Origin of the sequence: Lacrimispora amygdalina (assembly GCF_900205965.1) — a bacterium.
GTDB classification, from domain to species: Bacteria; Bacillota; Clostridia; order Lachnospirales; family Lachnospiraceae; genus Lacrimispora; species Lacrimispora amygdalina_A.
Genome location: NZ_OAOF01000017.1, coordinates 1 through 115343, shown reverse-complemented (window position 1 = coordinate 115343; position 115343 = coordinate 1). Strand labels below are relative to the sequence as shown.

The 115343-nt window shown below is 41.8% G+C and carries 99 protein-coding genes (1 of these 99 running past the window's edge); 14 read left to right on the top strand and 85 right to left on the bottom strand.

The features are described 5' to 3' along the window. The 14 genes from CRO04_RS19890 to CRO04_RS19825 form a co-directional block, all read right to left on the bottom strand. Positions 1–298: the beginning of an ABC transporter ATP-binding protein gene (locus CRO04_RS19890; protein WP_097005987.1), read on the bottom strand. Its footprint begins 713 nt before the window's first position; 298 of the gene's 1011 nt are visible here — the first part of the coding sequence; the start codon lies at positions 296–298; its stop codon lies beyond the left edge, outside the window. A 16-nt stretch (positions 299–314) separates the two neighbouring features. Continuing rightward, complete coding sequence (locus tag CRO04_RS19885; protein ID WP_097005986.1) at positions 315–1355, bottom strand: ABC transporter permease; 1041 nt, start codon at positions 1353–1355, stop codon at positions 315–317. Between the two features lie 17 nt (positions 1356–1372). Then, positions 1373–2290, bottom strand: coding sequence for an ABC transporter permease subunit (locus CRO04_RS19880; protein ID WP_097005985.1), 918 nt, complete (start codon positions 2288–2290; stop codon positions 1373–1375). 127 nt (positions 2291–2417) lie between these two features. Continuing rightward, the gene (gene tsf, locus CRO04_RS19875) at positions 2418–3341 is read right to left on the bottom strand and encodes a translation elongation factor Ts (protein WP_097005984.1); all 924 of its coding nucleotides are present in this window, start codon (positions 3339–3341) and stop codon (positions 2418–2420) included. 110 nt (positions 3342–3451) lie between these two features. After that, positions 3452–4192 carry a 30S ribosomal protein S2 gene (gene rpsB, locus CRO04_RS19870; RefSeq protein WP_097006003.1) on the bottom strand — a complete coding sequence of 247 codons (741 nt, stop codon included), beginning with the start codon at positions 4190–4192 and terminating at the stop codon, positions 3452–3454. Positions 4193–4439: 247 nt separating this feature from the next. Next, positions 4440–5246 (bottom strand): GTP-sensing pleiotropic transcriptional regulator CodY, encoded by an 807-nt coding sequence (gene codY, locus CRO04_RS19865; protein WP_097005983.1) that lies wholly within the window; start codon positions 5244–5246, stop codon positions 4440–4442. Positions 5247–5378: 132 nt separating this feature from the next. Then, entirely contained in the window at positions 5379–7448 is a 2070-nt protein-coding gene (topA, locus tag CRO04_RS19860; protein WP_097005982.1) for a type I DNA topoisomerase, read from the bottom strand. Positions 7449–7462: 14 nt separating this feature from the next. Then, the gene (gene dprA / locus CRO04_RS19855; protein WP_097005981.1) at positions 7463–8563 is read right to left on the bottom strand and encodes a DNA-processing protein DprA; all 1101 of its coding nucleotides are present in this window, start codon (positions 8561–8563) and stop codon (positions 7463–7465) included. Beyond that, positions 8556–10097 (bottom strand): YifB family Mg chelatase-like AAA ATPase, encoded by a 1542-nt coding sequence (locus CRO04_RS19850; protein ID WP_097005980.1) that lies wholly within the window; start codon positions 10095–10097, stop codon positions 8556–8558. The genes dprA and CRO04_RS19850 overlap by 8 nt, the downstream gene beginning before the upstream one ends. A gap of 172 nt (positions 10098–10269) precedes the next feature. Further along, complete coding sequence (locus tag CRO04_RS19845) at positions 10270–11049, bottom strand: TIGR03915 family putative DNA repair protein (RefSeq protein WP_097005979.1); 780 nt, start codon at positions 11047–11049, stop codon at positions 10270–10272. Next, positions 11046–12374 (bottom strand): putative DNA modification/repair radical SAM protein, encoded by a 1329-nt coding sequence (locus tag CRO04_RS19840; protein ID WP_097005978.1) that lies wholly within the window; start codon positions 12372–12374, stop codon positions 11046–11048. The genes CRO04_RS19845 and CRO04_RS19840 overlap by 4 nt, the downstream gene beginning before the upstream one ends. A 183-nt stretch (positions 12375–12557) precedes the next feature. After that, positions 12558–13577, bottom strand: a complete 1020-nt coding sequence (galE, locus tag CRO04_RS19835; RefSeq protein ID WP_097005977.1) for a UDP-glucose 4-epimerase GalE — start codon at positions 13575–13577, stop codon at positions 12558–12560. 102 nt (positions 13578–13679) lie between these two features. Further along, a complete protein-coding gene (locus tag CRO04_RS19830) occupies positions 13680–15941 on the bottom strand; it encodes a hypothetical protein (protein WP_097005976.1) in 2262 nt (753 codons plus the stop codon). Then, complete coding sequence (locus CRO04_RS19825) at positions 15934–18117, bottom strand: efflux RND transporter permease subunit (protein WP_097005975.1); 2184 nt, start codon at positions 18115–18117, stop codon at positions 15934–15936. The genes CRO04_RS19830 and CRO04_RS19825 overlap by 8 nt, the downstream gene beginning before the upstream one ends. A gap of 218 nt (positions 18118–18335) precedes the next feature. Here CRO04_RS19825 and CRO04_RS19820 point away from each other — a divergent pair, with 218 nt between their 5' ends. Both CRO04_RS19820 and CRO04_RS19815 read left to right on the top strand, forming a co-directional pair. Further along, positions 18336–18917, top strand: a complete 582-nt coding sequence (locus CRO04_RS19820) for a TetR/AcrR family transcriptional regulator (RefSeq protein ID WP_097005974.1) — start codon at positions 18336–18338, stop codon at positions 18915–18917. Between the two features lie 106 nt (positions 18918–19023). After that, positions 19024–20037, top strand: a complete 1014-nt coding sequence (locus CRO04_RS19815; RefSeq protein ID WP_097005973.1) for a hypothetical protein — start codon at positions 19024–19026, stop codon at positions 20035–20037. A 53-nt stretch (positions 20038–20090) separates the two neighbouring features. Here CRO04_RS19815 and CRO04_RS19810 read toward each other — a convergent pair whose 3' ends face one another. The 5 genes from CRO04_RS19810 to CRO04_RS19790 are packed head-to-tail and all read right to left on the bottom strand — an operon-like array spanning position 20091 to position 25734. After that, a complete protein-coding gene (locus tag CRO04_RS19810; RefSeq protein ID WP_097005972.1) occupies positions 20091–21434 on the bottom strand; it encodes a GH1 family beta-glucosidase in 1344 nt (447 codons plus the stop codon). A 6-nt stretch (positions 21435–21440) separates the two neighbouring features. After that, the gene (locus CRO04_RS19805) at positions 21441–22280 is read right to left on the bottom strand and encodes a carbohydrate ABC transporter permease (RefSeq protein WP_097005971.1); all 840 of its coding nucleotides are present in this window, start codon (positions 22278–22280) and stop codon (positions 21441–21443) included. Further along, a complete protein-coding gene (locus tag CRO04_RS19800; protein WP_097005970.1) occupies positions 22280–23215 on the bottom strand; it encodes a carbohydrate ABC transporter permease in 936 nt (311 codons plus the stop codon). Before CRO04_RS19800 ends, CRO04_RS19805 begins: the two co-directional genes overlap by 1 nt. Before the next feature lie 49 nt (positions 23216–23264). Further along, complete coding sequence (locus CRO04_RS19795; protein WP_097005969.1) at positions 23265–24686, bottom strand: ABC transporter substrate-binding protein; 1422 nt, start codon at positions 24684–24686, stop codon at positions 23265–23267. A 28-nt stretch (positions 24687–24714) separates the two neighbouring features. After that, complete coding sequence (locus CRO04_RS19790; protein ID WP_097005968.1) at positions 24715–25734, bottom strand: LacI family DNA-binding transcriptional regulator; 1020 nt, start codon at positions 25732–25734, stop codon at positions 24715–24717. 302 nt (positions 25735–26036) lie between these two features. Between CRO04_RS19790 and CRO04_RS19785 the strand changes: the two genes are divergently transcribed. Further along, on the top strand, positions 26037–28472 hold the full coding sequence (locus CRO04_RS19785) for a GH36-type glycosyl hydrolase domain-containing protein (protein WP_097005967.1): 2436 nt from the start codon (positions 26037–26039) through the stop codon (positions 28470–28472). Between the two features lie 48 nt (positions 28473–28520). Here the strand turns inward: CRO04_RS19785 and CRO04_RS19780 are convergent, their stop codons facing one another. From CRO04_RS19780 to CRO04_RS19760, 5 genes are all read right to left on the bottom strand, one after another. After that, a complete protein-coding gene (locus CRO04_RS19780; protein ID WP_097005966.1) occupies positions 28521–28829 on the bottom strand; it encodes a carboxymuconolactone decarboxylase family protein in 309 nt (102 codons plus the stop codon). Further along, positions 28816–29103 carry a zinc ribbon domain-containing protein gene (locus CRO04_RS19775; protein WP_097005965.1) on the bottom strand — a complete coding sequence of 96 codons (288 nt, stop codon included), beginning with the start codon at positions 29101–29103 and terminating at the stop codon, positions 28816–28818. The genes CRO04_RS19780 and CRO04_RS19775 overlap by 14 nt, the downstream gene beginning before the upstream one ends. 15 nt (positions 29104–29118) lie before the next feature. Next, a complete protein-coding gene (locus CRO04_RS19770; protein WP_097005964.1) occupies positions 29119–29700 on the bottom strand; it encodes a TetR/AcrR family transcriptional regulator in 582 nt (193 codons plus the stop codon). A 72-nt stretch (positions 29701–29772) separates the two neighbouring features. Beyond that, positions 29773–30450, bottom strand: a complete 678-nt coding sequence (locus tag CRO04_RS19765) for a class I SAM-dependent methyltransferase (protein ID WP_097005963.1) — start codon at positions 30448–30450, stop codon at positions 29773–29775. Further along, the gene (locus CRO04_RS19760) at positions 30428–30991 is read right to left on the bottom strand and encodes a PadR family transcriptional regulator (RefSeq protein WP_097005962.1); all 564 of its coding nucleotides are present in this window, start codon (positions 30989–30991) and stop codon (positions 30428–30430) included. The genes CRO04_RS19765 and CRO04_RS19760 overlap by 23 nt, the downstream gene beginning before the upstream one ends. 207 nt (positions 30992–31198) lie before the next feature. Here CRO04_RS19760 and CRO04_RS19755 point away from each other — a divergent pair, with 207 nt between their 5' ends. Then, the gene (locus tag CRO04_RS19755; protein ID WP_097005961.1) at positions 31199–32875 is read left to right on the top strand and encodes a S8 family peptidase; all 1677 of its coding nucleotides are present in this window, start codon (positions 31199–31201) and stop codon (positions 32873–32875) included. Positions 32876–32929: 54 nt separating this feature from the next. Here the strand turns inward: CRO04_RS19755 and CRO04_RS19750 are convergent, their stop codons facing one another. Then, the gene (locus CRO04_RS19750; RefSeq protein WP_097005960.1) at positions 32930–33388 is read right to left on the bottom strand and encodes a chemotaxis protein CheX; all 459 of its coding nucleotides are present in this window, start codon (positions 33386–33388) and stop codon (positions 32930–32932) included. Then, complete coding sequence (locus CRO04_RS19745; RefSeq protein ID WP_097005959.1) at positions 33379–34242, bottom strand: response regulator; 864 nt, start codon at positions 34240–34242, stop codon at positions 33379–33381. The genes CRO04_RS19750 and CRO04_RS19745 overlap by 10 nt, the downstream gene beginning before the upstream one ends. A 199-nt stretch (positions 34243–34441) precedes the next feature. Here CRO04_RS19745 and CRO04_RS19740 point away from each other — a divergent pair, with 199 nt between their 5' ends. Further along, complete coding sequence (locus tag CRO04_RS19740; protein ID WP_097005958.1) at positions 34442–34912, top strand: cupin domain-containing protein; 471 nt, start codon at positions 34442–34444, stop codon at positions 34910–34912. A gap of 61 nt (positions 34913–34973) precedes the next feature. Here the strand turns inward: CRO04_RS19740 and CRO04_RS19735 are convergent, their stop codons facing one another. From CRO04_RS19735 to CRO04_RS19605, 26 genes are all read right to left on the bottom strand, one after another. Beyond that, the gene (locus CRO04_RS19735; RefSeq protein WP_097005957.1) at positions 34974–36428 is read right to left on the bottom strand and encodes an NADP-dependent glyceraldehyde-3-phosphate dehydrogenase; all 1455 of its coding nucleotides are present in this window, start codon (positions 36426–36428) and stop codon (positions 34974–34976) included. A gap of 184 nt (positions 36429–36612) precedes the next feature. After that, positions 36613–37887, bottom strand: a complete 1275-nt coding sequence (gene larA / locus CRO04_RS19730) for a nickel-dependent lactate racemase (protein WP_097005956.1) — start codon at positions 37885–37887, stop codon at positions 36613–36615. 10 nt (positions 37888–37897) lie between these two features. Continuing rightward, positions 37898–39298: an FAD-binding oxidoreductase gene (locus tag CRO04_RS19725; RefSeq protein WP_330400895.1), complete on the bottom strand. Its 1401-nt coding sequence runs from the start codon at positions 39296–39298 to the stop codon at positions 37898–37900. A 27-nt stretch (positions 39299–39325) separates the two neighbouring features. Then, a complete protein-coding gene (locus CRO04_RS19720) occupies positions 39326–40522 on the bottom strand; it encodes an electron transfer flavoprotein subunit alpha (RefSeq protein ID WP_097005954.1) in 1197 nt (398 codons plus the stop codon). Between the two features lie 17 nt (positions 40523–40539). Beyond that, on the bottom strand, positions 40540–41328 hold the full coding sequence (locus tag CRO04_RS19715) for an electron transfer flavoprotein subunit beta/FixA family protein (protein ID WP_097005953.1): 789 nt from the start codon (positions 41326–41328) through the stop codon (positions 40540–40542). 285 nt (positions 41329–41613) lie between these two features. Further along, positions 41614–42660: an XdhC family protein gene (locus CRO04_RS19710; protein WP_097005952.1), complete on the bottom strand. Its 1047-nt coding sequence runs from the start codon at positions 42658–42660 to the stop codon at positions 41614–41616. Between the two features lie 18 nt (positions 42661–42678). Next, positions 42679–43374 carry a FadR/GntR family transcriptional regulator gene (locus tag CRO04_RS19705; RefSeq protein ID WP_097005951.1) on the bottom strand — a complete coding sequence of 232 codons (696 nt, stop codon included), beginning with the start codon at positions 43372–43374 and terminating at the stop codon, positions 42679–42681. Positions 43375–43466: 92 nt separating this feature from the next. Further along, positions 43467–44210: a class I SAM-dependent methyltransferase gene (locus CRO04_RS19700; protein ID WP_097005950.1), complete on the bottom strand. Its 744-nt coding sequence runs from the start codon at positions 44208–44210 to the stop codon at positions 43467–43469. A gap of 24 nt (positions 44211–44234) precedes the next feature. Further along, complete coding sequence (locus tag CRO04_RS19695) at positions 44235–45821, bottom strand: ABC transporter substrate-binding protein (protein WP_097005949.1); 1587 nt, start codon at positions 45819–45821, stop codon at positions 44235–44237. Further along, positions 45818–46804 carry an ABC transporter ATP-binding protein gene (locus CRO04_RS19690; protein ID WP_097005948.1) on the bottom strand — a complete coding sequence of 329 codons (987 nt, stop codon included), beginning with the start codon at positions 46802–46804 and terminating at the stop codon, positions 45818–45820. Before CRO04_RS19690 ends, CRO04_RS19695 begins: the two co-directional genes overlap by 4 nt. Then, on the bottom strand, positions 46797–47585 hold the full coding sequence (locus tag CRO04_RS19685; protein WP_097005947.1) for an ABC transporter ATP-binding protein: 789 nt from the start codon (positions 47583–47585) through the stop codon (positions 46797–46799). Before CRO04_RS19685 ends, CRO04_RS19690 begins: the two co-directional genes overlap by 8 nt. Positions 47586–47611: 26 nt before the next feature. Continuing rightward, complete coding sequence (gene nikC, locus CRO04_RS19680) at positions 47612–48445, bottom strand: nickel transporter permease (RefSeq protein ID WP_097005946.1); 834 nt, start codon at positions 48443–48445, stop codon at positions 47612–47614. Next, positions 48445–49380 carry a nickel ABC transporter permease gene (nikB, locus tag CRO04_RS19675; protein ID WP_242974564.1) on the bottom strand — a complete coding sequence of 312 codons (936 nt, stop codon included), beginning with the start codon at positions 49378–49380 and terminating at the stop codon, positions 48445–48447. Before nikB ends, nikC begins: the two co-directional genes overlap by 1 nt. A gap of 41 nt (positions 49381–49421) precedes the next feature. Then, complete coding sequence (locus CRO04_RS19670) at positions 49422–50156, bottom strand: class I SAM-dependent methyltransferase (RefSeq protein ID WP_097005945.1); 735 nt, start codon at positions 50154–50156, stop codon at positions 49422–49424. Between the two features lie 159 nt (positions 50157–50315). After that, positions 50316–50519 (bottom strand): hypothetical protein, encoded by a 204-nt coding sequence (locus CRO04_RS19665; protein WP_097005944.1) that lies wholly within the window; start codon positions 50517–50519, stop codon positions 50316–50318. Positions 50520–50599: 80 nt separating this feature from the next. Beyond that, the gene (locus CRO04_RS19660; protein ID WP_097005943.1) at positions 50600–51343 is read right to left on the bottom strand and encodes a Rossmann-like domain-containing protein; all 744 of its coding nucleotides are present in this window, start codon (positions 51341–51343) and stop codon (positions 50600–50602) included. Beyond that, entirely contained in the window at positions 51340–52071 is a 732-nt protein-coding gene (locus CRO04_RS19655; RefSeq protein WP_097005942.1) for an ABC transporter ATP-binding protein, read from the bottom strand. The genes CRO04_RS19660 and CRO04_RS19655 overlap by 4 nt, the downstream gene beginning before the upstream one ends. Then, entirely contained in the window at positions 52068–52886 is an 819-nt protein-coding gene (locus tag CRO04_RS19650; protein WP_097005941.1) for an ABC transporter permease, read from the bottom strand. Before CRO04_RS19650 ends, CRO04_RS19655 begins: the two co-directional genes overlap by 4 nt. Positions 52887–52900: 14 nt before the next feature. Beyond that, a complete protein-coding gene (gene modA / locus CRO04_RS19645; RefSeq protein ID WP_207654485.1) occupies positions 52901–53734 on the bottom strand; it encodes a molybdate ABC transporter substrate-binding protein in 834 nt (277 codons plus the stop codon). Between the two features lie 238 nt (positions 53735–53972). Next, a complete protein-coding gene (locus CRO04_RS19640) occupies positions 53973–54500 on the bottom strand; it encodes a PadR family transcriptional regulator (protein WP_097005940.1) in 528 nt (175 codons plus the stop codon). A gap of 28 nt (positions 54501–54528) precedes the next feature. Continuing rightward, complete coding sequence (locus tag CRO04_RS19635) at positions 54529–55359, bottom strand: sialate O-acetylesterase (RefSeq protein ID WP_330400894.1); 831 nt, start codon at positions 55357–55359, stop codon at positions 54529–54531. A 218-nt stretch (positions 55360–55577) separates the two neighbouring features. After that, complete coding sequence (locus tag CRO04_RS19630) at positions 55578–57407, bottom strand: BCCT family transporter (RefSeq protein ID WP_242974563.1); 1830 nt, start codon at positions 57405–57407, stop codon at positions 55578–55580. A gap of 323 nt (positions 57408–57730) precedes the next feature. Beyond that, a complete protein-coding gene (locus tag CRO04_RS19625) occupies positions 57731–58144 on the bottom strand; it encodes a GFA family protein (RefSeq protein ID WP_097005938.1) in 414 nt (137 codons plus the stop codon). Positions 58145–58341: 197 nt separating this feature from the next. Then, entirely contained in the window at positions 58342–59091 is a 750-nt protein-coding gene (locus CRO04_RS19615; protein WP_097005937.1) for a GNAT family N-acetyltransferase, read from the bottom strand. A 244-nt stretch (positions 59092–59335) separates the two neighbouring features. Then, positions 59336–60172, bottom strand: a complete 837-nt coding sequence (locus CRO04_RS19610) for an ABC transporter permease (RefSeq protein WP_097005936.1) — start codon at positions 60170–60172, stop codon at positions 59336–59338. 1 nt (position 60173) lies between these two features. Further along, on the bottom strand, positions 60174–61094 hold the full coding sequence (locus CRO04_RS19605; protein WP_097005935.1) for an ABC transporter ATP-binding protein: 921 nt from the start codon (positions 61092–61094) through the stop codon (positions 60174–60176). Between the two features lie 218 nt (positions 61095–61312). Between CRO04_RS19605 and CRO04_RS19600 the strand changes: the two genes are divergently transcribed. The 3 genes from CRO04_RS19600 to CRO04_RS19590 all read left to right on the top strand — a co-directional run bounded on the left by CRO04_RS19600 (position 61313) and on the right by CRO04_RS19590 (position 62887). Continuing rightward, positions 61313–61639, top strand: coding sequence for an ArsR/SmtB family transcription factor (locus CRO04_RS19600; RefSeq protein ID WP_097005934.1), 327 nt, complete (start codon positions 61313–61315; stop codon positions 61637–61639). A gap of 98 nt (positions 61640–61737) precedes the next feature. After that, a complete protein-coding gene (locus CRO04_RS19595) occupies positions 61738–62292 on the top strand; it encodes a flavodoxin family protein (RefSeq protein WP_097005933.1) in 555 nt (184 codons plus the stop codon). 25 nt (positions 62293–62317) lie between these two features. Then, positions 62318–62887, top strand: coding sequence for an NAD(P)H-dependent oxidoreductase (locus CRO04_RS19590; RefSeq protein WP_097005932.1), 570 nt, complete (start codon positions 62318–62320; stop codon positions 62885–62887). A gap of 98 nt (positions 62888–62985) precedes the next feature. Here CRO04_RS19590 and CRO04_RS19585 read toward each other — a convergent pair whose 3' ends face one another. The 31 genes from CRO04_RS19585 to CRO04_RS19435 all read right to left on the bottom strand — a co-directional run bounded on the left by CRO04_RS19585 (position 62986) and on the right by CRO04_RS19435 (position 101369). Further along, positions 62986–63918, bottom strand: a complete 933-nt coding sequence (locus CRO04_RS19585) for a hypothetical protein (protein WP_097005931.1) — start codon at positions 63916–63918, stop codon at positions 62986–62988. A gap of 51 nt (positions 63919–63969) precedes the next feature. Next, positions 63970–64887, bottom strand: a complete 918-nt coding sequence (locus CRO04_RS19580) for an aldo/keto reductase (protein ID WP_097005930.1) — start codon at positions 64885–64887, stop codon at positions 63970–63972. A 292-nt stretch (positions 64888–65179) separates the two neighbouring features. Further along, entirely contained in the window at positions 65180–66346 is a 1167-nt protein-coding gene (locus CRO04_RS19570; RefSeq protein ID WP_097005929.1) for a MerR family transcriptional regulator, read from the bottom strand. A gap of 189 nt (positions 66347–66535) precedes the next feature. Further along, complete coding sequence (locus tag CRO04_RS19565) at positions 66536–67306, bottom strand: ABC transporter ATP-binding protein (protein ID WP_097005928.1); 771 nt, start codon at positions 67304–67306, stop codon at positions 66536–66538. After that, the gene (locus CRO04_RS19560; protein ID WP_097005999.1) at positions 67306–68343 is read right to left on the bottom strand and encodes a FecCD family ABC transporter permease; all 1038 of its coding nucleotides are present in this window, start codon (positions 68341–68343) and stop codon (positions 67306–67308) included. The genes CRO04_RS19565 and CRO04_RS19560 overlap by 1 nt, the downstream gene beginning before the upstream one ends. A 5-nt stretch (positions 68344–68348) precedes the next feature. Further along, a complete protein-coding gene (locus CRO04_RS19555; protein ID WP_097005927.1) occupies positions 68349–69482 on the bottom strand; it encodes an ABC transporter substrate-binding protein in 1134 nt (377 codons plus the stop codon). A gap of 17 nt (positions 69483–69499) precedes the next feature. Then, entirely contained in the window at positions 69500–69952 is a 453-nt protein-coding gene (locus tag CRO04_RS19550; protein WP_097005926.1) for a MarR family winged helix-turn-helix transcriptional regulator, read from the bottom strand. Further along, the gene (locus CRO04_RS19545; protein WP_097005925.1) at positions 69924–70976 is read right to left on the bottom strand and encodes a methyltransferase; all 1053 of its coding nucleotides are present in this window, start codon (positions 70974–70976) and stop codon (positions 69924–69926) included. The genes CRO04_RS19550 and CRO04_RS19545 overlap by 29 nt, the downstream gene beginning before the upstream one ends. Positions 70977–71233: 257 nt before the next feature. Continuing rightward, positions 71234–71404 (bottom strand): hypothetical protein, encoded by a 171-nt coding sequence (locus CRO04_RS26380; RefSeq protein ID WP_166432621.1) that lies wholly within the window; start codon positions 71402–71404, stop codon positions 71234–71236. 311 nt (positions 71405–71715) lie between these two features. Then, on the bottom strand, positions 71716–72615 hold the full coding sequence (locus CRO04_RS19540) for a MerR family transcriptional regulator (protein ID WP_097005924.1): 900 nt from the start codon (positions 72613–72615) through the stop codon (positions 71716–71718). A 298-nt stretch (positions 72616–72913) separates the two neighbouring features. Continuing rightward, a complete protein-coding gene (gene rlmD / locus CRO04_RS19535; protein WP_097005923.1) occupies positions 72914–74275 on the bottom strand; it encodes a 23S rRNA (uracil(1939)-C(5))-methyltransferase RlmD in 1362 nt (453 codons plus the stop codon). A 95-nt stretch (positions 74276–74370) separates the two neighbouring features. Next, positions 74371–74664, bottom strand: a complete 294-nt coding sequence (locus CRO04_RS19530; RefSeq protein WP_097005922.1) for a DUF4366 domain-containing protein — start codon at positions 74662–74664, stop codon at positions 74371–74373. 146 nt (positions 74665–74810) lie between these two features. After that, positions 74811–77099 (bottom strand): DNA helicase PcrA, encoded by a 2289-nt coding sequence (gene pcrA, locus CRO04_RS19525; RefSeq protein ID WP_097005921.1) that lies wholly within the window; start codon positions 77097–77099, stop codon positions 74811–74813. A 22-nt stretch (positions 77100–77121) separates the two neighbouring features. Next, positions 77122–77973 carry a patatin-like phospholipase family protein gene (locus CRO04_RS19520; protein ID WP_097005920.1) on the bottom strand — a complete coding sequence of 284 codons (852 nt, stop codon included), beginning with the start codon at positions 77971–77973 and terminating at the stop codon, positions 77122–77124. Between the two features lie 62 nt (positions 77974–78035). After that, positions 78036–79811 carry an ABC transporter ATP-binding protein gene (locus CRO04_RS19515; RefSeq protein ID WP_097005919.1) on the bottom strand — a complete coding sequence of 592 codons (1776 nt, stop codon included), beginning with the start codon at positions 79809–79811 and terminating at the stop codon, positions 78036–78038. Then, positions 79802–81529, bottom strand: coding sequence for an ABC transporter ATP-binding protein (locus tag CRO04_RS19510; protein ID WP_097005918.1), 1728 nt, complete (start codon positions 81527–81529; stop codon positions 79802–79804). The genes CRO04_RS19515 and CRO04_RS19510 overlap by 10 nt, the downstream gene beginning before the upstream one ends. Positions 81530–81928: 399 nt before the next feature. After that, the gene (locus tag CRO04_RS19505; RefSeq protein ID WP_242974561.1) at positions 81929–82627 is read right to left on the bottom strand and encodes a DinB family protein; all 699 of its coding nucleotides are present in this window, start codon (positions 82625–82627) and stop codon (positions 81929–81931) included. Continuing rightward, positions 82628–82993, bottom strand: a complete 366-nt coding sequence (locus CRO04_RS19500) for an MmcQ/YjbR family DNA-binding protein (protein ID WP_097005917.1) — start codon at positions 82991–82993, stop codon at positions 82628–82630. Between the two features lie 18 nt (positions 82994–83011). Next, positions 83012–83338 (bottom strand): DUF3788 domain-containing protein, encoded by a 327-nt coding sequence (locus CRO04_RS19495; protein WP_242974566.1) that lies wholly within the window; start codon positions 83336–83338, stop codon positions 83012–83014. Positions 83339–83505: 167 nt separating this feature from the next. Continuing rightward, on the bottom strand, positions 83506–86565 hold the full coding sequence (locus tag CRO04_RS19490) for a glycoside hydrolase family 2 TIM barrel-domain containing protein (protein WP_097005916.1): 3060 nt from the start codon (positions 86563–86565) through the stop codon (positions 83506–83508). Between the two features lie 93 nt (positions 86566–86658). After that, on the bottom strand, positions 86659–87492 hold the full coding sequence (locus CRO04_RS19485) for a carbohydrate ABC transporter permease (protein ID WP_097005915.1): 834 nt from the start codon (positions 87490–87492) through the stop codon (positions 86659–86661). Continuing rightward, positions 87492–88385 (bottom strand): carbohydrate ABC transporter permease, encoded by an 894-nt coding sequence (locus CRO04_RS19480; protein WP_097005914.1) that lies wholly within the window; start codon positions 88383–88385, stop codon positions 87492–87494. The genes CRO04_RS19485 and CRO04_RS19480 overlap by 1 nt, the downstream gene beginning before the upstream one ends. 63 nt (positions 88386–88448) lie before the next feature. After that, positions 88449–89795 (bottom strand): ABC transporter substrate-binding protein, encoded by a 1347-nt coding sequence (locus tag CRO04_RS19475; protein ID WP_097005913.1) that lies wholly within the window; start codon positions 89793–89795, stop codon positions 88449–88451. A gap of 97 nt (positions 89796–89892) precedes the next feature. Beyond that, a complete protein-coding gene (locus CRO04_RS19470) occupies positions 89893–91434 on the bottom strand; it encodes a response regulator transcription factor (protein WP_242974565.1) in 1542 nt (513 codons plus the stop codon). Positions 91435–91439: 5 nt separating this feature from the next. Then, a complete protein-coding gene (locus tag CRO04_RS19465; protein WP_097005911.1) occupies positions 91440–93206 on the bottom strand; it encodes a sensor histidine kinase in 1767 nt (588 codons plus the stop codon). 46 nt (positions 93207–93252) lie between these two features. Then, the gene (locus CRO04_RS19460; protein WP_330400893.1) at positions 93253–95064 is read right to left on the bottom strand and encodes a DUF2264 domain-containing protein; all 1812 of its coding nucleotides are present in this window, start codon (positions 95062–95064) and stop codon (positions 93253–93255) included. After that, complete coding sequence (locus CRO04_RS19455) at positions 94985–96166, bottom strand: glycoside hydrolase family 88 protein (protein WP_097005909.1); 1182 nt, start codon at positions 96164–96166, stop codon at positions 94985–94987. The genes CRO04_RS19460 and CRO04_RS19455 overlap by 80 nt, the downstream gene beginning before the upstream one ends. Continuing rightward, positions 96138–97967, bottom strand: a complete 1830-nt coding sequence (locus CRO04_RS19450) for a glycoside hydrolase family 2 protein (protein ID WP_097005908.1) — start codon at positions 97965–97967, stop codon at positions 96138–96140. Before CRO04_RS19450 ends, CRO04_RS19455 begins: the two co-directional genes overlap by 29 nt. A gap of 3 nt (positions 97968–97970) precedes the next feature. Further along, positions 97971–98807 (bottom strand): carbohydrate ABC transporter permease, encoded by an 837-nt coding sequence (locus tag CRO04_RS19445; RefSeq protein ID WP_097005907.1) that lies wholly within the window; start codon positions 98805–98807, stop codon positions 97971–97973. A gap of 17 nt (positions 98808–98824) precedes the next feature. Beyond that, entirely contained in the window at positions 98825–99892 is a 1068-nt protein-coding gene (locus CRO04_RS19440) for a carbohydrate ABC transporter permease (RefSeq protein ID WP_207654484.1), read from the bottom strand. Between the two features lie 130 nt (positions 99893–100022). After that, the gene (locus tag CRO04_RS19435) at positions 100023–101369 is read right to left on the bottom strand and encodes an ABC transporter substrate-binding protein (RefSeq protein ID WP_097005906.1); all 1347 of its coding nucleotides are present in this window, start codon (positions 101367–101369) and stop codon (positions 100023–100025) included. Positions 101370–101733: 364 nt separating this feature from the next. On the opposite strand from CRO04_RS19435, the gene CRO04_RS19430 reads away from it, so the two are divergent. The 5 genes from CRO04_RS19430 (at position 101734) to CRO04_RS26900 (ending at position 110306) form a co-directional block, all read left to right on the top strand. Further along, positions 101734–103566: a sensor histidine kinase gene (locus CRO04_RS19430; RefSeq protein WP_242974559.1), complete on the top strand. Its 1833-nt coding sequence runs from the start codon at positions 101734–101736 to the stop codon at positions 103564–103566. Between the two features lie 5 nt (positions 103567–103571). Next, positions 103572–105185, top strand: coding sequence for a response regulator (locus CRO04_RS19425; protein WP_097005904.1), 1614 nt, complete (start codon positions 103572–103574; stop codon positions 105183–105185). A 12-nt stretch (positions 105186–105197) separates the two neighbouring features. Then, positions 105198–107006 carry a heparinase II/III domain-containing protein gene (locus tag CRO04_RS19420; protein WP_097005903.1) on the top strand — a complete coding sequence of 603 codons (1809 nt, stop codon included), beginning with the start codon at positions 105198–105200 and terminating at the stop codon, positions 107004–107006. 224 nt (positions 107007–107230) lie between these two features. Then, a complete protein-coding gene (locus CRO04_RS19415; protein WP_242974557.1) occupies positions 107231–109072 on the top strand; it encodes a hypothetical protein in 1842 nt (613 codons plus the stop codon). 208 nt (positions 109073–109280) lie between these two features. After that, the gene (locus CRO04_RS26900) at positions 109281–110306 is read left to right on the top strand and encodes a complement C1q tumor necrosis factor-related protein (RefSeq protein ID WP_242974556.1); all 1026 of its coding nucleotides are present in this window, start codon (positions 109281–109283) and stop codon (positions 110304–110306) included. 47 nt (positions 110307–110353) lie between these two features. Here the strand turns inward: CRO04_RS26900 and cls are convergent, their stop codons facing one another. Continuing rightward, the gene (gene cls / locus CRO04_RS19405; RefSeq protein ID WP_097005902.1) at positions 110354–111904 is read right to left on the bottom strand and encodes a cardiolipin synthase; all 1551 of its coding nucleotides are present in this window, start codon (positions 111902–111904) and stop codon (positions 110354–110356) included. A 174-nt stretch (positions 111905–112078) separates the two neighbouring features. Between cls and CRO04_RS19400 the strand changes: the two genes are divergently transcribed. Next, positions 112079–113185, top strand: a complete 1107-nt coding sequence (locus CRO04_RS19400; protein ID WP_097005901.1) for a DUF362 domain-containing protein — start codon at positions 112079–112081, stop codon at positions 113183–113185. Between the two features lie 33 nt (positions 113186–113218). Here CRO04_RS19400 and CRO04_RS19395 read toward each other — a convergent pair whose 3' ends face one another. Beyond that, positions 113219–115135, bottom strand: coding sequence for an LTA synthase family protein (locus CRO04_RS19395; protein WP_097005900.1), 1917 nt, complete (start codon positions 115133–115135; stop codon positions 113219–113221). Positions 115136–115343 lie beyond the last annotated feature (208 nt).

The window sequence follows — 115343 nt, the reverse complement described above, 5'->3', positions numbered from 1 at the left end:
GATCCTGGAAAATAATTGAAATTTCGTTTCCACGTATTTTCCGCATTTCTTTTTCCGTCATTTTATCAATCTGATGACCGTTAAACTGCAAAGAACCTCCCAGGAAACGCCCTGGATATGCAGTAAGTCCCATCAGGCTGTAGGCTGTTACAGATTTTCCTGATCCGGATTCACCAACAATACCCAGAACTTCTCCTTCACGCAGATGAAACGAAACATCATTTAAAGCCTTAACTTCCCCTGCCGGAGTAAAGAAAGAAAGACGTTCATTCTCAATATTAACTAAATATTCACTCATTCCTATCTTCCCTCCTTTAATCTTTCAGTTTCGGGTCAAACGCATCCCGAAGGCCGTCGCCTAACAGATTGAAACTTAAAATAATAACCGAAATCATCAGTGCCGGTGCAAACAAACGGTGAGGATAACTCTGCAGACCATTTAATGCTGCACTCGCAAGACTTCCCAGGGAAGGCATAGGTGCAGCCACTCCCAGACCAAGGAAGCTTAAAAAGCTCTCGGTAAAGATAGAAGAAGGAATCTGAAGGGTTGTAGTAACAATTAATGTACCGATACAGTTGGTAAGCAGATGTTTTTTAATAATATGTCCGCTGGAAGCTCCCAGTGCTCTTGCCGCAGTTACATATTCCTGTTCTTTTAAAATCAGGATCTGGCTTCTGACAATACGGGCCATACCAACCCAGTAAAGCAGGGCAAAAACAACAAAAATACTGATTAAGTTAACACCGATCACCTGAATCCACTGAAAACCAGGCCTTTGGGCAAGAGCCTTTAACGGCTGATCAAAAGCTACTGATAAAAGTACAATGATTAATATATCAGGAACTGTATAAATCATATCCACAATACGCATCATGATCATATCCACCCAGCCTCCGAAGAATCCGGCAATGGAACCATAAAGAGAACCAATCAATAAGATAATGGCTGATGCAACCAGTCCAACCGTAAGGGAGACACGGCTGCCCATCATAACGCGGACTGCATAGTCACGTCCCAGATTATCGGTTCCTAAAATATGAGGGAATACACTCTCCCCTGCATCCATGGAAGCCAGCTCTTTTTCAGAGTACTGCATAGGAGACAGATTCTCACTACCACGAATCTGCTGTTCATAGCTGTATGGATATAACTGTGGTACAACAAATGACAGCATAAATACAACGATGATTACAAACAGGCTGACCATCGCAATTTTATTCTTTTTTAAACGTCTGATTCCATCTTTCCAGAACCCGACACTTTTCCGCATGACAGTAAGGCTTTCTTTTTCCGCATCACTGGCAAGGAGAAAGTCTTCCACATTAAGCTGTAATGATATTTTATTCTTTGGCATCCTCTTTCTCCTTTCTCTTATTTCAGATTGATACGTGGGTCAATAAATTTATAAGCGACATCAACCAGCACATTCATCACAACCATCAAAGAAGCAAGGAAAATCGTGGTACCCATAATAAGCGGATAGTCACGTCCTGTAATGGAGCCGATAAATTCAGATCCCAGTCCTGGAATTGTAAAAATCTTTTCTACGATAAAGCTTCCAGTTACAGTGTAAGCCAGCAGCGGTCCCAAATATGTAACCACTGGAAGAATAGCATTACGAAGTGCATGTTTGAAAATGCTCACCAGCTGAGAAAGTCCCTTGGCGCGGGCTGTTCTCATATAGTCCTGACCCATAACATCCAGCATGGAGGAACGCATCAGTCTCGCAATGTAGGATGAAGGATAAAGAGCAAGTGCCATAACCGGCATTATATAATTTTTCCAGGATGCAAGTCCGTACGTAGGCAGAAGCCCCAGTTTTAAGCTGAGAATATACATCAGTATGGTACATACCACAAAGCTGGGAACCGCTATACCACAGGTGCTGAAAACAATAATAATATTATCCACCATGGTTCCTCGTTTAAACGCAGCAATGCTTCCGAGAGGAACACCAATGAGAACTGCAGTTAAAATAGCAATTCCGCCGATTCTCGCAGAAACAGGAAATTTTGATCCTATAATCATGTTAACGGTACGTCCACGCTGTTTTACGCTTAATCCCAGATCTCCATGTAAAATATCTTTCATATAAGTTGCATACTGTACGCTTAACGGCTTATCCAGTCCATATTTTTCATTTAATGCCGCCTGGGCCTGTGGGCTGATTGCCTTTTCTGACATGAATGGCCCTCCAGGTACCATGTTCATGACAAAAAATGTAACCGTAGCAACAGCAAAAATTGTTACAATCGCCATAGCAATACGTTTAATAATATAATTAGCCACTCTCATCAACTCCTTTTGTAGGTGTATCCCTCCGACTGGAAACATTTGTCAATCGGAAACGGACACTGTTTGAATAGAAAAATCCCATGGATACCCATGGGATTCCCCCCAGAATCCTGTTACAAGATTACTGCATCTGTTTTGCAACTTCTTCTGCAAAGTTCTCTTCTTTCTTCTCAAGGCCTTCGCCTGTCTCGAAACGAACAAACTTTCTGACTTCAACTTTTCCGCCGACTTCTTTAGAAACCTGCTCTAAATACTTTCCAACAGTTAAGTCACCATCTTTTACATAAGCCTGATCTACCAGACAAAACTCTTTTAATTCTTTATTCAAACGGCCAACAATCATCTTTTCAATGATTGCATCTGGCTTGTCCGGATTTTCATTCTTAGCCTGTACTTTTAAGATCTCTGTTTCATGATCAATGAATTCCTGAGAAATTTCATCTCTCTTTACATACTTTGGATTTAAAGCAGCAATCTGCATTGCTATATTCTTTAACGCTTCTTTTACAGCATCGTTTACTACTTCTGCGCCAGCTTCAATCAGAACACCGATTCTTCCGCCGCCGTGAATATAATCAACAACTACACCATCTGTTGTAATTTTCTCAAATCTTCTGATGTTCATGTTCTCGCCAATTACTGAAATCTGGCTGGATAATGCCTGTGCTACAGTTAAGGAACTGTCACCAATCCAGGACTCAGCCATGAACGTATCCATATCTTTTGCTTCTGTATTAAGAACCTGAGAAACCACGTCTGCTACATAGCTCTGGAACTGAGCGTTCTTAGCAACGAAGTCTGTCTCACTGTTAACCTCTACGATAGCTCCGGATTTTCCATCCTCACTTACTACAGTTGTAACAACACCTTCTGCAGCAATTCTTCCTGCCTTTTTAGATGCAGCTGCAAGTCCTTTCTCTCTTAAGAACTCTACTGCCTTGTCCATATCACCGTCAGTCTGTGCAAGAGCTTTCTTGCAATCCATCATACCTGCACCGGTCATCTCTCTTAATTCTTTTACCATTCCAGCTGTAACTGCTGCCATTCGTTTTCCCTCCATCATCGATTAACGTCATTGATATTTTAAAAGGTCTGTTCAAAAAAATATGCTCCGACCCGCCATTCAGCAGACCGAAGCATACATTCGTCTGAATTTTAAGCCTCTACAGTCTCTTCTAACTCCTGAGCTGCTTCTGCTTCCTCAGCTACTGCCTCGCCCTGGTTTGCTTCGATTACTGCGTCTGCCATCTTGGATACAATTAACTTAACAGCTCTAATCGCATCATCATTACCTGGGATTACGAAATCAAGTTCTTCAGGATCACAGTTTGTATCAGCAATGCCGATTAACGGAATACCCAGTGTGTGAGCTTCCTGAACGCAGATTCTTTCTTTCTTCGGATCTACAACAAAAATTGCATCCGGAACCTTTTTCATATCTTTGATTCCGCCTAAGTTCTTCTCTAACTTTTCCCATTCTTTCTTAAGTGCAATTACTTCTTTCTTTGGAAGCACTTCAAAAGTACCATCCTGGGACATAGTCTCGATCTGTTTTAATCTTGCAACTCTGGACTGAATTGTCTTGAAGTTTGTAAGCATACCGCCCAGCCATCTTTCATTTACGAAATACATACCGCAGCGCTCTGCCTCAGACTTAATAGCGTCCTGAGCCTGTTTCTTTGTACCAACAAAAAGAATCTTACCGCCTTCTGCAGCAATATCAGATACTGCCTTATAAGCTTCATCTACTTTCACAACAGACTTCTGTAAGTCGATGATGTAGATACCATTTCTCTCTGTGTAAATATACGGAGCCATCTTAGGGTTCCATCTTCTGGTCTGATGACCGAAGTGCACGCCAGCTTCCAAAAGCTGCTTCATTGAAATAACGCTCATGTTATTACCTCCATTGGTTTTACTTCCGTCCGTTTCTCTTACTTCCGAGGAGACCATATCATGGCACCTTCCTCCAGAATCCGCAGACGTGTTTTTTGTAAGCCTTGCTAGTATAGCATAATATCAGATGCGATGCAAGTAATTTTTTTATAACTCATGTCCAAAACGGGAGATCTCTGTCTGGAATGCGCAAAAAAGGTAATCATCGCTGATTACCTTTTTTTAGCTTTTTTATGCATAATAAAGCTTATATATCGCGGCGTTCCGGAATCATCTTGGTATTGCCTGCTTTTATGGATTTCAGTTCGTCAAACACCACATCATTTAAAACCTTGATATAGGTACCTTTCATACCGGACGATCTGGATTCAATCACGCCGGCACTTTCAAACTTCCTCAGTGCATTGACAATTACTGAGCGGGTAATTCCAACGCGGTCTGCTATTTTGCTTGCCACAAGAATACCTTCATTTCCATCCAGTTCCTCGAAGATATGTGTGATGGCTTCCAGTTCGGAAAACGATAAGGTGCTGATGGCTGACTTCACAATCTGAACCTTTCTTGTTTCTTCTGCATTCTCCTCGTTTACGGATCTCATCATTTCAAGTCCTACAACAGTTGTGCCATATTCGCTTAAAATGATATCGTCAATATCATACTGGTCATCCGATTTATAGATAAACAGTGTTCCAAGTCTCTCCCCTGCTATGTCAATCGGTGTGATGATGGCCTGATATTTTCTGATGTTATCACTTGTAAAACCAAGCGTTTCCAAGTTTACATTCTCTTTTGTAGAGAGAATACTGAGCAGTCGTTCATTCAGCATGGTATCCACATAACCGCCTACCTGATCTGCAATCAGTTCCTGAATCTCTACAATGTCAGGCGTAAGACCTACGCCAAGCACCTTACCCTTCTTGCTGATAACAAGAATATTGGAATTCAGGATCTCGGTAAGCACTTCACAAATATCGTTAAATACGACCTTATGCGAATTATTGTTATGCAATAATTTGTTAATTTTTCTAGTTTTGTCCAACAACTGTACGCTCATTGCCGAAAACCTCCTTTATAATTAATGTGAAAATTCGAAAAACGCTTTTAATAATTAAATATTATCACTATTATTTTCAAATAACAATAGTTTTTTGAAGATTTTCGAATTTCTTAATAATATTTCTATTTGCTATTTATCGGTACTGTATCCGCACTGTTCGTTGGAACACAGCAACTTATTGCCCTTTTCAACCATATAAGAACCACATTTCGTACATTTCTGGGTGGAAGGCTTTTGCCATGACATAAAATCACATTCAGGATTAGCTTCGCAGCCATAATAAATTCTGCCCTTTTTTGTCTTTTTAATCACGACATCCTTACCGCACTTCGGACAGGGCACTCCTGTCTTTTCCAGATAAGGTTTCGTATTCTTGCATTCCGGAAAGCCAGGACATGCAAGGAATTTACCGTGGGGTCCATATTTGATAACCATATTGCGACCGCACAGCTCACAGATTTCTTCTGTCACTTCATCAGCTATGGTAACAGATTCAAGCTCAACAAGTGCTTTATCAACCGCTTCCTTCAAATCAGGATAGAAATTTTTCACAACCGTCTTCCATTGCACGGTGCCGTCTCCCACTTTATCCAGAAGATATTCCAGATTGGCAGTAAATGTCACGTCTACAATGCTGGAGAAGCTTTGTTTCATCATACTGTTGACTACCTCTCCAAGTTCTGTCACATACAGGTTTTTATTTTCTTTTGCCACATAACGTCTGGCAATAATTGTTGTTATTGTAGGAGCATAAGTACTTGGCCGTCCAATTCCCTGTTCTTCCATTGCTTTTACCAGAGATGCTTCCGTAAAATGAGCCGGAGGCTGGGTAAAATGCTGACTGTTTTCCAGCTTCTCTAATTTAAGTATACTGCCTTTTTCCAGATTACCGAGAAGTATATTATTATCTTCCTTCTCTTCCTCCTGCACATAGACAGACATAAAACCATCAAACTGCAGCTTTGATGCGGAAAGAGTAAACAGATAGTCTCCCGCTTTTACCTTTACAGAAGTAGTCTCATATACGGCCGGCTGCATTCTGCTGGCTGCAAATCTCTTCCAGATCAGCTGATAGAGACGGAATAAATCTCTCTGCAGAGACTCTTTTACGATCACCGGCGTCAGTGCAATATCAGTAGGACGGATTGCCTCGTGGGCATCCTGTATTTTAACATTGCTTTTTTTACTCTGCTCTCCGTTTGCCAGATAGCGGCTGCCGTACTGTTTTTCTATAAACTCTCTTGCTGCAACATCCGCCTCTTCTGCAATTCTGGTAGAATCGGTTCTTAAATAAGTGATGAGACCTACCGTGCCATGACCGGCTACCTCCACACCTTCATATAACTGCTGCGCCAAACGCATCGTCTTCTGTGTTGAAAAATTAAGTACCTTAGACGCTTCCTGCTGAAGTGTACTGGTGGTAAATGGAATCGGAGCTTTCTTGACCCGTTCTCCTGTCTTCACATCTTCCACCCGGTATTCTTTATCTTGAAGTCCGGTAAGAATACTATCCAGTTCTTTCTTATTATGAATTGCAATTCTGCCGTTACTGTCACCATAGAACTTGGCAGTCAGTGTCTTTTTGCTTCCTTCCTGCTTGAGGGCAGCGTCCAGATTCCAGTATTCTTCCGGTATAAATGCATTAATATCCTCTTCCCGGTCGCAGATCAGACGCAGAGCCACAGACTGAACACGCCCTGCACTTAAACCTCTTTTCACCTTTGCCCAAAGAAGGGGGCTGATCATGTATCCAACCATACGGTCCAGAACTCTTCTGGCCTGCTGGGCATCCACCAGATTCATGTCAATGTCTCTGGGGGTTTTCAAAGAAGTCTTCACAGCATTCTTGGTGATTTCATTGAAACTGATCCGATATACCTGTTTTTCTGACACCTCATCTAATTTCAAAGCCTTCATTAAATGCCAGGAAATCGCTTCTCCTTCACGGTCAGGGTCAGTTGCGAGATAGATCTTATCCGCTTTTTTCACTTCTTTTCTCAGCTTTGCAAGAATATCTCCTTTTCCTCTGATCGTTATATATTTTGGATCAAAATCATGTTCCACATCGATTCCCATCTGACTCTTGGGCAGATCCCTTACATGTCCGTTGGAGGCATCCACTTCATAGTTCGCCCCCAGGAACTTTTTTATAGTTTTTACTTTTGCGGGTGACTCCACAATTACTAAACAGTTAGCCATACCAAACTCCTCGCCTATTGTTTCTTACCATAATATTGATGAGATGTCTGCACAATGCCGCCCTTTAATTCTAATTCCAAAAGAACACTCATACACTCGCTTACAGACAATCCACTGCAACTTACAATCTCTTCCAGATTTTTTGGTTGTAAATCTAGGCAACTATACACCATTTTTTCTTTTTTGGCAAGCCCGTTCTTATTTTTTTCATCAACTCTTAATATTTTCCCACTCTGCAAATTGAAATATTGCAGCACGGTTTCAGGAGTCAGTAAAACGCCTGCACCTTCTGAAATCAGGCAATTACAGCCTGCGCTGAGGGGGTCTGATACCCTCCCGGGAAGAGCAAAAATTTCTTTTCCCTGTTCCAGTCCAAGATTTGCAGTAATTAAAGATCCGCTTTTCTCCCGTGCCTCAATCACCAGAATAACATCAGACATACCGCTTATAATCCGGTTTCTCATGGGGAAATTTTGGGGTTTGGGAGGTTCGTCAGGCATAAACTCTGTTATAATACCTCCACATTGAACCATACGTCTGTATAATCCATAATTTTCTTTCGGGTAACAAATGTTTATTCCGCACCCCAACACTCCATACGTCTCATGTCCCGCTTCCAGAGCCCCCTCATGTCCCGCTCCGTCAATTCCGTTAGCCAGTCCGCTGATGATTGCCACACCTGCAGCCGCCAGCTCCCTGGCCAGATATACGGCCATCTGACGCCCGTAATTGGTGCAGTTTCTGGCTCCGATTATGGCAGCTGCCGGTTTATCCTCACCAGGCAGCTTCCCCTTAACAAACAATGCCGTAGGATATCCATAAACGGACAGAAGACGTTTGGGATAATCAGGATCAAAATGAGCAATAAACCGGATTCCATTTTTTTTCAGCTGCTCCAGCTGTCTGCGGCTGGAATCCATATGTTTCCTTTGTTGCTCCAAAAATAAAATCTCATTTTCTTTCAGCAGTCCGCAGTTTTCCAGTTGCTTTCTTTCTATATTATATATCTTCCTGTAACTTCCCATGTAATCATATAACTTTTTTATCTTAACTGCTCCAAGAAAAGGAATGTGGGAAAGCCAGTACAGGTATTCCCGTTCTTCCAGATTATCCATAGATACCTCCCCAAAAACTGCCTTCCCGGCTGCGCAGGCCTGCAGCTTCAGCCAGATGAACTTTAGTGATTTTTTCAGAACTTTCCAGATCTGCAATGGTTCTTGCAAGTTTAAGAATCTTTTCATACCCACGGACACTGAGTCCCATGGATTCATAGATCTGTTTTAGAAATGAAGTCTCTTTTTTATCGAGAATGCAGAATCTTTCCAGATCCGGCTTTTTCATAAAACTGTTAAATCGTATACCGGTCCCCCGAAAACGCTTCAGCTGCATGGACCTGGCCTGTTCAATACGGTTTCGAATGGATGCAGACGATTCCCCCTTTTCCCCTTGTTGCAGTTCCTCGTAGCTCACCGGACTTGATTGGGCGCAGATATCGATTCTGTCCAGAATTGGCTTTGAAATCCGTCCCAGGTATTTATTTACCTGGCTTACCGAACATCTGCATCTTGTCCTGTCAGGGTAAAAACCGCAGGGACAGGGATTCATAGCTGCAGCTAACAGAAACTTTGCAGGAAATATATAGGACCCATGAGTCCTTGATATGGTAATTTCCCCTTCTTCCAAGGGCTGTCTTAAAATCTCAATGGTTGATTTTTGAAACTCAGAAAATTCATCCAGAAACAGAACCCCTCCAGACGCCAGGGTGATCTCCCCAGGTTTTGGGATTCGTCCGCCCCCTGCAAGTGCCTGAGAAGTGATGGTATGATGAGGGCTGCGGAATGGACGGATATCCATAACCGGATTTTCTCCGGAGAGCAAGCCGCAGACGCTGTATATTTTTGAAATTTCCATAATCTCTTCCCAGGAAAGAGATGGCATAATGGTAGGAATTCTGCTGGCAAACATAGTCTTACCTGTGCCTGCCGGCCCAATATACATAATATTATGCATGCCGGCGACAGCTACTTCTGTTGCGCGTCTTAGAAACGGCTGGCCTCCAATATCTGAAAAATCCACATCGTAACTTTTACCTGCAGATCCCGGTACTGTGTGGTCAGTCGGTAAATCTGGTAATTTTTTACCCCCATTTAGATAGTCCGTTAATTCTTTTAAGTTATTCAGCCCCACAATCCTTATGCCATTTGTAACAGATCCTTCTCCCCTGTTTTCCCTGGGAAGATAACAAGTTGTTTTACCGTCCTTTTTTGCAGCAAGAGCAATGGAGAGAGCCCCGCGTACCGGTTTAACCGTACCATCTAATCCCAGTTCTCCTGAGAACACGCAGTCGGACAAACCAGAAGACGCAATCATCCCAGAGGCTGATAAGATAGCTATCGCAATAGGTAGATCGAACGCAGTCCCTTCTTTCCTGATATCCGCAGGGGAAAGATTGATGGTTATCTTTTTGGCAGGAATACGAAATCCGGAATTTTTAATGGCAGTCCTGACTCTGTCCTGCGCTTCTTTTACCTGGGAAGAAAGATAACCGACCATGGAAAAACCTGGCAGACCATCGCTTACATCAGCCTCCACGAGAATGGGGACACCTTCAATACCAATGATGCCAATACTATGTACTTTACTATACAATGAAACGCTCCTTTCCTAATATAAAGGATATAAAATGGAATATTATGCAGAAATGCATTTGGAATATCCGGAATCGGATTAAATTAATAATAACTGAAAAAGCAGAAAAAGGCAACTATTTTCTCACTTTTTCTGCTTTTAGCGAAACTATGCCGGGCATTGTAAAACCTCGTCAGACATCTCTTAATCCCTGGGAAAATTCAGGCATATATGGTCTGTAACGAAGGGGCATATGGTTCATCTGACAGACCGGATTTGTACGCTCCCTGATGGAAATGCTCTTCCTGAAACGCTTAAAAAGGTCTTCATATTCATCTTCATCCGACGTTTTTCGCATCTTATCTTCCCACTGGGGAGACAGAAGTTCTGTCAGATACCAGGGCCGAAACGCAGGGTGAAGAACCGCTTTATTTCTATTTGTATCATATAATACCCAGTTCTCACCTGAAAGCCGATCTGCAAAATGTGGTGCCAGAAGCACAATCACATCATTCTTAGGGCCTATTCTGCTTACCAGCAGATCGCCTTCCATCTCTGAAAACCGTACAAATCCAGTGAGAAGATGAGTCTCGTTATCGACAAAACGGCACATTTGAAATACATCATATACAGCCTGGATCTGCAGCATGCTGACAATACGGGCACCGGTGCGAAAGCCATGGATCAGGAAACGATAGATCTTATCTGCCCGCCCGCTGTCATTACTTAAGGCAGCTTTATAAACAGCTTCATAAGCTTCCTCCGAAATCTTATTTCTAATTGCCGTTATCACCTTATCAGCCTTTTGGGCATCAGCGGGAACTTCTTCGTACTGGCAAAACAATTCCATCGTCGCACCATCATCCCTGAGCCGGAGCATGACATTATCGTGCCCCCTTTTACTGGACCATGCGTGATAAACACCGCTTAAAATTCCTTCTATACTGCTGTCACAAAGATATACCGTTTTCATACTAAAATCCCCCCGGAGCCAGTCTGTGCCAGCATGCTGGTATCATCAAACAGAGAAAGCTGGCGATAAGCCGCTGTGGAACTGATATCCCAGACACTTCTCCGCTCTTCTCCCACCAGGTGGCTGGTTATATAATCCTCTTCTATCTTAACCGGATACATCATCTTACCAGAACAGGTAATAAAGTAATGAGCTCTTTTCAGCACCACACCCATCTTCTTTAAAGCATCAAAATCCAGAATTCCATTCCGTCTGGCTGCCAGTATTCTCTTCACTGATTTAACCCCCATACCGGGCACCCTTAAAAGTGTAAAATAATCCGCACGGTTGACCTCAACCGGAAAAAGTTCCAGATGCCTGAGGGCCCAGTCACACTTCGGATCCAGAAAAACATTAAAATTAGGGCGTTCCTCTGAAAGCAGCTCTCCTGCCTGGAATCCATAAAAACGCATCAGCCAGTCTGCCTGATAAAGCCGGTGTTCCCTCAGAAGAGGCGGACCGCCGGGCAGAGCCGGCAGACTGCTGTCCTGATTCACGGGTACAAAGGCGGAATAAAATACTCTCTTCAAATCATAATTTTTATACAATGCCTCTGCAACCATCATCATCTGATAATCATTCTCCGGTGTTGCACCAACAATCATCTGGGTGCTTTGTCCGGCAGGAACAAAAGCAGGAGTTTTCTTGTATTCCATAAGCTCATAACGATTGGTGGCAATCCCATTGCGAATCTGCTTCATAGGCTTTAATATCTTGTCCCGGTTCTTGCCCGGAGCCAGCTTCTTTAACCCCTCTGCAGTGGGCAGTTCTAAGTTAATACTCATACGGTCAGCTAGAAAACCGGTTCTTTCAATCAATAAAGGATCTGCACCAGGAATGGCTTTCACATGGATATATCCATGAAAATGATATTCCTCTCTCAGCTTTTTTAAAGTCTGGTAAATGAGGTCCATGGTATAATCAGCGCTGTTTAAAACACCGGAGCTTAAAAACAGGCCCTCGATATAGTTACGCCGGTAAAACTGTATGGTAAGCTCACAGACTTCCTCCGGAGTAAACGCAGTACGGACAACGTCGTTGGAAGATCTGTTGATGCAATATTTGCAGTCATAAATACACTGATTGGTAAATAAAATCTTCAGCAGAGAGATGCATCTGCCATCTGCAGAAAAACTATGGCAGATACCTGCTTTGCTGGCATTGCCAATGGTTCCTGCCTTCCCCTTTCGGTCCACTCCGCTCGAAGTACATGCCACATCGTACTTGGCAGCATCCGACAATATCTCTAATTTTTCCTGAACACTTAACGCTTCCTGTATTAACATTTCATCACCTCGAACATTTGTTCTTATATCGAATCATAGCATACTTTTTAATTATTTTCAAGCATTTTCGAATATATGTTCTCCCAGACTGCCATTTTTATTATCTTAATACAGGAAAACGGATAACAGAAAAAGACGGCGTAAATCCCCGTCTCTGTCTGTCGCTCATCTATTACTGTTTCATTATTTTTTAAACCCTTCCGGATTATTACTCTGCCATTTCCAGGAATCCCGGCACATTTCTTTCAGACCACGCTCTGCCTTCCATCCAAGCTCTTTCTCAGCTTTTGACGAATCTGCATAGCATGTGGGGATATCTCCAGGCCTGCGTTCCTTAATGGTATAAGGTATTTTCAGATCATTGGCTTCTTCAAATGCATGTATTACATCAAGAACACTGTATCCAATACCTGTTCCCAGATTATAGATCCACACACCACCAGATTTCTTTGACATGGCATTTAACGCTTTCACATGCCCCACTGCCAGATCAACAACATGTATATAATCCCGGACGCAGGTTCCATCCGGGGTATTATAGTCACTGCCGAAAACACCTAAGCGTTCCAGTTTTCCTACCGCCACCTGTGTAATATAAGGAAGAAGATTGTTTGGGATTCCTTTTGGATCTTCTCCAATCCTGCCGGATTCATGGGCTCCAATCGGATTAAAATAACGTAATAGCATGACATTCCACTGGGAATCTGCTGTATTTAAGTCCGTAAGAATTTGCTCCAGCATTCCCTTTGTTCTTCCATAAGGATTGGTGATTTCACCCTTGGGACACTCTTCCGTAATGGGTACAAACTGCGGATCTCCATATACCGTCGCAGAAGAACTGAATACAATATTCTTCACTCCGTGTTTTCTCATCACATCACAAAGCACCAGAGTTCCGGTAATATTGTTATGATAATATTCAAGCGGCATGCCCACGGACTCACCCACTGCCTTCAGGCCGGCAAAATGAATCACACCGTCGATGGTTTCCTTTTCAAAAATCTGATTTAAAGCTTCCCGGTCCAGTAAATCCGCCTCATAAAAATTCAGCTTTTTTCCTGTGATTTCCATCACTCGTTTCATGGATTCCCTGCTTGAATTGCAAAGATTATCTACTACCACTACCTCTAACCCTGCATTCAGCAGTTCCACACAGGTATGACTTCCTATGTATCCTGCACCACCGGTAACTAATATCGCCATGATAACTTCCTCCTTTAAACGTCCTGAAACTATTATAAGCAGGAAATTGAAAAATAACAATGTAGAATTTCTTAAAAACCTATGATTTTTATCTGATTTTTTCTACTTAAATATAGAAGCAAAAAAATGGAATATGCTTTTAAATATGTTCCCTATGCGGTGAAATGCATTGCCGTCAGGGTGAAAATCTTCATCCACCGCCAAATCAGAGTCTTCTTCATCCTGTTTTATTTCTCCTGTTCTCACTATGATCTGAATGCTCTTTGGAGATGGGTTTTTAACAGATGTCATGGAGACCGGTTTCGCTTCTAAGTCAATGTTTAACAGGGTTGTATCCTCAGTCGTATATTCATCCCACTTATCATCAATTGTCTTCTTTATGGTATCCTTGGCGTTACGCAGGACTTCCGTCTGGTCAAGTCCGTTTCCAGCAACATCAAGGGTATCTGCAAGCCCGTTGAGTGTCTTTTGCGTACTGCCGTTTAAGGAGTTCCCCACTGTCTTCATCTGATCCTCCAAAGATCGGAAAAACACATTCATGGAATCTATACCCCGGGAGGCACTGTCTGTCATTTTCCCCATATCCGTCAGTGTATGAATCATTTCATCATGATGCCGGTGTAAAATTCCATTAAGCTCTTCTGCATTTCCAATCAGATCATCTGCCGTATCACAAAGGTGTCCGATGGAATCGGCCCCTTTTATCACGCCATCAGCCGCACCATTTATATGATTCTTTTCCGCATAAAGATCACCAAGAAGTACTTTGGTCAAACCCAGAAAATTTGTCATATCACTGGTTAGTCCCGCACCGCTGTCTGCCAGCTGGGGAAGAAGCTTTGCAAGGGGCGCAGCTGCCTTTATTGCAGCCTGGGTAGCAGCATCAGAAGCAGCACCGGAAGCAGAACTGGGGGATGCAAGATTTTCCGTTTCCAGAGCGGAGGTTAAATAACTGGTTAATGTGCTGATCTCTGTCACAGAATAGTCTCTTTCGTTAAACAGGTAAGAGGAGATCTCATCCGCATCGGTAAGTCCTTCCTCACTGACATCCTCAAGCAGTTCTTCCAGATCTTCTGCTGACAGCCCCTGAGCAGACGTACTGAGCGAACCTGTCAGGGCTGTCAGCTGCGGAAGCATTTGCGCCAGTGATGCAAGTTCCTCTGCCAGGGTCTTCTGCTGTTGTGTCAGTGTATTTAAGTGCTCCTGCGTCTTATCCAGCTGCTTAAAAAACATCTGGGCTTTCATTGCTGTCTCCGGTGAATTCGCCAGCCGCTGCAGCTCCTCCAGTTCATCTCTGAGCTGTCTGACGCCTTCCTGAAGATCTTTTAAGTCAGGGGAAAGATCGCATAAAATTTCAGTTAAATGATTAGTCTGGCTGCGCAGCTCATTTAGAGCATTTTTTGCATTCTCTGTGTGATTGTAAAACGGCCTTAATGTCTGGGACAGTCCATCCAGTGCAGCCAGCGCATCATCCGCATTCTGATAGACCTTTCCTTTGGAATCTGCCACAATTTGTCTGGTTTTATCAAGCCCTCTGATTCCATCGGATGTGGTATCTAAGCTTTTCTTCATCTGCTCCATGGTATTTAGTACCACATCCAGGCTGGCACTGATTGCATCAGCAGAATCTTCCATCGTCTCTTTTGCTTCCCGCAGATCCTTTACTTTATCAAGCTGGCTTACTGTCAGCGGGACCATGGCAAATACAACACCTGTAAATTTAAAATCATCTGTTCCAATGCGGATGGAATAATGTCCCTCTTCTCCAGGCAGAGCAAAAAATGCCACCGTACTTAAATTTCCCACGGTCTGAACCTGTGCACCCTCTGCCTCCAGACTTAAATTTTTATCCATATCCACAACTGTACTGCCCATAAGAGTCATGTTATTTTTAAAAAAATCCGATACTCCTTGATTGGGAACCAGATCCACATTCACTTCAATCAGGCCCTTTTCTCCAGCAAGCTCATCTGCTTTTTTCTCCACTCCGTTCAATCTGTAACTGACTGTAATATTCCATGGCAGTTCTTTTTTTTCTGTTTTTGTCTGACCCTCAAAATAGAATCGGTTTTCCCCCGCTTCCGGATGAAACGTTACCGAACCGTCTTCTCCAATTACCGGCTGGGAATGATCCGTTAAATTAATTACCTTTTCATAAGTCCCATAATCAGTAAGAGGCTCACTTCCATTCATTTTGTAGACCTTTACAATACTGCTTTCTTTTATTTCTCCATAAGGATCCATTGTCACATAAAGAGTTTCATCGTATGGAGGCTGTACTTTCGATGCCAATGGTACCAGTACGGACTGCATGGAAAAAACAACAGCCAAACCTATGGGAAATATTCTATTATGCTTATTCATTCGCATCCCCTCCTTTTAACTTTCCTCTTACCTTCATGTATTTTAAAAGCCGTCTTTCTTTCCGCCTGGCTGAGCGTTCCTGCTGTTTTTGTATCTGCCTGTCAAACAGACTGAGTAGCGCCGGCAAGAGAGACAGCACCAATACCATACTGAGAACAGCCCCTCTGCCTACCAGGCGTCCCACCTGGGAGATCGCCTGAATGGAGGACGTAAAAAACAAAAGATATCCAACCACTGTTAAAATGCCTCCGGAAGTAAGAATAGACAGCGTACTTTTTGAAATGGCAGCCATGGCTGAATCTGTATTATTCATGGTTTTCCTTAAGCCAAGATAATTATTGGTCATTAAGATGGAATAATCGATGGTGGCTCCCAGCTGAAGGCAGCTTACTATGATATAACCGATGTATACCATACTGTCTCCCATAACATAAGGCAGAGTCATATTTAAGTAGATGGCAACTTCAATGGGAATAATCACAAGTATGGGAACCAATACCGCCTGAAAGGTTATTAATACCACCAGCGCAACTCCTGCCAGTGAAAGGAGAGATACTTTATTATAATCATCTGTGAGAATATCCCTGATATCTATGGTAGTAGGAGTCATACCAATGACATATGCATCATCGGGATAATATTGACGTATAATCCCCTCCAGCTTCTGGCTGCTGTCAAAGGCATACTGGCTTTCCTGTACAGTATTCATTGATATAAGGAATCTGGCATACCGGCTGCTTCTTAACTGCTTTATGACCTTATCCGGCAGAAAACTTTCCGGAATGCCCCTTGGAATTGTTCCTGACATGGAAATGGCATAATTAACAAAATCCAGATCCTCCAGTGCATCAGTCAGCTGTCTCTCCGTCACCACCGAACCATTGGGAACGATTCCAATCACCATATTGGATTTTCCAAACACCTCATTGATCTTTCTGGTATCTTCATAGACTCTGGTTCCCGGACCTGCACCAATGGCATCATCACCATAATAAAAAGCATTCATACTCTGGCCGAAATAACAGGGAACTGCCAGTAGAACTGCTATTACAAACACAGGTTTCCTGATTCTGTTCATCAGTCTCGCAAAACGGTCAAACGAGGGTATCAATGGTTTGTGAGCTGTTTTCTCTATCTTCTTATTAAAATGGAGTATCAGGGTTGGCATCAGAAGCAGCACCGTAGCCAGACTGCAGATAATTCCCTTTGTCAGAACAAACCCCACGTCCTTTCCAATGGTGAAGCGCATGAATGCAATAACTATAAATCCGACAATTGTAGTTGCACCGCTTGCCAAAATGGAACTGCAGGATTCTTTTACTGCCATTTCCATTGCTTTATTTATTTCTACTCCTGTATTCTTTATTGCGGTAAACGTATGTAAGAGAAAAATAGAATAATCCATGGAGACTGCCAGCTGCAAAATCGCAGCCGTAGAAAATGTAAAAAATGATATTGTCCCAAATATCAGGTTCGATCCCATATTCAGTATAATTGCAATGATCATAATCAATATAAACAGAAAAGGTTCCACCCAGGATGTTGTGGTAAGCGTCAGAATCAGCCAGATAATCACAAGCGCCATACCAATTGCAATGGTAATCTCATGGGTAATGGATTCTTCACGCTCTTTACTGGATACCGCACTTCCCGCAAAGCAGCCACGGTCCTTTCCTACTATTGTATATATCTTTTCTATGTCGGTTCGGGTAAGGGGATTATCATCTCCTTTTTCAAATATCACATCCATCAATGCATTGCCATCCCGGTAATAATCCTTCATAGAAAATACATCAACCGAAGCCAGATCTGTCAGACCTTCATTTGCAAAGGAAGCTCCCATGTATACATCCGTTGCCAGATCAGGTCCGACCACTACATCCACTCCCTCCAGATCCGAAATCTGCGTTCTGATCCGCTCCGCTTCCTGCAGGCTTACATTCTTAACCATGATCCGCGCCATACCAGGATAACCGAACTCATCTTCCATCACATCAAGAGCCTGTTTTGTCTGGGCAAACTGCGGAAGATACTTGCTTAGATCATAGTTTACTTTTACAAAAGGAAAGCATGCCGCACAGATAACAGTCGCGGCAAAAAAGAGACTTTCAATTATTTTCCCTTTAAATACGATAAAATGAACTAATTTGTCGAAAATACTACTGCTTTTATTCATATCCCCCTCCATTTATAATCGTCTCTCTACTAATGGATGCTTCATTGACTTTTCAACACGTGTATATTATAATACTGGTGTATATAACATTCAATAATCAATCTATTTCGAAACATCTATTAATAATCACAGAATATTTTCCGGCATAATACTCAACACATTGGAAGAAATTGTCAATCAAAAAAGAGCATGCGCCAGTGCGCAAAGGGAGGAGCTGTATGGATATGCAGAAGCAGGATCGACGCATCCGGAAAACCCAGAAACTGTTAAAGGAAAGTCTTCTTGAACTAATGGAAAAAAAAGATTTTAAAAATATTTCAGTGAAGGACATCACTGAGCTGGCTGATTTAAACCGCGGAACCTTTTATCTTCATTATGCAGACACCTACAGCCTTTTACAGGAGATGGAATCCGAAGTATTAAAGGATTTTCAAAATATGGTTAATGATTATCGGGAAGCATTTATTAAGGCTTCTCTCATGCCCGTTATCATTCCCATCATTCAATATATTGAAGAGAACAAAAAGATATGTAAGATCCTGTTTGAAAACAGCTCTTCCAATGACTTTGTTAACCGCTTCCATACTCTGATCTTAAAAAACGGTACTGCCATTATCAAGGAGCAATACCCCAATGCCAGGGATGTGACGCTGAACTATTTTCTGGAGTTTATTACATACGGACTTACGGGAGTATTGAAACAATGGCTGAATACGGATATGCCGGAACCCAAAGAAGAAGTTGCGGAATTTGTTGATAAGGTGATCATGGGAACCGCAAAAAAACTGCTGATTAACTAACCGCGTGATAAATATAAGACAATCCTTATGTTTCAATCCTCTTTATCCGATATATGAATAGTAATGTTTTGTAACTGCAATACCAAATTACATAAGGATGACCATTATGCCTACAAAGAAAACAAACATAAAAAAAACAAAGACCAAACAAAAACCCCAGAAGGCTGTAAAGGGGAAAGCGAAAAAGCCGAAAGAAACCAGGAAAAAGAGTTTACTGCCGAAGAACAAAAGAGTACTTGTATTACTGGTTGCAGCTCTTTTTATTATTATTATCGGAGCAGCACAGGCGGTTATTTTAATATCCATGAGGCACAAGGCTCCCGCAAAGGAGAAGGTGCCCGAAGCACCAGAATACTATTTTTCAAAGAACGAAGATATTTCCTCTTTCACTGCCATCGTGGGCAAACGTACCTTTGAAAAACAGGAGCCTGTTGCGGAAAGTGCAGCGAAATCTGCTGCAGATGTAAAAAGCAGTACAACTGCGCAAGGCGACGCAACTGCAGAGGTTGAACCAAAAGATACATACAAATACGTGAATTTAGACAACGCTTCTGAAGATTTAAAAAGCTATAAGGATTACCTGGAGACAAAGAAGAGCTTTATTGATGTTACAGCCGAAAGCATAGCAGCTGCAAGTACGGAGAGCGAAACCAAAAGCGAAAATGCTGAATTTTACCAGCTTTCCGGTCCATCAAACGATTCAAAGTCCTATCTTTCCATCACGCTGGAATCCTCAGGCAACAGTGTGACTGTTACGGCAGGCAAAGGCAATGAATCATGGAATGATTATTTTAAAAATCAGTGGAATCAACAGAAACAGGTGATTTCAGACATACAAAAACAGCCGAAAACGGAAACCACCATTGAGCAGGCTGAGAATACTGTCCGTTCCCAGGGCCAGGAAAAGCTAAAACTTTCCGAAAGCGCGGATTCCTACCAGTTCATAGCCTCTCCCGGAATATCCAAGATCGACGGAAAAGACTACTACACGGTACGGACTTACAAACGGCTTCCAGACAGTACACTGACCTATATTGCCACTTATTTATACGATTGCAGTGACAACAGCGTTGGATTCCAGTATGATGAAGTAACCAGAAAAACAACTCCTCTGGGGTAAGAAAAAGCAGTTCAGATCCTAACCAACCGGATCCGAACTGCTTTTTTTCTATATTATTCTGATTTAATTACATGCTGATACCAGTAAAAACTGTCTTTCGGTATTCTTCTCTGGGTTTCATAATCTACATATACAATACCAAACCGGTCGTCGTAGCCCTTAGCCCATTCAAAGTTATCCAGAAAGCTCCATATAAAGTACCCTTCCACCTCTGCCCCGTCTGATACTGCGCGCTTCAGTTCAGACAGATGCCGTGCCAGGTAATCAATTCTGCATGGATCATGTACTTTCCCGTCTAATGATATGACATCCAGGGCAGACATGCCGTTTTCCGTAATATACAAAGGCAGATGGTAAGTATCATAAAAATTTTTCACCGCCCAGTACATGGCCTTTGGAGTAATGGGCCAGCCCATTCCAGTCTTTCCATGCCCCGCCGGAAGCTTTCCAAGAACCAGCTCCCCGGTATCTGAAAGGCTTACGGATGTGCCCTGATAGATATTCATCCCGCAAAAATCAAGGGGCTGGCCTATCAGCAGCCGCTCCTTATCCGTCAGTTCCGGTAAATCCGTGCCAAAGAGATCCCGGCACTTCTCATGAAACCTGCCCTTTAGAAACAGCTCATTCCAGAATGCAGAAGAACGAATCCAGTCATCGGATCCAAATGTATTCTGCAGTTCCTTCGCCTTCGCTGCCAGTATATCTGTTTCTTCCACCGGCCAGTACGCATTGCCGCAGGTAGGTGCATATCCTACCCGGCAGTCCGGTACCAGTTCCCGCAATTTTATCACCGACATTCCATGAGCCAGTGCAATATTGCGGCTCATGGCAAGAATTCTGCCCACCGGATATTTGATTCCTGGAGCATGGGTGCAATCATCATATCCCAGCCAGGTAAATATCTGGGGCTCATTAAAAGTGAAATAATTCTTTACTCTGTCCCCAAATGCATTCGCCACAACCTCTGTATACGATGCAAACCACTCAGGACTGCTGGGATTTAACCAACCGCCCTGCATCTCCAGCTCATTGGGATAATCCCAATGATATAAGGTTACATATGGGGTAATCTGATGCCGCAGCAGTTCATCCACAAGATCGGAATAGAACTTAAGACCCTTTTCATTCACCTCACCTGTTCCATGCGGAATAATTCTTGGCCAAGAGATAGAAAACCGGTAAGCGCCTACGCCAAGCTCTGCAAGCAGAGCAACATCCTCTTTCATGCGATGATAATGATTGCAAGCCACTTCTCCTGTATGGTCCTCATATATCCTGCCTTTCTCTCTCGTAAAGACATCCCATACAGACAGTCCCTTTCCATCCTCATAGGCCGCCCCTTCTATCTGATAGGAAGAGGTAGCCGTTCCCCATATAAAATCTTTTTTCCAGTCCATTCTGATTTATCCTTTCACACTTCCTGCCGTCACTCCGCCAATAATAAATCTTGACAGACATAAATAAATAATTGCTACCGGAACTATGGCAATTGTGATCAGCATATAAACCTGGCCCATATCAAATTTCAAAAAATCCGCGCTACGCAGCTGGGCAATTAATATTGGAAGTGTTTTCTTTGCATTGGATTTTAAAACAAGGGAGGGAACAAAATAATTGTTCCAGGAAGCTACAAATGCAAAGATACCCTGCACAGCCAAAGCCGGCTTTACGATAGGAATTACAATGAAATTAAAGGTATAAAATTCATTAGATCCATCAATTCTGGCTGACTCCACTATCTCCAGGGGCAGATTGCTCTCAAAATAGGAAACCATAAAATAGAAAACAACAGGAGCTGCCATGGAAGGAAGAATCAGAGGGATAAAGCTGTCCATCAGTCCCATCTTACCAATCAGGCTTAAAAAGCCAAGGGTTGTAACCTGTGTCGGGATCATCATAATCAGTATGATAAAAAGGTAAACTGCATTTCTGAACTTAAAGTCATAGGCGTGAATTGCGTATGCTGTAAGTGCAGATACATATACTGACAAAGCAGCAGAACCAATGGCGATAAACAGGCTGTTTAATATGCCATGGACAACAGGCAGATTCTCGTTGTGAAGTACATTATATAAGTTAGGACCAAATGATTTGCCTGGCAGAAACGAGAATCCCTTTGAAATCTCCGGATGGGATCTGGTCGCATTGATGATCAGGCAATAAAAGAAGAATAGGCATAGAAATGATAACAGTGACAGTGCGATATATGCAACTGCCTTTTTTAGATTCATTGCTTTTCCCATTATCTTGCTCCTCCTTTCTTTTTACCAGCACCTGTAAGAATGAAAAATACCACGAGGCTAAGTGCTGCCGTAATAATAAACAGAATTACAGATAATGCTCCTGCCATACCATAGTTTTTGCTGTATAAATGATTATTCAAAAACATAATCAGCGTCATGCTTGCCCTGTCCGGTGTTCCTTTTCCATTGGTAAGCACCTGAGGAACATCAAACATCTGTAATCCGCCGATGAGTGAAGTAATGAGTACATAAATAAATATGGGTTTAATGGTTGGCATTGTAATCTTCGTGAAAATCTGAAGAGACCTGGCACCATCAATGGCTGCCGCTTCAAATAAAGCAGAATCGACACCTAAAATAGCGGCCATGAGTAAAATGGTGGTATTGCCAAACCACATCATAAAATTCATAAAACCGACCAGTCCCCTGGTTCCCCATACTGTTGTGAGAAAACGGATTGGACTGTCAGCCAGCCCCATTCTTATAATAAGATTGTTCATTGGACCGTCATCTGAAAACAGGGCAAAAAACAGCATGGCAAAAGATGCTGCCATAATCACATTAGGAAGGTAAATAATCGTTTTGAAGAAAGTACTTCCCCTCAGCCTCATTCGAAAATCAGCAAACCAGACCGCCAGAATCAGGGAAATAATAATCTGGGGAATAAAGCCGATAATCCAGAGAATCATGGTATTGCCTAAGTATTTCAGAAGATCACTCTGAAAAATGGCGATGTAATTATCAAATCCAACGAAATTAGGGCCTATTTGGGTTAACCCTGAACGGTAATTTTCAAACATACTGTTATAAAAGGTAGATACAAGAGGGATAAATGAAAATACCAAATATGTAACAAAAAAAGGTATCAAAAAAATATATCCCCATTTTGAATAGCTGATTTTTTTTCTGGCTTTTGCCTTTTTTTCTCTTACCATGATGAAGCCTCCTGTTTTCATACAGGGCGGGAAAATCCCGCCCTGTATTTTACTGCTGGTTTACTTCTAATTCCGGATATTTCTCTTGCAGAGAAGTGTAGAAATTCTTAAGTGCTGTGTCTTTATCAACTGTACCGTTAAAATAATCATGCATTGCATTCTGGAAGCTTTCATTCAGACCCTGATCGTAAGGTGAAATCTTGCTCATATCGATCTTTTCTGCAGCATCGCAGTACATCTGAAGAGGATTCTGTCCGCCAAGGAATGCTGATTTATAATCACTCTTTGCAAGTGCTTCCATAACTGTCTTGTTATTTACGAAGTCATTCTTCTCTTCTACTATTTTCTTCATGGTTGCATCGTCACAGCAGATTGTTTTCATGATGTCTGCCACGATATCAGGATTGTCGGTTCCATTTGCTGCACACAGCCAGGTACCGCCCCAGTTGTAGGATTCTGGTCCGATGGTTGCTGCCCAGTCACCGTAAACGCCATTTCCTGGTTCCTGTTTTCCGCCGTCAGCTTCTGCTTTTGCAAGAGAGTTTTTAGCAAGAACGAAGTCTACACCCCATGCAGGCATGAAATAACCGAATACTTTTCCTTCAGGACCCTGTCCGGATGCCCATTCAGCTGCCCAGAGAGTGGTCTTCTGATTGTAGCCATTGTCTGTATATTTCTTGGTCTGCTCTACCCACTTATCCAGATTAGGATCGATCACTACTTTCTTTCCATCTACCCATGGAGCAGATACATTATTTGAGAATGTACGATAAGAATCGTCATAACCGGAAAGCATATAGTAACCTTTTTCTTTCATCTTTGCTGCAGTTTTATCAAAGGTATCCCAATCATTGATTGCCTTTTGAACTTCTGCCGGATCATCTGTTCCCAATACATCCTTTGCAATGGAACGGCGATAGATATAAAGTCCGGGACAGCCCTGCCAGGAAATACCCTTTTGTGCCTTATTTGTATCCTGTGCGATTACTTTAGTGTAATCATACTGCTTTGACATATCCTGATCTGTAATACCAATATCCTTTAAATCTAGTGTGTAATCGGAATTTACATATTTCAGAATATAATCTGCTTCAACCAGGAACATATCGACTTTATCATCAGCCTTGGCATCGTTCTGGTTTAACAGTGCTTCATCAAGAGCATTCTGGTAAGCGTTATTTTCGCTTGGTGTTGTCACAAAATTAACCTTATAACCCGCCGGAAGTTTGGAAGCATAATAATCTTCATATCTCGCCTTAAACTCATCATTCCAGCAATAGATATTGATGACCTTTCCTTCTTCACTGCCTGCATCCTTGGATGCTTGCGTTGTTGCTTCTGCTTCTTTTGCAGTTGTCGTTTCCTCTGCTTTGCTTCCGCTTTCGCTTGGCGCGCTCTTTGAGGAGCAGCCGGCAACCAATGAAGCCGCCATCACCGCGCATAATAAACCGCTTACAAATTTCTTCTTCATATTTCCCTCTCCTTTTCTGATATTACTATCATGAAATATTAGCATTACCAACCGATTCGCCTGTAATCAGTTCGCCTTCCACAATGATCTGTTCTGTGAAAGTCGTCTTGGGTTTTTCGATTGTGCTTATCAATTTTTTGGCGGCCTGCATACCAATTGCTGCTGTATTCTGGCGAATGGTAGTAAGCCTTGGGTTCAATATCTGTGATAACTTGCTGCCGTCGTAACCGGCAATAGAAATATCATCAGGAACCCTTAAATTCCTCATCCGGATTTCATTGAGACCACCAATTAATGCTGTATCATCCGGATATATAATACAGGTTGGCGGGTCCTTTTGGTCTAACAGTTCACTGGTACATGTCATAGCCTGACTGACATCCAGATAATCAGCTTCCAGCACATATTCATCAGGTACCGAAAGCTCTTTACTTTCCAGAAAGCGATAAAAACTGGTAAGTCTCGCCTTTGTTACGGTGCTGCTCGCCTGCCCGTGTATGTAGGCAATTTTTCTATGCCCTTTTTCATAAATATATTCCATCAGGCTCTGGATACCCTTTACGTTATCGGATAATACAGAAGAGCAATTTTCATTGATATGGTCGATGGTTACAACAGGTATGTCCCCGTTTAAAAGATCGATCACTTCAGGGTTATCAAATTGGACACAGGCAATCACCACTCCATCGACATTCCGATATTTGCAGTGATCATAATAGGAAACTTTCTTCTTCCCGATCTGCCCGTTAATAAATGTTATATCGTATCCCTGCTTTTCCGCTTCAACCTTAAACCCTTCCAGAACTGCGGCAAAGTATTCATGGGTCAGGCCGCTGTTTGCCTCATCCACAAATAGAACCCCTATGTTGTAGCTTCTATTCGTTTTTAAGGATCTTGCTGCAGCATTGGGATAATATCCCAGCTTCTCGGCTGCCTGCTTAACCCTCAGTTTAGTGCTCTCCCCGATGTCATTCTGATCATTAAGCGCCTTACTCACTGTGGCAATAGATACCCCGCAGTGCTGTGCCAGTTCTTTCATAGAAATCATATGTCTCATCCTTTTAACTTAATCGTTTTCGTACCTTCACTATACCCCTTTCTTAATTAAAAATCAACATTAATTTTCTTTTTTGTCTAGTTTATATAGATTTTGTTTTATGTTTTTGTGCATATTTACATATATTAATTGGAGATCTGTTTTTATTTTTTATTATTTCAAAATTTACTCTTGTATTTTTTCTCAACCCGCGCTATTATGACCGTATAACTCCCTATTATCTTTCTTAATCGTTTTCGAAAAATGTCGTTTTTAGGGATTTGGGTCATCCAACAGGAAGGAGTTATTCAACTATGAAATATGGATATTTTAATGACCAGGACAAAGAATATGTAATTACTGCCCCAGATACTCCTCTGCCATGGATTAATTATCTGGGCAGCGAAAATTTCTTTTCGCTGGTTTCCAACACCGGAGGGGGTTACAGCTTTTACAAAGATGCCAAGATGCTCCGGCTGACAAGGTACCGTTATAATAATGTTCCTCTGGACAGCAACGGACACTACTACTATATTAATGAAAACGGGACCGTCTGGAATCCAGGCTGGCAGCCCTCTAAGACTCCGTTAGATTTTTACGAATGCCGCCACGGACTTGGAGTGACCCGTTTCACCGGCAGGAAAAATGACTTATGTGCAAAGGTAACAGCCTTTGTACCGTTAGGAGATTCCTGTGAAATTAATATGGTAACGTTAAAGAATGAAAGCAGCACTTCCAAAGATTTCACGTTGTATTCCTACGTGGAATTCTGCCTCTGGAATGCTATGGATGATATGACTAACTATCAGCGGAATTTCAACACCGGTGAAGTTGAGGTCGAAGGTTCCGTAATCTATCATAAAACGGAATACAGGGAAAGAAGAAATCACTATGCCTACTATTCCGTCAATGCAGATATTCAGGGTTTTGATACAGACAGGAATACGTTTGTAGGCGTATACGGCTCCAATCAGAAGCCGGCTATGGTAGAAAAGAATTCTTCCGGTAATTCCATGGCAAGCGGCTGGTCGCCCATCGGCTCTCACCGGATCACGCTGCATTTAGAACCCGGCGAGGAGAAAACCTTTATCTTTATTCTTGGATATGCAGAGAACGCTCTGGAGTCAAAATGGAGTGCTCCTAATGTCATCAACAAGGCTCCCTCCCATGCTGTGCTGGAAAAATACCGTACCGCTTCGGATATTGAGGCTGCTCTTGAAAAGCTGAAACTATACTGGACCGATCTCCTTTCCACCTACAGCGTTTCCCTGGAAGAAGAGAAAACAGCACGTATGGTGAATATCTGGAACCAGTATCAGTGTATGGTAACCTTTAATATGTCCCGTTCCGCATCCTACTACGAGTCTGGAACAGGACGGGGTATGGGATTTAGAGATTCCTGCCAGGATTTACTTGGTTTTGTCCACATGATACCGGAACGGGCAAGAGAGCGTATCATCGATATTGCTTCTACCCAGTTTGAAGACGGAAGTGCCTATCACCAATATCAGCCTCTTACCAAAAGAGGCAATATGGACATCGGAAGCGGTTTCAATGATGACCCTCTCTGGCTGATTGCAGGAGTGAGTGCATACATACGGGAAACCGGTGACTGGGACATCTTAAAAGAAAATGTCCCGTTTGATAACGATTCCGGCAAAAGCCAGACCTTAATGGAACATCTAAGGCGCTCATTCGGATTTACAAAATCCCACCTGGGCCCTCACGGTCTGCCTCTTATCGGACGTGCCGACTGGAATGACTGCCTGAATTTAAACTGCTTTTCCATGGAGCCAGGGGAATCCTTTCAGACGACCGGTCCATCCGAGGGACCTGTTGCAGAATCTCTGATGATCGCAGGAATGTATGTAAAATATGGAAAAGAATACGCACAAATCTGTCGTTTGACCGGACTGGAAAAAGAAGCCGCTGAAGCGGAAGCCTCAGTAGAAGAGGTTTATCAGGCTGTCCTTAAATCTGGCTGGGATGGAGATTGGTTCCTTCGGGCCTATGACGCTTTCGGCAATAAAGTAGGCTCAAAAGAATGCAGGGAAGGTCAGATCTTTATTGAACCCCAGGGTTTTTGTGTTATGGGCGGTATTGGAATCGAAGAAGGTCTTGCAAAAAAAGCTCTGGACAGTGTAAAGGAAAAACTTGATACCACTTATGGAATCGTTCTGCTCCAGCCTGCATACCAGACTTACCACAAGGAGTTAGGTGAAATCTCCTCCTATCCGCCGGGCTATAAAGAAAATGCAGGTATTTTCTGTCACAATAATCCATGGATCTCCATAGCAGAAACTATGATCGGCAGAGGCAACCGTGCATTTGAAGTATACAAAAAAACTGCTCCGTCTTATACGGAGGAAATCAGCGAGATCCACAAAACGGAACCTTACTGCTACTCCCAGATGATTGCCGGAAAGGATGCTGTGAACTTTGGAGAAGCAAAGAACAGCTGGCTGACTGGTACGGCAGCCTGGACCTTTGTCTGTATCTCCCAGTACATTCTTGGAATACGTCCCGGCTTTCATGGGTTAATTGTAAATCCATGTCTTCCGGACTCAATCGGAAAATTTTCTGCAATCCGTAAGTTCCGGGGGGCCACCTATCACATTCACGTTGTGAGAAACGGTAAATCCGGAAATAAAATATCCTCATTCCTGGTAGATGGAACTGCCATTGAGGGAAATGAAATCCCATTCCAGGAAGGCAAAAAAGAATATCAGGTGAACGTAACACTGGAATAATAAACAGGGGCAAAGCTTAAATAACGGCTTTGCCCCTGTTTATTCGTTCTATTCGTTGTCATACGCTTCCAATGCTATGGGCAATGATTGTATCACCACATTTCCCGCAGCCGGCAGTCCAACCAGAATACTGCTGATAATCTCCTCGCGTGTAGCTCCATGGGATTTTGCCAGCTGGACATGAAAAGGCAAACCACTCTCCAGCCGCATAACAGCCATAACTGCAATATACGCAAGTTCTTTTATCTTTTTGTCAAGCCCGCTTGCCGTATCCAGCTTTTGAACCATCTCCATCCATGGTCCCTGAACCTCCGGGACCTCCTTTGCAAATACAGAAAATGCTTTACTTACCTGCATACGGTTCCACTCCTCTCTCCTGCTCTCCTGTGATCTGGCGATCTTTCCAGGCGGGAAGCTTACTCATGCTGCTCACTGCAATTTTTTCTGCCGCTTTCTCGTCAAATCCCTGACTTTCCATAATGAATTTCGTCATGCCGGCTTTTGCCTCTTCAAATGATCTCATGGATCCGTCCGGTCTGGCACAATAAATACAATAATCTTTCTGTTCATCTCCACCTGGAAAATCAGATTTCTTTTCCATTGGCATACCGCAGGCGATACATACCTTCATGGTAACTTCCTCCTGTTACTTTGTAATAAGACTTAAAAATGTATGTTTCAATTCTCCGGCATAACGGGCTAAAACCGGTTCCTCCGGGGAAAAGAAATCCTTGTTCCATAAGTAATAATGGATCAATCCAAGCCATGTATTAAAAAACATATGAACCGGAATCTCTTTCACGGTACCATTCTTCCTCTCACGCAACATCATCCGGTTAAAATGATGGGCAGCAGCCGACTGATTATCCGCATATACATACTGTACTTCTTCCGGTAACAGGCTTCTCTCCGTAATAAGGCGCAGATAAAAATCCTCATGATCAATGAGAATTTTTAAATGAACATCCAGGAAATCACTGATACTCCTGCTGGATTCTTCCATTTCGTGAAATTCTGCGGCAAGACTGTTCTGGAATTCTCCGATCATACATTCCAACAGCTCATTTAAGGACTGGAAATGAGCGAAAACAGTTCCATGGGAGACGCCTGCTTCTCTGGCAATTTTTGCTGTTGAGGCAGAAAAGCCTTCCCTTGTATAGATCTTATATGCTGCATCCATTATTTTCTGTCTGGTACTTTCTTTTTGTATCTGTCTTTTTGATTTCATTTGATTGACCACCAGCTCATTGAGTGTATACTCAATATAAATCATTCCTTCTTTTTTGTCAAGATTTTTTTATCATTTTATAATATCAGCATCCTGTTTGTTCTTCTCCCCCGTTATACTTAATCCCATAAAGTCCTTCTTTACTATACCATCACGGAGTCTGCTGTTCCTTAAAAGCTCCTGCATCTCTTCCTTTGTATAAGCCGCATGCAAGGAGGAAAGGAACCCAGGTCTGATTTCTTTTGGCTTTGTACTGAGATAAATCATCGATTGTTTAAAAAAGCCAATATCTCTCCTCATATCCGTAATGCAATACCTTCCTCCCGGACGAAGAACCCGGTATATCTCATTAAAAACCTCAACCGGTCTTTCCCACTCATGGAGAGATCCATTTGATATCACGCAATCAAATGAATTGTCTGAGAAAGGCATATTCATACCATTTCCCTGTACATAACAGGCTTCAATCCCATATTCCCGGGCATTTTTCTCTGCAATTTGAATCATGGCCGGGCTGATCTCGCAGCCGGTAAAGGATTTAAGATTTACTCTTTTAGCCAGCTCCAATCCCACGTAACCAGGTCCGGGTCCAATCTCCAGAATATCCCCTCCGTTAATTCCAGAGGCGATCATCTCAGCCACCCCGTTCCAGCCTTTATCCCTCATTCCCCTGGCAAATTCATCAAATATCTCTGCTGTCAATTCACTTTGAATTCCCTCATTTGTTTCAATAACTCTCGCTGCTGTCATAACCCGCTCCTTTCTTTCTGATCACTCTTAACGATTCTTCCGCCCAGTTTAATTCGGTTCTGTAATGCATCACATGATGATTAAATATGATATCAGCATAAGCTCTCATATTCTCAGGCAGAATCTGATGAACCTCCGCCTGGTGTTCTTCAATTTTTTTAAGAACTGTTTCCAGTCTGGCGATATGATGAGTCAGACTCTGTATAAAATCTGCCGGACTTAAATATTCAGAAAAATAGAACGCAGCATCCGCATCAAAAACAGGACGATAATGCATATCCAAAGTCTGCTTTAACAACTCTTTAAATTTTTCTGCACCGGTATTCCCCAGATAATACACCGTTTTTTCAGGTCTGGTGCTCTGCTGGTCTCTGATTGCTGTCAAAATGCCGGACGCTTCCATCTTCTCCAGGTGATAATATATAGTTGGAAGTTTTATTTTTGTAAAATCCTCCAGCTGTTCTTCCATGATTTTTTTAATCTGGTAACCGTGCTGGGGACCAAACCGCAGTAAAATTCCTAGTATATACAATGGTATCATATTCATCCGCTCCTTTTTAGTCAGTACTGAGTATTATTATAGATTCATTATACTCAGTACTGACTATTTGTCAAGGTTATATTTCATACTTAATCGCCTCTGCAATCAAATATTTTTGTTTTTTCCCTGCTAAAGCCATATGTTAGGTATCTGGCCGCTTTACCAGCATAAAATGGTTATATACTGTGTATAAAAGGCAGGCCTGTCATGAAGAAAATACTGGATAATGATTATTATGATTTTATTATCAGCAATTCACTGATCCCTCCTTGCAACATCTTAAAAAATATCACAAAATTAAATGATGAATATTCGCTGCTCCATTTGGGGAAAAAAAATAAGCAGGCCTGTGATTTAGGTCTGCATCCATACGAAAATTTTCCCTCTGTTTTTACTTTGGCTTCTACTATATGCACGGATAATCCAGGTCCTCTCTCCCTTGACGAACTGCCTCTTTTCAATTATATGGGGCTGGGAGTTGTGATTGGTTTAATCGATACGGGTATTGACTACAGCCACCCTGTTTTTCAGAATCATGATGGTTCTACTCGTTTACTCTCAATCTGGGACCAGACTGACCAGACCGGAAAACCTCCAAAAGGTTTTGATTTCGGCTCCGAATATACAAAAAATCATATTAATACTGCTTTACAATCCTCTCTTCCACTGAATATTGTACCCGAGTCAGATACCATTGGCCACGGCACAGCCATTGCCAGTATTATAGCAGGCAACCGGGATGAGAAACATTTATTTACAGGCATTGTTCCTCAGAGCAAATTAGCTGTTGTAAAGCTGAAAGAAGCAAAAAATAATTTAAAGCAGATATACTTTATTCCGGAACAAGCCCTCTGCTACCAGGAGTCAGATATTATGCTTGGAGTCCGCTATCTTCTTGGCGTTGCCGAACAGTTAAACCGTCCCCTGATTATCTGTATCTGCTTAGGCAGCAGTCAGGGAGGACATAATGGGTGCGGACCCTTAAGTTCCTATCTGGACCAGATCGTCAGGCGCCCCCGCGTTGGCGTTATAACTGCCGCAGGGAATGAAGCAGAAAAAAAGAGACATTTCTATACCTATTCCTATTCCCCTCCCTTCAGCAGCGGATTTGATTTGAGAATTGGAAATGATGACCGTATGTTCTCCATGGAAATCTGGCCATTCCCTGCCGGCCGTATTTCAATTGAGCTTTATTCCCCTGACTATGAAATTGTAAGCAGTCCCTTCACCTCCATAAATACCTGCCAGAAATTCAGCCTGGCCTGCGGGCAGAGCACAATCTGGATTAATAACATCATTCTGGAAGGCTCCACAGGCGACCAGTTGATCCTGGTTCGTTTTGACAATCCTCGTTCCGGGATCTGGCACTTTCAGGTTAAAAGTGAGGAAAATGAACCTTTCTCCTATCATTGCTGGCTTCCCTCCGGAAACCTTATTTCTCAGGATACTTACTTTTATCACGCTTCCCCTGACACAACCATTACCTCACCGGGAGATACCCGTGTTCCCCTTACCATTACTGCCTATAACCAATTAAGTAACCAGATTATTAGGGAATCGGGAAGAGGCTTTACCCGCTTTGGAGAAATTATCCCTGATGTGGCAGCTCCCGGGTATCAAATTCCCTGTGCTCTGCCAGATAACCGGTTCGGTACACTCACAGGTACCGGAGCGGCTGCCGCTCATGCTGCCGGCACGGCTGCAATGGTCATGGAATGGGGTTTTATCAGAGGGAACCATACCTCCATAACCGGAGTCAAGGCTAACCGTATGATTATACGATGGGCTAACCGGCAGAATGCTTATTTTTATCCCAATAATGTATGGGGGCATGGAACGGTAGACATGTACCGTCTTTTTCAACAGATAGATGCTTTCACCTAAGAGCATAAAACAGGCCTGTGAATCTTGGTTTTCCCACATTCACAGGCCTGCTGTTTAACTAAAAGCAATATTAATATCAAACGGAATATCGTCTGCCAATAACTGAATACAAAGTATCTGGCTGGAATTCATCTTCACAGCTACCTGATCTCCATAGAGCAGGGTAGGTGTTGAGATATCAACTGTAATTCCAATATTGGCAAAAAACGTAGCGGCATTAGCTGTAAGCATATTGGCCAATTCGGAAATAGCACTTTGAGCCATCTCATTAAATTCATCTACCGGCATACCCATCATCATGGTAGATGCAACCTTTTTTGCATTCTCAAGATCCAGATAATAGACTACATTTCCCTTCATTTCTCCAACAATGCCAACTGTCATAATGACTCCGGTATAAGTCAGATTGGAATCTTTCAGGCTTAAATTAGTTTTTTCAACTTTTCCAAATCCCAGCTGTGGCATAACAGAAAGAAATGCTTCAATAAATGGATTTATGTATTTTACATCCACTGATTATCACCCCTTTGAAATCCAATATTCAGCAGAATATCTCCAAATTCCGACTCTGCCAGTATGTTCGTTGTCGTATATCCTGGAGCGGTAATATGTACACACTCTCCGTGCATAATTGTGGGAGGCGCAACCCTGAGTCCATAGGCTTTATTCATTCTGTTTATGATTGAGCAGGCATTGCCAGATACAATGTTGGTAAACTCGCCAAGCACTGCAAGCACTTCATCGTTGCCAGCTGCCTCTCTTCTCATTATGGCAGCTGTCAGCTTATAAGCGGTTTCCATCTTTACATCAATCAGCATTCTGCCGGAAAATTTACCAATAATACCAACAATCACAGATAATCCTTTTGACTCAAACTCCTCATTGCAGATATGTTCATCCTTATATTGGATGAGAGTTTTCGTTAATTTGTTGGTACCGTCAAGAAGTGCTTCTTTAAAAATCTTAATATACTCACTTGATAAAAAGCGATACAGCTCTTCCGAAGCCATGACACGGTTTACTGCTGTCATCAGTTCCTCTTCATCAACTGGCTTTTGCACATAAGCGGAAACCTTGTTTTCTTTTGCTTCCTTTACAATTTCATCATCCATCATGGAACTAATGACAATAACTTTAATACTTCTGTCAATTTCATGAATTGCACGTGTACACTCCAATCCATCGGTTCCAGGCAGTGTCATGTCCATCGTCACAAGCTGAGGCTTTGTATCCTGTATCACCTTTTTTACTTCTTCCAGAGTTCCTGCTTCTCCAACCACTTCAAGACCGTTTCTTTCCAGAATTCCTTTGATGAAAGCGATTGAGAAGGGAGAATCATCAACTATAACAACTCTTGTACCCGCCATAGAATAAAGCCTCCTGTAATTAATAATGAATATAAACAACAATATCATATAATGGCGTATTTTGTCAAAAGGATGCTTGTGTAATTACAAACCTTTGCATATATAATCATTTTTTATATAAATGTCACCATAAGATAATATCACCATCGCTGACTCACTCATATACTAATAGAAATATAATCTCCCGGTGAATGATGCTATGTATGATAACTATAATGACAAAATTGAATTTGATTCCGAAATGACGGATCTGCCTGAATTTCCATCCGATTTCGGTCCAAACCCCTTTATCATTGATGTTCAGAAAGCTGCTGAGCAAAACGACAATTTTCGTTCTGTACTCTGGACCGGTGACTATCTCCAGATCACACTTATGAACATACCGGTTAAAAGAACCGTTGGACTGGAAGTCCATCCGGATCTGGACCAGTATATACGAGTCGAGGAAGGCCTTGGACTGGTTCAGCTGGGTTCCTCCAAACTTTCCATGGATTCCCAGTACCTGGTTTTCGATAATTATGGAATTTTTGTTCCCGCAGGCATTTGGCATAATATTGTTAACATTGGCAATCAACCTCTTAAGATGACTTCCGTCTACGCTCCCCCACACTATGAATGGGGAACAATCCATAAAACAAAAGCTGACAGCCAGTCAGAGGACGAAAGCTGACCCATACCCATAAAAGACCGAAACAGCCTGCCCGAATCAACCGGGCAGGCTGTATTACGTACTATTCTGTAATATTAATGGTAACTGCTTTTGGTCTTGTCATTGCCTCTATGGAGTATCTGACTCCCTGAGTGCCCATTCCGGAAGCTTTCACTCCCAAAAATGGAAAATGATCCGGACCTCGTTCTGTTTTATTGTTAATCTGAACGGTTCCCACTTCTAATTTCTCAGCAATGCGAAATGCTTTATTGATGTCCCTGGTAAAAACAGAGGACTGCAGTCCATATTCCGACCGGTTGGCGATCTCCACCGCTTCATCCATATCCTTTACACGGAGGATTGGAAGAATGGGTGAAAATGGCTCTTTCCAGGCTATCTCCATATCCACAGTTACTTTATCCAGTAATGTAGGATAGACCAGGTTCTCTTCTCTTTTGTTTCCAATGACCAGCCTGGCACCTTTTGCAATGGCATCCTGAATTAAAAATCCGGCAAAGTCAGCCGCTTTCTGATCAATCAAAGGAGTCACTACTGATGATTTTCTGGGATCTCCCACGGATAATTTTTCAATTCTTGATTTAAGCATCGTTACCAGCTGATCCGCCACCTGATCTGTAGTAATAATGCGCTTCACTGCAGTACAACGCTGACCGGAATATGAAAATGCACCCTGTACGATATTATCTGCTGCATATTCCAAATCTGCATCTTCCAGCACAAGAGCCGCATCCTTGCCGCCCAGCTCAAGCAATAAGGGTGTCATGCAGGAGATCCTGGATATATGCCTGCCTACCTCCGTGCTGCCTGTAAAATTAATAAAATCAATCCCTTCGTGTGTTACGATATAATCTCCGATCTCACTTCCCTTTCCGGTAACCGTCTGCAGCACCCCCTTGGGCAGACCCGCATCCTGGAGTGCCTTTACTAAGTGAAGTGCACTGATTGCTCCCTGTGTGGCGGGTTTTAAAATCACTGTATTGCCGCCGATTAATGCAGGTGCAATCTTGGAGGCCGATAAATTAATGGGATAGTTGAAGGGCGATATGGCTAATACGGTACCAAGAGGAACTCTTTTTACGTAGGACATCTTATTGCGGGAACCGCCTGGGAAATTTTCCCCGCTTACAGCCACCCCTTCCATACTCTTGCCTGCATCTGCAGTAAAACGAAGAAAATCTACGGTTCTTTTCACTTCTGATACTGAGGATTTCTTATCCTTTGCTATCTCCATCATGAGAATATCCGATATCTCCTCCGTCCTCTCTTCCAAAAGCTCAGCTGCCCCATAGAGGATTCTTGCTTTTTCGAATATCGGCACTGCAGCCCATGAGGATTGCCCCTCTTTGGAATACCGGATGATTCCATCCACTTCCTCTTTGCTGATCGCCTGTATCTTACCCACAAAAGAACCGTCTGCAGGTGATGTTATGGTGATGACATCTCCTGATCCTGATTCTGTCCACTGACCGTTGACTAAATTTCCATAAATAAGATTTTCATTATATAATCCGGACATTTGATTTACTCCTTTCCTTTCTTTATAATAACCGTTTTTCTATAATATACCATAAATGTAGAATCAAATACAAAATCAGTGATACATCCTCAGTATAAAGAACGTTTGTTCCTATTGCAATAGCATCCTGTAATTTTCGTATAAATGCATAAAAAGGAGCTCCAAAGGAACTCCTTTCTAATCTTTATTTCACTATGACTCCCACTCCGTCTGGTATGACTGTTATTTTCGCATCAGCTCCTTTTATCTGAAAGGCCCTCTGCAGGGCTTCGTCAAAGGTATACGCATGCTGCATATGCATTCTCTTTATTATATCCGGATCACACAGATCGGAAACGAGTATAACGGTATGCTTCTGAAGGATTCGGGCAAGTATCTGGAATTCCCATTGATCCGGTATTGTCTCTGTCCGTCCTGTCATCATGACGCGTGCCAGCACTTCGTCCGGGCCAGCTGAATTGGCCATGGTTTCATAAAAGGACCTTCCGCCATGTCCGTCATTGCAGGCAGACACCATAATAATAACACCGCCTTCCCTGCAGACTGCCTCTGCTGCAGTCATACCCTTAACAGACTGGTATATATTCTGGTCAAGAGGGTATCCTCCATTGGAGGTAATTGCAATATCAGCTTTTACCCCCTTAACCGAAGCAAGTTCCATAACAAATTTACAGCCTTCTTCGTGTGCCAGCTCGCTGTCACCCGCAAAGGCATTGATAATGTGTTTTTCACTGTCAATAACAACATTGAGTATGAATGCCAGTTTTGCCTGTCTGGCTGCATAAAGCATATCCCTGTGAATGGGATTATTGGTGATCACTCCGGTCCTGGCATACTCACTTGCGATAAATTCAGAACAATGATTCGCCATTACTGTTTTTGCTGATGCCACACCTGGGAGGACACTTTTTCTGCCTCCTGAAAATCCGGCAAAGAAATGAGGTTCTATAAATCCTTCTGAGATTAACAGCTCTGTTTCCATAGCCAGCTTATTCAGCCACAGTTCTCCCCCGGATGGAAGAGTTCCGGCTCTTATAACGCTGTTTTCATCCTCTGACATATGGTTGATAATCACTTCATTTTCTACAATTTCATGCCCAAACTTACGGATCATTTCTTCCATGGTGTCAGGTCTGTGAAAACCGGTTGCTATTAATATTTTAATATCGATATCAAGATTCGCCTTTCTGATTCTCTTAAGCAAAATCGGCATAGTTACATTGCTTGGCACCGGTCTTGTATGATCACTGGTTATAATTACCATATTTTTCTTATTCCGGACCAGTTCTTCCAGACAGGCGCTTCCTATGGGATGATCCAGAGCATTGTTTACGATCTCCACCTGACTGCATTTCGCCTGATATGTATGTGCTTTTGATTCTAATATTGCAGCAAGATTATGATCTGGAATGACTGCTTCCAATAACTTATCTGAATACGGTATGTTTATTTTTGTCATAAGGTTCCCCCTACTGAAAAATCTTGCCTGGGTTTAAGATATTTCTGCTGTCAAAAGCCAATTTTATATTTTTCATCAGGTCTACATATTCCTGACTGTATTGCTCCAGCATATACACTTTCTTGGCAAAACCAATCCCGTGTTCTCCGGAAACCAGGCCACTCAGCTCCCTTGATTTGCTGTACATTGCTTCAAAAACGTCTGCCAGCTTTTTCTTCCAGGCTTCCTCAGTCAGTTCATCCTTTAACACATACACGTGCAGATTTCCATCCCCTGCATGACCAAAGCTACGGATCCTGATATGGAATTTTCGTTGAAGTTCATCTGTATATTTAATAAATTCAGCGATTTTATTTCTGGGAACCACAACATCACATTCATCCATATCAGTTGTCGATGCTTTCACCGCTTCCAGAAACGCCCCTCTTGCAGACCAGACGGAATCCTTTCTTTCATCCGTATCAACGATAAATACATCAGAAGCACCTTCCTTCAGACAGATATCAGCTACTTTTTCATATGCCTTTTCTATCTCTTCCTTTGAATTGCCGTCAAATGTAAGTAAGAGATATGCATCGGAAGAATTATCAGGAAATTTCTTTCCTAAGTATTCCTCAGCTGCGAGAATTACTTCTCTCTGCATAAATTCTATGGCAGTGGGAGCAGCTTTTGATTTCACGATTTCCGGAACAGTACTGATCGCCATATCGAGGCTGGGAAATGGAATTAACAATGATATCGCCTTTTTAGGCAGCGGAAGCAGTTTTAAAATGGCCTTTGTCACAATTCCAAGTGTTCCTTCTGACCCGCATATCAAGTCTTTTATGCTGTAGCCGGAAGAGTTTTTAACTACCTTACCTCCTACCTGAAGAATCTCCCCATTTGGCAGAACAACTTCCAGTCCTCTCACGTAATCTCTTGTAACTCCGTACTTTACTGCTCTCATTCCGCCTGCGTTGGTATTGATATTGCCGGCGATTGTTGCTGATTTTTCACCTGGGTCAGGGGGATAAAATAAATCATGCTCTTCAACAAAGTCACTGATTTCCATTAATAAAACTCCGGGCTCCAGGGTCAGGGTTAGATTGTCTTCATCAATTTCCAGAATCCGATTCATTTTGGACATATTTATCATAATTCCACCGTAAACCGGGACGGAGGCACCAACTAAACCTGTTCCTGATCCTCTGGCCACAACAGGAATTCTGTTATCATAGGCGTATTTCATGATCTTAGATACTTCCTCTGTCGTAAGAACATCCACTAATACATCCGGTTTCCTGCTTATACCGCCCATTTCATCGTGACTGAAATCCTCATTAATTTTTTCATCGGTAAATACTCTGTCCCTGCCTAATACAGATACCAGATATTCAACGTCTCTGGTATCAATTTTTTTATAATCCTTCACATTCATTCCCTCCTTGATTCGTAATGTTTATTCCGCTCCTGCACACTTTAATTTACTTACCAGCTGCGGTACGATTTCATAAATATCCCCTACGATTCCATAATGAGCGGTATGAAAAATAGAGGCATTTTCATCTTTATTAATTGCAAAGATGCGGTCTGAATGATTCATCCCTGCGACAAACTGAACAGCACCGGAAATTCCCAGTGCGATGATCAGCTTTGGCTTCACCGTTCTGCCGGAAAGACCAATCTGCTTCTTAGCCGGAATCAGTCCTGCTTCCACAAGAGGTCTTGTACCTGCAATCTGAGCATGCAGCACATCTGCCAGATCCTGCACCATGACCATGTCTTTTTCTGATTTTACGGCTCTGCCGACTGCAATGATCACTTCTGCATCTGATATGTTTTCTTCTGCCTTTTTCTTTATTACCTTCAATACCTCAATCTGTGATTTCAGTTTTTCTTCATCCAGTTCACATACCGTTATTTTTCCTTTTGAATCAAACTGTCTCTCCGGTGCATTCATGATCTTGTATCTGACCGTAGCCATCTGGGGTCTTGTATTTGGACATATAATCTGAGCCATAATATTGCCGCCAAAAGCCGGTCTTATCTGAACAAGATCTGTGTTTTCCTTCATTTCCAGTATGGTGCAGTCTGCAGTTAAACCGGTTCTGAATCTGGCGGCCACTCTGGGAGCAAGAGATCTTCCTGTAGTTGTGGCACCGACAAGTATGGAAGACGGTTTTACTTTATTTATAAAATCTTCCATAACAGCCGTATAAGTCTCGATCCTGAAATCCTTCAATTCTTTGTTATCATATACAAATACTTCATCTACACCGTAGTGCAGCAGTTCTTCTGCTTTTTTTTCTATATTATGGCCGATAAAAATGCAGTACACCGGGAAGTCAACAACGGCAGCAAGCTCTCTGGCTTTTCCGATCAGCTCCATTGTCACCGGATGAATGGTTCCTTCCACGTGCTCAACATAGACGGCAATACCTTTCCACAGGCTTTTATCAATCTTCTTTGTCTCTGTTTCAATAAATTCCATCACTCCTGCCGGACCTTTTTTCACACATATCTTACACATTTTACAGCCTGCATTTACCTGTACTTTTCCATCTGTGTATTCAATTGCTCCAAAAGGGCAGACCTTTAATAATTCTTCTATATTTGACTCATTTACTTTTTCCTGGTTACATATTAATTTGCCCATAAAATCCCCGCCCTTCTTTATATAAATTTCAGCTCTTTCAGTTTTGCAGCCATTTTCAGACTGAGTTCATCGCCTGTTCCAGTCCACATTTCCCTGTCGTTGTTGACTGACGGAGGAAATATTCTCTCAACCTGTGTAGGAGATCCGTTTAATCCATATTTCATTTCATCTTTATCCTCAAATTCATTTATGGTCAAAATTTTAATTTCTTTGTCTTTTACCTCTGTCTTTCTCTTATAGGATGGCAGTCTTGGCTGAAAAATATCTTTTTCAACAGTGATTAAACAGGGAAACTGAATTTCAGCCACTTCAATGGCATCTGGCATATCCATTTCCACAACGACTGACTTTTCTTTTAATTCTACAATCTTTAATACGTTGGTGATATGAGGGATTTTAAGATATTCCCCCATCTCCGGTCCCACCTGGGCCGTATCGCCGTCCGTTGTCTGCTTTCCGCACAGGATAAGATCAAAATTGCCCATTTTTCTCACACCCTGGGAAATGGTGTAAGAGGTAGCAAGTACATCTGCACCTGCAAACTTTCTGTCCGTTATTAAAGCTCCTTCGTCTGCTCCCATCATATATGCTTCTTTAATAACCTCTTTTGCCTGAGGCGGTCCCATGCTGATCACTTTCACCGACCCGCCCCGCTGTTCCTTCATTTTCAGCGCCGTTTCTAAAGCATACAAGTCATAAGGGTTCATTTTTGAATCTACACCATCTCTCTTTAAAACACCAGTTACAGGATCCACTTCCACCTTCGAAGTATCCGGAACCTGTTTGATACAGACTAAAATTTCCATTCCTATCCCTCTCTTTCTATGTATTAAATATAGTGTGGCAAATCATACAATCAAAAAATGAATGTGTAATGCTTATTGGTATAATGGTCTGACCACTTGTGACCATAATATCACATTTTTAAAAAAACATCTATACATTTTTAAAAAAACATCTATACATTTTTAAAAATAATAGTAAAATTTAATAAAAATATTTTCTAATCAACATAAAAAAAGCAGAGCACAAGTGATAAATTTACTAATACAATCACTTATGTTCTGACTTTTTCTAACTGTTTATATAGTTCAAATAATTTCTAACAATACATCAATAACCCCGCCGCATACCATGCCTTCCACTTCTGCATCTGCTACGGTCATATCCACATGGCAAAGCAGAGCTTTCTCTTCATCACTGTGCAGCATATGGAGGGCTTTTTGCATAACCTCTGACTCCATGCATCCGCCGCCAATGGTTCCGATGCATCTTCCTTCCGGCGTTACCAGCATCTTAGTTCCCACATCCCGGGGAGCAGATCCCTTTCTTGCCACAATTGTTGCCATGACGTTTCGTCCGTTTTTTTCATCCTGATTTAAAATCGCATGCAATATCTCTTTTGAATATCCGCTCAGACGCATCTTTTTATTTTTCACTTCAATAATTTCCGCCATAATGGATACGCCGATTTCAACGGGAGTCTCAGCGTTGATATTCAGTCCAATGGGACTGTATACCTGATCGATAACCGCCTTTTCACAACCATTCATCAACGCGGCTTCCTTTACCTTTGCCACCCGCAGCCGGCTTCCTATCATACCGATATAGGCATGTTTTTTTCCGGCAATCAGTTCCAGACACGTCTGATCATAGCGGTGGCCTCTGGTCACAATAATAAAATACGTATTGCTGCCGCCTTGCACATATTTCAGTCCCTGGTCAAATGGCTCGCATATAACTTCTGACGCCCCTGCTCTGCGCGCATTATCCGCAAATTGGGGGCGGTCTTCAAGTACTGTAACCTTGCAGCCCATCATCAGACCAATCTGTATCACCGGAATCGACACATGACCTGCGCCGCAGATTACAAGATGAATGTCCTGTCCCAGCCAGTCACAGAAAATGCGGCTGCCATCAAGGATAACCATACCTTTTCTGCACTGTTCCTTGTCGCGGACCGCTTTTAACACCTCTTCACCGTGCCTGGAAAAAAAACCGGATTCTTTCGTCTCAAAGATAAGAATTTCATCAGAAAACAAAGCCTTCTGGCCAAATGCTTCTCCATCTAACACGGTTGCCACCACGTTTGTGCTATCTGGATTGCAGTCTGCAATTGCCCGATATAGTCCTGTCATATTATTCTCCTCAGATCCTCAGATCATTTTACTATATTTGTTCGTATAATCCAGATGCTGCCGCATCGCTTTACGCGCTGCTACAGAGCTGTGCATTTCAATTGCCAGATAGATCTCTTTATGCTGTGACAAAAGCATCCTTTTGTTTTCCTGATCTTCAATAATAAACTTTCTGGCACCTTTAATGAAGTCATCTATAAGAAGTGATACAGTTCTTAAAATGTTAAATATTAATACATTCTCCGAGCATTCTGCAATCTTATAATGCAGTTCTTTATCAATCATTGCATTCATTTCCTCATCCATGCAATTCTCAAACCGCTCCATAATTTCTTTTAATTCGGCTAACTGTTCATCCGTTATTCTCTTTGCAGCCAGACCGGCAGCTTCAACTTCCATGATCTTTCTCAGTTCCAGTATGTCCCCAGGATTGGTTCCTTCCAGCATATACATAATTGATAAAGGTTCGAACAAATTATCCTGAAAGCTTGATTTGATAAAATTACCTTCTCCCTGCCTGCATTCAATTAAACCTATGACTTCTAATGCACGGAGAGCCTCCCTGATGGATGCTCTGCTCACCTGCAATTCTTCAACTAAATCTCTCTCAGAAGGAAGCTTGTCTCCTTTTTTTAAAACTCCGTTCTCAATCATTGCCTTGATTTGATCCATCACCTGTTCATAAACCTTTGTGTTTTTGATTGGACTGAACATCTTATCCTCCTGCCTGCTGACATATTTCATACTATTATACATTTAAAACCATATTAACTCAACACCATCAGCAGGTCAAGTATACGCCGTCATCATTTTTTTGCTGCTATTGCAAAGATCGGTGTGGGATTATAAAACTGATTTATTTCACTATAAATTCTGTCTCCCACCTGTTCATCAAGAATGATCTCCTTAAAACCTGCAGATCTCAGTAGCTGGACATCCCAGGCAGGTCTTGGATTTGAAATAGGGCGCAGCTCAGTCTTTAAATGCTCATAAGCGCTCCATTGTGCCTGTGTTATTTTAGCATGCGCATGATTATCCGGCAGATTCTGCGGTTTACTCTCTCTGCTGTAATCCCCGTCAAAATTAATGAGTACACCCTCTTTTTTCAAAAGACAATGCCATTTTTGATAGGCTTTTGAAAGATCCGGCAATGTCCACGCAACATTGCGGGTGACAATCGCATCAAAACTATTGTCCTCAAAATCCGGATTTTCTGCATCCATTACATAAAATTCAGCAGGTATCCCCAGAATTACCGATGATTTTCTTGCTTCAAGAATCATTTTTTCAGTGAGATCAATTCCAGTCAGATCGTGGCCTTCCGTTGCAAGCAGAAAGCAGAAAAAACCCGTTCCTGTGCCAATATCCAGTATTTTAAGACCTTTTCTTGCAGGAAGATACTTTTGAAGCTCCTTCAGCCACTTCTGCCGCATATCAGAATTCAGTTCCTGCATTTTCAGTTCATTAAATGTCTCCGCCCGTGAAGTCCAATAATCTGTTACCTCATCTTTAATTTTCTCATTTAAACTGTTGTCATATAGCTGAGTCATAAGTGCCCTTTCCTCCGATGCGTGTCAATTATTAACAGATGTATTTTCATCAACCCAGTAAAAATCCGCAGGGGTAGAATCAATTCCATCAACTTGATTCTTCATAACAAAGTTCATAACCGGATAGCAAAAATAAATCGCCGCAGCATCATTAAGTAGTATCTGCTCTGCCTGTCTGGTCAGATCTTTTCTCAGTTCGGGATCTGCGGCCACGTGTACCTGATCCATAAGAGCATTGAACTCCTCATTGTTATATCCTGTTGCATTATAAGTACCACCCGCTTTAAAGTATGTATTGATCTGGTTTTCCGGATCACCGCAGTTCATAATGTTAATGCTCATACAAAGCAAATCATAATCACCAGTCTTTAGCATGTCCATAACAGTCTGGGTATCGTGCACTTTTAGTGTAACTTTGATTCCCACAGTGGCCAGTGCTGCCTGGGCTGCCTCAACAACGATCTGCTGTTCCGGACGTCCGGTATAATATACAAACCGAAGATTTAATGGTTCACCAGACGGTGTTTCCCGGAAACCGTCTCCGTCAGTATCTGCAAATCCTGCGTCATCCAGTAATTTCTTGGCATTGTCAGGATTGTATACGTTGGGATCCGTCAGAGTATCATATCCATAATCGGTTGCGGAAGTTATAAGAGTTTTACCTGGAACATACTGATTTTTCAGCAGATTTTTACAGTAAGAATCTTTATCCTGCATTTGAAGAATTGCTTCACGAAGCACCTTGTCACCCAGCTGTCCGTTCTGATTCATAAAACCAATGGTTGTACGTCCGCTGGGGTTTGTTTTAATCTTAAAGTCACTGTTTTTTTCAAACGTACCTATATCATTCATGCTGACATTATATACCGCATCGAAATCACCTGACTGAAGTCCCATACTGATTGTGGACTGATCCTCGGAATAGATAAATTCAATCCGGTCTGTCTTCACTTCACCATTCCAGTAATTTTCATTCTTAACCACCACACATTTCTTTGTTGCTAAATCAAAGGATTCACATACAAACGGACCGGTTCCGATTGGTCCATTATCAGCGATTTTACTGTTATCAACAGAAGTGTCTATGATACCAAACAACGGATCAGCCAGTTTGTTTGGCAAAATGGGTTCTGGCTTTTCCGTAGTAATAACCAGTTTCTGACCATCCGCTTTTATAGAAGCAGGCGTAAAATATTCCTCACCTCTTTCCCCATTCTCAAAAACATTCTCCAGAGATTTTTTTACTGCCTCTGCGTCCAGTTTGTTTCCATTAGAAAATGTCACCTTGTCCTTTATGGTAAACGTCCATACCGTATTGTCATCATTGGAGGTATAACCGTCCTCTGCAAGCCATCCGGTTATGGAATAATCATCATTCATTTTTGTTAATGTCTGACATATGCCATAGCGGATCGGATACCACCCGTTATATGCCTGAATAGGGTCCAATGTTCCGGCAGACTGGGCACTTCCGATTACCAGCGTCTTCTTGCCTTCTGCTGCGCCGGCTGATGTCTTTGCATTTGAGGACGCTCCGCACCCGGACAGTAAAATACCGCACACAGCTGCGGATATAAACACTGCAATTATTTTTTTAACTTTTATTTTCATAAACAGCCTCCTATGTAAAACGAGTCATTATATTGATGACAGGCTACCAGGTGATATGGCTCTATTTCCTTTAAGACTGGTTTCTCTGTCTCACAAACCTTTCTGCAAGCATTGCATCGATTTCTGAATGGACATCCTTCCGGTACATTCAAAGGGCTGGGTACTTCACTTTCAATACTCACTATTTTCTTTGAAAAATCCATATGCACGTCAAAGATGGAATCCAGTAATTCCTTTGTATATGGGTGTCTGGCATTAACACTGACTTCGTTCCCATTGATAATCTCTACAATATTACCCAGATACATGACTGCCACCTGATGCGCAAATTGCTGTACCAATGCCAGATCATGAGTGATAAATCCTATGGATACTTGTTTTTTGTTCTGCAGATTTATAAGCAGTTCCACAATCGCTTTCTGCGCAGAGACATCCAGTGCTGATGTTATTTCATCACAGATAATTACTTCCGGTTCCAGTGCAAGGGCTCTTGCTATCCCTATACGCTGGCGCTGTCCTCCGCTCATATCGTGAGGAAAACGTTCTGCAAAGCTTCCCGGAAGTTCAACCATTTCTAGAAGCTCCCTTGCTTTTGAATCCATTTGTTTTCTATTAATTAACCTGAAGTTAAGCAGCGGTTCACATATAATTTCTTTCAATTTCATCCTGGGATTAAATGCTTCTGATGGATCCTGGAATATCATCTGAATATTTCTCCGGCTTAAGCGCAGCTCCTCGCCTTTTATTTCCAGCACATTTCTTCCACGAAAGAAAATTTCCCCGGAATCCGGTTTTTCAAGGCCCACTGCCATTCGCGCAAAAGTGCTTTTTCCACATCCGCTCTCTCCCACGATTCCAAGAGTATGGTTCTTATAAAAATTAAGACTGACATCCTCACATGCAGTCAAAATCCTGTTTCCGGAAAGCTGGAATCTTTTTGTGACATGCTTTGCTTCAAGGATCCGTTTTTCCTTCTCATACATGGTAACTGCCTCCTGCCGGCGGCACTGCAGCTAAAAGCTTTTTCGTATAATCCGCCTGGGAATGATGCAAAATATGGTCCCGGTTACCGCTGTCTGTCACCCTCCCATCCTTCATGATCAGAATACGATCAGACATGTATGCTGCCAGAGCCAGGTTATGTGTTATCATAATAATACCTGTACCATAATCTTCTCTCAGCTTCATCATCTCCCCCACAATCTGAGCCTGGGTAGTCACATCTAATGCACTGGTGGGTTCATCTGCAAGCAGCAGCTTTGGTCTAAAGAACATGGCAAATGCAATACCAACACGCTGTTTCATACCACCTGAAAGCTGAAACGGATAGCGGTTCATAATATGCTCCCCATCAGGCAGCCGTACGTTCTTAAGCATCTGCACGCCTTTTTTCCATGCTTCTCTTCTGGTATAAGCACCATGTTCACGGATATATTCAACAAACTGAGATCCAATTGTCCGTACCGGATTCATCATTGCCCCTGAATCCTGAAAGATCATTGAAATTTCAGTACCACGGATCCGCCTCCAATCATTACCCGTATTGTCTAAAAGAGATTGTCCCTCAAATAAAATGTCCCCTTGCGTCACAGTTCCCTGTCCCGGCAGATTTCCAAGTACAGCCCGGATAACAGAGGTTTTACCGCTTCCGCTCTCCCCAACCAGACAGCAGATTTCCCCCTGCTTTATATTCAGAGAGAAATTCTCCACTGCAGGCTTGTCACTATTCTTATATCGAACCGTAATATTTTTTATTTCCAGCATTACTTCCTCCTGCTGCCAGACTATATTCAATCATTACCCGTATCAAGAATGTCCCTCAGACTATCTCCCATCAAATTAAAGATTGCCACAACAATAAATATGGCAAGTCCTGGAAAAAACATCATCCATGGGGAATTCTGCAGATAGGCACGCCCTTCATTTAACATCTGACCCCATTCAGGGGTTGGGGGCTGTGCTCCAAATCCAAGGAATGAAAGCGCAGCCAGCTCAAGCATCATAGAGCCCATATCTGTGGCTGCCGTAACAATCAGAATCGGCATTGTCATCTTAAGTATATATTTTCTTAAAATATATCCGGTCCTTGAGCCTGTCAGTACCGCTGCCGACATATAGTCCTTATTCTTTATTCTCAGCACCATGCTCCGGGCAAGACGTGCATACTTCGTCCAACTGACAGCTACGATCGCAATCACTGCATTCATAAGACTGGATCCAAGAATTCCCGCAATTGCAATTGCAAGCACAAGGCCGGGAAATGATATCATCATATCGGAAATTCTCATAATGACAGAATCAGCCAGTCCGCCGAAATAACCTGCGAGAATGCCCAGCGACGAACCAACAAAAAATGTGACAAATACCAATAACATTGACGATGCCAGAGATGTACGTGTTCCATAAATAACGCGGGAAAACAGATCACGTCCCAGTTTATCCGTTCCGAACCAGTGATTTGCATCAGGCGGCTGTTCCACATTGGATATCACAGCCTCATATGGATCATGTGTTGCAATAAAAGGTGCGCAAACTGCAACTGCAGCAATGAACAAAGATAAAATGAAAAAGGCCGTGAACTGTTTATGTTTTTTGCAGAATCCAACTATTTGCCCCACTGCCATCACCTCTCTTTCGTTCTCGGATCTAATATTCCGTATAATAAATCAATAGCCAGATTGACCGACATATAGATCAAAGCTGTCCAGAGAACATATCCCTGAATCAGCGGGTAATCTCTGGCTGCGACCGCTGATACGGCAAGGCTGCCTAATCCCGGATAAGAAAAGATGACTTCTACAACCGCTGTTCCTCCAAGAAGCGATCCTAAGGACAGGCCGGCTAATGTCACTAAAGGAAGAAGTGCATTGGGAAAAACATGTGCCCAGTAAACTGTACTCTCCTTTATTCCTCTTGTCCTGGCTCCTACAACATAATCCTTATGTAATTCTTCCAACACTGCGGCTCGAACCTGCCTGGTATATTTTGCTGCCATGGAAAACGCAAGTGTGACAGCAGGCAGAATCAGTTTCTTAATTCCAGTATCATTGGATATGACCGGCAGAAGCTTTAATTTCAGAGCAACAATATAAATCAGCATAACTCCAAGCCAGAAGCCTGGCAGAGATATACCAGCAAACGAAAAAACGCGTATGATATAATCTGCCGCTTTATTACGCTTCACTGCTGAAATGACTCCAAAGGGGACGGAAACCGCAAGCATAAGAATCATGGAAAACAGTGTGAGTTTTAACGTTGGCCAAAGTCTCTGTAACAGTACAGTTACCACCGGTTTGTTCAGTGAGTAAGAAGTTCCAAAATCTCCATGCAGGCAATTAAAAAGCCAGTTAAAATACTGCATCAGAAAAGGATCATTTAATCCCATCTTCTCCCGCATTGCCTTAAGCACCTCTTCACTGGGTACGCTTCCATTGGCTGCATACATTGCTTTAACCGGATCACCGGGTGCAAGATAAATAAGGCAGAATGTTAAAAAGCTGATTCCAAACAATACGATGATAAACTGCAATAAACGCCCGGCTGTCTTCCTCTTCGTCACCTTTCTCTATTCCCTTCATTTGCTAATTAATGATTTCTTAATCACAATTTCCTGGCACAGATCTCGAACAATGGAGATTCTCCATAAAGATCTTTTTCCCATTCCTCATAAATATTTTCGCCAATGTCGGTCTGTATCTGTACACTCATACCATAGTTTTTTAAAATCTCTTTATCCCATTCAGGCCGCAGCGTACTGGTCAAAGGAGCTGATGCAAAAAACTCCATGTTTTTAACTGCTACAATCTCTTTCTTCCCATATCTGCGAAAATACCGTTCTTCCCTCTCTCTGACACGTTTCAGCTTGTCTTCATCAAAAAAATGGAGATGCCAGTTGGCATCATAGATCAGCAGCAGACCATTCTTTTTTAGAATTCTCTTCCATTCACTGTAGACCTGTTGCGGATATTCCAGGGTCCATGTAACATTTCTGGTCACTATCACATCAAATTCTTCATCCTGAAATTCCAGCTGGTTGAGATCCATCTTTTTAAATTCTGCCGAGACGCCCAGTTTCCCAGCATTGTCTCTGGCACAGGCAATCATTGCATCCGAGTAATCAATTGCCGTTACCCGTTGCCCTTCTTCTGAAAGAATACATGCAAAAAAGCCTGGTCCTGTACCTGCATCTAAAATTCTTAATCCTTTTCTTCCTTCCAGGTGTTCCCCAATCTGCCTTTTCCAGGCATCTTTACGGAAGGATGACAGCTCTGAAATTATGTAACGGTTATAGTCTTCCCCATCACCCCAGGGTTTTTGTCTTTCATCTCTGTTCATTCATTCTGCTCCCCAATCCTGTCTGTATATTGTTTTGTATTATACTTTAATACTCCTTTGCTCACAAGCCATGGGAGGGGATATATTTTCTGTTTTGTATCATTCTGCCCAGGACAAAAAAACCTGAGCATTCCGCTCAGGTCTCTTAATCAGTCCAGTTTATAAACGATTAAAAATAACAGTCTTTTCCTTCATGGAAATCTTACCTACCTGATATCCATATTCCGCCAACTCTTTCTTGTATGTCAAAAAAGAGTGATCCAGAGGTATTCCCGCAATCTCACCAATTTCATCAAAAGTCAGTTTAAATGACGGAGTGCCATTCATTTTTACATATTCCCATAAGGCATTGTATTTGCTCATCTTTCCCTCACTTTTCAGAATTTATCGTTCTTTACAGTAATTAATTTATCATTTATTTTACCATAAAGCAACAGCCAGCATTAAGCAGAGCATGGGCATAACCGTTTTAAACCCAGAAGTTTTGCAGCCCCTGCAACTGTTATCCCAAAAAATATTACTTCTTTTCCAATATCAAAATACTGCACTATCGTTCCGTTACACAGCGTACTTCCTGTACACAGTACCACATCTGACCAGTCAAGCACAACTTCTTTATAATCATCAATTCCGTGTTCCACTTTTATCCCGTACCGGGTCTGTCCCACATTTTTCGGATTTAAATCAAGGACACGTACTGTAAAGTCCTTAGATAATGCTTCCAGAATAGATGGCTGATATCCGATCAGTGCTATTTTCCTATCTTTATAATCTCTTTTTACAATATCAAGTATTTCTCCAGCACAGTTTTCCGGTTCTTCTGTACGGCAATGAACCGTATGTTCAATCAGCCCTATTTTCGCCATAACTGCATTCAAAGATGCAATAAAAAGGCCCCGGCTGTGAAGATCCTTATCCAGATCCAATGCAAGGATTTCACGAAGAGTTCCTTTAAACTCCGAGGGTGCGTCAGTAAATGCCTGTCCTTTCGCCCCCTGATATTCTGCCTGCAGCATCACCTCCCTGCCGGTGAGTATGGGAAAATCCTTTCTCCTGGTATTGCCGATTGCTTCTTCCGGAGTCAGGCTCTTTGACACAATATGTATCTCATCCATAGTAAGACTGTTTTCTTCCACCAGGGTCTTAAACTTATCCTTTAATAAATCCATTAACTCTTTCTGGTTCATACACACGCTCCTTTCATAATACCAAAAAAATGATTTAATTCTTCATGTTCATAGAAATCAAAAAGCTCATCACTGTTACGCACCGCTTTTAAACAGCCTTTATCCATAATTCCGACCCTGTGTGCAAGTTTTTGGGCTTCTGTAAAGTCGTGAGTAACAAATAAAATCGCACAGTCAAATTGCTGGTTGATTTTTAAAAGCTCCTGATACATGCCTGCCTTGGTTACAGGATCTAACGCGGAGAAAGGTTCATCTAACAGTAAAACACCAGGGTCTAACACCAGGGACCTTGCCAAAGCCGTACGCTGCTTTTCTCCTCCGCTTAATGTGTCCGGATACTGTTCCAGTATGTGGGATATGGACATAATCTCAGCCATATGCCCCACCTTCTTAGCGATCTCCATTTTAGATTTTCTCTGCATTTTTAAGCCGTAAGAGATATTCTTTCTCACCGTCATATGGGGGAAAAGGCCATAATCCTGATAGACAAAGCCTATTTTACGCTCAGTCAGAGGAGTCTTAAGAACATTCTTCCCTTCCAGAAAAATCTCCCCTTCCAGGTTCCGGTAAAAACCGGCGATCGATTCCAAAAGCAGGGTTTTTCCTGCTCCGGTCTTTCCCAGAATTGCGAATATCTCCTTCCGGCGAACATCAAAGGATATATTTTTTAATTGGAAATCACCCATTTTTAAGAAAACATTTTTTACTTCAATTGCTGATACCATCATTGATTCACATCCCTTACCCGTGTATGATGTCTGGAGATTCCTCCAAAGACGGTAGTGACGGCCAGAGACATTGCTGAAATTATCAGTAATATGATGGCACAGGCCATTGCCATACCATTCTCTCCGGTAGATATATTTAAATAAATGCTTGCTGGCAGAGTCTCTGTTTTCATTCGCGTAACACCCACCAGCATCAGCGTTGCTCCAAACTCTCCAAGCGCACGGGACCAGACAAGCACAATCATCGTGATAATAGATGGTCCGCACAAAGGAAGAAGTATGGTGTAGAACCGTTCCCAGCGGGCAGCGCCCAGCGTACCGGCAATAAATTCAAGCCTGTTATCAACCTGTGACATAGCATTTTTCATAAGCCTTACTGCAAAAGGCAGATTAACCGTCAGCTGTGCCAGAATAATACCTTTTCTGTCAAACACAACCTTAAAGCCCAGATTCTTTAAAGCCTTTCCGAATTCTGAGGAGAATACCACCAGGAGGCACAGCCCCAGAACCAGGTAGGGAAGGGCCAGTGGCATCTCGATTATGATCTGGGATGCCTTTTTAAACGGCATGGCCGTTCTGGTTAGGCCATATGCGCATGGAATGGCAAGAATCGCGCAGATACTGGTGGAGATGCTTGCCGTATAGATACTCAATCCGATGGAAAATCTTACCTCTCCGGAACAGAGGGCTTCCCTCAAATAAGGGAATCCTCCGATAATAATGGAAAGGAGTGCAAATAAAATAAACAGCACGATTCCCGCGGTTATCATAATCGATAAAATATCAAAGATATTATAGGAATGTCTGTCTTTCAATGTATCTCCTCGCGTTATTCATTTTTTATCACCTCGTAGCCAAAATTTTCCCAGATTGCATGGGAAGTATCAGAATCCAGAAAGTCAAGAAATGCAGCAAGTGCCTGAGCGTCATCACAATAGGACAGGGAGGCAGCCGGAATGGTTTTTATGTATTTTTGCATCTCATCCGTATCCACGATTTCCACCGACGTATCCGTCACATTCTCTTTCCAGACTATTATGGCATCGCATTCGTCTACGATGAGGGCGTTGAAGATTTCCGGTGCTGTGGTTGTCCTTGCTATTACATTTACTTTATCAAGTATACCTGCATCAGTAAGTGCCTTGTCTGAAATTTTCCCAATAGGTGTTGACTTAGTATCACCTAAAACCAGACGTACACCTTTATCCGCCAGATCCGCCAGTCTGGTTATCTTTAATGGATTCCCTCTTTTAACAGCAAGGACAGGTATGTGCCGGACCAGGTCTTTGCTTGCCGTGACCACATCGCTCACCGGTTTTAACTCATCAGCAGAACCTGCAACAAACAAATCCCCTTCTTTTGCAGTATTAATCTGGGTCTGAATCTGCCCTGCATTGGCAAAGGTGAGCTCTAAATCGCATCCGGTCCGGGTCTTGAATGCATCGGCAATCTTCTGAAACGGTTTTGTCATTCCTGCGCCGCAATACACAGAAAGTGTATGACCGCTTAAATCGGTTTTTTCTGCCTCTGCAGCCGTCTGTGTAGTTTCCGGTTCCGCTTTCTGTTCAGATTTCGTTTCCTGGGTGCCTACGTTTTGGGCGCACCCACTGAGACTAAGAGAAAGTATTATTGCCCACATTGTAATTACACATGTCTTTTTCATAACATCTCCTCCTTATGTTATTTCTAATAATTCCAATATTTATTTCTCAGTGTATTCCCTTACTTATTACCTGTCAACAGAAGAAACCCTTTTGTTTTTAAAAAACGGCGGTATACTTCCATTTTTCACCAAAAGGGCCTTTATAGTTTATTTTAATAAAACAATTTCGTATATTCTTTATTTATGTCTGCAATATGATAAATATAAAGTGATGTTTCTTTTATCTTACAAATTACCATCACATCTTTTTTTTATTATCCATATCCTTTAACAACCCTTCAAACCACTGTACATTAACCAAGTGATGGGAACGTGAATTTTCCAGCATTTTTCTGAAATAATCAGAGATAGTATCATCGTGCTGAATTGATTGTTCTAATAGAAATATTTTCTTTTTAGTTTGCTCAATTTGTAGTTCAATTAATTTTTTTAACTCATTATTATTATACTCATTTCCAAACAGCAGGGCTGTATAAAAAGTCAAATTTACATAGTCGGTTTTAGAACCATATTTAAACATCAGCTTTTCAAATTCCCTGTTACCTGCTTCAGTGATAATATAATTATTCGTCTCTCTTGTACTCTCTGACTGGTTAACCTTCTTAATATATTGTTTCTCTTCTAATTGCTGCAGATTGTAATAAAAGGATCCTTTGGTGAAATTTACAATATATTTATAGTGCCGCTCTTCCATTAAGGTTAATAATTCATATCCATGAGATCCCGGGTTTTGTTTCAATAGACCTAAAATTAGTAATGGTATCAAAAAATACCTCCCCTAAAACATAATTGATTTACATGACATGAGATAGAAATTCCTCAAATGATATTTTTCCCATAGCAAACTCCATACTTTTTATATATCTCGTTTCTGTTTTGGTATATGGTCTGGATTGAAGAAGGCTTATCAATTCATTTTCATTCATCAATGGCTTCAATACATGATGCTTATTAGAAAAAGCATCAAAATATCGTATCCCGAATTTCCTTTGAGAAATTGCATTAAAATGTATACCATCATGATTCGAAGTTAAACCTGTTGCTGTGACAAAGTAACAATTATCCTGTTCGAATGCAAACCTTTGTAACTCCTGATTAATATATTCATATTCCGTACAATTTTTCCCAAATCCTTCTTTGCCCAAAAAATCACCTAAGCCGCCAATAATAATTGGAATATCCGGGGCATTCAACTCTTTTCTTAAGGTCTCAATGATTAATAACAATTTATTATAGTATACTTTGTAATTACCATTAACACTGTCGCTTTCTCCCTGATGCCACAGAATTCCAGCTAAATCACTACTTTGCATCGCAAATTCAGCTTCCGTAACCGCATGTCTGAATAGCACCTCGTCTACAGCCCACTCATCCAGTACGCTTCCACCTTCCGCACAGGGAATCAGACCAATCACATCATCCTGATTCTGACGACACCATGCATCTGCAAATGAACCAGCGAGACTTATTCCTGAAACAGGGCGATCATAATTAATGGGTTCGGTCATCATCTGCCATCTTCCATTACGTAACATTTGTATTCTTTCATTATAAATAGGCGGTACCTCATGAATAAAACCTCGACCAGCCATATTAGACTGTCCTATCATTAAAAAAGATTTCATTATTTTTTATCCTCTCTTTTGTTTGTAATAATTCAACACATCATTAGTCTAATTAGACTATCCCCTTTTGATTATTATAATCTAATTAAATTAAATGTCAACTGGTTTGTGATTGGAAGCTGATATTACAAAAAGCACCTGCCGTTTCCTATATGCCCCTGTAAAGCCAAAGGAGACCTATGAAACAGCAGATGCTGATTTGAGACTGATTTAGTTATTTAAACATTATTTTTTTCTTCTTCTGTTTTATTAAATTCAGAATTATCAGAAATTGATGCAATTTCTTCCTGCAATACTTCAGAGATGGCTTCATTCAGGAAATGTTCTTTTTCAACTTTTACCAGGCTTTTTCGCACCGCTTCTTCAATCTCATATTCCTCCTGCAATCCAATCTTTAAGGAATAAACCAGCAAAATCAAGAGAACCGCAAAGGGTAAGCCTGTCATGACAGAGGCTGTCTGCAGTGATTTTAAACCGCCTCCAACCAACAGCGTTGCCGCTACAACGCCTTCCATAACAGCCCAGAATACACGTTGAGGAACTGGTGAGTCAAGCTTTCCACCTGATATCAAGTGGTCAACGACCAGGGATCCGGAATCTGAGGAAGTCACAAAAAATACTGTTACCAGAATAATTCCCACGGTAGATAACAGTGATGTCCATGGTAAATGTTTCAGCATGGCAAACAGCGCTACTGATACATCCTGTGAAACAACAGTTGCAATATCTCCTATATTATTTGTCTGCAGATATAATGCTGTTCCACCAAATACGCTCATCCATAAAAAAGATAACAAAGACGGAATCAGCATAACACCTAGTATGAATTCTCTGACAGTTCGTCCTTTTGAAATACGTGCAATAAACATTCCAACAAACGGAGACCATGAAATCCACCATGCCCAGTAAAAAATTGTCCATGCGCCTTGCCAGGAGGTGTCCCGGTAGGTCTCAGTCCAAAAACTCATCTCCAGAAGTTCTGAAATATAATAACCTAAATTCTGGGAGAATCCACTTAAAATATATACGGTTGGTCCTGCAATCAATACAACAATCATGAATACACCAGCCAATACCATATTAATCTCACTGAGCCGTTTTACACCGCCGTCAAGCCCCAGGACAACGGAGATGGTAGCAAACCCCGTTATAACTATAATAAGCACGATCTGTATTCCAGTACTCATTTGAATTCCAAATAAATAATTTAAACCGGCATTAACCTGTGCAACTCCCAGACCTAATGATGTTGCAAGTCCAATGAGTGTTGCAAGTACTGATAAAACATCTATCATATTTCCTAAAATTCCATAAATCTTATTTCCTACCAAAGGATAAAACACAGATCTGATTGTCAATGGCAATCCTTTATTGTAAGAAAAAAAGGCAAGTCCCAATCCTACTATGGAATATATTGCCCACGGATGAAATCCCCAATGAAAAAATGTAGTTGCCATTGCTGCCTGTGCTGCCACCGCGGATCCCTTCTCGATGCTTCCAAACATAGGCGACGGATTCTGTAAATGGCTAATTGGTTCTCCAACACTCCAGAATAACAGACCAATTCCCATCCCTGCACTAAGTAACATCGCATACCAGCCAAACTTACTAAACTCAGGCTGTGCATTATTTCCACCAATCTTAATGTTGCCGAATCTTCCAAATGCAAAATATAACGCTGCTATGATAAAAATATTCGCTGCCACGACAAAAAACCAGCCTGCATTCCTTATGACCCCTGTCATTAATCCGGAAAATATATGTTCTGCTTTAATCGGAAATAATAAAGTTAATAATATAAATACAAACAATAGAGCAACGGAAATCAATGTAACCTGTGGATGTATATCGAAACCATGGCCTGACCAGTTATTCTCACCTGGTTCCTGTCGTCCTTCTTCATCAAATAGTGAAGGGGTAAGTCTTATCTGTAATCCCTTAAACGGTTTACGATTTTTAATTGCTTTTCTACGTGCTTCTTTTTCTGCTTTTTTTAACTTTGCTGCTAATATCTTTTTCGATTCAAGTTCTTTCTTTTCATCTATCAAACCTTTACCTCCTAATTTATATCTACTATAGTTTAACTTTAAATCCTTAATTTGTCAATTTAGATGCACTACTATTGTAAATTTTTATACAAATAAATTTTATTAAACCAATTAAAAGTATACATATTTACCAATTAAAAACAATTTATAATATGAACCGATGATTATGCAATATAAAGTATTTCCATCATAATCTTCTATATACGGTTGGATTACTTTATTCCTTATGCAGCATTTTTCTGAAAAAAAGCAAAAAAATACCTTGAGACATCATTACTCTCAAGGCATATTATAACCTGCTTACAATTTCGTATATACTAATCCTACTCCGTTATATGAAAAGGTAATTCTTCAAATTTTGGTACGTTATCTAAATCATTATCCCAATTTGCTTTGTTATGGCAAAAGATATGGCCTTGCGGCTTTATGTGTATGTCGCTGTCCATACTTCCGGCGGGTACAGCCAGCAATTTCCCATCAAACTGAAGATTTGGCAGCGCTGACCCGCAATCAGAACAAAAGCTCTTTATGTGACCTTCCGAATGGTAGTTAAAAGTTTTAACTTTCTCTTCACCAGACAACCATCTTAACCTGGCTGAAGAAGAAAAAAGATTAGCAGCATGGGCTGAGCCTGTATCCTTACGGCATCGTTCACAATGACAAAGGAAAAAATTTTCAAATTCTCCTTCAATTTCAAAAGTAACTTTACCACAAAGACAGGATCCTTTGTATTTCATAATCAACTCTCCTTTTAAATCATTTTTGAATGACTGTGTATATAGAACTCCTCTTGACATGGCTGAAATTTCTTTTCCATTTTTTCAAATTCCAAATCAAACTGCTCCACCGCATATCGTCTGCCTGTTCATTTCTAATGGTATAGTTCTCATTCTTGTTCATTTTACCTTCCCCAATCAAATCAAAAACTGTAGATTTATTTTTTAAGTATTCTTTTTAAGTAGGCCTCGTTAAGTAAATTAACTGTCTCAAAGCATCCTTTATAAAACACGCCCCAATTGTTGAAAACACAAGGCAATTCTTTGGCTTTTTGCAGAGTATCCACCTGAATGAAAGATACAGAAACCTCATTCACTTCGCAATACCGTCTTATGGTTTCAATATATTGACAAATATAAGGGCATTGCATGTCGTAATAAATTGTCAGATCCTGATTTTCAATTTTACTGGTTTTTGCTTTTGGTGCAAATTCTGGTGTTGTTCCGTCAAAAGAAAGCGCAAGTAACTCATATCCATCATTGGTGGTATCAACAACCTCAAATCCAAACTTTTTCACAAATGATTGATCAGAAAGCCATGACTTTTGTTTTTTTGCCCCCAGCATACAAACACCGGATTTCCCTTTTGCCTTAGCATCAGTTAAACAATATTCAATCAGTTCTCTGCCATATCCATTCCCTTTTGGAGTCCCGGCAACCCATAAACAATACACATAGTAATAGTTGTCCCCAACGATAGGTACCCATGCCGTTTCCAAAGGTGCATATTCAATAAAGGCACAGCCTTTTACATTTAACTTCCTGAAAACATGACCTTCCTTAATGCGGTCTGAAAGCCATTGACGCTTTGCCTCAACGCCAGGATGCGGCTTTTTACTACGGATAATACAGCATAAATGCTCAACTGCAAGATTTTCTGTTGTCAAATTTATAAAATCTGTATTCATATTTATCCCCCCTCAATTTTACATCTTTTGATAATTATTGTGCTATAAAATTTTTAACATAATCATTTCCTGCGGTTGTTCAAATGGTGTGTTATCTAAAAAAAGACTTCCTCTATCTATGTATCCCAGCCTTCTGTAGAAATGCTGGGCGTCTTCATCAACCTGGGTTGATGTCATAACCATTTTACAGCCAAGCTCAGACATTTCATGTTATACTCCATTCCGTCAATCACTCACCAATTATTTACCCCCAAAGAGCATTTGCATCGGTAGCACTTCGATTCATACGGGAAAAATCTGTTTTAACAAAGGAAATGGTAGACAGCAGCAGAAATACTAATCCAATCACCAGAATAACTGCAAATGTCATAAACGGAGTGATAGCGAAACCATTAATTTCAACTACCAAACCTTCTTTTATCAGGTCAGGAACAGAAAGGTCGGCTTTTTCCAGAACTATCATTCTAAAAAATGCGGTCGCATAGGTCATTGGATTAAAGTAAGCAACAATTCTCAGCGAAACCGGCAGCATTGACAATGGAATATATGCGCCTGAAAGAAATGTCAGGGGCATTGTCACTGCAGTTTTCACAATCTGGAATGTCTGACCATTGCGTACCTTTGTTGCTAAAAAAAGCCCTACACCGGAAAATACTATGCCGATAAAAATCATTGATACCAGAACGAATAAAGGAGTACTCCAGTTTGTAAACTTAATACCTATAAAAAAACCTATTACCAATATCAAAATTCCCTGTAACGTAGATACGGTGGCCGCAGACAGTAATTGTCCCATTGCAACGTAAACTCTTTTCGCTGGAGAAACAAGCACCTCTTTCATAAACCCACTGACCATATCATCAACTGTGGAAGAAGCAAGATTGAGTGCGCTTTCAAACACTGTCGTTATAATAACACCCGAAAGCATGTAAGCTATGGGATTTTCAATAAAATCATTTTTAAATATAGCACCGAACACATAAACAAAGAAAAAGGGAAATATCAGAGAAAATATTAGTCCTGTTTTATTTCGTACAAATGCTTTTAGACCTCTTTTCCATAATGCAAAAACTGTATACATATTACCCCTCCTCCCTGATCTTTTTTCCAGTTATCTCTAAAAACACATCGTTAAACGTCCCTTTTTTTATTTCTATATTTGTAATGTGTTCCTTATGAATGCTCATTACTTCCAGCAGGCGGTCCAGATATTCTGCTTCCACCTTATAATAGCCGTTCTTTTTTGAATAATTTAATTCATATTCTGAGAGCAATTGCTCAAACGCCTCTTCTTTTTTTGTATTGATATAAGCTTTATCCTTCGTATACTTTTTCTTTAACGCGTAAGGCGTATCATGTGCTACAATTACCCCGCCATCCATAATTGCTATTTTATTGCAGATCTCAGCTTCTTCCATGTAGTGGGTGGTTAGAAAGATCGTAATATTTCTCTCTTTTTGAAGTTTCATAATATATTCCCAAATATGGGCCCTGGTCTGAGGATCGAGACCAGTTGTGGGTTCATCAAGAAATAAAACCTTGGGATAATGCATCAGACCTCTGGCAATTTCTACACGACGTTTCATTCCTCCAGATAAAGCAGAAACCATTTTCTTTCTTTCATCTGTCAAATCTACCAGGTTCAGAACAAACCGGATACGTTCTTCTACTTCTTTATTGGGAATGTTATAAAATACACAATGCATTTTCAAATTCTCTTCAATGGTCATTTTCGCATCGAGAGTGGAATCCTGAAATACAACACCGATTGCAGACCGTACTTCACTTTTTTGCCGGCTTACATCTTTTCCATCGATCAATAACGTACCAGAAGTTTTTTCAAAAATAGTACACAACGTATTAATCGTTGTGCTTTTTCCAGCACCATTGGGTCCCAAAAATGCAAATACACTGCCCTCTTCCACATCAAAAGATATATTGTTAACTGCGACAAAATCACCGTATCTTTTTGTGAAATTTTTAACCTGAATGATTGGATTCATAGTCTTATCTCTCCTATTGCCAGCTGTTTGTTTGTTGTTTCCTTATAGTCCGCGAAAAGCCTTTGTTTTATGCGATATCGATCGTTGCTGCTATAATATCATAATAAAATACACTTTACAACGTAATCCCCAAAGACTGTTACAGTTCTATCAAATAATAAAAATTTATCATTGACAAGTGCATATGTGTGCATATATAATAAAAACAGGGTGAGAACATGAATAATGAAGATTTACTATTAGAATGTACCAGACAAATTGAAGAAAGCATAGATTTTGAATTTTTTAAGGCATTATTTGATCCGGTAAGATGTGATATTATGAAATATCTGGCTATTAATGGCAGAAAGAATATTAAAGATATTTCAGAAAATTTCACACAGGACCGTTCTGTCATTTCCAGACACTTGGATCTGATGTACAGATATGGGATTGTTGATAAAATAAAAGAAAGCAGAAATATTTACTATCAACTGAACGATAAATATATTCTTGAAAAATTTAAAATTACAACCGACAATTTAAAAAAAATGATACAGGTATAATTTAAAAAGGCGGAAAGCCTTTTTAAAAACAGTAATATGTGCATTAATGTGCATTAAAGCATTAAAATCACCCCATTAAATTGAAAGGAATAAAATTCATGAATGTACTATCAATTTTAGCAAGTCCCAGAAAGCATGGCAATACAGCTGTTATATTAAATGAGTATTTAGAAGGAGTTAAAAATCTGACTCCATCACCTCAGATTGAAACCATTTACCTTCAATCAAAAAATATACATTATTGTAAGGGATGCAGTGCCTGCCAGAAAAGCCCCGCAAGTCCATGTATCATTGAGGATGATATGACGGAAATACGTAAAAGTGTTGAAAAAGCGGATGCTTTGGTTTTTGCTACTCCTGTGTATGTTTTTAATATGACTGGGCAGCTAAAAACTTTTATGGACCGGCTCCATGCAGTTGACTACCAAACATTATTAAATAAAAAAGTTGTATTACTCACCACTTTTGGTGATATCGATGAAACCAGTGCAGGAGTCATGAATATCGTCCAATCTATGGAGATGCTATCAAAGTATCTTGGGATGGAGCTGATACAAAATCTGAATATTAGCACATATGAGAAACCGGTTACTGATAATGTGCAGGCAAAAAGAGCCGCCTATACATTGGGAACAGAGATTATAAAGCAATGATAACATTTAAAGAAAGGGGATTCACATGGTAACAATTGTTTTCGCACACCCGTGGCATGGAAGCTTCAATAAGGCCATACTGGATACAATAACAACTGCTCTTGAAAAAAAAAGGAAACAATATCATATCATAGATTTAAATAAAGATAATTTTAACCCTGTTATGTCAGAAGGAGAATTGGCTTTGTTTTCAAAAGGTCAGCATAAAGATCCTTTGGTCACAAAATATCTGGATCTTTTAAATAAATCTGATGAAGTTATTTTTGTATTTCCTGTGTGGTGGTTTGATACTCCTGCCATATTGAAAGGTTTCTTTGATAAAGTGATGTTAAAAAACTTTGCATATACGGAGTCAAGTACTGGTTTAAAGGGGAAATTAACCCATATAAAATCCACAAAAGTGATAACAACCGGTCAGTCACCCCGATGGTATTTAAAATGTTTTGCGGGTAACCTGATTCAGAAAACATTCATCAATGCTACTTTGAAGGGAATTGGTTTGAATCATGCAAAATGGATTCACTGCGGAGATGTCTCAAAGGGTGCTCAGGCAAAAAGAGTAAGATTTTTGCAAAAGATTGCAAATTATATATAGATCACACAATATCGCCGCCCGGTCAGGGCGGCGGTATATTAATATATTTACCATAAATGCCTCTCAATCCCAAGGCTTCTAATAACCTACTTACAATATCACATCACTGAACTTCTAAAGTTCTCCAAAGAAAAATCCAGTCTGTCAAATTTCCTCAATATATCCAAATTGGATGTGATACTTTGTGCATTCCCGTAATAATTTCCGATTGCCTGTTCCGTACTACACCAGCGCCTGCCATCCGGGTGTGGAAAATTCTTTTCAAATGCGTTTAAATCTTCCTCAGGCGTTATATGAAGTTCACTCGTATTACACAGTGTTTCAACAATCGCATCCAGATTTATATCCACAACATCTTTAAGTGCCGGGTAATGCTCACTTTCAGGCGAGCCGACAAAGTGTACCGGCAATGGCTCCCATAAGTTCCATGTTGCCGGGTCAAATGATGCTGGGTCAAATGATATCGGATCATAGTCAGGATAACCATTAAGGAGAGTTTTTCCACTCAGTTTATACATATCTTTCAATTCAACCGCCTTTTTGTAGATAGCGCTGCTTTTGTCTGCATATTTGAGTAAAAAGGAGGAAAGGCGCCTGGTTACTCCGATGTCGGCTTCCGTGGCTTTCTTCGGGTCATAATGGAACCATGGCAAATGAGCAAAATTATTGTTAGTTGGGATTCCCTGCATCCCCACCCAGCCGTTTTCTAATAAATATGCGCCAGAAGCAAGGTATTTGACGATACCCGTTACCATCCTATCTTTTATGTTACTAACATAATCACCTGCCGTATCCAAATAATCCAACGCAATGCATATTGTATACGGTGATGAATCAGGATTCCAGTTATTGCATTCAATGTTGTATCCAAAACCGCCATCCTCATTCTGGTAACTGGACAGAACCGAAAGGAAATCCTCACAACTTCCGTTTTCAAAAAGATAGTTCCACTTGGTAAAATCAATCGGTCTTGCACTGCGATGAACCAGCTTTCTCAATCTTATATAATTATTAAGCGATAGTTTTTTCATGCATTTCCTCCTTTTTTTATGAAACATAGAAACCTATCCAATTAAAACTGCCTATGGTAAAACATTTCCTGCTGCACAAAAGATTTCATACCACTCCACGCGGGTCAGATAAATATCAGCTGCCTTCATACAATCTTTTAGCCTGTCAGCATTCATCGTTCCTGTCACAGGCTGCATATGAGCCGGATGACGTAGTATCCAGGCTAATGCAATGGTGGTATTTGATACTTTATAATTTGCTGCTATTTTATCAATCACTGCATTCAGTTTCACGAATTTATCATTATTCAGAAAAACTCCTTCAAAAAACCCATATTGAAAAGGAGACCATGGCTGCACCGTAATATCTTTTAAACGGCAAAAATCAAGTACACTTCCATCACGGTTAATGGCTGTATCATCTGACATGTTGACATGAAGCCCGGCAGATATCATAGTGGCATTGGTAATACTAAGCTGTAATTGGTTTGCTATAATCGGTTGATTTAAAAATTTTTCCAGCAGCTGTATCTGCATGGGATTCTGATTTGATACGCCGAAATTACGTACTTTCCCACTACTGTAAAGCTTATCAAATGCCTCAGCAACCTCCTCCGGCTCAACCAAAGCATCCGGACGATGCAAAAGAAGTACATCCAGATATTCGGTTTTCAGACGTTTCAGACTGTTGTCTACTGCCTCCAGTATATGTTCCTTAGAAAAATCAAAATACCCTTTCCGTATGCCGCATTTGGATTGCAGGATTATCTTTTCTCTGACAGTACTGTTCATGTGTATGGCCTTCGCAAACAATTCTTCACATGTTCCTCCTCCATAAATATCCGCATGATCAAAGAAATTCACTCCGCCCTCCAGAGCAGTCTGAACCAGACGTTCTGCATCGGTTGTACTTAGCGCATTAATACGCATACAGCCAATTGCAATAGCCGGAACCTGCAAATCAGATTTACCCAATTTCATATACCTCATGATAGTTTTCCTCCTCATTTAATCAGGTTAAAATTTACCAAATATATATCATTATAAACCCTTAAGTTAACATTAAGTCAATACTTTATAATTCCAGTGCATCATTAATTAGTTAGTTTATAGCTTACTTGCCAGTTTGCGGGATGTGTTTCGAAACGATGTAGGAGACATTCCTTTCTTAGTAGTAAATTGCTTAATAAAATAGGTGTCATACTCGAAACCGGTTGAACGCGCAATTTCATTTAAGCTTCCCTTATAAATCCAGAGGTCGGGTGTGGGAATAGCCCACTATTTATTTTAAGGCCTCTTGAGTCGCATAGTAATTCAATGCTGCACCGATAAAGCGTGCTGCACCATCACCATACTTTTTATCTGCAGCTATTTGAAAAGCAGAATTTGATCGATAAAGATCCGCCGTATAACCCCAGTAATTTTCTCCAACTTCTATTTTCAATTTTTCATGCTGTCTTGTTGTTTCTTTAACTATTTCTTCTACAATATCCTGGATTTCCTTAGAAGATGGATCTTTATTAAATGATTCGGTAAGCTTTGCATAAAGAGAATTTAACTTTGGTTGCGCATTTCCTAAATTTGTTTTAAGCGCTTCCCCGATAAATTTGGAAGTACCTTTGCCATATTTGTTATCAACTGCATCTATCCAATCAGGCAGAACCAGATAGAGCTGAATTATCGTATACCAATATTGATTTTCTTCATCCGTGCGAAAAACCTCATAGTCACTTTTTATTATATTCTTTATTTTTTCAGCGATTTGTTGAATTTCCTTTGATAAAGGATCTTTCGTTATGTCTGACACCAATTTCTGATACAATTCCTTCAATTTAGGATGTTTATCATCTAGTATATCTTTCTTAAACGCATCAATTTGTTCAGCCACTGAAAACATATCACTTTCAAAATTTTTCTTCATTGCTTCTACATAATTTTCAATGCTGCCATACTGTTTTATTGCCATTTCAGCAATTTCATTTTCGTTCAATTTACATTTTTCGATCAATTCATCATATTTCTCCATTCCGCTATAATTTTTTATAATTTTGTCCTTATACTCCATTTTAAATGCCTCTAAAGCTTTAAAATATTCGCTCATATCAAATTCATTAAAGCTTACTTCCTTTTCTCCTTTTAATGTTTTATCAATCAAATCAATCAAATTATTTATTCGGTTACTTTTTAAAATTAACAACTTCTTTTGATTTTCCAAAGCTTTAGCTTTATCATAATCGGAGCAATGCATGATTTTTTTTACTTCTTTTAATGGGATATCAAACTCTTTATAGAATAAAATTTGCTGCAAGAACATAAGGGCTTCATCATCATAAAGCCTATAACCCGCATCAGTAACTTCACTCGGTTTTAACAATCCTATTTCATCATAGTAATGCAACATACGAACGCTTATTCCTGACAGATCTGAAACTTGTTTTACAGTTCTCACGCGATACCTCCTGAATATTTGAGTATAATACTAATAGAATTTGCCGGCTATAATTACTATTAGTAACATAAGCTCTGTTTTTATCTTACACTATGACATGATGTTAGGGTCAATCACTTTTTAAATTATTTGTAAAATGAAAAGGTTACATGCGTTTGCCAGGCTATATACTTATTTCAAAATTCATTTTTAAATCAAATCAGTTAATACAAAGGCATTTATCGCTCTATCATCCTTTTGTGCTGTAACAATGATGGAATCGACTCCAAAATACTCCCGTATATTTTCTTTTGTAAGTATTTGATCCGTTTTCCCTACAAGAAATTTGTTCCCTTTTAAAAGTAAGGTCTTATCAGCAATATTTAAAGCATGATTTGGATAGTGTGTATTCATCACACAGGCAATTCCTTTTTCTTTTGCTAGCCTTTTTATTATTTTCAGTATTGTGATCTGATTTCCAAAATCGAGATGAGATTCCGGCTCATCCAATATAAGCAATTGAGGTTCTCCTACTAACGCACGGGCAAGCAACACCATTTGAAGCTGTCCGCCGCTTAACTGATTGCATGATTTATCACTGATTGCTGAAATGCCTACCTCTTCCAAGGCTCTGTCAGCAAACTCATAATCCTTCTCCCCAGGTGATGCAAATGCAGGCAGATACTTTGCTCTGCCAAACACTACCATATCCCTGACTGAATACGGAAACGAAAATCGGTGTGCCTGTGGTACATATCCAATCTGTTTTCTTGCGTTACCAGTATCCTTTCCATCAATGAGTGAATGGCCTGATTTCCACTTATAAATACCCATCAGGCATTTTAAGAACGTAGTTTTTCCTATACCGTTTGGTCCCATAACAGCAATTACTTCGCCTTTTTCCAACGATAACGTAATATCCTGCAAAATAGGTGTATCTGATGTATAATAAAAACTTCCCTTTTCTACACGAAGCAACATTATGATTCTCCTTTCATTCGGTTATAAATGAGTGCAAAGAATGGTGCCCCGATTAATGCTGTTAGTATTCCAATTGGTATCTCAGCTGCAGTAAGATTGCGGGCAACACTATCTACAATAACCATAAAAATTCCACCAAGCAGCATAGATGCAGGAAGTAAACCCTTGTGATTCACCCCCATAATCCTTCTGGATATATGCGGAATAACCAAGCCTACCCAGCCAACAATGCCGGAAACCATTACACAGGCAGCTGTAATAATTGTACTGAACAGAATAACCGCTATACGTGCCGCTTGTGGATTTACTCCAAGGGAATATGCCTCTTCTTCTCCTAATGATAAAATATTAAGCTGCCACCGTAAAAGTAGCAGCCCTGCAATACCGATAATAATTGGCAAAATAATTATTTTTAAGTCATTGAATTCCGTATTTGCAAAGCTCCCCATTAACCAGAATGTAATTGCCGGAAGTTGATCGTTTACATCAGCAACATATTTAATCAGTGATGTCAGAGCAGAAAATACTGAGGTCACAATAATCCCTGATAAAATATAGGACATGGTTAGAGTCTGCCCCTTAGATCGAACCATAAAAAGTGTCAGGAACATACTGATAAGTCCGAATGCTAACGACAATACTGTTGTCATCACACCCATGCCGGATGTAAGGAGTATTCCAAGTGCCGCACCAAAGCCTGATCCGGAACAAACACCTAGAATATCAGGGCTGACAAGAGGATTCTGAAATAGTCCCTGGAGAGAAGCTCCTGCTATGGACAAGCCTGCTCCAACAAGTAACGCAATAAGAATACGCGGCAGCCGGACTTGAAACAGGACATGCTCCGCAACTTCAAAGCCCGGATACGAAGCTCCAGATAGCTTTGCTTCTATAAGCTTTAAGACATCCCCAAATTCCATATGGTAACGCCCTCCAAAGAGTGACGCTACCATTACAAGAATAAGAAGTCCTGCGAGCAAAATAAACTTTAATTTAATATTATTTTTGGTTTTTATTTCATTTAGATTTTTATTCATAATCATTATTTCTGCAACTGCCGTGGACTAAGCACAGCAGAAATCAGCTCCTCCTCCAGCGTAATTTTGTACAGCCTGCTGTAATAATCTTTAAACAGTATTTTAAAATCACTCTCACTTAGCAGCTCCGGATAACTTTTTGAAATCATAAAGAGGGGCGTAAGCGGAGCATCTGAGCATGGTGCCCCCCATGAATAGATTCCCTGTGGAATATCATAGATTGTGTTGTTTTTATAAGCGGAAAGCAAACTCCAGTCCTGTCCGTTGATTTTGTTTTCCAGCATAGCAGAAGCAGGACTTCCGATAAATACATAAATAAAATCTGGATTCCACTCATAAAGCTGTTCCATACTGACTTCTGCCTGTCCTGATATTTCTGCTGCCGCATTGACAAGACCGCTTTTTTCAAACCACGTATCTGCATAAGTTCCGCTTCCATATACGGAAATCACACCACCCGTATTGCTGAAAAGAAAAAGTGCAGTCTTTTTCTTTCCTGTATATGTATCAAGAACCTCTGCTCCCTTTTTGTTGGAAGCTTCCCATTCGTTCTGAAGCGAAACAGAATTATCGGCCTCAAATATCTCACGCATCAGGTTATCCCATGCGATCGTAACTGTTTCGGGATTGTTATCTCCTTTTTTCATCATGTCGACAATTGGTATCCCCAGATTTTCAATGCCCGATTTCTGAGCTTCTCCATAGTAAAACACAATATCCGGATCAAGATTTAAAAGTTCTTCTGTATTTGAAACAAATCCCTCACTTACAAATGAGGTCTCAACACCATTCCAGTTGGGGAAAAGCTTACTTACAATTTCAGTATTTGAAGTCGTAAAAGCTCTGGAATTAGCCCCTACAATCATGTCCGGATCAGGAATAACTCCCAAAAGCACTGATGTCGTAGGCGGGGATATGATGACTACACGCTGAATTTCTGCTGCCGTTGGCACTGTCACGGTGTTTCCGCCTAAATCGGTTATCGTTCTCATGCCTGATACTGATGAATTTTTAGACGTTGCCAAAGGATCGGAGGTCTGCGCCTCTGTAACAGATGTATTTTCAGATGCTCCGCAGCCAGCTAAAGCCACCGTCAAAACAATAGATAAAATTAAGAACAATATTTTTTTAGATTTCATTTTATCCCTCCAGTTATTTAAAAATGATTTTCTATCAAAGCATTTGCATGTTTCAGAAATTCCTGAATGATATGAAGTTCGTTGTCATTCAAACTTTCAAGATAAGTAAACAACGGGCGGTCATAATCCTGATGATACTGATTATGAAGCTTATAAGCCATTTCCCCTTTTTTTGTAAGGTAAAGGCAAAAGCGCTTTTTATCCTCCACATCCTCTTTTTTTTCTAGAAATCCGTGTTCCTCAAGCTTTCGGACAGTTTTTGCCACTACTGCTCGTGTTATATTAAACTTTCGTGCCATTTCAGAAATAAATATACCTGGATAATCACCAACCATTTTAATCATATGGATCTCTCCACGATAAAATTGCATTTCTTCTAAGCCAAAATCTAATATATTTGTCTTTCCATTGGCTATCCGCTCTGTCATCTGTATAAAATCATTAATCACCAGTTTTTGTAACTTTTCCATCTTGGGAGCCTCCTGTTCTTTTTAAGTAGAATTCCCCTTGCAGCCCTTCAAATACTCCACCGTAGTCACCACTATGAATATGTTGAAATCCATGTCTTGTTAAAGCATTTTCAATATCCTTTTTTGTAAGCAGTACATCAAGCCCATCCAAATGGCTGGATAACCAGCCAAGAATACTCTCAGGCGGATTCTGATAATCCTCACTGACATTATGAGTAACAACATATAAATAACCATCTGATGTTAAAGCGTTATATAACTTGCTCATCACGCTGTCCAAATGGTCTTTTGCAAAATCCAATACTCCTGAGGCAATAATTAAATCATATCCTTTTCCGATATCATCTGTATTAAAATCTCCTTCTATCACACTTACATGCTCGGAGAGGTTTCTTTCTGACACTAATTCACGTGGCAGCCGTGCTACATTCGGATGCTCAAAAACAACGCTTTTGCAATTGGAAAAGGTAATTGCAAGTTCTATTGCAAGAATCCCTGAACCTCCTCCCAGGTCAAGTATTTTTTCGGGGGTTTTATTTCTGTAAAGGCTTGTAACTGCTTGAATCAGAGACTGAACACGCCCTGTATACATCTCAGGAATACTCACCCGTGCAGCCTCATAAAAATCATATACCTCTACCCCTTTATTATTATGAAGAATGTTTTTGCTGGGGCCGTTTGTCAAACGATCTTCAATATTTTGCAAAGACATCATTTTCTCTCTAAAAAGGATACTCTCGCCCAAATAGACTGAACTTTTTGGATTTAAAAAATCATTACTCTGCTGTGTATTTCTATAAGCTTTGTTATTTTTTTCAAGTAATCCAATGGATGCTAATGCATTTAGGACAAAAGATAGATTTCGCTCATTCAAGCCTGATTTTATTGCAACAGATTTTGGAGTTTCCCAATTTTCCAGATATGAAAACAATTTCACCCTTAATGCTGTTAAAAACAGCTCTGTTTCTCGTTTTTGATGAAGCATATTATAATAAAGCTTTTGATTTCTTTTTGACTGATTCATCCTTTCGCTTCCTTTCGCAAGTTAGTCGTTGCTAACTTATTGTGTGCCAAGTATACATCTTTTTCGATTGTATGTCAAGCATACAATCGAATTAATAGAAAACCTTATGCGATACAATGGTAAAGGGCATATCCAGCTTCCATATACCATTGTATTAACTAATAAACGATTTTTATTATTTTCATAATTTTCCTAAACCCATAATCTGAATTCTTAAATTTTTCACCCCACTTGGTAGAGTTTACTTCTGCAAAAGCTTAATTGTCCTTTTTCTTATTCACACCCTTCACACCAAAAATCAAAAACATTAATGCGAAAAAAATATAGGCAATCTCAATAAGCATATCACTATTTGTAAAATTCATTATTGCAGCAATTATGCATATTATTGCTAAAACTATATTTACTACCGAAGCTATTTTTTTCATATTCAACTTCCCCATAAATTCAAATGCCTGATACATTTTCCAGATGTTTTAAGGTCAACCATGACTAACTTTTGGCATCAATCATGGGAAAAATTCCGTTTATCTTAGAATCACTTGCAAAACGCTTGTTTGAACGGTTACAGGATGAATACCCGTAAATGCTTGAGGTAAAACTTCGCACCGTTCAGTTAATGTCTGCTACAGGAAATGAAAATATCTTTGAGTACATAGGCAAAGTTCCTTACAGGATTGTATCTTTCTCTTATAGAACCAAATAATACTTACTTTTCAAATCGATAAGTCTTCATCGCCTATTTTTCTTTATCCTCATATTTATTATCACGATTCCAATAAAAATAATAGTTACGAAAAGCACCGATTAAACACATAATGATAATTACTCCCAACAAAATCAAGCCTTCTATTGAAGAAAATAACCATCTTACATTATTTTTTCCACTTGTTACAATAATCAATAACGCAATAAGAATTCCCGGCAAGTAAATATGAAGAATCCGTAACCATTTTTTTCTACCATGCTTGTATTCTTCTTTTGTTTCTTCCAAATCTTTTCTTGTACATCTAACTATTGCTATCGGAAGCCCTCCTCCCCTTGCGTAATTTCTTTCAGCACTATACTCTATCCCATCAAGTGTGAATTCTGGATACATCCCTTTCTTTGTGATTTCAATCTCCATACCTCGTTCCATTGCATATTTGTAAAGTACATTTTCAAAATCATAGCTATTTATTATCGCATCATCTGGAGTAAAAGTAATGACTCTCTCATGCTCATAATCAATAACTTCCATGTAATCCTTAATCCATGAGGTAAAAAAGTGCTCTTTTTCCATCCTTTGTAGATATTCTTCTACATTTAATTCATCTATAGTAATCTGTTTCTTCTTTAATGCCTTGCAAAACTCAATCGCATTTTTGTCATCACTTATTCTTTTCTCTAAAATATGCTGTTGTTTGTCCAAGGAATTTGACAAATTCTCCTTCTCACGCAAAACTAGCTTAATTTGTTCTATTGGCATATCAAGCATGCGGAGCATCTTAATTACTTTTAGTATTCTGACGTCATTCTCTGAATATTCTCGATATCCATTATCAGGATTACGTTTTGTTGAAAACAACTCTGCTTTTTCATAAAATCTGATATTTTGTGCAGATACTCCTGTCCTCTTTTCCGCTTCTTTAATGTTCATTGATATTCCCCCTTTTTGTGAGGTGATTGTAAACCCTATACAAACTATAATGTCAATAGAAAAATATATAAAGTATCCCTTCCCTTTATTATCTTTTTACTTAAAAGTATAGGACTTTTACCATTGTATCAATTTTCGCCGATTTGCTCACACAATACGGCAAAGCTCAATACTTTTTGTCAAAAGCCCTATTTTAACATTTTGGTGTTACCCCATCCCCATCTTCGGTCACACCAAACAGTTTTTTACAAAAACACAACTCCATTTTTCTCAAACAATCCCGCAAGTCCGCATAAAATCAAGCTTTTCTCTCCAGCAGACAAACGGTTTCAACGTTCGCCGTCGAAGGAAACATATCCACACAACAAGCCTTAACCACCTCATATCCCCTCTCCTGCAGCACTTCCAAATCTCTCACCAGACTGGTCGGTTTACAAGACACATAAACCAGCCTGTCCACCCCAAAGTCAATAATCTTGCCAAGTGCCTTAGGATGAATCCCATCTCTGGGCGGGTCCAGAATAATAAGATCCGGCTTATCTTCCAGACCGTCAATCACCTTTAATACATCCCCCGCGATGAATTCGCAGTTGTCCAGACCATTGCCTGCAGCATTCTCTCTGGCTGCCTCCACTGCCTCTTCCACGATCTCCACACCCACCACTTTTTTTGCAACAGGAGCGATGATCTGGGCGATGGTGCCAGTGCCGCTGTATAAATCGAAGACCACCTTGTCCTTCGTCTCTCCCACATAGCTTCTCGCGGTTTCATACAACACCTCCGCTCCCAGTGAATTGGTCTGAAAGAAGGAAAATGGTGAAATCTTAAACTTAAGTCCCAGCAATTCCTCGTAAAAATAATCCTGTCCGTATAAAACATCCGTCCGGTCGCTTTTTACCACATCTGCAAGGCTGTCATTAAATGTATGAAGAATTCCCACAATTCTTCCGTTCAGCTTCAGATGAAGCAGAGAACCAACAAAAGCCTTTAAATCAAGGTCCTCCTGAGTTGTAGTAACAAGATCAACCAGAATTTCTCCTGTTTTTACAGCTCTTCGCACCAGAAGGTGACGCAGATAGCCGGTATGCTGCATTTTCTTATAAAAACCGACTCCCAGCGCTTCAAAATATTCCTTTGCCGCCTTTAAGATATCGCAGAAATCCGAATCCACAATCTTACATTCCGTTGTTGTCACTACATCATAAAAGCTTCCCCTTTTATGCATTCCCAGGGAAAGCGGTCCATCCTTATATTCATCTCCAAAGGAAAATTCCATCTTGTTGCGGTATCCATCGGCTGTTGGGCTTGCTTTAATCCCCTCAAATATATAATCCCCTTTCACAGCACCGTCTAACAGGGATTTTACCTGCTGTTCCTTGATCTTTAACTGTTCCTCATAAGGGATGGTCTGATAGGTGCATCCTCCGCAGATTCCAAAATGAGGGCAGGGAGACTCTGCATATTCCAGGGGAGATGACTCTAAGACCTCCAGAATTCGTCCTTCGCATTTTCCCCCTCTTTTTTTGTTGATCATAACTCTCACTTTTTGTCCGGGAAGTGCGTGTTTTACAGTAATTTTTCCTTCCGGCAGCTCCATCATTCCTTTGGAGGGAAAATCAAACCGTCCAATTGTACCTTCGTATATCTCACCCTTTTTCACGTTTGCTGACTCCTTTTATTCTATTCATTTTATTTAAACACTGTAAAAGAGCGTGTCTCACTTTCTGAGGCACGCTCTCCTTTTAATGCCAGATTTTATTCTTTGGAACTCTCTTCCATCTTCTCATCCTCAAAGAAATCATCGTCGAAATCATCATCAAAATCGTCTTCAAAATCTTCCAGATAATCCGGAGTAAAGAAACGATATACGGTATAAGCAATTCCGGCAACTGCAGCTACCGCACCTATGACTGCGAGTATCCAGAGGATACAGTTTTTCTTTTTCTCTTCCTGTTCTCTTTTATGAAGCAAATCATTCACTCTGCTTGAGTTCATAAGATCTTCCAGTTTGCCCATAGCTTCTTTGCTCATTGCATCAAATCTGTTCATGTCTCCACGTCCTTTCTGAGAGCCCTGCTTTCTTTCATATCCTGTTCGGCACAGTTTTTTCTCTTTGCCTGTAGCAGTTATTATACCATTATATTGGCTTTTTTACTATCATTTTTAGATTTTTTTAAAATTTTATGTATATTCAATTATTCCCTCACAAGCTTCAGTTTTGCAAAAGAGGCGAACATCTTTTTCACGCCTGCCTGGTCAAAATGAACGGTAACCTCAAAATCTCTTCCACCATCCTTGATCTCCTTCACCTCGCCTATGCCGAACTTGATGTGGCTGACCCGGTCCCCCTCTTTATACCCGAGAGATAGTGGCTTTTCCACTGTAAACGCTTTCCCAAAGCCAGGGGTGGATACAGGTTTGGATGTCTTTGACGCATATGCATTGCTGCCCGGACCAAAGCTGCTGACACCTGCGGTCCGCCCCGAAGCTGCACCTTTGCCCCATGGGAGACTGCTGTCATCAAAATCCGGCTTCGCCCTGGAAGAAAGCCTCTGTTCCAGCCTGTCGGAATCTAACAGTTCTCCTGGTATCTCTTCCACAAAACGGCTGATCTTTGAATATCTGGTTTCACCGTTAACCATACGCTGTCTTGCCGCAGTCATCATGAGGAACTTCTGGGCCCTTGTAATACCAACGTAACAAAGCCTCCGTTCTTCTTCCACGTCCTCTTTATTATCAGAAGAGATCGCCATCATGCTGGGGAATAATCCATCCTCCATACCACTTAGATAGACTCTTGGGAATTCAAGGCCCTTGGCACTGTGGAGTGTCATAAGTGTTACCCGGTTTTCCGATTCATCCATACGGTCCACATCTGCCACAAGAGCAACCTCCTCCAAGAACTCGCTTAATTCCGGATGCTCATGCTCTCCTTCAAAACTGATGGCTTTGTTAACCAGCTCCTCAATATTCTCAAGCCGCGTCTGGAATTCAATCTCCCCTTCCGCTTCTAAATCCTTCTGGTAGCCGGTCTCATCAAGAATATCTTCTATCAGCTCATGAATGCTGTAAGTCTCCTCTGTCAGCCTGTTTCTGAAATCTTCTATCTTATCCGTAAATGCCAGGATTTTATCCGCTGCTTTTCCCAGTCCCGGCACCGCTTTTGCCCGGCAGAATGCATCATATATCCCCATCTGACGCTCCGAAGCGAATGCCTGCACCTTTCCGATACTGGTGGCTCCGATTCCCCTTTTAGGAACATTTATCACCCTTAAGGCAGACAGATCATCTCTTCCGTTGGCAATTGTTTTTAAATATGCCAGAATATCTTTGATTTCTTTTCTCTGGTAAAAGTTGACGCCGCCCACCATACGGTAAGGGACATTATGCTGCAGACATCGTTCCTCAATCAGACGGGACTGGGCATTGGTCCTGTACAAAACGGCACAATCCTGATAATCAGACGGACTGTTTAAAATGTCACGGACTATGGCTTCTGCTTCCTCTGCGGCATTTTCAAACTGCTTAAACTGAACCAGCGGTCCTTCTTCATTGGATGTCCATAAGGTTTTATCCTTTCGGCCTCTGTTGTGGTGGATCACCTCATTGGCAGCCTGCAGAATGTGCTGACTGGAACGGTAATTCTGTTCCAGCTTGATTACCTTAGCACCAGTATAGGACTTTTCAAAATTAAGTATGTTCTCAATATTGGCGCCGCGGAACTTATAGATAGACTGATCGTCATCGCCCACTACACAAAGATTCTTATATTTACCCGCAAGCAGACTGATGAACCGGAACTGGGCCGTATTGGTGTCCTGATACTCGTCCACCATAATATAGCGGAAACGTTCCTGATAATAGTTTAAAACCTCCGGATTAGTCTGAAACAGCTCCACTGTTTTCATAATCAGATCATCAAAATCCAGCGCATTGTTCTTCTTTAGCTGGCTCTGGTATTCTTTGTAAACGAGAGCCGCCTTCTGCTGCCGGAAATCACCAGAGGAAGAAAGCTCAAACTCCGCTGCACTGATCAGCTCATTCTTAGCTGTGGAAATCAGCCCCAGCATTGCCCGGTCTTTATAAACCTTCGGATCGAAATCCAGTTTTTTCAATACATGGCGCATCAGTGTCTTCTGGTCATCCGAATCGTATATGGTAAAATTAGTCGTATATCCAAGGCTTTCGATATGGCGCCTTAATATCCGCACACAGGAAGAATGAAATGTAGAAACCCAGATGCTGTCCGCTCCGAATCCCACCAGGCGGTCCACACGCTCTCTCATCTCCCCAGCCGCTTTGTTGGTAAATGTAATAGCCAGTATATTCCAGGGATTCACTCCCTTTTCTTCTATTAAATACGCAATCCGATGCGTTAAAACCCTGGTTTTTCCAGAGCCTGCTCCTGCCAGCACAAGAAGCGGTCCCTCTGTCTGAAGTACCGCCTCCTTCTGCATAGAATTTAATGTATCATAAATACTCATAAATTGTACGCTTTTTCCTTTCCTATTCCAAGTAAGCTTTCAGAGAATCCATATGATCCAGTGCCAGACGTCTTCCCTCCTGATACAGCGCCTCCAGTTTCCGTTTGTCCTGCTCCGTTCTCTGAACCGTCACATGGTGATCCGGGCGAATTACATAGATTCTCCCTTCCTTCTCAAGACGGTCAATCTCTTCCTGCATCCGGTTATACCGGTCTGGCACTTCCTTAAGTGCCTCTAAAAATCTGGGAAGAGGTGCAAAATAACGTTCATATCCCCGTTTCGTCCATTTATCAACAGGAGGTTTACGGTAGCCCTGCTCTCTGGTGAGAACTAAAACGATCTTCTCATATCCTAAATCAATCGCTCTTTGATATGCCACCGGCATGGAGCACCCGCCATCTAAATACTTTCTGCCTCCTACCGTAATCATCCCGGAAAGAACTGGTATGCTGCTGGAAGCCTTTACCGCATCAATAAAATCTTTACACTTACTCTTTTCAAAGTATTCCGGCTTTCCCGTCTTACAGCGGGTTGCAACTACCTCGAATATCTGTTTAGACTGATAAAATGTCTCATAATCGAAGGGAACCAGCGTATTGCTCAATTCTCCAAACAGGAAATCAAAGTTAAAAATGGAACGTTTCTTTACCATATTTCGAAAACTTAAAAATCGTTTGTCATTGACATAATCCAGATCCACTTTTATGGTTCTGCCTATCTGCTTGCTGACATAGCTCATACCTGACATAGAACCGGCTGAAACTCCGTTTACATAGGACATTTCAATATCCTGTTCCATAAATACATCCAAAACCCCTGCAGTAAATACACCTCGCAGGGATCCCCCCTCTAAAACTAAAGCTCCTTCTGTCATCTTAATTCACCTCGCCTTCTATTCTATTTCATTTATCCGGTCCGGTCAATTCCTTTTTAATCTCAGGCAAACTGGCTTTGGTATAATTGATAGTAAGCTCCCTGAAGCTTCATTAAGTCTTCGTGGCTTCCAGCCTCCCGGATGGTTCCCTGATCGATGACGAAAATGCGGTCCGCTTTGCGTATCGTAGACAGCCGGTGTGCGATGATAAAGGAGGTACGTTCTTTTAACAGCACTTCAATTCCCTCCTGAACCAACAGCTCCGTATGGGTATCAATGCTTGAGGTAGCCTCATCAAGGATCAGGATGCCAGGTTTTGATACCATGGTTCTGGCAAAAGCCAGAAGCTGTCTCTGACCGATGGATAGACCTGCCCCCCGTTCGCTGATCACCGTATCGTAACCTTTTTCCAGTTTCATGATAAACTCATGGGCATTGACTGCTTTTGCTGCCTCTTCAATCTCCTCGTCTGATGCATCTAAGCGTCCATAGCGGATATTATCCCGTATGGTGCCGGAAAACAAGAAATTGTCCTGGGTCATAATACCCATCTGGCTTCTTAAACTCTTTAACGTCACACTTCTGATTTCCTGGTCATCAATATAGATATTTCCGCCGGTCACCTCATAAAAACGGCTGATCAGGTTTACAATCGTGGTTTTTCCGGCTCCTGTCGGTCCTACCAGAGCGATAGTTTCCCCCGGCTTTACCAAGAAGTTTACGCGATCCAGGATCAGACGGTCCGGCTCATCCCCATATGCAAAGGAGACATCCTCAAACCATACTTCCCCCTTTAATTCTTTTAATTCTTTGGCATCTTCCCGGTCCTTAATCTCAACTTCCGTATCTATAATATCAAAAATCCGTTCCGCAGCCGAAATATTGGTTGTAAGCTTATTATAAAAATTAGCCAGATTACGAATAGGACTCCAGAACATGGCGATGTATGTGGAAAATGCAAGAAACGTACCAATACCGATCTGTTCTACCCCCACAATTTTAATTCCGATAAAATAAAGGAGAAAACCTCCCATACCCCAGGTAATCTCAACCAGGGGGCCAAATGCATCCGCAACCACCACTGCGTCAATAAACGAGCGGTAATGCTGGTCTACCAGATCATGAAATACTTCTTTCGTCTCATTCTCCGCTGCATAGCTCTGGATGATGCGGATACCGGATAAATCCTCATGGATATAGGCATTTAAATTAGAAGTTTTCTTTCTGTAAATCCTCCATCTTTTATGAACATTTGTCTCGATAAAGAACATACCAACTGCCAGCACAGGCAGCGTCAGCAAAGCTGCCATTGCCAGGCGGTAGTTTTTAATGAGCATGATGCTGAGAACACAGATCACCGTAATAAAATCCGGAATGAGCTGGGTAACGCTGTCTGATAAAACATCTTTTAATGAATTTACGTCTCCGATAATTCTTGCAAGCACCTTGCCTGTGGGGCGGCTGTCAAAAAAGCCGAAGCCCAGAGACTGGATATGCTGGTATAATTCCTCTCTGATATTTAAAAGCACACGGTTTGATACTTCCGCCATCAGATGCATACGAGCCTTCGTACCTATTAAAAACAGAGCAAATAGTGCTAACGCGAAAACACCCACACGCACAAGCCCTTTCACATCCTTTTGCGCCACGCAGACATTGACTGCATATTCCATAATTAACGGTGCAATCATACTGATGGTAATGGTGCCGGCCATGATAAACAATACGACTACAATCTTCTTTTTAAAAGCCAGAAGATAGCGAAACAGCCGTAGTATGGTATCCTTTTTTAATACTTCCTTCTGCTCTTCATCCACTCTGCTGGAATTTACTGACATAATGCAGCCTCCTTTCCATACTGAACCTCGAAGGTTTTGTAATACTGCCCCCGCTTCTCCATCAGTTCCTCATGTGTCCCCCGTTCAATGATTTTCCCATTTTCCAGAATGAGAATTTCATCCACCCGGCGCACAGCCGAAATTCTGTGGGCAATGACAATCTTGGAACTGTTTTTCAGTCCTGACAAATGTGATTCTATCTCCCGTTCCGTTTCCATATCCAGAGCAGATGTGGAATCATCAAGAATGAGAATCGGTGTTTCCTTTGCAATCGCACGGGCTATGCTGATCCTCTGCTTCTGACCTCCGGATAAACCAACTCCTCTCTCGCCAATGACCGTTTCGTACTGCTGTGACAGCTTATTAATGAAGCCGTGCGCTTCTGCTGAAATCGCCGCCTGCTGAACACTTTCCCATTCGGTGGCATCCTTATTTCCTGTTTTAATATTCTCGGAAATGCTGTCGGAAAAGAGAAATACATCCTGCATAACGACTGAGATTCCTCCTCTCAGTAAAGGCAGCGGCAGATCCTTAATATTGATTCCGTCAAGGAGAATTTCTCCTGCTGTTACATCATAAAAACGCTCAATTAAGTTGACAATGGAAGTCTTTCCTGAACCGGTAACCCCCATAATTCCCAGGGTCTTTCCTTTTTTCAATGTAAAATTGATATCGCTTAAGATCTCCTTTCCTTCCAGCTGAAAGTCTACATTCCGAAAGGTGAGCTCCCCATTTACAATTTCGGGAAGGACTGGTTTATCAGGATCTGCAATCACAGGTATCTCTTCCATAATCTTTTTGATTTTCTTATTGGAAGCAAATGCAGCCGCCATATCATTGCTTAACCAGCCCACCATTTCCATTGGCCATATAATATTGTTGGCATATTCTGAAAATGCGCCCAGATCACCGATGGAAATCCTGCCTGCAATTACAAGAATGCCTCCGACAACAATCACTGCCATCATAAGAAACTTTGAAAGGAATGAAATATTCGGCTGATACCGGATCAACAGTTTTGCCTGACTCATATTTAAGTCATAAAACTGCTTGTTGTGTTTCTTAAATTTATTGATTTCAAAATCTTCTCTGGCAAAGGCCTTGACAGTCCTGACTCCAGCCAGATTTTCCTGCGCAACTGTATTCAGCTCAGCTGTCTGTTCGCTGATCTTGTCATAAACATCACCCAGGCCTTTTTCCATCTTTAAAGCATACCAGGCGATAAGAGGCAGAATAACAAGGGGGATCAAAGTCAGAATTGGACTTAACCGCAGCATGCAGACAAGAACAATAATGGTGTGTATGGAACATTCCAAAACAAGCATCCCCACAAAACCAAACGCATTCCAGATCCGCTCTGCGTCATCCTTAATACGGGCCATCAGTTCCCCCGTATTGTGGCTGTCAAAATACCCTACTGACAACGTCTGGATATGGTCAAATAGATCCTTTCTCAGACCACAGGCGATCCGGGCAGCGGCAAAGTCGAAGATAAACTCTTTTGTATACTGAAAAATTGCTCTTCCGAATCCAATTCCCACAAGCCCCAGCAGAAGTCTCATAAGAACCTGCGTCTGTCCCCCTACAATAACATCATCAATTATATGTTTTGTAATCTGGGGTGCTGCTGCATCAAGCAGGATGCTGATTATCATCGCTGCAAGGGCAAGAACGTAAAGGAACTTATATTTCCTCACATACTTCCACAAATTTTTCATACTATTCCCTCCTGTTTTCTTAACAATAAAAATAAATTTTTTCTCCTATATATGTAAAAAGCCGAAAAAACTGCAAAGTGCGGTCTTTTCGGCAAATAAGCAAAAAAATAACCGCAGTCATTCAGACTGCGGGTAAACTCATAAAAAGAAGCTTCGGCTAAAAAGCTGTATTTGTCCTGACATTCCTACATACAGAGACAATTTTCCATGAGGCAGACTGAATTCATCATTAAATATTCCATTGTATTTCTTCTTCTAATTCCATGATTACGCAACATAGTTCCTGCCTCCTTTTCTTTGATTTTGTTGTATTTAATATACAATCATAAGAATACTGCCAATTTTAGAATCTGTCAAGCAAATTTTGAACTTTTATTCATTTATGGAAATTATCGACAATTATATCAGGAAGAATTTCGTTCTGGTCCGAATCTTTTCCTTCCATTTGCAGCAGTCATTGAGATGAAGCATGACATGCCTGGTTGGCGGCATTAACAGCAGTCCGGCGATATCTTTTGAACCCCAAAACTCCAATAGCCATACAGAATCCTTTTGAGAAGTCACTCCGCCTTCCTCCCGGATTTTTATCAGGTCCGCTTCATTCACATCCCGTTTCATGTCTTCAAAGGTTAACTGACTTACGATTTCTCTGGTCCGTTCCCCTACAGCCATGCGGTAATTCAGCAGCTCTTTGCAGTTAACCTGTCTGCTGAACACCATGATCTCCTCATCAGTCATTGCATTCCCGGTATCCTTAATGGGAGAATCAATTCTCCTGCGCCATTCTTCATCAAAAAGCTGATTACCCCGGCCAGTCAGGATTCCCATGGTTAAATCCTCAATTCTGGCAATATGCCAGACTACCCAGGCTATTGTCTCATCATCTTTCCCTGGCATAACTGCGTACTCCCATGGTTTAAGGTCAGAGAACAAACGATCCACTTCATTTTCTTCTCTTTCTTTTATATTCGAAAGATGGAGCTGTTTATGAATGTCCAGAAAAACTTTTTTTGCCTCTTCCGTCCTTTGTTTCTTCCGGATTATCTGATTCAGCGCCTTATGTTCCTCACTTAAGCCCTCACCAAAATACTTCATCATTCACCCCTCGCCCATAAGCTCTTTCTGTCTCTTTTTTGATAGCTTTGAGAAAATAAGATAATAGGACTTTTCCAGCATGTCCTTTAATAAGTCATCCGGTACGTCCCCGTCTGCCTTAACGGAATTCCAATGAAGCTTATTCATATAATATCCTGGTATAATGTCCTTGTACTGCTGCCTTAAAAAATCCCCTTCCGAGGGCTCCAGTTTCATGGTTATCAGCATTTCCTTCCCCTGATCGTCTCTGCATACAGCCGCAAACATCTTACCGTCAATCATATATCTGTCCCAGCTCCATTCCTCTTTAAAATCACTGGTAACTCCGTTCATTTTCTTTAAAAATCCATCAATCCAAGGATATTTCATGGTACCTCCCCCAATTATCTATTTTCTGTTAGGATGTCTTTTTATCATCAGAAGATCTATAAACTCATCAAACAGGGAGACATCGTCAACAGGAAACATGATCCATTTTCCATCATGGTATGTGGTGGACGTATCATACTTTTCCTGTATCAAGGGTGAATAGTTTTGCCTGTCCAGCTCGAATTTCTCCCGTTCTGCTTTACCCAAAATAACCATAAAACCAGAACAGCCCTCTCTTGCATAAAGTGCACAGAGGGTTTTCCCACCTCTGCGGTATTTGTATTCGTACTTCCAGGCCTTACCACCGCTATTCCAAAGGCAGTCCATATCATACACTTCTTCTATTCTTTTGCAGAGAGCTTACCATGCATGAAAAGCATCCCCGCCGATTAAACTAATCATCTCTTCACGAGACGGAATCTTCTCAAGCATGAGAACTCCTTTCTTTTTACTGATCTGTCACCTGTTTTATGGATTATACCATTTATAACACGACAACTGTGTGTCATATTTTACGAAAAATGATATTCATCATATTCTACCTTACCCATTCTTTCTATGGTAAATTCCGTCACCAGTTCTCCCTCAGCGCGAATGCAGTATTCCGGATGAACCGGTGCTCCCCAGCTGTCATCTCCGCCCACTCCCCGCATGGCTCCGAAAATGCTGATCACGGTATACCTTGGTGCAGAAAGATCTTCCTGGTGAGTGGCTGTCTCCAGTTCCTCAGCAGTATAAGGAAGCACCGATGCGTCAAAAGGTGCTGTGACAGCCCGAAAACCGATGGCATTTCCCTTTCGGTCGGAAACCTTCAGCCACCGCACTCCGGTCCTGTTTCCGCATTCCTGGGGTACCAGATAAGGAGACATATTTCCTTCCGGAGTATCTTTATAAATTCCCAGTCTTGCCCCTTCATTCCGGTCACAGTAATTCTCTTCCGGTCCTCTGCCATACCAGGTAAACTGTTTTGCCGCAGCAGGAGTTATGAGTCTCATGCCAAAAGCAGGAAGCTGAGGCAGTCCTTCTTTTCCATGAAATACAGCTTTTACACGGATGTTCCCAGCTGCATTCACTTCATAGGTAACTTCTGTCTCAGATTCCGGCACAGTAGAAAGCTGATAGGTATAAGTTACCAGGATGCGGTCTTGTCTTTCTTCCACTTTGCAGTTTTCATTTCTGTAGGAAGGAAATCTGCCTGCCCCCAGCCACATAGAGCTTTTAACAGAAAATTTATTTCCCTTGTCATTATCAGTAGTGGCTCTCCAGTACACAGGCATAAGAGGTCTTCCCACCCATTCTTTTCCGTCATAAACGATTGAAACAATACTTCCTTCCTGTCTGGAAAAGAGGATCCGGAATCCATCACCTGAGACGCCGATATTCACATCTCCGTAAACCACCTGAAACGAGCTGTGGCTGACAGGCTGAGATTTCCCTTCCATCACACGGACAGTTTCACCAAAGGCAGTTTCAAAGCCGGAGTCTGCCCATATGGTATCCTCCTTTAAAACCGCCGACACCTGATAAACGTATTCCCCTGCTTCTTTCCATTCCGGAATTTCAACCGCTGTATACCCGCAATCTGATGGTTCCACTATGGCTTCAAACCGCTTCTGGAAGATCGGTTCGCCATTCTTTAATACCGTATAAATAAATTCACAGTCAGAGGTGCTCTCAAACAGCCTGCGTTTTTCAATCTTCACTCCCTTTTCATCCGGTATCAGGCGAAGATCCTGATAGAGATATTTTACCTCCTGGGCTTTGGGTGATACCGTACGGTCTGCAAAAACAATTCCGTCGCCGCAGAAACTGTAATCTGTGGGCCGGTCATCGAAATCGCCTCCGTAGGTCATATGCTCTTCCCCGTATGCGTCTTTTTTCATCAGAGACTGATCAATATAATCCCAGATAAAACCGCCCTGATACAGTTCATAACGGTCCTCCATATCTGTATATTTATTCATACCTCCAAGAGAATTGCCCATGGCATGCATATATTCACACAAGATAAATGGCTTTTGTGGATCAGCCTTTAAATAGTTTTCAACCTCATCTGGTTTGGAATACATGCGGCTTTCCATATCGCTGGTCCGGTCAAATTCCCTGTTCCAGAAAACGCCTTCATAATGAACCAGTCTGCCGGGATCCCGTTCCCGGAAGAAATCCGCCATAGCCAGAATATCTTCACCTGCATAGGATTCATTGCCGCAGGACCAGATCAGAACGCTGGGATGATTTTTATCCCGCTCCAGCATGGACTTTGCACGGTCCAGTACACACTCTTTCCACTCAGGCAGACTTCCGGGTACATTCCAGGATGGCTCGCAAGCCCCCATCTTCTGCCAGGAGCCGTGACTCTCTAAGTTCGCTTCGTCAATTAAATAAATGCCGTATTCATCACACAGCTGATACCACAGGCTCTGATCAGGATAATGACAGGTTCTGACTGCATTGATGTTATGCTGTTTTAAAAAACGGATATCCCAGAGCATATCTTCTTTTGTAATGGCCCGTCCTCTTCTCACATTGAACTCATGGCGGTTAATCCCGCGGAAAACAATCCGTTTTCCATTCAGGCACATGATGCGGTTTTTCATTTCAAACCGGCGAAATCCCACTTTTTGAGGTACTATCTCAATCAGACATCCATTCTCATCAAATAAGGAAACCCATAATTCGTAAAGATAAGGATCCTCTCCATTCCACAGACGAGCTCCCGGAACACAGCCGTTAAACACGGTATCCGCTTTTGCCGTCTGGGATTCAAAGGATAAAATATCATTACCGTCCCTGTCTTTTAAAACAGCGCTGACACTTCCAACTATTTCACCGGCAAGGTTTAATTCCACCCGTAAAAGTCCATCCTTATAGTCATCAGAAACATCTGCATGCACAAATAAATCCCTTACGTGACAGGAAGGAACTGCATATAAATACACATCACGGAATATGCCGGAAAAACGGAAGAAATCCTGATCTTCAATCCAGCTTGCACTGCTTCTTTTATATACCTCTACTGCAAGGCGGTTGGTTCCGTCGCATACAGCATGGGTGATCTCAAATTCTGACGGGGTAAAGGAATCTTCCGAATAACCTATAAAAACTCCATTCAGCCACACATAAAAAGCGGTCTCTACTCCCTGAAATGAGAGAAAAAGACGTTTATTCTTTAATTCCTCCTCTAATTCAAACTCCCGTAAATAACTTCCTACCGGATTGTTTTCCGGATCCGTAAAAGGAGGTCTAATATCAGAAATTCCATCCCAGGGATACATGGTATTGATATACTGGCATCTGCCAAATCCCTGCAGCTCTATGTGTCCGGGAACCACGATTGTATCAAAATCTTTTGCTGTAAAATCATTCTGATAAAATTCCTTTATTCTCTCTTCCGGTTTGTCTGCATAGGAAAACTTCCATATCCCGTTAAGCGGCTGACAAAGTGTCAGATTATCATTCACTGCATCTTTTTCTGTATCATAAAACCTATGATCCGAATGAGCTTTAAGCCTGTTCACAGAAAAAACCTGAGGATCATTCAGCCATTCCAGTTTTGCAGTCTTTTCATCCATTAAAAAGTCCTCCTTCTGTAAAAATAAGTTACGTCTATTATAATCTACCCCAGTAAAAGAATCCATTGCATTTTTTATGATTTCCTGTACAATTTATTCTTTCACTGCACCGGAAGCAATTCCTGCCAGAATATATTTCTGAAAAAAAACATATATGACAATGGTAGGCAGCATAATAATAATGATTCCTGCTGCCAGTTTCTGCCAGGAACCCTGCTGTGCATTGGCAAAGTTCATCAAAAAAGTGGTCAGCGTCCGTAACTTATTCTTGGGCATGTAAAGATATGGTATATACATATCATTGATAATTGTTATTGCTTTTATAATAACCACCGTCGCAGTTGCAGGTGCCAGCAGCGGAAAAATAATTCTGGTAAACAGACCAAAGTAAGAACAGCCGTCTAACAGCGCGCTTTCATCAAGAGAAACAGGAAGCGTGGAAATAAACTGACGGTATATATATAGCTGCATCAGATCCGATGCAATATAGATCACAATCGGCGCTCCCAGAGTATTGTAAAGGCCAATACCATTAATAATTTTAAAACGCGCAATCTCAGTTACAAAACTGGGAATGAGCATTCCCAGAAAAAACAGGCTTAAAATTACCTTTTTCAGGCGGAATTCAAAGCGTTCCAGAATAAATGCTGTTATAGTTCCAAAAAGAACGTTAAAGAAAATGCTGACAACAAGAATAAAACCTGTATTTTTAAAACCAATCAGCAGATATTTGTCTCTCAGCACCTTTTCAAAGTTGGCATATGTAATTCTGGAGACCGGCGGCATAAGAAGAGGTGAGGTATTAACCATGTCAGCCTTAGTTTTAAAAGCCGCAAATAAAGTTAAGAGAATGGGTGCCAGAACAATCAAAACCATTGAGATGCAGACAGCCTGTTTCAGCCCCTGTATGGCAATACGTTTCTTCATCACTTTTTCCCCCCTTTCAGAATCAGTCCGTGAATAATCTTATTCTGAATCAGATAGATTATCACAATCATTACCATAATCGCCACTGCCATCGTAGATGCCAGCCCGAAGTTGCTGTATTTGAATGCTGTATCAATGGTATAAAGAGTAAAGGTTGAAGATGCGTAACCAGGACCACCGCTGGTCATGACATATGGAATATCAAATACCTGCAAAGCACCTCTGATGTTATCAAACAGAACAAAATCCACCATCAGCATAATGGCAGGTATCTGTATATTCCGAAACATCTGCCATGCATTGGCTCCGTCAACTCTTGCCGCCTCCTGTACATCCTGGGGAAGAGACTGCAGTGCTGCCATGAAAAGAATCACATGGTAGCCGGAAAAGCGCCACAGGGATACAAAGGTAAGTACAAAGTTTACTATTTTAGGATCTGAAAGCCAGTTACTGATGAAACCTTCTAAGTGAACCATTGTCAGAATCTCATCAAAAGCCCCGTTTATGGGAGAAAAAAAGTAAGAAAAGGCATAGGAAATCGCCACTCCGTTTATGATGTAGGGCATAAATACCATGGTTTTATAAAATCTTGCTGCACGAAGCCGTGAAGTCAGCAAAACTGCAAACAGCAGCTCCATGGGGATAAATATCAAATGACCGAAAAAATATACCGCGTTGTTACGCAATGATAGCCATAAGTCCTTATTTTTAAACATAGCCTCATAATTATCAAGCCCGATCAGATCAAAGGTCTTTGAATATCCATCCCAGTTGGTAAAGCTCATACGAATTAAATCAAATGCCGGAACCACCACAAATCCAATGAGTAAAATCATTGGAATGATGAGGGCGCAGACAATAAATCTTAATCTCTGTTTTTCCAGTGATCTCATGCAAACCTCCTGTTTTGTAAAAAGGGAACAGGGTTCTTACACCCTATCCCCTTCCCCTGTCAATTATTTAATTCCCAGTTTCGTCCTGGCAGCTGCCCATTTGCTATTCAGTTCATCCAGCTGGGTTTTTAAATCAAAACCATCGGTAAACATAGAAGCTCCCAGTTTTTTATAATCGAATGCAATTTCATTTTGAATGGACTGAAACTGATCTCCGCCTCCATCATACATTACCAGTTCCTTATCCGGCTGCAGTTCATCTGCCTGCGCAAGTATTGGGTCTTTTTCTTTGGTGAAGTTTTTCATGGAAGAAGCACTGGTTACATAATTGATATATCCGGGATACCAGTCCTCACTATAGAACCACTCCACAAAAGCCTTTGCCAGCTCCGGATTCTTGCTGTGGGTTGTCACACCCATAAAGGAATCCCCCTGCACGATGACACGATAAGGATCCTCTTTTTGATCTCTGACCGGAAGATAAAAAGTTCCAAGCTGTGAAACATCGTCCGTTCCACTCTTAATATTCTGAAGTCCCCAGTCTCCCAAAGCAATGATAGCCGCTTTTTTCTGAGCAAACAGGGAGGTCACCTGATCATTACCCATGCCCAGAGGATCTTTGCCGAATACATTTCTGCTAAACAGACTGTTTACCTTGGTGTAAGCCTTATTGATATCAGTTCCCTCTGCAAAGGGAGCGTCTGTCTTTGCCATGTCATTCCAGTTCTGTCCGTTTCCTCCCTGAAGAGCCGGCATAAACTCCATATACGGATAATCCGGCCATTCATCCTTTGCTCCCAGCGCAATTGCCATGAAATCAGGGTCCTTCTGGCTGAAATGATCCTGAAGGGTCTGTGCTGCAGTTTCAAACTCTTCCCAGGTAGACGGCACTTCTACTCCGGCCTCTTTAAACATATCTTTCCAATAATACACATATTCATATCCGGCAGTCATCGGAATTCCAAGAATCTTGCCATCCATGGCATAGCCGGAAGCCAGTTCATTATTTTTCGCTGCTTCTAAATCAGACAAATCAATAAGATAGTCTTTGAATCTGGAAAGAGTAAATGGCTTATTAAACATCACATCCGGCAGCTGGTTCGCAGAAGTCCTCATTTTCATCGAATTCCAGTATTCCGAATCATCTTTTATTTTTTCCACTTCAATATCTGCATCTGGATATTTCTCCTGGAATTTCCCCACCATATCATTCTCATCAATGTAATCCATTAAATTGTTATCCCAGATCGCAAATACCAGACTGCCCTCTAAATCCTTGCCGGCCTGCGTTTCTGCTGAAGCGGTCCCCTCCGCTTTTGTCGCTTTAGTCTCCTTAGCAGAAGAACATCCGGCCACACTCCCCATAACCATCGCTGCACAGAGTCCGATGGCAAGCATACGTTTTCTCATGTCTTTCATACCTCCCTTGTATTGATGCACTCATCCTATCATTTCAAGACATCCTTCTCCATGAGATATGGTTGGAAAACTTGATCTTTCGTCAGATTTATTTCCTGTAATTTCCAGGGCTGACCCCCCAGTGCTTTTTAAATACTCTGGTAAAATGCTCCACATTGTTATATCCCACACTCTGACTGATCTCATATATCTTTAAATCCGTTGTCTCCATCAGTTCTCTGGCCTTTTTAATCCGTACCTGCGTCAGATAACTGATGAAGGTTACCCCCTCCTCCTTTGTAAAGCGGGTGCTGAAGTATTTTTCATTAAATCCCACAAATCCTGCCACACTTCCAAGAGTCAGCTCAGGATTTGCATAATTATCTAAAATAAAACGTTTTGCTCTGCTCATCATGTCCATCTGTTTCCGGTCTGACTGATGTGTATGATAATCCATGATCCAGCGGAAATAGTTATTGATCCATAATTCCAGAATTCTGATTTCTTCCATTCGCCCTATTTTTTCGTAATAGTTTACTGCTTCTGGAAAAACAGCAGTAATATCATCATGATTCTCGGAAAATTTCCAGGCCAGGGCGCAGATCAATTGGAGGCACATATCTTTTCCTCCCTCTAATCCTTTCCTGTAAAGCTCTCCAATAAATCGGTCCTTTTCCCCCGAAACCATCAGTTCATCTCCAAGCAAAAGCCCTTTCAGCAATTTATTATAGGAATCTCCTGTATTTTTCACATCCTCATAGGCTGCAGATTTCATCTCCCAGGAGGCAGACAGTGTACCTTTCCCTTTTAGCGGGCATAGCCGCAGCTGCCTGCCCGCTTCCTCAAAACACTTAAGGAAATCGTTCTTGCCATAACCCGGGCTGCTCACTCCCCCTGATACCGTAAGATTCATAAAATGCTTCCACACATTGCATAGCTGCCTGCAGGCAGAGACTGCATTTACCTTATACTGCGCACTATCATTAATCCGGTAGAGCATTAAAAACCGGGAGGGAGCCAGTGTTGCCAGAATACAGCGGGAAGCCACTCTCGGAATCTGTGCTGCCAGCTCAATGAATGGTTTTATCAGTTCATCCTCATAATTATCACCAAAGCGGACCGATACTTTATAGAAATCCTCTATTTCAAATTGAATCACCAAATAATTCTTAGATAGTAATTCTTCGGAAACCGGCTGCTTTCCCATCGCCATCTCAGCAAGCAGGACTGAATCAGAACGCCTGTTTCCAGTATGGTCATCTGCCTGTCTGCCATTAACTTCTGCCGGATTCTTCCGGTCCAGTCTCTCTAATACGGAAATTAAAGCCTCCTGGGTAAGCCCTTCCTTCAATATGTAATCACATGCCCCATAGCGAAAGGAGTCGCGGACCAGATTAAAATCATCATAACCGCTTAAAACCAGAACTTCAGGAACTGGTTGTTCCTTATTTAACTCTTTTAAAAGTCCGATTCCATCCATTACCGGCATCTTCATATCCGTAATGACCAGATCTACAGGATTATTTCTGATATAATCCAGCGCCTGCTGCCCATTTATAGCATCAGCTGCAATGCAGTAACCCAACGCATTCCAGTCAATCAGAGATCGGAGCGTGATTCTTATTATCGTATCATCATCTACAATCAGCACCTGTTTCAAGTTTCGTTCTCCTTTCCTGATAGGGGAATACGAATGAGGGTCCGGGTATATTCTCCCGGTTTGCTTTCCATAACAAAGCTGCATCGTTCCCCATAATTTAAGGATAACCTTGTCCGCACGTTATGGATACCGATTTTCCTGCGTTCACTCTCCTTTGCATGATCTGAGAGCAGACTGGAAATCTCCTCCCTGGTCATGCCTTTTCCATTGTCACGGATTTCCAGAAAAAGGTATTCCTCCTTCCTCTCACCAACGATCCAGATAGTTCCCATCTCTTCCATCATTGCGTCAAAACCATGAACAATGGAATTTTCCACTACCGGTTGTAAAATGAGCCGGGGAACATATGCCAGAAGACAGGCGTCATCCACCTGATAGACTATGTCAAAACCATCGGAATAACGAATTTTCATGAGATAAATAAAACTGTCCAGCACTTCCAGTTCTTCCTTTAACGTATAAAATCCATTGTTACTTCGAAAGGAACCGGATAAAATTTTTATCAGCGCCTCTGCCATACGAGCAATGGACTCATACTTAGACATCTGTGCAATAAAACGGATTGAATTTAAGGAATTTACCAGAAAATGCGGATTGATCTGGGACTGCAGCGCCTGAATTTCTGCCTTATGCTTCTTTTGCTGCTGTTCTTCGTTCTCTGCCATCAGACTGTTAAGCCTTCTAGTCATACTGTTAAATGAGTGAATCATCAGCCGCAGCTCTGCCTGTCCTTTTGGCTGTACATGAACTTCTAAATTCCCCTCCTCCACCATACGCATACCTTCCACAGTGTTGTGAATGGGCTCAATGATGCTCTTTAAGAAATAACTGGAGAAAAGATAAAAAAGCAGAAATAGAAGCAGCATCACACCAATCAGAATCATAGCTGTCCGGTTAAAGCTTCTTGTCAGGGAATCATAGGAAACCACACTGATGATTGAAAGCCCGGTCACAGGCTCTGCTGTGACAACTCTCATATAACGTTTTCCATTTAACCGGTAGCTGAATTGCTCCTCTTCTGAAATACGTTCCGGCAGAAGATCTTTTGTATCTTCTGCATCAAAAATAACATGACCGGACTTGTCTGCTATCATGGCAGTGCCAAGCATGGATTCTTTGTTATACTCTTTTATCAGACGCCCTGCCTGGGAAGAGACAAACAGCGAAGCCATCTCAATCACTCCCTCCCGGTCCACATCCGGTCCGGGAGACATCCCGGCTGCTATGGTGAGGGTATAAGCATTTTTTCTGGAATTCGTAACGCTGTAATCATAAAAGCCCACTTTCACCACATTCGGCTCTGAAAGTGCTTCCTTATACCATTCTGATGTTTTTAACTGATCCGGATTTAAAATTATATCGGATTTCATATAGGTGTGATCCCCTGACTTCATGTAGAACACAGCAGACAGAATATCCTGCACCGGAACCATGGCATAGTTAAAAGACTCAGTCAGAATTTTGGTATAATGATATTTTTCAGCCGGATCATCGGAATTGGTCCTTGCAGCATTTCTCACAATTTCACTGTCATTGACGTATATAAAATGGGATAACCGAAGAGAAACATCTTTGACTTCGTTTCCAAGAACGGAGGCGATATTGTCCTGGGCGCGGCGGATGTTTAATACCGCGGAATCCACCATCTGGGCGCGGAGAATAAAAATAGCCAACAGTGAAATGCACAGAATCGGGATGACAATGAGGGCGAAAAAGCTGTTGTAATAAGAAGCTTTCAATTTCTGCTTTTTATTCATCCACATCTTCTTCACCCTCCTGTCCTGTATGGTTTATCAAGATATTGCTCTGCTACCTTACAGAGCTTTTCACCTGTGTTTCAAGCCTGACAGTTTCTCCTTTTTTTATCCGGTAGGAGACTGCCGGAATTGCTGCATTGGGATAAAGCACGTTGGTATTCGGATCCGATTCAATGATATAGCCTGCTGCATCAGGACCGTCACCTGTTACCAGACAGCTCTGGTCCCCGTTTGATACGACAGATGCGGTTCCCTCCGTCTTCTGTTCATATTCCTTTGTAAACTTTTTAACGGCAAATCCGCAGTCGTAGGCAGTACAGTCATACTGGCTTTTAATCTCATGAATTCTCAGATGACCGTATTCCCTGGGTATAACAGTGGTTGTAACCGAAATCCCGGGAAACGGCTGCCAGCTGCTGGTAACCCGGTCTTCCAAAACTTCATACCTGTCACTGTATTTTCTCACAAAAACATAATCGTCGCCATCGATTACAAAAGCCAGGGAAGAATCAGGCGCGTTTTCATGCAGTATGATCTGACTCCTTGCTACAGAAAAGCCAAAACGAGTGGAGTAGGCAAATTTGGAGTATTTTTCCGGCACGTGGCCATGGCCGTATTTTTCACAGACTCCTGCAGGATACGCGATCACGTCCCTGCCAATCCGCTGCATCAGCATATCAGCCTGCTTTAACGGCTTTATGCTGTCAAGTGGCATGAGAGGTTCCTCTTTAGCAGACCAGAACGGATGATCATCAGGAAGCCCCAGACATAAAAGACTCTTCATACCCCAGTAAGGCGAACCAGGTGCATTATAACGCTCTGCCATAATCAGATTGGGATAAGCATATCCAATGGTCAGAACTCCATCCCGGTCAAACATCTTCTGATTAAGCCACCAGTTAAAATGGCGGGATAAGATCCCTTTTATGACTCCCGCCGGAATATCCTCAAGCCCTGCAAATAAGTAAGCAGACCAGAATGCAGCTTCTCCAAACCGGTAGGAAAGACTTCTTCCGTATGGCAGCGCGGCACCGTTTTCATCAAACCAGTAAATAAAATCTCTGGCAAAAACTTTAGCACGCTCTCTGAAATCATTGCACCGCTTTGGGTCCTCTTCTTCCATTGCAACCGAATACAATAGTCCGTAGTAATGCATGGCAAAAGAAATATAGTAATCCTTCTGACTAGATCCACCATCCCGGTACCAGCCTTCTCCGATATAATAACTTTCTATTTTATCCAGACCTGATTTCAGCTTTTCACTGCTATATGGATAACCTAGCTTTTGCAATGCAACGTTTACCAGTATCATGAAAAACTGCCAGTTACAGTCGGGAATGATATGTTCATTGATTCCGTAAAGCCATTTTGCCAGATTGTCCCGTTCCCTTTCTTCCAAAGGTTCCCAGATCTTTTCCGGAGTAAAGATCAGACCGCTTGCTATGGCCGCCATCTCCACAAACCTCTGGTCATAATCATTAAAACCGCCCCAATATTCGGGTTGAAGGGGATCTGTACCATTTCTTAATCCCTTCGTATAAATTTCTTCATAGCCCTTTCCTCCCCCCAGCCACAAAGGAACCAGCGCCCATAAAGGGCGGGAAAATGCCTCCATCTCCTGACTTACTTCAGGATAAGTAACACCGCTGTCTCCTAAGTGCAGTCTGGCACAGCCATTACTGTATAACGGTTTTAATGGATCTAACAGCCGAAACATCAGCTGTCTGTAATCCTCTTTTGTTTCAAGCTTCATCAACATTCGCCTCTTTTCATCAATTAATTGCTTACCAATATGGATTCCAGTCTGCAGACAGACGCACAAGCGCTTCCATGTAGAAGTAATCTCCCCAGATATTGCATTCATCCACACCCTCCGGTGTACAGGTATTATAAGGAGATTTTTTGGAATACGTACTGTGAAGAACCAGGCCATTGGATTGCGTTTTATCCTTTACTGCATAGTCATCCACTACAGATTTCATGATCTTTTTTGCTATGGAACTGTAATAAGCAGCTTCTGATTCCGGTAAATATCCGGCCATTTCAAGCATGCCGCAGGCAGCAATAGACGCAGAAGAGGAATCTTTTGGTTCTCCTGACCCATCTGTAAATTCCAGATCCCAGTATGGAACTAAATCCTCCGGAAGATGATCGAGAAAATATCCTGTCACATTTTTAAAATCCTCCACGTATTCTTTTCTTCCGGTATAGCGGTAGGCCAGGGCACAACCATACACGCCCCACGCCTGCCCTCTTGCCCAGGCAGAGCCATCCCGGTATCCCTGACAGGTAGCGCCATGGTCCGGTTCCCCTGTCACCATATTCATAAAGAAGGTATGCCAGGTGGAATAATCTTCTCTTATTACGTTAGCAATGGCTGTATGAATATGCTTCTCTGCAATCTCTCTGTATCTGGTATCATTTGTTTCCTCTGATGCCCAGTAAAGAAGAGGCAGATTTAACAGACAGTCAATGATAAAACGGTAATTTTCGGGCTGGTTCATGGGACCCCATGCCTGAATAAACTCTCCTACGGGCTGAAACCGGCTGATCAGCTGATCCGCCGCCTTGATTGCCGCTTCCTTACCAGTCTCATCTCCCACCAGCTTCCAGGCTGCAACACAGGACGGAGAATAAAGAAATCCCATATCGTGATGGTCTACTTCCACCTTATCTTCAATCCGCTTTAAAAAGCTTTTCGCCTGTATGCTTCCGGCTTTTGCAAATGCCTCATCTTTGCTCCACTCATATGCCAGCCACAGCTGGCCGGTCCAAAAACCGGTGGTCCAGTTCACATTAGGGGTCGGCTTATAAAAACCGTCTTCGCTGTATGCTTTTTTAAACGAGTGAGTGAACTCCTCTAAATTATCTTTCAGCTGCCCAACAGCAAAATCCAGGGCTTTGCGGCGCTCGTCTGCTGCCAGCTCCTGTTTACTCTCAAACAGTTTCTCTATCGCTTCCTTCATGATTCTTTATCTCCTCATAAAAATTTTTCATAACTTCAAAGGCCGGCTTTTCCCGCTTCCTGTCCGCAGTTACCAGACCCTTTATGTTATAACCTTTCTGATATGCACCAAGCCGCTTCGGAGTCCTAAAATCATACAAAATCCATGGTGTGGTGCCCTTAATATAATCTGTCTTTCTAAACAGCTCCACCTGTCTTTGATAGATTTTCTCCTGCTCTTCTTCAGAGCCACGGACATTTTTCCTGCCGCTTTTATCTGCCTGATAGCCATCCGCTCCGAACTCACTGATAATCACCGGCTTTCCCGGGTGAGAGCCATTTAATATTTCTGTCAGTTTTTCATAATCCGGATCATACCAGCCGTAATATTCATTCAGTCCAATGATATCCAGATGATTCTCCAGCCGGTCAGAGATCCTTAAATTCACCGTATCCACCAGACATGCAGCAGTGATCAGACGGGACGGATCCAGTTTCTTAGCTGTTTCCGCCAAATCCTTCATAAATTGATACCTGGCATCTGTATCAGGGTTTTCATTCCCCACCGACCAGATAATCACACTGGCTCTGTTAAAATCACGGGAAATTAATTCTGAAAGCTGGTTTCTGGCATCGTTTAAAGCCAGTGTATTTGAAAAATCAATCCACCAGTAAACCGGAATTTCCTCCCAGAGAAGAATCCCTTCCTCATCGGCAATCTCAGATACCCACTGGGTATGGGGATAGTGGGCAAGACGAAGAAAATTGCAGTTCATATTTTTCGCTCTCTGAAACGCTTCCCTGATTTCATCCTTTGTTACTGCCTTTCCATGTTCCTCAGTTTCTTCATGGAGACAGGCTCCCCGTAAGAAAATCTCTCTGCCGTTTAACAATATCTTTCTGTCTTTTGTCTCTATGGTCCGAAATCCGATGACATCTGTCACCTCATCCTTAACTGCTCCCTTATCTCTCAAAGTCAGAAGTACCTGATAACGTTTTGGGTTCTCAGGACTCCAAAGGGATAAATTCTCTGCATTCACGTACACAGTACAAGTACCGTCTTCGCTTACCGGAAACGTTACTTCTATGTTAAGTTCCGGAATGGAAAAAGTCAACTCGCTGTCTGTCGGTTTTTCTTCCCCCTCAATAAGGGCTGTTACTTCAATCGTCCCGTTTTCTCTGTCAATGAGTCCTGCCTTCATATTTTTAATATAGACATCTGTTACAAAAAGAAGAGAAACCTCCCGGTAAATTCCGCCATATAAGAACCAGTCGGTATTTTCACTGGGAATCTGTTCCTTTCTTCTCTTATTATCAGCGATCACAATTAATCTGTTTTCAGCCTGTAAATGAGTTGTTATCTCTACAGTAAACGGAGTGGAACCACCCTTGTGGATTCCCAGAAATATTCCGTTTAGAAAGATTCTTGCTTCATAGGAAACTGCACCGAACTTTAAGAATACACGTCCTTTGTTCTCTTCTTCCAAAGAAAACCGGCGGCTGTATACCGCCGGTCCCTCGTAATAAAAATATTCCGGTTTAGCAAGATTCCATACTCCCGGCACAATGATTTTATCCCAGTCGTCAAAGGCATAATCAAGAGGAATGTTTCGCCCTTCGTCATTTGTTTCCTGTTCTAAAAACCATTTAGCTCTTAAACAGTTATCGTACTGATCTACAGAGAAGTTCCATTCTCCATTTAGGGACTGCTTCTTTCTACCTCCGGGAAAGATCATGGATTCCCCTTGTATAACAGGGAACTCATAGTCACTTTTATAATCATCGTTATGGATATTGTCTACAAAATTTTTTATTATTTCCATTGTTTATCCTTTCACGCCTGTAGCCGCAATTCCTTCTACGAAATATTTCTGAAGAGATAAAAATACAATTAATACAGGAATTAAGGAAAGAACCGATGCCGCCATAATCAGACCGTATTCAGAACTATACTGGCTGATAAACATTTTAAGTCCCAACTGAAGCGTCTTTTTGGATTCTGTTTTTAAATAAATCAATGGTCCTAAAAAGTCGTTCCACGTATTTACAAAAGTAAAAATCGTAAGCGTAGACAGCGCTGGTTTTGACAGCGGCAGCATGATTTTTGAATAAATCTGATACTCTGTCATACCATCAATTCTTGCCGCTTCGCACAATTCATCAGGAATTCCCTGATAAAACTGCCTCATCATGAATACACCAAACGCTGAAAATGCCTGCAGGAAGATAATTGCAAGATGAGAATCATTCAAACCGAAATTTCTCATCATCATGAACTGGGGTACCATGTAAACCTGCCACGGAACAGCAATTGTTGCAATATAGGCCATAAACAAGGTGTCTTTGTATTTAAATTTCAGCTTTGCAAATGCATAGGCAGCAAAGCTGCTGGTTAAAAGCTGAAGAAATGTTACAATCAGTGTAATCTTTACAGTATTGCCCACAAAGGTCATGAGCGGAATCTTTGTCCAGATGTCGATGTAATTCATCCAGCGGGGATTTTGTGGAATCCACTGGATCGGAAAGATAAATACGTCTTTATCAAGCTTTAAAGATGCGGAAAGCATCCAGGCAAAGGGAACCAGCATAGCCGCTGTCAGAATGAGCAAAACCACATACAGGAGGGATCTGCTGATTTTATAATTTGTGCTTTTTACTTTCATGTTATATCCTCCTTCTTCTAGTTTGCATATTTTTTCTCACCGCGGAACTGGACCAGGGTGATGGCAAGAACCATTAAGAACAGCACCATTGCGACTGCACTGGAATAACCCAGATTCCAGTTTCGGAATGCTTCTTCATAAATATGGTAAACTAAAACCATTGCCTGCGAGCTCACGATGCCGTTGGAACCGCCTGCAAGCATATATACAATATCATAAACCTTAAAGCAGTTAATGGTCAGAATAATCGTTACAAAGAATGTGGTGGGCTGAAGCTGGGGCCAGGTGATATAGCGAAACCTCTGCCAGGAGTTACATCCGTCAAGTCCTGCAGCCTCATAAAGCTCTCCGTTAATTCCCTGAAGTCCAGCCAGATAAATTACCATATAGTAACCCATATTCTTCCACACACTAAAGAGCACAATGGTAAACATCACCCAGTGTGGATCTGCTGACCATTTAGGCAGACTTTTTGCATGTACGCCCAGATAGTATAAAATCATATTGACCGGTCCGCTTTTCTGTGGGCTGAAAAGCATATTCCAGACTGCTGCCACTGCAACCAGAGATGCTACATAGGGAAAGAATCCTACTGTCCGGAAGAAATTTCTTCCCTTTATCTTCTGGTTTAAAACCACTGCCAGACCCAGCGCGCTGGCCAGAGTCAATGGTACTGTGGCGATACAGTATACAATGGTATTTATAAAAGAAGACTGAAATCTTTCATTGCCAAACATGTCGATAAAGTTTTTCAGCCCTGCAAATTTCATAGGACTGTTTCCGTCCCAGTTCATGAATGCCAGAACAAACGCAAAGATAATCGGTCCTAATGTAAAGATGGCAAACCCGATGAAATTGGGAGCGATAAATGAATAGGCGATTAAGTTTCTTTTCTCCTGCCGTGTAAGGATCTCTCCTGTCCTCACCTTTTTAATTTTTTCATCTATTGTTTCGATTTTCGCAATCAGCCTGTCGCGCTCATGAGTACGTTTTGCGTCTTTTAGCAAAAGACTCAGTGCATCCCGTTTCTCATGTAAAGCCGCGATTTTTTCCTGTTTTTGCGCTTCTGTTATTGTCTTAGCCATAGTCTGTATTAAAAGCCAATAAAACGGCTTATCCTCCTTTTCCAGTTGTTATCCGTCAATATCAAATCAGAAGTTTTTAAATAAGGCGGGCCGTTATCTGCTGCCCGCCTGTTTTTGTTACCACGCTGCTTTACTTACCAAGAATTGCGCCAATCTTTTCATCCATCTGGGCAATACCGTCATCTGCGGTTATGCTTCCGGTCATAATTGCATCATGTTCTTCATTTAATACAGTTTCGATTTCAGAGCTCTTCGCATTGACAGGCATTTCTAAGTAAAGCTTGGAAGTGTTAAGAGCCTCAACGCTGGTTCCGTCATCCTTCGGGAATCCGTCTGCACTGGATACTAAATCTGCTACTGTGCTGTTCATAACAGCTGGTATTGTTCCGGTAGAAGCAAGAATCTCTGCTCCATCTTTACCGCTTACAAAGTTGATGAATTCCCATGCAAGATCTTTATGAGGTGCATTGGAAGGAATTGCAAGTGAAGTAATGGTAGCAAGAGTAGATCCTGGCTCAACACCTTCTGCATGAGGATATTTTACAATTCCCCAGTTGGTGCAGTCTGTATATTCACCGGTACGGATCTTATCCATTAAGGTAGAGATAAACCAGGTACCCATGTTCATCATTGCGATGTTACCCTGGGCAAATGCGCCGGAATAATGAAGTCCGCTGGTCTTTAATGTAGCATAATCCTGGCATACGCCGTCTTCCTGCTCTTTTAAAACCATATCATAGTAAGGTTTTAAGAAATCATATTTTCCGTCAACAATGGTATTCTTTCCGTCAAGTACACCAAACAACTGTACTGCAGATCTCCAGGTATGGTAGTGTGCACCGTAAACTTCCTGTCCTGGTGTGTCAACAGTTAAGCTTCTTGCCAGCTTATCATACTCTTCAAATGTCATATCGTTGGTCGGGTAGGCAACACCTGCCTTATCAAAGATATCCTTATTATAGAACAGTACCCAGAAATCGTTACGGAATGGAAGCTCATATAATTTATTCTCAACCTTGATCTGGTCTGTCAGGCCTTTATACTGAGATAAATCCACTTTAGATGACTCAATATAGCTGTCTAATGGCTCTAATACTCCTTTATTAACCAGAGTCATATATCCTGGAACATCCTTTACGGTTACCACATCAAAGTCAGAACCGCTTCCTGTTAATTCAGTAGCCAGAACAGTCTGATAATCCGTTGAACCAAGATCCACCATCTCGATTTTCACATCCGGATGTGCTTTCTCAAAGGCGTCGATCAGCGGCTGATAATACGTAGTGGAGCTGATATCCCATACAGACCATTTCAGAGTAGTCTGACCATCTGCTGTAGCCGTCGTCTCTGCAGCCTTTGTCTCTGCTTTGGATCCTTCTGTTGCAGCAGTGGTTCCCTGGGATCCGCCGCCACAGCCTGCAAGGGCAGTAACTGCCATGGTACATGCAAGCGCAAGACTAAATGCTCTTTTTTTCATTGTATTCCCTCCTGATTTGAAATTGTTTCAGTAAACCCCTTGTGATTTACTATGTGTCTATTATAACCCTCGTTCCATCTATTTAAGAATGGAAATTATCTAAGAAAATATTCACTATTTATTCACAAATGTATTCTGTTTTTTTGAAACATGTATTATTTTATGATAAACAGTAAAATTTATCTTTTGTATACATATTGACCGGTTTTTATAAAAAAATACCGGTTCTTTTCATTGACAATTGATAGGAAATAGGCTAACTTTAGAAATGATCATGTTTCGGTTTTATATACTTTGTTATAGAAAGGACTTGTCTTATATCATGTGGAAAACGTTGGTTCCAAAAACAATTCGGGGAAAAATCATGATTTTGACGGCAGCCGTCACTTTGCTTATCACAGTCCTTACAACAACGGTCTGTTTCTCTGTCTTCCAGTCGTTTCTCAGAAAAAATCAGATTCAGTCTGCAGAATTCAGTCTGCAGGTTGTCAGCAATAACCTGGCAACAGACATGAAAGATATCATTTATTTCAGCAAATGGTGCTGTTCCAACGGAGTGATCCAGGACTATCTGGAAGCATTTAAAGATTTAAACAAACTGCCTACTGCTTCCGATGATTCTAACAATTTACGGCCGATGGCACTCTCTTCCCACAACCGTTTAAAAGAGGAGTATTATAAGATCCGCTCCTACCAATACATTCGCGTGATTGTTTCTACCACAAATGAAAAGAATTTTTTATACATGACCTCTTCTGTCAGTACCTCCTCTCCTTATGCCGCTAAGATCATAAGAGATAGCGATTTTTTCAGCCCTTTATTTGAGGCCGATGATTTTTTATGGACTGGTCTGATCCATGACCCCTTATCTTCGGTCAATTCAGGACAGTTCATTCCAATTGTACGTCCGGTTTATGACAAATTCAACTCGAGTATAATCGGATGGACCTATGTGGAGATATCGACCCGGCTGTTTACTGATTATCTGTCTTCCTATCCTCTGCCGGAAGACAGTCAGCTGTTTATCAATATCGGAGACAAAACCTACCGTTTCCAGTCAGATACTCTGGTGGAAACGAAAAAGCCCTATCACATTACCCAGAATTCGATCCGAAAAGGTTCACTCTCTACGAGAACCCTGATTCAATCCGTAATGATGAATGACGGAGATAAACGGATTCTGGTAGAACGTCCGATTGACAGTATTAACGGCTGGAGCATTACACAGATTTTATCGGAACAGCAGTTTAAGCAGCAGAAAAATTTATATACGTGGCTCATTATCGGAATCTGTGTGGGTATCGTATCCCTTGGAATTCTGCTGGCATTTCTGCTTAACCGATTTATCATGGACCCCATTCACAAATTAAGCAGCAAGATAAACAGCATTTCAGCCGGTGATTTTTCAAGGGATGAGACGATTGAATGGAATCATGAACTGGGACAGGTGGGAAGTGGAATCAACAACATGTCCGATAATATTCTCATGCTTATGGAAAAACGGGTTGCAGATGAAAAGCAGAAGAAAGATCTGGAATACCAGATCCTTCAAAGTCAGATCAATCCTCATTTTTTATATAATACCTTAAATTCCATCAAGTGGATGGCGACGATTCAGAATGCAGGAGGTATTGCAGATATGACAACTGCACTTGCCCGGCTTTTAAAGAATGTATCAAAGGGAACTGCTTCCATGATTCCGTTAAGGGAAGAGCTGGATCTGATAAAGGATTATTTTCTGATACAGCAATACCGTTATGGCGGCAGCGTAACAATTGATTATGAGATTCAGTCCGACGAGCTGTATGACTGCCTGATTCACCGGTTCTCTCTTCAGCCCATTATTGAAAATGCCCTGTTTCATGGAATAGAGCCCACCCAAACGGCAGGCAGGATCATCGTTACAGCACAAACAACTGAAATTGCCGGAGGAAAGGCACTGATGATCCAGGTAACCGACAACGGAATCGGAATGTCGGAAGATATGATTGAAAAGGTCCTTAAGGAAGATACAGAATCTCATAATAAAACAGAATTTTTCCGGCATGTAGGAATTAATAATGTAAACAAACGGATTCAGTATGATTTCGGACCAGAATATGGAATCACCATCACCAGCCGGCAGGGGGAATTTACCACCATGACCATTATGCTTCCTTACGTGCTTCGTACAGAAAATCAATCGGCAGAAAGGTAACAGATATGACAAAATTATTAATCGTTGACGATGAACCTCTGGTTCAGATCGGAATAAAATCCATGCTGAACTGGACAGATTACGGAATTGAAATCTGCGGTACTGCAGTAAATGGCCAGAATGCTCTGGACATGATTGAGGAATATTCCCCGGAGTTAGTCATTACTGATATCCGCATGCCTATCATGAATGGCCTGGATCTTGCAAAGACCTGCCGGGAAAAATACGGCAATATACCACTGTTTATTTTTCTCACCAGCTATGAGGAATTTCAGCTGATTAAAGAGGCCATGTCATACGAAGCAGTGGATTACTTAATCAAGCTGGAATTAAATGCCGATACCCTTCTGGAATCCGTACAAAAGGCTCTTTCACGCCTGGAAAGTCTCCGGGTGTCCATTGAATACAGGGAATCCGGACGCCCTCTTCTTCAAAGCTATTATGAAAAATTTTTTATGCGCCTTCTTCACAACTTATTTGAAAGCGAGGAACAGTTTGAACTCCAGTCAAAGGATTTAAACTTAAGTTTCACAGAACAGTGCTACTTTGCGGCACTTTGTGAAATTCAGGAGAATAACCGCGGAGACATGGAATACAGCAAGCTGATGAATCTTTACAACAGTACCCTCCAGATGTCCAGGGAAATCATAACCAAGCATCTGCCTGCCTATGTGGTATCCCTGGACATGAAGCATTTTGCAGTGGTATTACACTTAAATTCCATGGAAACATATCAGAAAGAGGATGTAACACATGCATTTTTAAATACATCGGAAATGGTAAACAACTATTTTAATGTAACACTTTTTACCGGTGTGGGATCACCAGTCTCCCACCCATTAAAAATCAGTGAATCCTATCAGGAAGCCCGTCAGGCATTTGCCCGGATGGACCGTTCCCTGTCCATCGTCTTTTTTAACAGCAGTGATACGGAGTCCATACGGAATGCGTTTAATATCAGTGTCTTTAAGGGAGAAATTACAAAAGCATTTAATGAATTTGATACAGATGTTCTGTCGCGAACGTTGACAGAGATCATTGAACTGTTTGAAGCCCACCCCCTTCGCTTTCCACAGGCAGCAGACGGTGCATGCAACATTCTTTATCTGGCATTGTCCCTTCTTCCTGACGGTGAGGCGAACATGGCAGAGATCTTTTCTTCCTACAGTGACGGCTACCGCTCAATCTACCGGTTCACCAATGTGGAGCAGATTGTGGAGTGGATGATCATATTCCGTGACGGTTTATGCGAGGTACTGAAATCCAAACGGAAAACCTACAAGGCTCACGTGATTACAAACGTACAAAAATATATTCAAAATCACGTTACAGAAAAGCTCAGTCTCAATGAAGTAGCGGGAGTTTTTGGTCTGAGCCCCAATTATTTAAGCATTTTGTTTAAAAAGAACTGCCAGCTGGGGTTTTCTGAATATATTGCTCATGCAAAGATTGATAAAGCAAAAAAACTTCTTTTAGAGAGGGATATAAAAATTTACGAAGTCGCTGACCATCTGGGTTTTGAAAGTGCTTTTTATTTCAGCAAAGTATTTAAAAAAGTTACCGGTTACTCTCCCAGAGACTTTATCCAGCAAAATACCAAAGATCCTGAAGGAAAATAAGGAGATTGCATCATGATTACAGAAATCTTTCAACACTTAAACAAACCATTGTCCGGTTTTACCCCGTTTTTTCCAGCCTCACACCGGGAGGGCTGGGAATCCCTGCCGGAGGAATTAAGATTACGTCTGATAAATAACGGTGAGGAATATCTGCATTTTGAATATCCCTCTCTCACCGCAACTGATTTTATGGAATTTTCCAGGACTGGAAACCGCAGTCATTTCCAAAATAAGATGTTTTTAAGACGTACTGCCTTAAATTCTCTGGTTCTTGCCGAATGTTCAGAGTATCAGGGCCGCTTTTTAGACGATATTATCAATGGACTGTATTTAATCTGCGAGGAAAACGCGTGGCAGCTCCCTGCCCACAACTCCTATGTCAGGGATACGCCCCAATTGATCCTTCCTGATGTTACCCGCCCTGTTATTGATTTATTTGCCGCGGAAACAGGAGCAGTCCTGTCCATGGCGGAATATCTTCTTCGCCACGAGCTTCTTTCTGTAAGTCCGCTTCTGTCAGGTATGATCAATAAAAATCTGGAAGAACGGATCTTTACGCCTTACCTTGAGGAACATTTCTGGTGGATGGGCGATGGCAAAAGCCATATGAACAACTGGACGGTATGGTGTACCCAGAATGTTCTCCTCTCCGCTTTTACAAGAGAGCTTGATGAGCCGAGGAAATGGAAGATCCTGGAAAAAGCATGCAGGAGTATGGATTATTTTCTGGATGAATACGGTGAAGACGGGTGCTGTGATGAAGGGGCCCAGTATTTCCGTCATGCAGGACTATGTTTGTTTAATTGCCTGGAACTATTAAACGGAATTACGGATCAGGCTTTCACATCGGTTTACTCCGATGAAAAAATTAAAAACATTGCATCTTACATTTTAAACGTTCATGTGGACGACATCTACTATGTGAATTTTGCAGATTGCTCTCCCATTGCCGGCCGCTGCGGTGCAAGGGAATATTTATTCGGCAAAAGAACAGGAAACAGGGCGCTGATGGCCTTTGCCGCTTCCGACTACCAAAACAGTGAAGATCCGTTAGAGGTCGATGAACATAATTTGTTTTACAGAGTCCAGACTATTTTCACACATACGGAAATGCTGACATTTCGTAATGTTCCCTCCATCCAGCATAACGATTACTGGTATGAAAGCGTAGGTATCTTTATAGCCAGAGATGATCATCTGTTCCTGGCTGTCAAGGCAGGCGACAATGATGACAGCCATAATCACAATGATACCGGCAGCTTTACCATTTATAAAGATGGCAAACCATTATTGATCGATGTGGGCGTGGAAACCTATACCAAAAAGACCTTTTCTCCAGAAAGATACGATATATGGACGATGCAGTCCCGATATCACAATCTCCCCTCCTTCCTGGATGGGGAAGGAGAAATCGTACAAAAGGACGGTGCATCCTACGCAGCAAAAAATGTTTCCTATGAGCTTGGAGCCTGTGCCAGCCATATCACAATGGATATAGCGGATGCCTACCCGGACGAACGGATCCATTCTTATGAAAGAACTGCCGTTTTGAAGAAAGGGAACCAGATTATAATAAAGGACCACTACGAAGGTGCGTTTTTACAGCCGGTACTATCCCTTATGTTCTACGAGGAACCAACAATAGCTGGAAATCAGATAATCATCGGAGATCTTGGAATTCTGACTGTGACCGGCTGTTGTGATATAAAAAAACAAACGCTTCCCATCACTGATGAACGGTTAAAAACAGCCTGGAAGCACGACATCTACCGGATTCTGGTCACAATGGAGCGAAAAGATCTTATGCTGACCATAGAATAATTCTGCAGCATGATCAATTAACATAAACGGATAATTTTTAACTGTTATACAATAAGGCTCCTGACAGGAGTCTTTTTTTTGCGTATTTTTAGTCCTAAAATGGTCTGCCACCCCATTGTTTATACCCTAGTCCCAAAATCCCCCGACCTACATATTATATAAGGATACTATTATTTTTTTATAATCAGTGTCAAAACCAAAACATTATAACAAGGGGGATAATTATGGCTGATATAGCTCTCCAATTGGAGTTAGAAACTGCCACCACAATAAATTCCGGCGAAAATGTTCTTTTTGACAACATCACTTTTACATCCGGAAATATTGCTTATGATCCTGCAACAGGTATCATCACTTTTCTGCAAGCAGGAAGATTTTCTATTGACTGGTGGCTGGCAACACAATCATCTCAGTCTACAAACGGTACCTCTTTTGCACTTGTCAGTTCACAAAGTGATTTTTTAGTTGGAAATACACCATTAAGAACTGACGAAGTGTACGGAGCTGGAATTATTGAGGTCGTTAGTGCTCCTGTGACATTATCCTTAGTCAATATCAGTACTGGTACAGTATTCTTCGCTCAGCAGGTTCCTTTAAGAGGTTCAATGGTTATCATCCAGGAAGATGCCACCGGAAGCGGATCTACCGGGCCTACTGGGCCGACTGGACCGACTGGACCAACCGGACCTGCCGGGTCAACTGGGGACACTGGACCTACTGGCGCTACTGGGGCTACTGGAACACCCGGACCTACTGGCGCTACTGGACCGACCGGACCTGCTGGACCTACTGGCGCTACCGGGCCTACCGGACCGACTGGACCGACTGGACCGACCGGTGATACCGGACCTACTGGTGATACCGGACCGACTGGTGATACCGGACCGACTGGTGATACCGGACCTACCGGCGATACTGGACCGACTGGTGATACCGGACCGACCGGCGATACCGGACCGACTGGCGATACCGGACCGACCGGTGATACTGGGCCAACCGGCGATACTGGGCCTACCGGCGATACCGGACCTACTGGCGATACTGGACCTACTGGTGATACTGGACCTACTGGCGATACTGGACCGACTGGTGATACCGGACCGACTGGTGATACCGGACCTACCGGCGATACCGGACCGACCGGCGATACCGGACCTACTGGCGATACCGGACCTACCGGCGATACCGGACCGACCGGCGATACCGGACCGACCGGTGATACTGGGCCGACCGGCGATACTGGACCGACTGGTGATACCGGACCTACTGGCGATACTGGACCGACTGGTGACACCGGACCCACTGGTGACACTGGACCGACTGGTGATACCGGACCTACCGGCGATACCGGACCTACTGGCGATACCGGACCTACCGGCGATACCGGACCTACCGGCGATACTGGACCTACCGGCGATACCGGACCTACCGGTGATACTGGGCCGACCGGCGATACCGGACCGACCGGCGATACCGGACCGACTGGCGATACCGGACCTACCGGCGATACCGGACCGACCGGCGATACCGGACCTACCGGCGATACCGGACCTACCGGTGATACTGGGCCGACCGGCGATACTGGACCGACTGGTGATACCGGACCGACTGGCGATACTGGACCGACTGGTGATACCGGACCTACCGGCGATACTGGACCGACTGGGCCGGTCGGAGTATTAGCCTTTGACAACAATAACGGTGTAACCACTCCAATACCAGCAGCTACAGAGGTAACCGTTGCTACTTTAGCAGTACCTGTTACTACCGGTGATAATGTAAAAATTGACTATGGTATTGACTTGGAAAATACTGTAGGTGCAGCTTACACTTACGAAGCCGAATTAAGAATATACAGAGATGCTACTCTAATTTTTACGAGAACTTCAAGTTTCAATGGATCAATTGCCGGCACGTTTGATGTAGCTATTGGAGACACTTATGTTGATACTGCTGTAGCTACTACTACTTCAACCTATGAATTAAGAGTAGAATATACTGTTGCAACTAACGTTACAACTGCTAATGCTGTTAATACTACCCTAAATGTAATAGTATTTATTTAGCGTGAAAATTACAATGTTTTCCATTACACTACAATGATATACAAGTTAATCTGAATTCATTTTCAGCAAGACTACAATGTTTCTAACAAACTTGAGACTAATCACATATGATATGTTATAAAGGATTGAAAAAGCCCTTTATAATACAATTCACATCTACAAGAAATCATACAAATAAAAAATTACACCTTGACAGGAGGGAGTTATAATGAATAATTGTAGAGATTGGGACAGAAACCACTATGGTTGTGGTGGCAATAGCGGCAACGGCGGCTATGGCGGCTATGGCTGTTGCGTTGGACCAACCGGACCTCAGGGGCCAAGAGGATGCCCTGGTCCAATGGGACCTCAGGGGCCAAGAGGATTTCAAGGGCCTACCGGGCCAACTGGACCGCAAGGTATTCCAGGGCCTGATGGTCCTCAGGGACCACAAGGTCCTCAGGGACCTGTAGGACCTCAGGGACCACAGGGTATCCAAGGTCCTACCGGACCTACCGGACCTACCGGTGCTACTGGCGCTACCGGTGCTACCGGACCTGCCGGCCCCGCCGGTCCTGTTGGACCTACCGGACCTACTGGCGCTACCGGACCTACCGGCGCTACCGGACCTACCGGACCTACTGGCGCTACCGGTGCTACCGGTGCTACCGGACCTACCGGACCTACTGGCGCTACCGGCGCTACCGGCGCTACCGGACCTACCGGACCCACCGGACCTACCGGACCTACCGGCGCTACTGGTGCCACCGGACCTACCGGACCTACCGGGCCTACCGGACCTACCGGACCCACCGGACCTACCGGTGCTACCGGACCTGCCTCACAGTTAAGAGGCATAGAAGTACAATTAACAGGAACAGCAACAACAACTGTAGAAGATGGCAGCCCAGTCATTTTTAATACAGTTGTAAATGACCAAAGTTTAAATATTTCCTATAATACCGCAACAGGTGTAGCAACCATAACGGCTCCCGGAGTTTATTACGTCTCCTGGTGGATTTCCACAGATGGAGCAGGACTTTCCACATTTGTTGAATTTACAACCCAGATAAACGGAAGCGGCGGCGTTCCCGCAGATTCACCAAGCGTAACTGGGCAGATTAATGGTTCCGCACTTGTGCCAGTAGGAGCAATTCCTGCTACAGTAGAAATTGTTAATACGACTGGCCAGCCAGTGTTCTTTGGCTCAACACCAGTTATCGCTCATATGATAATCCTTGAAGTTGCACCGTAGTTTATCTTAAATCAGAAAAAGCGCCAGAAACATCAGCGCTTTTTCTATTACATAAGCGGTGAAAAAAGCCTTAAGGCCCGCCCCGCAACTCTTTCATACCAGGGTTCATTTGCTATGTCTTCCAAAGTAATTCTTCTGCATAAAGCCAGCGTTTCCTGATAATCCCGTTCGATCTCACAAATTACTTCATTCCGGTACAGATACGTTCCGCATTCAAAGTGAAGATAGAGACTTCTGAAGTCCAGATTGATTGTACCCACTGCTGCCTTCGTATCGTCACTTGTAAATACTTTCGCGTGAACAAAACCGGGAGTATATTCCCAGATCTTAACACCTGCCCGGATTAGCTCTCCGTAATGTGATTTAGCAAGCAAAAATGCATACTTTTTATCCGGAATATGAGGAAGGATGATAGAAACATCAACGCCTCTTTTAGCAGCAAATGAGAGAGATTTAACCATCTCATAATCAAGAATCAGATACGGAGTCATGATATGCACATATCGCCTGGCATTATGAATAATATCAAGATATACCTCTTCTCCAATCAATTCCTTGTCAAGCGGACTGTCTCCATAAGGAATCACAAATCCATCCATGCGAAGCTCAAGAGGGTAAAAATATTCCGGATCCTTTAAATAATTATGATATTGTTCCGGTTCATTCTCAGATATATTCCACATTTGCAGAAACATCATGGTAAAGCTGGTCACTGCCTCCCCTTTCAGCATGATACCTGCATCCTTCCAGTGCCCAAACCGTACTTTTCTGTTGATGTACTCGTCTGCCAGGTTGATCCCCCCTGTAAACGCGGTATGTCCGTCAACCACAAGTATCTTTCGGTGATCCCTGTTATTCTGGTAACTGGACAAAACCGGTCTGACAGGAGAAAAGATTTTTGCCTTAAATCCCTTATCCTGCAGAGTTTTAATGTAATTACGGGGAAGAAAAGCAAAAGACCCCATGCCGTCATACATAATTCTGACTTCTACCCCTTCCCTGCATTTTTGCTCCAGCAGTTCCAGTATTAAATCCCACATTTCCCCTTTTTCAATAATGAAAAATTCCAGAAAAATAAATCTCTTTGCTTCTTTCATCTCCCGCTTCATGGCTTCAAACATTGCCTCACCAGACGGAAAGTATTGTGCATTGGTATTGGCGTAGACTGGATAATGACCATATTGTTTAACATAATGGGCAAGATTAGCGTTTCTCCTGCTGACTTTTGACAACTGCTCTAAAACCTTTAAATTCTGTTCCAGATAGCACTCTGTCTCATCCATACGGATCTTTAACTTCTTTTCCATAAACCGTTCAATGATGTGCAGTTCCACCAGCATGTAGAAAAATGTACCAAAAACGGGCACTGCCGTGACAGGAATCATCCAGCTCATTTTAAAACTGGGATTCTCTTCTTTATTTAATATATAGATGATAACCACTGCACTGAGCAACGTAACAGCGCCATAAAAATACGCCAGATAAAAGCTCAGAAAGCGGAATGCTGCTGCCAGAACAAAGATTTGAATTACAAGTGAAACAACTGCAAACATTGACCTTCCAAAAATGATCCGCAGCATCCTTTTTATATGCTTCATCCTATGTACCTCCTACTGACAATTTATTAACAGCATGGATCCTATTATACCGCCAGGAGGGTAATCTTGCAAGAGTTTGCAAAAGGCGGAAAGATGCGAATAAGTTTTATTGAAAACTCTATTTGTTTACAGTATAATAGCATAATAATAAAATTTATCAAAAGGAGACCTACTATGGAAAAATCTAAGGTTTATTACACAAATTTTCATACCACATTCCGTGAAAACCTACCCCAGAAACTTACCCGGCTCATTCAGACAGCCGGTATGCTGGATCATATTCAGTTCCAAAATAAATATACTGCAATTAAAATTCATTTTGGAGAGCTTGGCAACTTATCATTTTTGCGTCCCAATTATGCAAAAGTAGTGGTTGATTTAATTAAATCAGCCGGCGGCAAACCATTCCTGACGGATTGCAATACCTTATATGTAGGAAGCAGAAAGAACGCCCTGGATCATCTGGATACCGCTTACGAGAACGGATTTTCCCCTTTTTCCACCGGCTGCCATGTCCTAATTGCCGATGGTCTGAAAGGAACGGATGAAATCCTGGTCCCCATTGATGGAGAATACATAAAAGAAGCAAAGATCGGGCGGGCTGTTATGGATGCAGATATTTTCATCTCTCTCACCCATTTCAAAGGTCACGAAAGTACAGGCTTTGGAGGAACCTTAAAAAATATCGGAATGGGATGCGGTTCAAGGGCTGGAAAAATGGAAATGCATAATGCCGGAAAACCTCATGTGACAGAAGAAACATGCATCGGCTGCCATGCCTGTGAGAAGAATTGTGCACACGACGCATTTTCATTCCAGAACAAAAAAGCATTTATTGACAGCAGTAAATGTGTCAGCTGCGGCCGCTGCATCGGCGTCTGCCCAGTGGATGCCATTGAATCAGACTGCGATGAATCCAACGACATATTAAACTGCAAAATTGCGGAATATACCCAGGCAGTCTTAAAGAACCGCCCCCACTTTCATATCAGCCTTGTAATGGACGTATCCCCCTACTGTGACTGCCATGCGGAAAATGATATTCCTATCATTCCGGATGTAGGTATGTTCGCTTCGTTTGACCCCGTTGCACTGGATTCTGCCTGTGCAGATGCAGTGAACAAACAGCCCGTTATGGCGGGAAGCATTCTGGAAAAGCACGGAAGCCATCACCACGACCATTTTAAGGACACTCATCCCAGTACAAACTGGAAGACATCCATTGAACACGCAGGTAAGATAGGTCTTGGGAACGCCCAATATGAGATAATTTCAATCTAATGAAAACGAGAGGGAGGATAACCCTCTCTCTCGTTAATCAGACCAGCCCATATGGTATACTCCAGCCTCACTTAATGGTACTTTGTCCTTTCCGATCTGCCACACTGATATCTCACTATTAGCCACCTTTTTTTCTGAAACATCCTTGGCTATAATCAGCTGAGGCCAAACAAACGTGGTATCTGCCGCCTTCCCATCAAAACATATCTTAGAATAAGGTGTAAAATTCTCCCCATAAATCAGTAAATTGGAATCATTATAAACCACTTTATCGATTTTTATTTTATCGATTCCCATCTTTAAATCAGTCTTCAAATACGGAGTCTTCCCTCCGTACACCTCATGCTCTCCATACAGAATATCGTACTCCAGGTTTTTCATATCCTCCAGATAGCTTTCCTCGTTTTTATTCTCACCGTTTAGATATTTCTGGTGAAAGCGGATCATGGTGCCTTCATGGATATTCAGCATATTGAGAACATGGGAAGACATCTGATATGCCTCTACATTCTTTTTTACCATGGGTAAATTCATATTATTCCAGATAACATATTCCGTCTGAAACAGGGAGTGATTCTTCATATCATTCTCACTCCACTCAAAACCAGGAAGATGGTCGCCATACATAACCAGTACAATCGGCTCCTTGCGTGTCCTTAAGGTATTTACAAGGGAACGGATAAACTCATCCATCTCATTAATCTGCTGGCAATAATACTCAAAATTCGGATATTTCCCGTGCCCCTGAACAGATATGGTATAGATATAATCAGGACCGGGTGTCGAATCCAACGTCTTTATGATCTCCCCGGTTAAGATCTTATCCTTACACCAGCCGGTAGGATTCCGTTCAATATTATTCATATATTCTATGGGCGTAAATGTATCAAATCCCAGCTGGGCAAATACCCGGTTTCTGTCATAAAAGGTTGCTTCGTTGTTATGAATGGTGTGAGCCGTATAACCCAGATTTTTTAAATCAAATGCAGTACTTTCACAGGAGGTCTTTTTTAAAACCGTCTTATATGGATACTCACCCGGTCCGAAAAAGTCCAGATTCATGCCTGTTATTGATTCAAATTCCGTATTGGCGGTACCGGCTCCCACAGAAGGAACACTTATATATCCACCAGGATACCTTTTTTGCAGCTGGTGGAAAAAAGGTATGGGATCATACGATACCGGATTATTTTTCCACAAAGTGGGATCAAAAAATGATTCCAGCTGAATCATGATTATATTGGGTTTTGTGTTCTCTGTAATTGCATAGGTATTCTCAGGTACCAGTTCCTCAGACTGTATGGCTTCCAGTGTCTCAGATCCATATCCTTCCGGCTTTGAAATTCCAGTATTAAAAACGGAATTGGAAAAGCAGTAAGCAAATCCATAAGTTTTAAAACCCTGTCCGATATTGCCGAAATGAACCGCAACCAGACCTAATTTCATGGCTCCGCTTGTAATACCAAGTACCAGTGCGGTACTTAATAGAATCACTGCCAGTCCGGGGCAGATCCGTGTCTTTTCCTGACTGACCGGGGCTTTTTTCCATACTCCTGCCAATAAAACCAATGCCAGTGCGCCTCCCACTCCCATAAGTACAAGCTGCATCCAGGTAAAATAGACGGTAGCCAGACTCATGGCATACTTCACCAGACGCAGATCAGCTGCAGTAAATGGAGTCGTACGGAATATAAGCAGAATACCGTTTACAATTCCCATAAAAATCCATATAAACGAAATCATAAAGCATGCAAATGCTTTTCGCCTTGTAATGAATATGATCGTATAAGGAAGAAGAATAATTAACGTATTAAGCAAAAAGATAAATAAACTATTCCATATATAAGATCCCAGATTAAACAATGACTTCCTGCTTGCCAGTTCAATCACAATATTGATGCCTGCTGAAAGAGCCAAAAGCTTCCACAGCCATCTGAAATATACTTTCATCGTATCCCTCGTTTTCTAATCATTTTACTGACCGGGTTTAGTCTACCACATTTTACAGGAAATTTACACTCTTTTTTTTAATTACAGGCATAAAAAAGTGTCTTCGACACTCTCAACTCCCCTGCCCCTCACTCATGAGGGGTTTGGGGTTTTTCTTTGTGTAACTTTATTGTAAAATTCTTTTATGAATATCTTACAAACCATTTTT

Excerpts from the sequence above, each read along its gene's own strand:
- CRO04_RS19885 (WP_097005986.1), bottom strand. The coding sequence starts at position 1,355 with ATGCCAAAGAATAAAATATCATTACAGCTTAATGTGGAAGACTTTCTC.
- tsf (WP_097005984.1), bottom strand. The coding sequence starts at position 3,341 with ATGGCAGCAGTTACAGCTGGAATGGTAAAAGAATTAAGAGAGATGACC.
- rpsB (WP_097006003.1), bottom strand. The coding sequence starts at position 4,192 with ATGAGCGTTATTTCAATGAAGCAGCTTTTGGAAGCTGGCGTGCACTTC.
- codY (WP_097005983.1), bottom strand. The coding sequence starts at position 5,246 with ATGAGCGTACAGTTGTTGGACAAAACTAGAAAAATTAACAAATTATTG.
- topA (WP_097005982.1), bottom strand. The coding sequence starts at position 7,448 with ATGGCTAACTGTTTAGTAATTGTGGAGTCACCCGCAAAAGTAAAAACT.
- dprA (WP_097005981.1), bottom strand. The coding sequence starts at position 8,563 with ATGGATAATCTGGAAGAACGGGAATACCTGTACTGGCTTTCCCACATT.
- CRO04_RS19845 (WP_097005979.1), bottom strand. The coding sequence starts at position 11,049 with ATGAAAACGGTATATCTTTGTGACAGCAGTATAGAAGGAATTTTAAGC.
- CRO04_RS19840 (WP_097005978.1), bottom strand. The coding sequence starts at position 12,374 with ATGTTAATACAGGAAGCGTTAAGTGTTCAGGAAAAATTAGAGATATTG.
- galE (WP_097005977.1), bottom strand. The coding sequence starts at position 13,577 with ATGGCGATATTAGTTACCGGTGGTGCAGGATACATAGGAAGTCATACC.
- CRO04_RS19830 (WP_097005976.1), bottom strand. The coding sequence starts at position 15,941 with ATGAATAAGCATAATAGAATATTTCCCATAGGTTTGGCTGTTGTTTTT.
- CRO04_RS19825 (WP_097005975.1), bottom strand. The coding sequence starts at position 18,117 with ATGAATAAAAGCAGTAGTATTTTCGACAAATTAGTTCATTTTATCGTA.
- CRO04_RS19820 (WP_097005974.1), top strand. The coding sequence starts at position 18,336 with ATGGATATGCAGAAGCAGGATCGACGCATCCGGAAAACCCAGAAACTG.
- CRO04_RS19815 (WP_097005973.1), top strand. The coding sequence starts at position 19,024 with ATGCCTACAAAGAAAACAAACATAAAAAAAACAAAGACCAAACAAAAA.
- CRO04_RS19810 (WP_097005972.1), bottom strand. The coding sequence starts at position 21,434 with ATGGACTGGAAAAAAGATTTTATATGGGGAACGGCTACCTCTTCCTAT.
- CRO04_RS19805 (WP_097005971.1), bottom strand. The coding sequence starts at position 22,280 with ATGGGAAAAGCAATGAATCTAAAAAAGGCAGTTGCATATATCGCACTG.
- CRO04_RS19800 (WP_097005970.1), bottom strand. The coding sequence starts at position 23,215 with ATGGTAAGAGAAAAAAAGGCAAAAGCCAGAAAAAAAATCAGCTATTCA.
- CRO04_RS19795 (WP_097005969.1), bottom strand. The coding sequence starts at position 24,686 with ATGAAGAAGAAATTTGTAAGCGGTTTATTATGCGCGGTGATGGCGGCT.
- CRO04_RS19790 (WP_097005968.1), bottom strand. The coding sequence starts at position 25,734 with ATGATTTCTATGAAAGAACTGGCACAGCACTGCGGGGTATCTATTGCC.
- CRO04_RS19785 (WP_097005967.1), top strand. The coding sequence starts at position 26,037 with ATGAAATATGGATATTTTAATGACCAGGACAAAGAATATGTAATTACT.
- CRO04_RS19780 (WP_097005966.1), bottom strand. The coding sequence starts at position 28,829 with ATGCAGGTAAGTAAAGCATTTTCTGTATTTGCAAAGGAGGTCCCGGAG.
- CRO04_RS19775 (WP_097005965.1), bottom strand. The coding sequence starts at position 29,103 with ATGAAGGTATGTATCGCCTGCGGTATGCCAATGGAAAAGAAATCTGAT.
- CRO04_RS19770 (WP_097005964.1), bottom strand. The coding sequence starts at position 29,700 with ATGAAATCAAAAAGACAGATACAAAAAGAAAGTACCAGACAGAAAATA.
- CRO04_RS19765 (WP_097005963.1), bottom strand. The coding sequence starts at position 30,450 with ATGACAGCAGCGAGAGTTATTGAAACAAATGAGGGAATTCAAAGTGAA.
- CRO04_RS19760 (WP_097005962.1), bottom strand. The coding sequence starts at position 30,991 with ATGATACCATTGTATATACTAGGAATTTTACTGCGGTTTGGTCCCCAG.
- CRO04_RS19755 (WP_097005961.1), top strand. The coding sequence starts at position 31,199 with ATGAAGAAAATACTGGATAATGATTATTATGATTTTATTATCAGCAAT.
- CRO04_RS19745 (WP_097005959.1), bottom strand. The coding sequence starts at position 34,242 with ATGGCGGGTACAAGAGTTGTTATAGTTGATGATTCTCCCTTCTCAATC.
- CRO04_RS19740 (WP_097005958.1), top strand. The coding sequence starts at position 34,442 with ATGTATGATAACTATAATGACAAAATTGAATTTGATTCCGAAATGACG.
- CRO04_RS19735 (WP_097005957.1), bottom strand. The coding sequence starts at position 36,428 with ATGTCCGGATTATATAATGAAAATCTTATTTATGGAAATTTAGTCAAC.
- larA (WP_097005956.1), bottom strand. The coding sequence starts at position 37,887 with ATGACAAAAATAAACATACCGTATTCAGATAAGTTATTGGAAGCAGTC.
- CRO04_RS19720 (WP_097005954.1), bottom strand. The coding sequence starts at position 40,522 with ATGGGCAAATTAATATGTAACCAGGAAAAAGTAAATGAGTCAAATATA.
- CRO04_RS19715 (WP_097005953.1), bottom strand. The coding sequence starts at position 41,328 with ATGGAAATTTTAGTCTGTATCAAACAGGTTCCGGATACTTCGAAGGTG.
- CRO04_RS19710 (WP_097005952.1), bottom strand. The coding sequence starts at position 42,660 with ATGACAGGACTATATCGGGCAATTGCAGACTGCAATCCAGATAGCACA.
- CRO04_RS19705 (WP_097005951.1), bottom strand. The coding sequence starts at position 43,374 with ATGTTCAGTCCAATCAAAAACACAAAGGTTTATGAACAGGTGATGGAT.
- CRO04_RS19700 (WP_097005950.1), bottom strand. The coding sequence starts at position 44,210 with ATGACTCAGCTATATGACAACAGTTTAAATGAGAAAATTAAAGATGAG.
- CRO04_RS19695 (WP_097005949.1), bottom strand. The coding sequence starts at position 45,821 with ATGAAAATAAAAGTTAAAAAAATAATTGCAGTGTTTATATCCGCAGCT.
- CRO04_RS19690 (WP_097005948.1), bottom strand. The coding sequence starts at position 46,804 with ATGTATGAGAAGGAAAAACGGATCCTTGAAGCAAAGCATGTCACAAAA.
- CRO04_RS19685 (WP_097005947.1), bottom strand. The coding sequence starts at position 47,585 with ATGCTGGAAATAAAAAATATTACGGTTCGATATAAGAATAGTGACAAG.
- nikC (WP_097005946.1), bottom strand. The coding sequence starts at position 48,445 with ATGGCAGTGGGGCAAATAGTTGGATTCTGCAAAAAACATAAACAGTTC.
- CRO04_RS19670 (WP_097005945.1), bottom strand. The coding sequence starts at position 50,156 with ATGAACAGAGATGAAAGACAAAAACCCTGGGGTGATGGGGAAGACTAT.
- CRO04_RS19665 (WP_097005944.1), bottom strand. The coding sequence starts at position 50,519 with ATGAGCAAATACAATGCCTTATGGGAATATGTAAAAATGAATGGCACT.
- CRO04_RS19660 (WP_097005943.1), bottom strand. The coding sequence starts at position 51,343 with ATGAACCAGAAAGAGTTAATGGATTTATTAAAGGATAAGTTTAAGACC.
- CRO04_RS19655 (WP_097005942.1), bottom strand. The coding sequence starts at position 52,071 with ATGATGGTATCAGCAATTGAAGTAAAAAATGTTTTCTTAAAAATGGGT.
- modA (WP_207654485.1), bottom strand. The coding sequence starts at position 53,734 with ATGAAAAAGACATGTGTAATTACAATGTGGGCAATAATACTTTCTCTT.
- CRO04_RS19635 (WP_330400894.1), bottom strand. The coding sequence starts at position 55,359 with ATGAAATCTTTTTTAATGATAGGACAGTCTAATATGGCTGGTCGAGGT.
- CRO04_RS19625 (WP_097005938.1), bottom strand. The coding sequence starts at position 58,144 with ATGAAATACAAAGGATCCTGTCTTTGTGGTAAAGTTACTTTTGAAATT.
- CRO04_RS19615 (WP_097005937.1), bottom strand. The coding sequence starts at position 59,091 with ATGAATACAGATTTTATAAATTTGACAACAGAAAATCTTGCAGTTGAG.
- CRO04_RS19610 (WP_097005936.1), bottom strand. The coding sequence starts at position 60,172 with ATGTATACAGTTTTTGCATTATGGAAAAGAGGTCTAAAAGCATTTGTA.
- CRO04_RS19605 (WP_097005935.1), bottom strand. The coding sequence starts at position 61,094 with ATGAATCCAATCATTCAGGTTAAAAATTTCACAAAAAGATACGGTGAT.
- CRO04_RS19600 (WP_097005934.1), top strand. The coding sequence starts at position 61,313 with ATGAATAATGAAGATTTACTATTAGAATGTACCAGACAAATTGAAGAA.
- CRO04_RS19595 (WP_097005933.1), top strand. The coding sequence starts at position 61,738 with ATGAATGTACTATCAATTTTAGCAAGTCCCAGAAAGCATGGCAATACA.
- CRO04_RS19590 (WP_097005932.1), top strand. The coding sequence starts at position 62,318 with ATGGTAACAATTGTTTTCGCACACCCGTGGCATGGAAGCTTCAATAAG.
- CRO04_RS19585 (WP_097005931.1), bottom strand. The coding sequence starts at position 63,918 with ATGAAAAAACTATCGCTTAATAATTATATAAGATTGAGAAAGCTGGTT.
- CRO04_RS19580 (WP_097005930.1), bottom strand. The coding sequence starts at position 64,887 with ATGAGGTATATGAAATTGGGTAAATCTGATTTGCAGGTTCCGGCTATT.
- CRO04_RS19565 (WP_097005928.1), bottom strand. The coding sequence starts at position 67,306 with ATGTTGCTTCGTGTAGAAAAGGGAAGTTTTTATTATACATCAGATACA.
- CRO04_RS19560 (WP_097005999.1), bottom strand. The coding sequence starts at position 68,343 with ATGAATAAAAATCTAAATGAAATAAAAACCAAAAATAATATTAAATTA.
- CRO04_RS19555 (WP_097005927.1), bottom strand. The coding sequence starts at position 69,482 with ATGAAATCTAAAAAAATATTGTTCTTAATTTTATCTATTGTTTTGACG.
- CRO04_RS19550 (WP_097005926.1), bottom strand. The coding sequence starts at position 69,952 with ATGGAAAAGTTACAAAAACTGGTGATTAATGATTTTATACAGATGACA.
- CRO04_RS19545 (WP_097005925.1), bottom strand. The coding sequence starts at position 70,976 with ATGAATCAGTCAAAAAGAAATCAAAAGCTTTATTATAATATGCTTCAT.
- CRO04_RS26380 (WP_166432621.1), bottom strand. The coding sequence starts at position 71,404 with ATGAAAAAAATAGCTTCGGTAGTAAATATAGTTTTAGCAATAATATGC.
- CRO04_RS19540 (WP_097005924.1), bottom strand. The coding sequence starts at position 72,615 with ATGAACATTAAAGAAGCGGAAAAGAGGACAGGAGTATCTGCACAAAAT.
- CRO04_RS19530 (WP_097005922.1), bottom strand. The coding sequence starts at position 74,664 with ATGAACAGATTTGATGCAATGAGCAAAGAAGCTATGGGCAAACTGGAA.
- pcrA (WP_097005921.1), bottom strand. The coding sequence starts at position 77,099 with ATGAGTATTTATGATACATTAAATTCTATGCAGAAGGAGGCGGTACTT.
- CRO04_RS19520 (WP_097005920.1), bottom strand. The coding sequence starts at position 77,973 with ATGACAGAAGGAGCTTTAGTTTTAGAGGGGGGATCCCTGCGAGGTGTA.
- CRO04_RS19515 (WP_097005919.1), bottom strand. The coding sequence starts at position 79,811 with ATGTCAGTAAATTCCAGCAGAGTGGATGAAGAGCAGAAGGAAGTATTA.
- CRO04_RS19510 (WP_097005918.1), bottom strand. The coding sequence starts at position 81,529 with ATGAAAAATTTGTGGAAGTATGTGAGGAAATATAAGTTCCTTTACGTT.
- CRO04_RS19505 (WP_242974561.1), bottom strand. The coding sequence starts at position 82,627 with ATGATGAAGTATTTTGGTGAGGGCTTAAGTGAGGAACATAAGGCGCTG.
- CRO04_RS19500 (WP_097005917.1), bottom strand. The coding sequence starts at position 82,993 with ATGAAATATCCTTGGATTGATGGATTTTTAAAGAAAATGAACGGAGTT.
- CRO04_RS19490 (WP_097005916.1), bottom strand. The coding sequence starts at position 86,565 with ATGGATGAAAAGACTGCAAAACTGGAATGGCTGAATGATCCTCAGGTT.
- CRO04_RS19485 (WP_097005915.1), bottom strand. The coding sequence starts at position 87,492 with ATGAAGAAACGTATTGCCATACAGGGGCTGAAACAGGCTGTCTGCATC.
- CRO04_RS19480 (WP_097005914.1), bottom strand. The coding sequence starts at position 88,385 with ATGAGATCACTGGAAAAACAGAGATTAAGATTTATTGTCTGCGCCCTC.
- CRO04_RS19475 (WP_097005913.1), bottom strand. The coding sequence starts at position 89,795 with ATGAGAAAACGTATGCTTGCCATCGGACTCTGTGCAGCGATGGTTATG.
- CRO04_RS19465 (WP_097005911.1), bottom strand. The coding sequence starts at position 93,206 with ATGTGGATGAATAAAAAGCAGAAATTGAAAGCTTCTTATTACAACAGC.
- CRO04_RS19460 (WP_330400893.1), bottom strand. The coding sequence starts at position 95,064 with ATGAATGCAATATCTGGGGAGATTACTTCTACATGGAAGCGCTTGTGC.
- CRO04_RS19455 (WP_097005909.1), bottom strand. The coding sequence starts at position 96,166 with ATGAAGGAAGCGATAGAGAAACTGTTTGAGAGTAAACAGGAGCTGGCA.
- CRO04_RS19450 (WP_097005908.1), bottom strand. The coding sequence starts at position 97,967 with ATGGAAATAATAAAAAATTTTGTAGACAATATCCATAACGATGATTAT.
- CRO04_RS19445 (WP_097005907.1), bottom strand. The coding sequence starts at position 98,807 with ATGAAAGTAAAAAGCACAAATTATAAAATCAGCAGATCCCTCCTGTAT.
- CRO04_RS19440 (WP_207654484.1), bottom strand. The coding sequence starts at position 99,892 with ATGGCTAAGACAATAACAGAAGCGCAAAAACAGGAAAAAATCGCGGCT.
- CRO04_RS19435 (WP_097005906.1), bottom strand. The coding sequence starts at position 101,369 with ATGAAAAAAAGAGCATTTAGTCTTGCGCTTGCATGTACCATGGCAGTT.
- CRO04_RS19430 (WP_242974559.1), top strand. The coding sequence starts at position 101,734 with ATGATTTTGACGGCAGCCGTCACTTTGCTTATCACAGTCCTTACAACA.
- CRO04_RS19425 (WP_097005904.1), top strand. The coding sequence starts at position 103,572 with ATGACAAAATTATTAATCGTTGACGATGAACCTCTGGTTCAGATCGGA.
- CRO04_RS19420 (WP_097005903.1), top strand. The coding sequence starts at position 105,198 with ATGATTACAGAAATCTTTCAACACTTAAACAAACCATTGTCCGGTTTT.
- CRO04_RS19415 (WP_242974557.1), top strand. The coding sequence starts at position 107,231 with ATGGCTGATATAGCTCTCCAATTGGAGTTAGAAACTGCCACCACAATA.
- CRO04_RS26900 (WP_242974556.1), top strand. The coding sequence starts at position 109,281 with ATGAATAATTGTAGAGATTGGGACAGAAACCACTATGGTTGTGGTGGC.
- cls (WP_097005902.1), bottom strand. The coding sequence starts at position 111,904 with ATGAAGCATATAAAAAGGATGCTGCGGATCATTTTTGGAAGGTCAATG.
- CRO04_RS19400 (WP_097005901.1), top strand. The coding sequence starts at position 112,079 with ATGGAAAAATCTAAGGTTTATTACACAAATTTTCATACCACATTCCGT.
- CRO04_RS19395 (WP_097005900.1), bottom strand. The coding sequence starts at position 115,135 with ATGAAAGTATATTTCAGATGGCTGTGGAAGCTTTTGGCTCTTTCAGCA.